The sequence below is a fragment of the Nocardioides sp. T5 genome (assembly GCF_048161455.1).
Lineage (GTDB): Bacteria > Actinomycetota > Actinomycetes > Propionibacteriales > Nocardioidaceae > Nocardioides.
The window spans coordinates 1734617-1849959 of record NZ_CP182415.1 but is presented as its reverse complement, the minus strand read 5'-3'; the positions used below and the strand labels follow the sequence as shown (position 1 = coordinate 1849959).

Annotated in this window: 99 protein-coding genes and 3 pseudogenes (2 of these 102 running past the window's edge); 51 read left to right on the top strand and 51 right to left on the bottom strand. The window is 72.4% G+C overall.

What is annotated here, in order from left to right; all coding sequences use genetic code 11:
* From ACNKF0_RS09005 to ACNKF0_RS08990, 4 genes and pseudogenes are all read right to left on the bottom strand, one after another.
* Positions 1-51, bottom strand: the start of a protein-coding gene (locus tag ACNKF0_RS09005) for a response regulator (protein ID WP_416957629.1). 567 nt of this gene lie to the left of the window's left edge; 51 of the gene's 618 nt are visible here — the first part of the coding sequence; the start codon lies at positions 49-51; its stop codon lies off the left edge, out of view.
* Entirely contained in the window at positions 44-1444 is a 1401-nt protein-coding gene (locus ACNKF0_RS09000) for a sensor histidine kinase (protein ID WP_416957627.1), read from the bottom strand. The genes ACNKF0_RS09005 and ACNKF0_RS09000 overlap by 8 nt, the downstream gene beginning before the upstream one ends.
* A 35-nt stretch (positions 1445-1479) precedes the next feature.
* Positions 1480-1965: pseudogene (locus ACNKF0_RS08995) on the bottom strand (2-phosphosulfolactate phosphatase); the annotation flags it as partial.
* Between the two features lie 98 nt (positions 1966-2063).
* Positions 2064-2888, bottom strand: a complete 825-nt coding sequence (locus tag ACNKF0_RS08990) for a hypothetical protein (protein WP_416957625.1) — start codon at positions 2886-2888, stop codon at positions 2064-2066.
* 210 nt (positions 2889-3098) lie between these two features.
* On the opposite strand from ACNKF0_RS08990, the gene ACNKF0_RS08985 reads away from it, so the two are divergent.
* Together ACNKF0_RS08985 and ACNKF0_RS08980 are read left to right on the top strand one after the other, a co-directional pair.
* Complete coding sequence (locus ACNKF0_RS08985; protein ID WP_416957623.1) at positions 3099-3710, top strand: GNAT family N-acetyltransferase; 612 nt, start codon at positions 3099-3101, stop codon at positions 3708-3710.
* A gap of 68 nt (positions 3711-3778) precedes the next feature.
* Positions 3779-4312, top strand: coding sequence for a hypothetical protein (locus ACNKF0_RS08980; RefSeq protein ID WP_416957621.1), 534 nt, complete (start codon positions 3779-3781; stop codon positions 4310-4312).
* A 32-nt stretch (positions 4313-4344) separates the two neighbouring features.
* Here the strand turns inward: ACNKF0_RS08980 and ACNKF0_RS08975 are convergent, their stop codons facing one another.
* Complete coding sequence (locus ACNKF0_RS08975) at positions 4345-5196, bottom strand: helix-turn-helix domain-containing protein (protein ID WP_416957619.1); 852 nt, start codon at positions 5194-5196, stop codon at positions 4345-4347.
* 110 nt (positions 5197-5306) lie between these two features.
* On the opposite strand from ACNKF0_RS08975, the gene ACNKF0_RS08970 reads away from it, so the two are divergent.
* The 4 genes from ACNKF0_RS08970 to ACNKF0_RS08955 all read left to right on the top strand — a co-directional run bounded on the left by ACNKF0_RS08970 (position 5307) and on the right by ACNKF0_RS08955 (position 9020).
* On the top strand, positions 5307-5909 hold the full coding sequence (locus ACNKF0_RS08970; RefSeq protein WP_416957617.1) for a dihydrofolate reductase family protein: 603 nt from the start codon (positions 5307-5309) through the stop codon (positions 5907-5909).
* 464 nt (positions 5910-6373) lie between these two features.
* On the top strand, positions 6374-7279 hold the full coding sequence (locus ACNKF0_RS08965; RefSeq protein WP_416957616.1) for a hypothetical protein: 906 nt from the start codon (positions 6374-6376) through the stop codon (positions 7277-7279).
* 36 nt (positions 7280-7315) lie between these two features.
* Positions 7316-8257, top strand: a complete 942-nt coding sequence (locus ACNKF0_RS08960) for a sigma-70 family RNA polymerase sigma factor (RefSeq protein ID WP_416957614.1) — start codon at positions 7316-7318, stop codon at positions 8255-8257.
* A gap of 4 nt (positions 8258-8261) precedes the next feature.
* The gene (locus ACNKF0_RS08955) at positions 8262-9020 is read left to right on the top strand and encodes an alpha/beta fold hydrolase (protein ID WP_416957612.1); all 759 of its coding nucleotides are present in this window, start codon (positions 8262-8264) and stop codon (positions 9018-9020) included.
* A 75-nt stretch (positions 9021-9095) separates the two neighbouring features.
* On the opposite strand, the gene ACNKF0_RS08950 is transcribed toward ACNKF0_RS08955, so the two are convergent.
* The 3 genes from ACNKF0_RS08950 to ACNKF0_RS08940 all read right to left on the bottom strand — a co-directional run bounded on the left by ACNKF0_RS08950 (position 9096) and on the right by ACNKF0_RS08940 (position 12978).
* The gene (locus tag ACNKF0_RS08950) at positions 9096-9623 is read right to left on the bottom strand and encodes a GNAT family N-acetyltransferase (RefSeq protein ID WP_416957608.1); all 528 of its coding nucleotides are present in this window, start codon (positions 9621-9623) and stop codon (positions 9096-9098) included.
* Positions 9624-9842: 219 nt separating this feature from the next.
* The gene (gene uvrA, locus ACNKF0_RS08945; protein WP_416957606.1) at positions 9843-12290 is read right to left on the bottom strand and encodes an excinuclease ABC subunit UvrA; all 2448 of its coding nucleotides are present in this window, start codon (positions 12288-12290) and stop codon (positions 9843-9845) included.
* 454 nt (positions 12291-12744) lie between these two features.
* On the bottom strand, positions 12745-12978 hold the full coding sequence (locus ACNKF0_RS08940) for a hypothetical protein (RefSeq protein ID WP_416957604.1): 234 nt from the start codon (positions 12976-12978) through the stop codon (positions 12745-12747).
* 273 nt (positions 12979-13251) lie between these two features.
* Here ACNKF0_RS08940 and ACNKF0_RS08935 point away from each other — a divergent pair, with 273 nt between their 5' ends.
* The 4 genes from ACNKF0_RS08935 to ACNKF0_RS08920 all read left to right on the top strand — a co-directional run bounded on the left by ACNKF0_RS08935 (position 13252) and on the right by ACNKF0_RS08920 (position 15682).
* Positions 13252-13923, top strand: a complete 672-nt coding sequence (locus tag ACNKF0_RS08935) for a potassium transporter TrkG (protein ID WP_416957602.1) — start codon at positions 13252-13254, stop codon at positions 13921-13923.
* Positions 13893-14483 carry a potassium transporter TrkG gene (locus tag ACNKF0_RS08930; protein WP_416957600.1) on the top strand — a complete coding sequence of 197 codons (591 nt, stop codon included), beginning with the start codon at positions 13893-13895 and terminating at the stop codon, positions 14481-14483. The genes ACNKF0_RS08935 and ACNKF0_RS08930 overlap by 31 nt, the downstream gene beginning before the upstream one ends.
* Before the next feature lie 22 nt (positions 14484-14505).
* Entirely contained in the window at positions 14506-15186 is a 681-nt protein-coding gene (locus ACNKF0_RS08925) for a potassium channel family protein (RefSeq protein WP_416957598.1), read from the top strand.
* 238 nt (positions 15187-15424) lie between these two features.
* Positions 15425-15682: a GlsB/YeaQ/YmgE family stress response membrane protein gene (locus ACNKF0_RS08920; protein WP_416957596.1), complete on the top strand. Its 258-nt coding sequence runs from the start codon at positions 15425-15427 to the stop codon at positions 15680-15682.
* Positions 15683-15687: 5 nt separating this feature from the next.
* Here ACNKF0_RS08920 and ACNKF0_RS08915 read toward each other — a convergent pair whose 3' ends face one another.
* Entirely contained in the window at positions 15688-16200 is a 513-nt protein-coding gene (locus ACNKF0_RS08915; RefSeq protein WP_416957594.1) for a hypothetical protein, read from the bottom strand.
* Positions 16201-16480: 280 nt separating this feature from the next.
* On the opposite strand from ACNKF0_RS08915, the gene ACNKF0_RS08910 reads away from it, so the two are divergent.
* Positions 16481-17371: a PAS domain-containing protein gene (locus ACNKF0_RS08910; protein WP_416957592.1), complete on the top strand. Its 891-nt coding sequence runs from the start codon at positions 16481-16483 to the stop codon at positions 17369-17371.
* Here the strand turns inward: ACNKF0_RS08910 and ACNKF0_RS08905 are convergent.
* Positions 17361-18641 (bottom strand): wax ester/triacylglycerol synthase domain-containing protein, encoded by a 1281-nt coding sequence (locus tag ACNKF0_RS08905; RefSeq protein WP_416957590.1) that lies wholly within the window; start codon positions 18639-18641, stop codon positions 17361-17363. The two genes, ACNKF0_RS08910 and ACNKF0_RS08905, sit on opposite strands and share 11 nt — an antisense overlap.
* A gap of 122 nt (positions 18642-18763) precedes the next feature.
* On the opposite strand from ACNKF0_RS08905, the gene ACNKF0_RS08900 reads away from it, so the two are divergent.
* Complete coding sequence (locus tag ACNKF0_RS08900) at positions 18764-20068, top strand: wax ester/triacylglycerol synthase family O-acyltransferase (RefSeq protein WP_416957587.1); 1305 nt, start codon at positions 18764-18766, stop codon at positions 20066-20068.
* Between the two features lie 277 nt (positions 20069-20345).
* Here the strand turns inward: ACNKF0_RS08900 and ACNKF0_RS08895 are convergent, their stop codons facing one another.
* From ACNKF0_RS08895 to ACNKF0_RS08875, 5 genes are all read right to left on the bottom strand, one after another.
* On the bottom strand, positions 20346-22196 hold the full coding sequence (locus ACNKF0_RS08895) for a histidine kinase N-terminal 7TM domain-containing protein (protein ID WP_416957585.1): 1851 nt from the start codon (positions 22194-22196) through the stop codon (positions 20346-20348).
* Between the two features lie 141 nt (positions 22197-22337).
* A complete protein-coding gene (locus tag ACNKF0_RS08890; RefSeq protein WP_416957583.1) occupies positions 22338-22838 on the bottom strand; it encodes a hypothetical protein in 501 nt (166 codons plus the stop codon).
* A gap of 103 nt (positions 22839-22941) precedes the next feature.
* Positions 22942-23865: an MFS transporter gene (locus ACNKF0_RS08885; RefSeq protein ID WP_416957581.1), complete on the bottom strand. Its 924-nt coding sequence runs from the start codon at positions 23863-23865 to the stop codon at positions 22942-22944.
* A 30-nt stretch (positions 23866-23895) separates the two neighbouring features.
* Positions 23896-24573 carry an MFS transporter gene (locus tag ACNKF0_RS08880; protein WP_416957579.1) on the bottom strand — a complete coding sequence of 226 codons (678 nt, stop codon included), beginning with the start codon at positions 24571-24573 and terminating at the stop codon, positions 23896-23898.
* A gap of 151 nt (positions 24574-24724) precedes the next feature.
* The gene (locus ACNKF0_RS08875; protein ID WP_416957577.1) at positions 24725-31318 is read right to left on the bottom strand and encodes a ThuA domain-containing protein; all 6594 of its coding nucleotides are present in this window, start codon (positions 31316-31318) and stop codon (positions 24725-24727) included.
* Positions 31319-31508: 190 nt separating this feature from the next.
* Here ACNKF0_RS08875 and ACNKF0_RS08870 point away from each other — a divergent pair, with 190 nt between their 5' ends.
* From ACNKF0_RS08870 to ACNKF0_RS08860, 3 genes are all read left to right on the top strand, one after another.
* Entirely contained in the window at positions 31509-33494 is a 1986-nt protein-coding gene (locus ACNKF0_RS08870; protein ID WP_416957575.1) for a GNAT family N-acetyltransferase, read from the top strand.
* Positions 33410-34186 carry an acetate--CoA ligase family protein gene (locus tag ACNKF0_RS08865; protein WP_416958463.1) on the top strand — a complete coding sequence of 259 codons (777 nt, stop codon included), beginning with the start codon at positions 33410-33412 and terminating at the stop codon, positions 34184-34186. Before ACNKF0_RS08870 ends, ACNKF0_RS08865 begins: the two co-directional genes overlap by 85 nt.
* Before the next feature lie 99 nt (positions 34187-34285).
* Complete coding sequence (locus ACNKF0_RS08860; protein WP_416957573.1) at positions 34286-34891, top strand: hypothetical protein; 606 nt, start codon at positions 34286-34288, stop codon at positions 34889-34891.
* On the opposite strand, the gene ACNKF0_RS08855 is transcribed toward ACNKF0_RS08860, so the two are convergent.
* Positions 34881-35864, bottom strand: a complete 984-nt coding sequence (locus tag ACNKF0_RS08855; RefSeq protein ID WP_416957571.1) for a YihY/virulence factor BrkB family protein — start codon at positions 35862-35864, stop codon at positions 34881-34883. The genes ACNKF0_RS08860 and ACNKF0_RS08855 overlap by 11 nt on opposite strands.
* A gap of 228 nt (positions 35865-36092) precedes the next feature.
* On the opposite strand from ACNKF0_RS08855, the gene ACNKF0_RS08850 reads away from it, so the two are divergent.
* Positions 36093-36488, top strand: coding sequence for an SHOCT domain-containing protein (locus ACNKF0_RS08850; protein ID WP_416957569.1), 396 nt, complete (start codon positions 36093-36095; stop codon positions 36486-36488).
* 136 nt (positions 36489-36624) lie between these two features.
* The gene (locus ACNKF0_RS08845; protein ID WP_299931514.1) at positions 36625-36900 is read left to right on the top strand and encodes an HU family DNA-binding protein; all 276 of its coding nucleotides are present in this window, start codon (positions 36625-36627) and stop codon (positions 36898-36900) included.
* 109 nt (positions 36901-37009) lie between these two features.
* Here ACNKF0_RS08845 and ACNKF0_RS08840 read toward each other — a convergent pair whose 3' ends face one another.
* Positions 37010-38209 carry an acetate/propionate family kinase gene (locus ACNKF0_RS08840; protein ID WP_416957566.1) on the bottom strand — a complete coding sequence of 400 codons (1200 nt, stop codon included), beginning with the start codon at positions 38207-38209 and terminating at the stop codon, positions 37010-37012.
* Positions 38206-40281, bottom strand: coding sequence for a phosphate acetyltransferase (gene pta / locus ACNKF0_RS08835; protein ID WP_416957564.1), 2076 nt, complete (start codon positions 40279-40281; stop codon positions 38206-38208). The genes ACNKF0_RS08840 and pta overlap by 4 nt, the downstream gene beginning before the upstream one ends.
* A gap of 175 nt (positions 40282-40456) precedes the next feature.
* Here pta and ACNKF0_RS08830 point away from each other — a divergent pair, with 175 nt between their 5' ends.
* Positions 40457-41281, top strand: a complete 825-nt coding sequence (locus tag ACNKF0_RS08830; RefSeq protein ID WP_416957562.1) for a SigB/SigF/SigG family RNA polymerase sigma factor — start codon at positions 40457-40459, stop codon at positions 41279-41281.
* Positions 41282-41318: 37 nt separating this feature from the next.
* Here the strand turns inward: ACNKF0_RS08830 and ACNKF0_RS08825 are convergent, their stop codons facing one another.
* The 7 genes and pseudogenes from ACNKF0_RS08825 to ACNKF0_RS08795 all read right to left on the bottom strand — a co-directional run bounded on the left by ACNKF0_RS08825 (position 41319) and on the right by ACNKF0_RS08795 (position 51970).
* Positions 41319-43445, bottom strand: a complete 2127-nt coding sequence (locus ACNKF0_RS08825; protein ID WP_416957560.1) for a glycosyl hydrolase — start codon at positions 43443-43445, stop codon at positions 41319-41321.
* Positions 43442-44167, bottom strand: a complete 726-nt coding sequence (locus ACNKF0_RS08820; RefSeq protein WP_416957558.1) for an HlyD family efflux transporter periplasmic adaptor subunit — start codon at positions 44165-44167, stop codon at positions 43442-43444. Before ACNKF0_RS08820 ends, ACNKF0_RS08825 begins: the two co-directional genes overlap by 4 nt.
* Positions 44164-45545: pseudogene (locus tag ACNKF0_RS08815) on the bottom strand (glycosyltransferase). Before ACNKF0_RS08815 ends, ACNKF0_RS08820 begins: the two are co-directional and overlap by 4 nt.
* A 683-nt stretch (positions 45546-46228) precedes the next feature.
* Entirely contained in the window at positions 46229-48151 is a 1923-nt protein-coding gene (locus tag ACNKF0_RS08810) for an ATP-binding protein (protein WP_416957556.1), read from the bottom strand.
* Positions 48139-49704 carry an ATP-binding protein gene (locus ACNKF0_RS08805; protein WP_416957554.1) on the bottom strand — a complete coding sequence of 522 codons (1566 nt, stop codon included), beginning with the start codon at positions 49702-49704 and terminating at the stop codon, positions 48139-48141. Before ACNKF0_RS08805 ends, ACNKF0_RS08810 begins: the two co-directional genes overlap by 13 nt.
* A 2-nt stretch (positions 49705-49706) precedes the next feature.
* Positions 49707-50474: a DUF4194 domain-containing protein gene (locus ACNKF0_RS08800; protein WP_416957553.1), complete on the bottom strand. Its 768-nt coding sequence runs from the start codon at positions 50472-50474 to the stop codon at positions 49707-49709.
* A complete protein-coding gene (locus ACNKF0_RS08795; protein WP_416957551.1) occupies positions 50471-51970 on the bottom strand; it encodes a DUF3375 domain-containing protein in 1500 nt (499 codons plus the stop codon). Before ACNKF0_RS08795 ends, ACNKF0_RS08800 begins: the two co-directional genes overlap by 4 nt.
* Before the next feature lie 126 nt (positions 51971-52096).
* Here ACNKF0_RS08795 and ACNKF0_RS08790 point away from each other — a divergent pair, with 126 nt between their 5' ends.
* Complete coding sequence (locus ACNKF0_RS08790) at positions 52097-52867, top strand: class I SAM-dependent methyltransferase (RefSeq protein WP_416957549.1); 771 nt, start codon at positions 52097-52099, stop codon at positions 52865-52867.
* Between the two features lie 2 nt (positions 52868-52869).
* Here ACNKF0_RS08790 and ACNKF0_RS08785 read toward each other — a convergent pair whose 3' ends face one another.
* The 7 genes from ACNKF0_RS08785 to ACNKF0_RS08755 all read right to left on the bottom strand — a co-directional run bounded on the left by ACNKF0_RS08785 (position 52870) and on the right by ACNKF0_RS08755 (position 59920).
* Entirely contained in the window at positions 52870-54957 is a 2088-nt protein-coding gene (locus tag ACNKF0_RS08785; protein WP_416957547.1) for an elongation factor G-like protein EF-G2, read from the bottom strand.
* 14 nt (positions 54958-54971) lie between these two features.
* Entirely contained in the window at positions 54972-56666 is a 1695-nt protein-coding gene (locus tag ACNKF0_RS08780) for a CocE/NonD family hydrolase (protein WP_416957545.1), read from the bottom strand.
* Between the two features lie 38 nt (positions 56667-56704).
* Entirely contained in the window at positions 56705-57520 is an 816-nt protein-coding gene (locus tag ACNKF0_RS08775) for a DNA/RNA non-specific endonuclease (RefSeq protein ID WP_416957543.1), read from the bottom strand.
* Between the two features lie 45 nt (positions 57521-57565).
* A complete protein-coding gene (locus tag ACNKF0_RS08770) occupies positions 57566-58150 on the bottom strand; it encodes a TetR/AcrR family transcriptional regulator (RefSeq protein ID WP_416957542.1) in 585 nt (194 codons plus the stop codon).
* Positions 58137-58334 (bottom strand): hypothetical protein, encoded by a 198-nt coding sequence (locus ACNKF0_RS08765; protein ID WP_416957540.1) that lies wholly within the window; start codon positions 58332-58334, stop codon positions 58137-58139. Before ACNKF0_RS08765 ends, ACNKF0_RS08770 begins: the two co-directional genes overlap by 14 nt.
* 104 nt (positions 58335-58438) lie before the next feature.
* On the bottom strand, positions 58439-59323 hold the full coding sequence (locus ACNKF0_RS08760; RefSeq protein ID WP_416957538.1) for a LysR substrate-binding domain-containing protein: 885 nt from the start codon (positions 59321-59323) through the stop codon (positions 58439-58441).
* A 69-nt stretch (positions 59324-59392) separates the two neighbouring features.
* Positions 59393-59920, bottom strand: a complete 528-nt coding sequence (locus ACNKF0_RS08755) for a hypothetical protein (protein WP_416957536.1) — start codon at positions 59918-59920, stop codon at positions 59393-59395.
* A gap of 160 nt (positions 59921-60080) precedes the next feature.
* Here ACNKF0_RS08755 and ACNKF0_RS08750 point away from each other — a divergent pair, with 160 nt between their 5' ends.
* From ACNKF0_RS08750 to ACNKF0_RS08690, 13 genes are all read left to right on the top strand, one after another.
* Positions 60081-61295: an acetyl-CoA C-acetyltransferase gene (locus ACNKF0_RS08750; RefSeq protein WP_416957534.1), complete on the top strand. Its 1215-nt coding sequence runs from the start codon at positions 60081-60083 to the stop codon at positions 61293-61295.
* On the top strand, positions 61295-62071 hold the full coding sequence (pcaD, locus tag ACNKF0_RS08745; RefSeq protein ID WP_416957532.1) for a 3-oxoadipate enol-lactonase: 777 nt from the start codon (positions 61295-61297) through the stop codon (positions 62069-62071). The genes ACNKF0_RS08750 and pcaD overlap by 1 nt, the downstream gene beginning before the upstream one ends.
* Positions 62068-62850, top strand: coding sequence for a CoA transferase subunit A (locus ACNKF0_RS08740; protein WP_416957530.1), 783 nt, complete (start codon positions 62068-62070; stop codon positions 62848-62850). Before pcaD ends, ACNKF0_RS08740 begins: the two co-directional genes overlap by 4 nt.
* 76 nt (positions 62851-62926) lie before the next feature.
* The gene (locus tag ACNKF0_RS08735) at positions 62927-63568 is read left to right on the top strand and encodes a 3-oxoacid CoA-transferase subunit B (protein WP_416957528.1); all 642 of its coding nucleotides are present in this window, start codon (positions 62927-62929) and stop codon (positions 63566-63568) included.
* A gap of 1 nt (position 63569) precedes the next feature.
* Positions 63570-64118, top strand: coding sequence for a nuclear transport factor 2 family protein (locus ACNKF0_RS08730; RefSeq protein WP_416957526.1), 549 nt, complete (start codon positions 63570-63572; stop codon positions 64116-64118).
* An 84-nt stretch (positions 64119-64202) separates the two neighbouring features.
* On the top strand, positions 64203-65597 hold the full coding sequence (locus ACNKF0_RS08725) for an MFS transporter (RefSeq protein WP_416957524.1): 1395 nt from the start codon (positions 64203-64205) through the stop codon (positions 65595-65597).
* Between the two features lie 57 nt (positions 65598-65654).
* Positions 65655-66830, top strand: coding sequence for an endonuclease/exonuclease/phosphatase family protein (locus ACNKF0_RS08720; RefSeq protein ID WP_416957522.1), 1176 nt, complete (start codon positions 65655-65657; stop codon positions 66828-66830).
* 196 nt (positions 66831-67026) lie between these two features.
* Entirely contained in the window at positions 67027-67956 is a 930-nt protein-coding gene (locus tag ACNKF0_RS08715) for a LysR substrate-binding domain-containing protein (protein ID WP_416957521.1), read from the top strand.
* Positions 67953-69053, top strand: coding sequence for a mandelate racemase/muconate lactonizing enzyme family protein (locus ACNKF0_RS08710; protein ID WP_416957519.1), 1101 nt, complete (start codon positions 67953-67955; stop codon positions 69051-69053). Before ACNKF0_RS08715 ends, ACNKF0_RS08710 begins: the two co-directional genes overlap by 4 nt.
* Before the next feature lie 47 nt (positions 69054-69100).
* Complete coding sequence (catA, locus tag ACNKF0_RS08705) at positions 69101-69976, top strand: catechol 1,2-dioxygenase (protein WP_416957517.1); 876 nt, start codon at positions 69101-69103, stop codon at positions 69974-69976.
* A gap of 6 nt (positions 69977-69982) precedes the next feature.
* Positions 69983-70261 carry a muconolactone Delta-isomerase gene (gene catC / locus ACNKF0_RS08700; RefSeq protein ID WP_416957515.1) on the top strand — a complete coding sequence of 93 codons (279 nt, stop codon included), beginning with the start codon at positions 69983-69985 and terminating at the stop codon, positions 70259-70261.
* Between the two features lie 155 nt (positions 70262-70416).
* Positions 70417-71064 carry a YceI family protein gene (locus ACNKF0_RS08695; RefSeq protein ID WP_416957513.1) on the top strand — a complete coding sequence of 216 codons (648 nt, stop codon included), beginning with the start codon at positions 70417-70419 and terminating at the stop codon, positions 71062-71064.
* 222 nt (positions 71065-71286) lie between these two features.
* Positions 71287-71577 carry a sigma factor-like helix-turn-helix DNA-binding protein gene (locus ACNKF0_RS08690; protein ID WP_416957511.1) on the top strand — a complete coding sequence of 97 codons (291 nt, stop codon included), beginning with the start codon at positions 71287-71289 and terminating at the stop codon, positions 71575-71577.
* A gap of 37 nt (positions 71578-71614) precedes the next feature.
* On the opposite strand, the gene ACNKF0_RS08685 is transcribed toward ACNKF0_RS08690, so the two are convergent.
* Positions 71615-73057 (bottom strand): phospholipase D-like domain-containing protein, encoded by a 1443-nt coding sequence (locus ACNKF0_RS08685; RefSeq protein ID WP_416957509.1) that lies wholly within the window; start codon positions 73055-73057, stop codon positions 71615-71617.
* A gap of 178 nt (positions 73058-73235) precedes the next feature.
* Between ACNKF0_RS08685 and ACNKF0_RS08680 the strand changes: the two genes are divergently transcribed.
* Both ACNKF0_RS08680 and ACNKF0_RS08675 read left to right on the top strand, forming a co-directional pair.
* Positions 73236-73901, top strand: a complete 666-nt coding sequence (locus ACNKF0_RS08680; RefSeq protein ID WP_416957507.1) for a hypothetical protein — start codon at positions 73236-73238, stop codon at positions 73899-73901.
* Positions 73898-74266: pseudogene (locus tag ACNKF0_RS08675) on the top strand (DNA polymerase Y family protein); the annotation flags it as partial. The gene ACNKF0_RS08680 and the pseudogene ACNKF0_RS08675, both read left to right, overlap by 4 nt.
* Before the next feature lie 114 nt (positions 74267-74380).
* Here ACNKF0_RS08675 and ACNKF0_RS08670 read toward each other — a convergent pair.
* Positions 74381-74683, bottom strand: coding sequence for a hypothetical protein (locus tag ACNKF0_RS08670; RefSeq protein WP_416958659.1), 303 nt, complete (start codon positions 74681-74683; stop codon positions 74381-74383).
* A 226-nt stretch (positions 74684-74909) separates the two neighbouring features.
* On the opposite strand from ACNKF0_RS08670, the gene ACNKF0_RS08665 reads away from it, so the two are divergent.
* From ACNKF0_RS08665 to ACNKF0_RS08640, 6 genes are all read left to right on the top strand, one after another.
* Positions 74910-75491, top strand: coding sequence for a hypothetical protein (locus ACNKF0_RS08665; RefSeq protein ID WP_416958657.1), 582 nt, complete (start codon positions 74910-74912; stop codon positions 75489-75491).
* An 18-nt stretch (positions 75492-75509) separates the two neighbouring features.
* A complete protein-coding gene (locus tag ACNKF0_RS08660; protein ID WP_416957505.1) occupies positions 75510-78905 on the top strand; it encodes an error-prone DNA polymerase in 3396 nt (1131 codons plus the stop codon).
* A 44-nt stretch (positions 78906-78949) separates the two neighbouring features.
* A complete protein-coding gene (locus ACNKF0_RS08655) occupies positions 78950-79900 on the top strand; it encodes a glycosyltransferase family 2 protein (RefSeq protein ID WP_416957503.1) in 951 nt (316 codons plus the stop codon).
* Positions 79897-80646, top strand: a complete 750-nt coding sequence (locus ACNKF0_RS08650; RefSeq protein ID WP_416957501.1) for a sulfotransferase family protein — start codon at positions 79897-79899, stop codon at positions 80644-80646. The genes ACNKF0_RS08655 and ACNKF0_RS08650 overlap by 4 nt, the downstream gene beginning before the upstream one ends.
* A gap of 65 nt (positions 80647-80711) precedes the next feature.
* Positions 80712-81908: a dTDP-4-amino-4,6-dideoxygalactose transaminase gene (gene rffA / locus ACNKF0_RS08645; protein WP_416957499.1), complete on the top strand. Its 1197-nt coding sequence runs from the start codon at positions 80712-80714 to the stop codon at positions 81906-81908.
* The gene (locus ACNKF0_RS08640) at positions 81905-82627 is read left to right on the top strand and encodes a class I SAM-dependent methyltransferase (protein WP_416957498.1); all 723 of its coding nucleotides are present in this window, start codon (positions 81905-81907) and stop codon (positions 82625-82627) included. Before rffA ends, ACNKF0_RS08640 begins: the two co-directional genes overlap by 4 nt.
* Here the strand turns inward: ACNKF0_RS08640 and ACNKF0_RS08635 are convergent.
* From ACNKF0_RS08635 to ACNKF0_RS08620, 4 genes are read right to left on the bottom strand one after another with little or no spacing between them, the layout of a single operon-like run.
* Positions 82602-83822, bottom strand: a complete 1221-nt coding sequence (locus tag ACNKF0_RS08635; protein WP_416957496.1) for a hypothetical protein — start codon at positions 83820-83822, stop codon at positions 82602-82604. The two genes, ACNKF0_RS08640 and ACNKF0_RS08635, sit on opposite strands and share 26 nt — an antisense overlap.
* On the bottom strand, positions 83819-85384 hold the full coding sequence (locus tag ACNKF0_RS08630; RefSeq protein ID WP_416957494.1) for a hypothetical protein: 1566 nt from the start codon (positions 85382-85384) through the stop codon (positions 83819-83821). The genes ACNKF0_RS08635 and ACNKF0_RS08630 overlap by 4 nt, the downstream gene beginning before the upstream one ends.
* Before the next feature lie 28 nt (positions 85385-85412).
* Positions 85413-87038: an ABC transporter permease gene (locus tag ACNKF0_RS08625; protein WP_416957492.1), complete on the bottom strand. Its 1626-nt coding sequence runs from the start codon at positions 87036-87038 to the stop codon at positions 85413-85415.
* Positions 87035-87970: an ATP-binding cassette domain-containing protein gene (locus ACNKF0_RS08620; RefSeq protein ID WP_416957490.1), complete on the bottom strand. Its 936-nt coding sequence runs from the start codon at positions 87968-87970 to the stop codon at positions 87035-87037. Before ACNKF0_RS08620 ends, ACNKF0_RS08625 begins: the two co-directional genes overlap by 4 nt.
* A 284-nt stretch (positions 87971-88254) precedes the next feature.
* Here ACNKF0_RS08620 and ACNKF0_RS08615 point away from each other — a divergent pair, with 284 nt between their 5' ends.
* The 3 genes from ACNKF0_RS08615 to ACNKF0_RS08605 are packed head-to-tail and all read left to right on the top strand — an operon-like array spanning position 88255 to position 92177.
* Positions 88255-88545: a DUF1876 domain-containing protein gene (locus tag ACNKF0_RS08615; protein WP_416957488.1), complete on the top strand. Its 291-nt coding sequence runs from the start codon at positions 88255-88257 to the stop codon at positions 88543-88545.
* Positions 88546-88550: 5 nt separating this feature from the next.
* Positions 88551-89435, top strand: coding sequence for a universal stress protein (locus tag ACNKF0_RS08610; RefSeq protein WP_416957486.1), 885 nt, complete (start codon positions 88551-88553; stop codon positions 89433-89435).
* 45 nt (positions 89436-89480) lie between these two features.
* Positions 89481-92177 carry a cation-translocating P-type ATPase gene (locus tag ACNKF0_RS08605; RefSeq protein ID WP_416957483.1) on the top strand — a complete coding sequence of 899 codons (2697 nt, stop codon included), beginning with the start codon at positions 89481-89483 and terminating at the stop codon, positions 92175-92177.
* A 6-nt stretch (positions 92178-92183) separates the two neighbouring features.
* Here ACNKF0_RS08605 and ACNKF0_RS08600 read toward each other — a convergent pair whose 3' ends face one another.
* From ACNKF0_RS08600 to ACNKF0_RS08590, 3 genes are all read right to left on the bottom strand, one after another.
* On the bottom strand, positions 92184-93062 hold the full coding sequence (locus tag ACNKF0_RS08600; protein ID WP_416957481.1) for a universal stress protein: 879 nt from the start codon (positions 93060-93062) through the stop codon (positions 92184-92186).
* A gap of 113 nt (positions 93063-93175) precedes the next feature.
* A complete protein-coding gene (locus ACNKF0_RS08595; RefSeq protein WP_416957479.1) occupies positions 93176-94129 on the bottom strand; it encodes a zinc-binding alcohol dehydrogenase family protein in 954 nt (317 codons plus the stop codon).
* A 52-nt stretch (positions 94130-94181) separates the two neighbouring features.
* Complete coding sequence (locus tag ACNKF0_RS08590; RefSeq protein WP_416957477.1) at positions 94182-94760, bottom strand: hypothetical protein; 579 nt, start codon at positions 94758-94760, stop codon at positions 94182-94184.
* A 189-nt stretch (positions 94761-94949) separates the two neighbouring features.
* On the opposite strand from ACNKF0_RS08590, the gene ppsA reads away from it, so the two are divergent.
* A complete protein-coding gene (gene ppsA, locus ACNKF0_RS08585) occupies positions 94950-97352 on the top strand; it encodes a phosphoenolpyruvate synthase (RefSeq protein ID WP_416957475.1) in 2403 nt (800 codons plus the stop codon).
* 28 nt (positions 97353-97380) lie between these two features.
* The gene (locus ACNKF0_RS08580) at positions 97381-98397 is read left to right on the top strand and encodes a class I fructose-bisphosphate aldolase (protein WP_416957473.1); all 1017 of its coding nucleotides are present in this window, start codon (positions 97381-97383) and stop codon (positions 98395-98397) included.
* A gap of 8 nt (positions 98398-98405) precedes the next feature.
* Here ACNKF0_RS08580 and ACNKF0_RS08575 read toward each other — a convergent pair whose 3' ends face one another.
* Positions 98406-99107 (bottom strand): response regulator, encoded by a 702-nt coding sequence (locus tag ACNKF0_RS08575; protein ID WP_416957472.1) that lies wholly within the window; start codon positions 99105-99107, stop codon positions 98406-98408.
* Positions 99108-99234: 127 nt separating this feature from the next.
* Between ACNKF0_RS08575 and ACNKF0_RS08570 the strand changes: the two genes are divergently transcribed.
* Positions 99235-99489 (top strand): DUF1918 domain-containing protein, encoded by a 255-nt coding sequence (locus ACNKF0_RS08570; protein WP_299931468.1) that lies wholly within the window; start codon positions 99235-99237, stop codon positions 99487-99489.
* 13 nt (positions 99490-99502) lie between these two features.
* Here ACNKF0_RS08570 and ACNKF0_RS08565 read toward each other — a convergent pair whose 3' ends face one another.
* The 5 genes from ACNKF0_RS08565 to ACNKF0_RS08545 form a co-directional block, all read right to left on the bottom strand.
* Complete coding sequence (locus ACNKF0_RS08565; protein WP_416957469.1) at positions 99503-101980, bottom strand: cation-translocating P-type ATPase; 2478 nt, start codon at positions 101978-101980, stop codon at positions 99503-99505.
* 16 nt (positions 101981-101996) lie between these two features.
* A complete protein-coding gene (locus ACNKF0_RS08560; RefSeq protein ID WP_416957467.1) occupies positions 101997-102311 on the bottom strand; it encodes a hypothetical protein in 315 nt (104 codons plus the stop codon).
* A gap of 2 nt (positions 102312-102313) precedes the next feature.
* Entirely contained in the window at positions 102314-102448 is a 135-nt protein-coding gene (locus tag ACNKF0_RS08555; protein WP_416957465.1) for a hypothetical protein, read from the bottom strand.
* Positions 102449-102726: 278 nt separating this feature from the next.
* Complete coding sequence (locus ACNKF0_RS08550) at positions 102727-103401, bottom strand: response regulator (RefSeq protein ID WP_416957463.1); 675 nt, start codon at positions 103399-103401, stop codon at positions 102727-102729.
* An 80-nt stretch (positions 103402-103481) separates the two neighbouring features.
* Positions 103482-105209, bottom strand: a complete 1728-nt coding sequence (locus ACNKF0_RS08545) for a GAF domain-containing protein (RefSeq protein WP_416957461.1) — start codon at positions 105207-105209, stop codon at positions 103482-103484.
* Positions 105210-105385: 176 nt separating this feature from the next.
* Between ACNKF0_RS08545 and ACNKF0_RS08540 the strand changes: the two genes are divergently transcribed.
* Positions 105386-106666, top strand: a complete 1281-nt coding sequence (locus ACNKF0_RS08540) for an MFS transporter (protein WP_416957459.1) — start codon at positions 105386-105388, stop codon at positions 106664-106666.
* Positions 106667-106730: 64 nt separating this feature from the next.
* Positions 106731-106988 (top strand): hypothetical protein, encoded by a 258-nt coding sequence (locus tag ACNKF0_RS08535; protein ID WP_299931461.1) that lies wholly within the window; start codon positions 106731-106733, stop codon positions 106986-106988.
* Here the strand turns inward: ACNKF0_RS08535 and ACNKF0_RS08530 are convergent, their stop codons facing one another.
* The 4 genes from ACNKF0_RS08530 to zwf all read right to left on the bottom strand — a co-directional run bounded on the left by ACNKF0_RS08530 (position 106989) and on the right by zwf (position 112427).
* Complete coding sequence (locus tag ACNKF0_RS08530) at positions 106989-108284, bottom strand: glycoside hydrolase family 16 protein (RefSeq protein ID WP_416957456.1); 1296 nt, start codon at positions 108282-108284, stop codon at positions 106989-106991. It lies immediately after the preceding gene.
* 129 nt (positions 108285-108413) lie between these two features.
* Entirely contained in the window at positions 108414-109082 is a 669-nt protein-coding gene (gene eda / locus ACNKF0_RS08525) for a bifunctional 4-hydroxy-2-oxoglutarate aldolase/2-dehydro-3-deoxy-phosphogluconate aldolase (RefSeq protein WP_416957454.1), read from the bottom strand.
* Positions 109066-110952, bottom strand: a complete 1887-nt coding sequence (edd, locus tag ACNKF0_RS08520) for a phosphogluconate dehydratase (RefSeq protein ID WP_416957452.1) — start codon at positions 110950-110952, stop codon at positions 109066-109068. Before edd ends, eda begins: the two co-directional genes overlap by 17 nt.
* Positions 110949-112427 carry a glucose-6-phosphate dehydrogenase gene (zwf, locus tag ACNKF0_RS08515; RefSeq protein ID WP_416957450.1) on the bottom strand — a complete coding sequence of 493 codons (1479 nt, stop codon included), beginning with the start codon at positions 112425-112427 and terminating at the stop codon, positions 110949-110951. The genes edd and zwf overlap by 4 nt, the downstream gene beginning before the upstream one ends.
* An 88-nt stretch (positions 112428-112515) precedes the next feature.
* Between zwf and ACNKF0_RS08510 the strand changes: the two genes are divergently transcribed.
* From ACNKF0_RS08510 to ACNKF0_RS08500, 3 genes are all read left to right on the top strand, one after another.
* The gene (locus ACNKF0_RS08510) at positions 112516-113754 is read left to right on the top strand and encodes an ROK family protein (RefSeq protein ID WP_416957448.1); all 1239 of its coding nucleotides are present in this window, start codon (positions 112516-112518) and stop codon (positions 113752-113754) included.
* Between the two features lie 34 nt (positions 113755-113788).
* Entirely contained in the window at positions 113789-114496 is a 708-nt protein-coding gene (locus tag ACNKF0_RS08505; RefSeq protein WP_416957446.1) for an ANTAR domain-containing protein, read from the top strand.
* Positions 114497-114564: 68 nt separating this feature from the next.
* Positions 114565-115343, top strand: the 5' portion of a protein-coding gene (locus tag ACNKF0_RS08500) for a peptide chain release factor 3 (protein WP_416957444.1). The gene runs 787 nt beyond the window's last position; the window shows 779 of its 1566 coding nt (coding positions 1-779); its start codon is at positions 114565-114567; the stop codon falls past the right edge of the window.

Below are 115343 nucleotides of genomic sequence, written 5' to 3'. Positions count from 1 at the left end.
ACGGATGGTCGTCTCGTCGTCAGCGACGATGACTCTCAGCGTTTCACTCATGACCCACCAGACCCCCGTCAGGCACCACGGCGGGCACCGAGACGTCGATCGTGAACGAGTCCGCGCGGCGATGGACGGCGAAGGTGCCCCCGACGCCGATCACGCGCTCACGCAGACCGTTCAGACCGGAGCTCGAGGGGCTGGCGCCCGACGACGTCGAACCCGTCCGGGTCGAACCCGTCCGGGTCGAACCCGTCCGGGTCGGTCCGTGCGGCGACCGGCCCGCGCGGGGTCGATCGTTGGTCACCTCGAGCCGCACACGATCCCCGTCCGAGCGCAGGACGATTCGACACCGCTGAGCATCGCTGTGCCGCAGCACGTTGGTCGTCGCCTCCTTCACCGCCATCGTGAGTGCACGCAGCGTTGGGGCCGAGCCGTCAACGTCGCTGGCCTCGACGTCGGTGTGCAGCCCGGCGGCGGCGAGGATGCGCGCCATCTGGTCCACCTCGGACCGCACGTCGAGGTCCTGCCGCCGCGGCGCGAGCGCACCTCGGAGGCGACCGAGCGCCGACTCGGCAATGGCGCGGACCTCCTCGGCCTCACGGGCCGAGGACGCGGGGTCGGCGTCGGCGGTGCGGGCTGCCAGCTCGGACTTCAGCGCGATGACCGTGAGGTCGTGCCCGAGGATGTCGTGTACGTCGCGTCCGAACCGGTTTCGCTCATCGGCGGCCACTGCCCGCGCTTCGACCCTCTGGGTCGCCTCGGCACGCACCAGCAGCTCCCACAACCACACCGGCGCACGGTTCACCAGCGCGAGTCCAACACCCACGCTCAGTGTCACGGCGGCGTACTGGAACACCTCCCCGTCGAACACCATCGCCACCAGCACACTCGTCACCAGTGCCGCCAGGGAGGCCACCGTCGCCCAGGACCAGGACCACATCAGTGGCGCCGTCCCGATCACGCTCGCCGCCAGCCACGCCCACGTGGCCCACTGGTCCGCAGCTACCGGCGCGACCATCGGAACACTCAGGACCGCCGCTGCCACGAACAGCAGCTGCCGGCGGCGGTGCGTCCGGGTGGTTGCCCACGGGGTCACCGCCGACCACATCACCAGCACCTGCGCGCCGAAGAAGGCAGCCACTCCCACGACACCGCTGACCCGCAGGACCGTGGCACCCTCCCGGCCCACACCGACCAATGGCAGCAGCACGACACTCAGGACGGAGGAGAGGAGCCAGACCACCGTCAGCAGCCGCGCCCGCGTCAGCGTGCGGCTGGGCGGGAAGGTCTCGGCCAGACTCATGGTCATCATCACCCCGACGCGGTCGGCGTTGCCGCGGCGCCGCGACGACGCGTACGGCGTGTGCCCGGAACCAGGACGGGACGCATGAGTACAAGATCGCGCTGGTGCTGCCGGACGAGCGCGACGTCGATGCTGTCCACCTGGCACGCGAGCCGGACGTCGTCAGCGTGAACGCCCGGGAACGCTGCATCGAGGCCCGCGGCGAGGTCCTGGGCAGCCTGGGAAGCGCGTACGCGTTCGACCAGCGCTCGCTGGTCGACCTGGTTCCCCAGTAGCCGTGCTCTGATCAGCTCGGCGCACGCAACGTCCTCGTCAGCTGTCCCTGAGGCGCCGGTCACGACCAGGTGCACTCGTCTCGGACCAGCCTCGCGGACCACCGCAGCGGTGGCCGATGCGTTGACGAGGCTGCCCGCTAGCACAAGTGGGACCCCCGCAAGTGCTAAGACGCCGCGAGTGCCGTTTGCCGTCGTCTGCACGACGTCGTGATCAGTGAGGTCGAGTTGGGCCACTCGCCCTGGGGAGTTCACCAGCCCGAACCCGGGGGCAGGCGGACCATCCTTCAAAGCGACCACGACGGGACGAGTTGCGCGCAGCCGCCGTGCTGTCGCGAGCGCGTTCGCTTCGTCCGTCGCAAGCCAAACAGTCCGCGCACCGTGGACGTAGAGCATGGGGGTGACCGTGAAGGCGCGAAGCACATCGATGACCACCGCGGCGTCCGCGGCAGATGTCATCGCCTCACCGGTCCCGATGATGCGCACGACGGGGTTCATCCGCCGTCACGCGTCGGATCTGCACCAGCAGCGAAGGCCGCGGCCTGACTGTGCAACCGGGTCGCTCCGAGACCCTCGGCCCACCGGCCCACCTCTGAGCCGAGAAGTCTCGCGCCTGCTTCGTCGCCGCGCTCACGAGCCAGCTGCGCCAGCAAGATCAACTGGTTGAGCATCGCGAGGGCGCTGCCTGAGCGTGCCGCGTGGAAGGCCGAGGCCTCCCACTCCTCCCGTGCAACGTCCATCTCGCCGCCATCGTGGGAGTGGTCGCCCAGGTGCCGCAGCACCTCGTAGACAAGGTAGTCATCACCCGCAGCAAGAGCGGGCGCCAACGCCGACCGGTACAACGCAGGCGCCACGTCCCGCACGCCGTAGAGGTTGTCGAACACTGTGCCAAGCATGAAGTCGGCCCACGCGCGCCGTCCCTCGTCAGGAGCGGTGCTACGCAGGTGATCGATCGCCTCGCGCAACCGCTCGACCGTCGCCGGGTCCCGGCCCTCATCACTACCCAGCCGTGTGCCGGGCGTGAACAAGGCATCGTAGAGGTCAGCGCGCACCTGCAGCAGCCCGACGTCCCACGCCAGCACGAGGTCCTCAGAACGCGCCACGGCCGCGCGAGCTCGCAGGAGCCCGGCACGAGGCCCACGAGTACCCGTCAAGTAGCTGCGGCCAATCTCGACCTGGGCACGCGCGAGGAGCACGCGCGCATCCTGACTGCCGGCTGGTAGCAAGGCCAACGCCGCGTCGCTCGCCCCAGCCCGCGCCAAGCGAGCAGCCGCGCTGACTACAGCGTCGACCGGGATCTCGATCAGTTCGACGCCCATGCCGTCCTCATCCCCCAACTGCCATATCGACTCTCCGTATGCGAGCACATCGAAGTCCGAACGCGACCCACGCCAAACAGCACCCTCGCCAATAACCCGAACTTCACTGTACAGTTTAACGCGGCCAGATGGCATGTGTGTGAATCAACAGACACTGCCCGGCGCTGCCGAGCGTGGCGACGCAAGGGCACGAGCAAGAGGCAGGAACGCGTGTTTCCGAAGCAACCGACCACGGTCCGCTCCCCCGGTCTCATCCTTCCCCACCACACAGCCAGGCTCAGCCTGCGTGGCTACACGGTCGACGACGTCGACGACTCGCTGGCCTACTACGCCCGCCCCACCGTGGTCGCCCACGTCCCATGGGGGCCGTGGACCCGTGCGGAAGCAGAGAGGCGCATCGCTGAACGGGTCAAGCGGACACAGCTCGACGGACCAGGGTCCGCGCTGTCGCTCGTAGTGGAGCGGCAGGGCCGTCTCATCGGAGACGTGGTGCTCTGGCCGGTCGACGAGACCATGTCGCGCGGAGAGACGGGCTGGGCATTCAACCCCGAGGCCGGCGGGCGCGGCTTCGCGACCGAAGCGGTTCACGCGCTCATGCGAATTGCGTTCGAGACCTACGGGATGCACCGGGTGCTGGCACGCGTCGACCCCCGCAACAGGGCGAGTCTGCGCCTGTGCGAGCGAGTCGGAATGCGGCGCGAGGGGCACCTCAGGCAGAACGCGTTCATCAAGGACGAGTGGGTCGACTCTGTGGTGTTCGGAGCTCTGGCGGCTGAGTGGCTCCACCCGAGCGATCTTGATGAATGGGACACCACCGCATGACGCGAGCGCCTCGGCCCAGACGGTGGCCCGAGCCGAAGTCGGTGGAGGGTGATCTGCGGATCGTCCCGTTGTCGAGTCACCTCCTCGACCTGGACCTGGCGGCGTACCGTGCCAGCTCCCAGGCGATCCACGCCCACAGCGCAGGCCGATGGCCCGCGGATCTCGGCCGCGACGGGGCCCGCCGGCTCATGGCAGTCCACGAGGCCGAGCACGTGGACGGCACTGCGTACGCATATGCAGTGCTGGACCACGACGGTGAGCGCGAGCTCGGCTGTGTCTACCTGCGCCCACTCGGGGAGTACCTCGAGCGCACCGGAACGCACGTGCACGTCAGCCGGATTGACCCGGAGCGGACCGCGATCGTGACCTTCTGGCTGATCGACGACCAGGACCTGCGCCCCTCAACGGCTGAGATCCTCCGCTGCATCCGGCAATGGGTCACGCGGTGGCGCGCTGCCGACCCGGTGTACCGATGCCTGCCCGCGGAGGTGTCGACCCTCGCCGCGCTCGAGGCGGCGAGCGACCTGCGGCCGATCACCATGACAGGTCAGGAGCTGCCGTACCTGTGGTGCGTGGACGAGCAACCGGACCACCTGTCCTGACATCCTGATCAAGGTCCGGTGGCCGCGCGTGCTCAGGAGGCGTCGTCGGTGACGCCTCCGAGGGCGGTGTGGGCGGTGGGTCGCCGCGCCTCGCGCAACTGCGTCGGAGTCTCGCCGCTGAAACGCCGGAACTCGCGGATCAAGTGGCTCTGGTCGGCATAGCCGTAGGCCGCTGCGACGTCGGCGATCGACGCGCGGTGGAGCGCTTGCGCTGCCCACTCGAAGCGCACCACGGCTGCGGCGACCTTCGGGGTCGCGCCGATCGTCTGCTTGAACCGGGACGACACGTGCCGGTGACTCAGCCCCGTCTCCCGCACCAGCGCCGAGATGCGCGCGGTTCCACGACTGCGGTCGATCTGGTGCCACATCCAGGCCACCATCGGATCGGCGGACTCAGAGCCCGCGAGGCGTTGCAGCAGCGCACGATCCATCACCTCGAAGCGACGGTCCCAGCTGCGTGCAGCCCAGAGGCGCTCCCGGAACCCCTCGTCGAAGGCGGGGATGACGTCGGCGAGGTCCACCACGGAACAGGCGATGGAAGCCGCGGGTGCGTCGAGCAGGCGCGCCGCGCCGAGCGGAGTCAGGTAGACCTGCAGGCAGTGCTGGCTGCTGGCGAAGGCGGTGGTCGCGTGCCCGGGCATCAAGCCGACGACGAAGGACTCCTTCGGCCCCAGCCCCGTGCCGTGAGAAAGGTCGAGGATCTCCAGTCGAGGACCGAAGGACACGACCAGCGGGATCAGGCTCCCCGCCGGTTGACGCCGCACCACTCGTCGCGTGGTGTCTTCGCGGTAGCCCACCATCCCAGCGACCATCCCGCGCAGGCCGGGATGCGCCGGGTGTCTCACGAGCACCGGACCGGGCTCTCGCCCTGCCACGTCGCGCACGCCGCCCCCTTCCCACCGCTCGGAACGGTCGACACGTCGTCCCGGTCAATTTCGTACAAGGCGAACCCCGTCGGCGAGCGCGAGGGTATGCCCCGAAAGGAGTACACACCATGCGCAAGCTGATCGCGATCGAGTTCCTGTCCGTCGACGGAGTCATGCAGGGCCTGGGATCGCCCGACGAGGACCGCTCTGGAGGGTTCAAGCACGGCGGGTGGGGAGCCCGCTTCGCCGACGCCATTCACACCACGAACGGACGCAACGGGCTGGCAGGAACGAGCACCTACCTCTTCGGTCGTCGGACCTACGAGAAGATGGCCGCATTCTGGCCCCACCAACCCGACACCAACCTCATGGCCGCGCACCTCAACGCCACCCCCAAGCACGTGGCCAGCTCGACGCTCGACTACAACGACGTCACCTGGGACAACACCACCGTGATGACGGGCGACCTCGCCTCGAACGTCAGACGCCTCAAGTCCGCCGGCACCGGAGACCTAGTCATCCTCGGCAGTGGCGTCTTGGTCCGCCACCTGCTCCAACAGAACCTGATCGACGGCCTCCGCCTCTTCGTCCATCCCCTGGTGCTTGGATCCGGGACGCGACTCTTCGGCGAGCTCCCCTCGCCCCTGTCGCTGAAGCTGACCGGCTGCGACACGACCTCCCTTGGCAGCATCGTCCTCACCTACGACATCGACCACGACGGTGACGCGTGACTGCCCGCCATGCCGGAGGGCGGAACACGGCTGAACTGTGACAAACACCCGGTGCGCAAGTGCGCCCTAGCGCCACACAGTCATCTCCGAACTGGTGGCCGAGGAACGAGCCCGTGCCTCACCAGCCGATCCGACGTGCCCGTACAGGAGAACACATGACCGACCATCACCATCCGCGCGTGGGCTCGCGACGTCGCCGCCGCGGATGGATGGCCGTGCTGGTGTCGCTGAGCGTGTCCCTCGCCGGATGCACCTCCGAACGGCCCTCGACGCCGACAAACGACCGCGCGTGGGTTCGCGGCACAGTGCCGCAGCACCCCGGGCTCCCGGGCCGAAGCGTCTTCCGCGACGCCACCTGGTGTGACGACGCCTGGTGGCTGGTGGGTGCGGTCTACCTGGACGAGCCATCGCAGACGCGAGACACACGCCCAGCCGCCTGGTCATCGACGGACGACGTCCGGTGGGTGCCCGTCACCATCAACACCACGACCTACTGGGGACACCGAGCGATCCTCAACTCGATTGCCTGCTCCCGCAACCGGATTGCGGTCGTGGGAGCACGATCTGGAGGCGCCCACGGCAACCCACGTGTCACCACCTTCAAGCAGCACAGCGACCGGTCACTGGTGGACGTTCCTGCGGTGTTCACCCAGTACGGCGGTGTCACAGCCACGGGCGTCGGACCCATCACGGGTGGCCCCGAAGGCTGGCTGATCGCCGGCAACCGGCTCTCCGGCCCCAGCGTCTGGGTCACTGACGATGCCAGCGCCTTCACCAAGGTCGAGGGCGAGCCCGCGCTGACGGGTCCCACCGGCTACGAGGCCATCGCCCAGTCGGGCGTCTGGGACGCCAGAGGGTGGACCCTGGTCGGCGGCGGAGCACAGCGCGGGTCGATGGCAGACCGGGACCCGGCCGTCTGGACCTCCTCCGACGGGCTGAGGTGGGCGCCCGAGGACGTGCCGTCGAGCTCCACGCCCGAGGACATGCACCGGGCAGTGCTGCTGGCCGACGGCCACCTTCAGGCCGTCGGCCTCGCGGGAGATGGCTTCGCGTCGTGGACACGCACGGACGACGGTTGGCAGCCTGCGGTCGAGTTCGGTCGCGTCGCCGGCTCTTGGCGAGGAACGCCGTACGTCGCCTCGACGGCCATCACGAAGGACGAACTCCTCGCCACCGTCAGCACCGGCGACACCTACGAACTGTGGAGCACCCCTCTCGGCGAGTCGGCCTGGCGCAGGCTCCCCGCCCCCATGCACCCAACCACCGCGAGCGATCACACCCTGATCGCGGCAACGAACGGTGACCGCGTCCTGCTCGTCGGCGATGACGGCACTAGGAGCGGCGTATGGACGAGCGAATCGCGCGGTTGACGGTCCCGAGCGACAGCCGCACCTAGGATCAGGCTGATGGGGTTCGAGGAGCGCCTGGAAGGCCACCGTGTCGACCTGACCGGATACTGCTACCGCATGCTCGCCGATCTCGGCGAGGCCGAGGACGCCGTCCAGGAGACGATGATCCGCGCCTGGCGGAAAGCCGACAGCTTCGACGAACGCAAGGCCGCGCTGCGTACCTGGTTGTACCGGATAGCGAGCAACGTCTGCATCGACATGCTGCGCAGCAGCCAGCGCCGTGGCTTGGCCATGGACCTGACGTCGGCCTCTACACCAGGACCGGACCCGGGCTCGGCCGTCAACCTCTCGCGCTTCGTTCTACCGGTGCCGGACCATCGCGTTCTACCCGATGATGGCGACCCCGCGGAACTTGCCGTGCAGCGAGAGACAATTCGGCTCGCCTTCATGGCCGCGCTCCAGCAGCTCCCGCCCCGACAGCGCGCTGTGCTGATCCTCAGGCAGGTCGTGGGCTGGTCCGCCGCGGAGGTCGCCGACCTGCTCAACACGAGCCCGACCGCCGTCAACAGCCTTCTCCAGCGCGCGCGGACCACGATGGCTCTCCCCCGCCCCCACGATGCAGACCTCAGCCCACATGACGAGTCGTTGCTGTCCCGCTACGTAGAGGCGTTCACCACACACGACATCGCGGCTCTGGTCACGCTCCTGCATGAGGACGCCACGATGTCGATGCCCCCCTACCTGTGGTGGCTGCAGGGACGGGCGGCGATCCATGAGGCCCTCCTCGGCGGCGCCACTGTGTGCGCCAACGGCCAGTTGGTGCGCACCTCTGCCAACGGGTCGCCGGCCTTCGGTCTCTACCGGGACGGCGAAGCTCTGGGTGTGGCTGTCATCGACCTGCGCGGCACCGGCATCGAACGCATCACCACGTTCTTGGAACCGTCCCTCATGCACACGTTCGGCCTCCCGATGACTCTCGACCAAACGGTGCGTATGTAGTGGCATGACGAACATTGCATCCATGTGGCACGACGAGCGTGGAGCGGGCGAACCCGTCGTGCTGTTGCACGGCGGACTCACCGACAGCCGCTGCTTCGACGGCAATCTCGACCAGCTCGCGTCCAACTTCCGGCTCTACCGTCCAGACCGACGAGGTCACGGGCGCACGCCCGACATGCCTGGCCCGATCACCGTCGAGCTCATGGCGCGAGACACGATCGCCTTTCTGGAGGACGTCGTCGGCGGTCCAGCCAAGCTGGTCGGCTACAGCGCCGGCGGCACCGTGGCGCTGCAGGTTGCTCTCCTCCGTCCTGACCTCGTGGAGAAGCTCGTGCTGGTCAGCGCCGTCTTCGATCCCGACGGGTTGCTCTTCAAGCCATCATCCGGCGGCGAGCTGCCGGAGCAGATTCTCGACGCGTACGGCGAGGTCTCTCCCGATGGGCGAGACCACCTCCACGTGGTGGTGCGCAAGATCGTCGATGCCGTTGCGACCGAGGCGAGCCCGACACCAAGCGAGCTGCTCGGCGTCCCCTGCCCGACACTCGTCCTCGCCGGGGACGACGACCTCGTCACCCTCGAGCACACCATCGCGATGTATCGCGCCCTTCCGCAGGCGCAACTAGCGGTCGTACCCAATGCCAGCCACCTCCTGCTCGTCGAGCACCCTGGCCTCATCAGGGACGTGGTCGCCACCTTCTTGGGCACGCAACCGTCGCCGACCCTCATGCCGATCAGACGGGCACATCCGGCCCAGCATGCCTGAACTGCTGGACTTCACGGCCGCCAGCTGCGCATCACCCCGACCAACACCGGTCGCAGTGATGGCCAGCTTCGTGGGTTACGGGCTGATCATCCGGTTCACGCCAGCGGCGCCCCGGGCCCGGACGTCAGCCATTGCTGGCTCCCGACGAAAAAGCAGCAATGCCTCATGCTGGCCGGCCAACGTGACACTGCCGCTCGGGATGAATCCCAGCCGCTCGTGAAGGGCGATCGTCCCCGCGTTCTCGGGAGCGGCGGCGTAGTAGACGACCTGACCTTCGAGCCGCTCCAACCGTGCTTCGGTCAGCCTGCGGCCTACTCCCCGCCGCCGATACCCTGACGCGACGGTGACACCACTGAGGTACCAGCCACCCGGAGCGGTGCTTCCGCCGGAACTATCGCGGGATGCCACGAATCGCGCTTGGCCGAATCCCACGACGGCCCCATCGGCCTCCGCAACGATGAAGAGGCGTGCAGGGTCAGCGAGGACTTCGGCGAAGCGCGTGTGCCACTCATCGACCGTCCCACCGGCGTGGGTGGCGATGATCGAGGCCGTAGCCGGGAGGTCGTCCGCCGTCGCGTCACGAACACTCAAGTCATCCTGCACGAATGAGGACTCTAACGAGAAGCTATGTCGTGCGTGCATTGTGCGTACCACGCGCACCCCACAACCTCGATTGACGCGACTTTGCGCAGGTCAACGCGCTGGAGCACTAACTACTACGACATCTGAATCACATGCTCCGAGGACGCCCCCGATCTGCTCGTCAGGCGGGGGCGTTCTCGCGTCAGCGCGCTGACGCACCTCTGCGTACGAGTGCCAGCGTCAGTGACCCGCCAGCGCCCGCCGGTCCCCCAGGCGCCGCGCGAGGTACGGCGCCGTGGCGCTCGCCGCAGCCTCGGCGACCTGTGCGGGGGTGCCGATCGCGACCACGGTCCCGCCTTTGTCTCCCCCACCGGGGCCGAGGTCGATGACCCAGTCGGCGGTGGCGATCGTGTCGAGGTCGTGCTCGACCAGGACGACGGTGTTGCCTGCCTCGACGAGCCGGTGCAGCTGGCGCACGAGCAGCGCGATGTCCGCCGGGTGCAGCCCTGCTGTGGGCTCGTCGAGCAGGTAGAGCGCGTGCCCGCGCCGTGCCCGCTGCAGCTCGGTGGCGAGCTTGATGCGCTGGGCCTCACCACCGCTCAGCTCGGTGGCGGGCTGGCCGAGCCGCAGGTAGCCGAGCCCGACCTCGCGCAACGTGTCCAGGCTCCGCGCCGCCGCCGGGACGTCGGCCAGGAAGACCGCGGCCTCGTCGACCGACATCGCCAGTACCTCGGCGACGTTGCGGTCGCGGTAGGTCACCTCGAGCGTCGCGGCGTCGTACCTCGCACCGTGGCAGGTCGGGCACGGCGCGTAGGTGCCGGGCAGGAACATCAGCTCGACCGACACGAATCCCTCGCCCTGGCACGTGTCGCACCGGCCCTCAGCGACGTTGAACGAGAAGCGCCCGGCGCCGTATCCCCGAGCGCGCGCCTCGTCGGTCCCGGCGAAGACCTTGCGCACGGCGTCGAACAGGCCGGTGTACGTCGCCAGGTTGGACCGTGGGGTGCGTCCGATCGGGCGCTGGTCCACGCGCACCAGCCGGTCGAACGCCTCGAGCCCGAACACGTCGTCAACGTCGATCTCGAGCGCGGCGTCGTCGGGATCCTCGGGCGCCAGCCCGAGCCGGTCGCGTACCAGCTCGGCGAGGACCTGGGTCACGAGCGTCGACTTGCCCGAGCCGGACACCCCGGTGACGGCGGTGAGCACACCGAGCGGGAGGTCGACCGATACGTCCTCGAGGTTGTGACGGGTGACTCCGCGCAGGTGCAACCAGCCGTGCGGCTCACGGGGCTCGTGCTCGAGCGGCTCGACGCGACCGAACAGGTAGTCGCCGGTGACCGACCCGGCCACGGCCTCCAGCCCGGCGACCGGTCCGCTGTAGAGCACGCGTCCGCCGCCCTCGCCCGCCCCCGGCCCGATGTCGACGACCCAGTCGGCCCGGCGTACGACGTCGAGGTCGTGCTCGACGACGAACAGCGTGTTGCCCGACGCCTTGAGCCGGTCGAGCACGCCGAGCAACGGCTCGGCGTCGGCGGGGTGCAGCCCGGCCGACGGCTCGTCGAGCACGTAGACGACCCCGAACAGTCCGGAGCGCAGCTGCGTGGCGATCCGCAGCCGCTGTGCCTCGCCGGGCGACAGCGTCGTCGACCCGCGACCCAGGCTGAGGTAGCCGAGCCCGAGGTCGAGCAGCACCTCCAGGCGGGCGACGAGGTCGGTGCAGATCCTGACCGCCGCCTCGGTGGCCCCGTCGTCCACCGTGGCTCCGGCGACGGGACGCAGCAGCGCGACGAGGTCGCCCAGGGCCAACGCGTTCACCTCGGCGATCGAACGACCGGCGAAGGTCACCGCCAGGGACTCCGGCTTGAGCCCGCTGCCGTGGCACACCGTGCACGGCGAGTCGCGCACGAACCGCAGCGCGCGCTCGCGCATCCGCTCGCTCTGCGAGTCGGACAGCACGTGCATGACGTGCTTGCGGGCGCTCCAGAACTTGCCGTAGTAACCGTGGTCGATCCGGTCGCGCTCGGGCTTGATCAGCACCGACGGCTGCTCGTCGGTGAAGAGCAGCCAGTCGCGGTCCTTCCTGGCCAGCCGCTTCCACGGCCGGTCCACATCGATGCCCAGACCGCTGACGATGCTGCGGAGGTTGGCACCCTGCCACGCACCCGGCCACGCAGCGATCGCGCCCTCCCTGATGCTCAACGACGTGTCCGGCACGAGCAGGTCCTCGGCGACGTCGTGCTCGACACCGAGACCTCCGCAGCGCGAGCAGGCGCCGGCGGCGGTGTTGGGCGAGAACGCCTCGGCAGCGAGGTGGGCGGCACCCTCGGGGTAGTCGCCGGCGCGCGAGTAGAGCATGCGCAGCAGGTTGGAGAGCGTCGTGATCGTGCCGACCGTCGAGCGCGAGCTCGGTGCCCCGCGCCGCTGCTGCAGCGCGACGGCCGGCGGGAGACCGGTGATCTCCTGCACGTGCGGCGCCCCGACCTGCTGCAGCAGCCGGCGCGCGTAGGGCGCGACCGACTCGAAGTAGCGACGCTGCGCCTCGGCGTACAGAGTGCCGAAGGCGAGCGACGACTTGCCCGAGCCCGACACCCCGGTGAACGCCACGAACGCGTTGCGCGGGAGGTCGACGTCGACGTCGCGCAGGTTGTGCTCACTGGCTCCGCGGACGTGCACGAAGGGGTCCGTCATGTCGATCATCGTCACTGCCTACCGGGTCGTCGGCCGGTTGTCTTCCCGGCACACCTCAACAGGCGGTGGCGTGGGTCGAGTGAGAGGCGGTCCAGCCGGTACGTGTAGGTCAGGAGGGTGTTGTTGGAGTAAGGCAGGAGGTAGGCGTCTCGCACTTGGCGAGCTTCGGTAGGAGTAGGCATGCTCCAGCAGGCACCGCGGGTGGCGCAGCCGCAAGACCCCTAGTCCTGCTCGGCCGACAGCCTGCCAGGTGGCCCGCGACGCACGAGACGCCAACGGAGACCCCAGCCATCGTCGAGGTAGAGGCTCCGGGAAGCATGTGCGTCATGTTCCAGGACCGCTTTGAGCTGCTCATCGTCTTGTTCTTGTTCATCTACAGCGTGACGGTGACCCTGCTCTTCCTACGCCTGAGCCGACGCAACCGGTAGCAACGCCGCAAAGCGTGGGGCCCGGCTCAGCCGGGCGAGTCCTCGACCGTGATCGACAGCGGCAACTCATCGCGCAGTCGACGAAGCAGCCGAACCTTCCCGGACGAGTCGCCCGTCCACCTCATGCACGCGTCGTACGTTGCACGAGACAGGCCCAGGGAGTCCCAAAGCAGCCATTCATCGCCGATGCAGCCCTCGTGATCCCAGAACGGGCCGCCGTACGGCAGATCACGCAACTCGACGTAGGTGATGCTGTCCACAAAAACGAGGCTACGCGGCGCGGAACGCTTCGCCCCGGCTGTCGAGTCGCTGACTCTGCTCGTGCCAGCCATCGCCCCACAGTGGTCCGGCGCGGCGCGCAGTCGCGGCGGACCGATGCGTGTGCCCTAACCTCGTCGGGTGACGGCATCGCTCACGCGGATCCTGCGGAGGGATGACCGCCCTTGGCTGAGGCACCCTGCCCAGGTCGTCGTCGTCGCCTTCGCGCTGGCGGTCCTGGTCGGCACGGCCCTGTTGATGCTCCCCCGGCTCGCGTGGGAGAAGGGGGCGCCCCGTTCATCGTTGCCCTGTTCACCTCCACCAGCGCCGTGTGTGTCACCGGGCTCGTCGTGGTGGACACGCCGTCGTACTGGTCGACCTTCGGGGAGGTGGTGATCCTCGCTCTGATCCAGGTCGGCGGGTTCGGGATCATGACGCTGGCCTCCCTGCTGGGGTTGCTGGTCTTCCGCCGCCTGGGGCTGCGGTCGCGCCTGACCGCTGCTGCTGAGACCAAGGCAACCGGACTGGGCGACGTCCGGACCGTGGTAAAGGGCGTCGTGGCCATCAGCCTGCTCTTCGAGACCGTCACCGCGGTGCTCCTCACGCTGCGGTTCGCGTGGGGATACGAGGAGGAGTGGGGACGCGCGACCTACCTGGGCGTGTTCCACGCAGTCTCGGCGTTCAACAACGCCGGGTTCGCGCTGTACAGCGACAGCCTGATGGGGTTCGTGTCCGACCCGTGGATCTGCCTGCCGATCGCGTTCGCGGTGATTGCGGGCGGACTGGGATTCCCGGTGTGGCTCGAGCTCTACCGCCGCTTCCACCCCACGTGGGCATGGAGCATGCACACCAAGATGACGCTCGCCGTGACTGCCGGTCTCCTGGTCCTCGGCACGGTCTTCGTGACGGCCAGCGAGTGGACAACCCCGCAACCCTCGGCGCGCTGAGCACCCCCGACCGTCTGCTCGCGGGCTTCTTCCAGGCTGTCATGCCGCGCACCGCCGGCTTCAACAGCCTCGACTACGGCCAGATGGCCGACGGCACACTGCTGGGCACCGAGATGCTCATGTTCATCGGTGGCGGGTCCGCGGGCACTGCGGGCGGCATCAAGGTGACCACGTTCGTCCTGCTGTTCTTCGTGATCTTCGCCGAGGTGCGAGGGGAGGCTGACGTCACGGCCTTCGGCCGGAGGATCGACCCGCGCGCCATCCGCCAGGCGCTCACCGTGGCGCTGCTGGCCCTGGGTGCCGTGGTGGTGTCGACGCTGGTCATCCTGCAGCTGAGCGACGTGGCTACCGAGGACGCCCTCTTCGAAGTGGTGTCCGCCTTCGCCACCGTCGGACTCTCGACAGGCATCACCGCCGACCTACCGGCAGCAGCCCACCTGGTCCTGGCGCTGCTGATGTTCGTCGGACGCCTCGGCCCCATCACTCTCGTGTCCGCGCTCGCGCTGCGGGACCACTCCCGCCTGCACCGTCTCCCGGAAGGAAGGCCACTCATTGGCTAGGAACAACTCCCAAGGCGTGGTCGTGGTCGGGTTGGGCCGGTTCGGCCGCTCCCTGGCTCTCGAGCTCACCAAGGAAGGCGTCGAGGTCCTCGGCGTCGACTCCGATCCCAAGGTCGTGCGCACCCTCGCAGGTCGTCTGACCCACGTGGTCGAGGCCGACTCCACCGACCTGGACGCCATGCGCGAGCTCGGAGTCGCCGAGTTCGACCGCGCCGTCATCGGCGTCGGCACCAACCTCGAGGCGAGCATCCTCTCGGCGTCAGTGGTCCTCGAGCTCGACGTCCGCAACGTCTGGGCCAAGGCGATCAGCAAGTCACACGCCCGGATCCTCAACCAGATCGGCGTCCACCACGTCGTCCGACCCGAGCACGACATGGGCAAACGGGTCGCCCACCTCGTCACCGGCAGGATGATCGAGTACATCGAGTTCGACGACGGCTATGCCTTCGCCAAGACCAGGCCGCCCCGCGCCCTGATGGGTCGCAGCCTGGCCGGCTACGGCGTCAGGCAGGAGTACGGCATCACCATCGTCGGGGTGAAGCCCTACGGCGAGGACTTCACCTACGCCACCCCGAGCACCGTGCTCCGCGAGGGCGCCGAGATCGTCATCTCCGGGCCCAAGGACAAGGTCGAGCAGTTCAGCGCGCTCGGCGACGACAACGGACCCCGGACCGAGCGCCGGAAACCAGGTGCGGCCTGGTGAGCCCCGGGTCGTAGGCGCGCTCGCGGGCTCACCGGGCATGTCGGCGGCGCTTCGCGTCCCTCCTTCGAGGAACTCGCCCGAGAAGGGTGACCCCTCCGGCGACGGTCGGTCCTACGTTCGCGAGGACACGGACCGAGGAGGACGCTGTGACCGACCGACCCGACAGCCTGATCACCTGGGAGGACGACATCGAAGTCGCCGACCCCGCTTGCTGCTCCAGGACCACTGGGGTCGCGCCATGTTGATCCTCGCCATCATCCTGTTCGGCATGGTGGCCGGCGCCCTGGCACAGATGGTGCTCGGCCAGTCGATGCGCGACGTGAACTGGACGATCGCGATCGTGACCGGTCTGCTCGGCTCCTTCGTCGGCGGCCTGCTGGCGAGCCTGCTCGCCGGCGACGGCCTCGAGCTGCGCCCCAGCGGGCTGATCGGCTCGTTCGTCGGGGCCCTGCTGCTCACCCTCGCCTGGGGTTGGTACGACAAGCGCCGGGCCTGAACCCGCTACTGCCGACCGGTCGGCGGCGGCTCGAGGCCGACCGCCGTGCGGAGGAGCTCCGGCCCGTCGTCGGGCAGGTCCGCCCGCAACAGGGTGACCTCCCCGCTGACGATCCGCTGCCGCACCGACGGGACGACGACCGAGAGGTCCTCGACACCGGAGAGCACCAGCAGGGCCGAGGTGCGAGGGACGAGTCGTGCGGTGACCGCGTCGAGCAACGCGGGCTCCACACCGGCTGCGGAGATCCGGTCGACCACGTCCGCAGGAAGCGGATCACCGTTGTGCGAGGCGAGGAGCGCGGTACGGAGCAGGGCGACCAGGACCGACGGCACCCGCGTGCCCACGTCCGCCGGAGGCCACAGGCGCGTGACACGGGGGCGGTGGGCGCCGGGTGCCCAGGACACGACGATGGCGTCGATGACCTCGAGCGCACGCGCCTGCTCCAGCCGCCGGAGCCGCACCGACCCGGCAGTGGCGCCGAGCGGAGTGCCGTAGCACCACACCGTCAGGGTCGGCACGACGACCGGACCCGACGGCGTGGCAGGAACCCGCAGCACTCAGCCGTCCGCGAGGGCCTCACGGATCACGCGCTCCTGCTCGACGCCGGAGCTGCAGGAGATGCATTCGCACAGATGGTCCCTTCGTGTGGCTCGAGCACGACGATCGTCATCCGACGGACGGGGCGGCGACTCCCCCGACACAGGTGATTCCTACCCGTGCCGCGAGCCCACCCCGGCCCTTCCGGCCGGGGACTTTCGCCCCGTGACCACCCGGGGCGACGGGGTGCACGCTGGATCGATGAAGACCGAGGAACTCACCGTGCGTCCGTCCGCCGACGAGCAGCTGAGCGCGCTCGGGCACGCCGTGATCGCCACGGACGTCCAAGGGACGGTCCTGTCGTGGAACGCCGCCGCGGAGCAGCTCTACGGCTGGCCCGCCGCGGAGGCCGTGGGGCGCAACATCACGGAGGTGACCGTGCCGGGGGTGTCGCAACAGGCGGCGGCCGAGATCATGAACGCTCTGCGCGAGGGCCGCTCCTGGTCCGGCGGGTTCACGGTCCAGCGGCGCGGGGGCCAGGTGCTGCACGCGCTTGTCACCGACAGTGGCGTGCACCGCGACGGGGAGCTGATCGGCATCGTCGGCGCCTCGCTCAACCTCGGTGACGCCGTCCGGCACCTGATGGAGCGCTCCAGCGATGCCGCCGTGCTCATCGACGGGCACCAGGTCGTCAGCTATGCCAGCCCGGCGGTCGCGAACCTCTTCGGCTGGCCGGTCGACGAGGTCGTGGGTGCACCCCTGACCGACCGCATCCACCTCGAGGACCACCAGGAGTTCGCGGACCTGCTGGCCGCCGACCCGACCCGCGCCGAGCGGGTCGGCGAGCTGCGCATCCGGACGGACGCCTCGTGGACCTGGGTGGAGGTGGCGGTGACCGACCTCTACACCCAACCCGGGTCGCAGAGCGTGGTCTGCAACATCCGGCGCAGCGAGCGCCTGGCCCGCATCGAGGAGCGCGAACGCCTCCTCGACGCGGTGCACTCCGAGGTGCTCCAGGACCTGTTCGCGGCCGAGCTCGAGCTCGACCGCGCCCTGACGCGCGCGGCACCCCCGATCGCGGCGCGGATCGACGCCGCTCGCGAGGCCGTCGGGCGAGCGATGGCAACCCTGCGCGAGGTCGTCAAACCGTAGCGAGGACCGACCGCCACGCGTCGGCGACCTTCGCAGCGAGGACCTCGACGTCGGGCGTGCTGGTCCCGTCCGCCGTGATGCCGAAGACCAGGTGGTCGCAATAGCTGAGCACCGCGAACCCCAGTCGTACCCGGTCGGCGATCGGCACGACCGGGAGCAGCTGCCGCACCGGTCGGCCGAGGCAGGTCAACGGGGTGCGAGGCCCGGGCACGTTGGTCGTCACGGTCGAGACCTGCTGCTGGGGCACGCGCAGCCCCCAGCGCAGGCCGAGGTCGAGGACCGGGAACGGCAGCAGGCCCGCCAGCGCCTGCAGCACCACCCCCGCCTCGGGCTCGTGCGCCCGGCGCAGCCCGGCCACGCGCTCGTGGACCTGCAGCACGCGCTCGACGGGGTCGTCGATCTCGACCGGCAGCATCGACAACATGAGCGTCACCTGGTTGCCGGGGACGCCGGCCGTGCCGGGTGCTCGTGACGACACCGGCAGCAGGGTGCGCAGGGCGTGCGCGTCCGGCTGCCGTCCGCGCTCGAGCAGCAGCTCGCGCAGGCCACCGCTGATCGCCCCGAGCACGAGGTCGTTCACCGTCACGCCGAGCTCGCGTCGTACGACGGCGGTCTCGGCGATGTCGACCTCGGTCCACGCGTAGCGCCGGGTGCCGTCGAGCGGACCGAGCAGGCCCTCGCGCGTCACCGGCAGCATCGCCGCACCGAGCTCGATGACGCCCCGCGCCGCAGCCACCAGGCTCCGCCCGGTGACGCCGGGCGCGGTCCCGGGCGGTGTCGGCGGCGGCTCGTCCGCGGGAGCCTCCGAGTCGAACACGACGCGGTAGAGGCCCGTGCCGGACACCCCGTCGGCCAGGGTGTGGTGCACGCGGGAGAGCAGCCCCCAGCGCCCGTCGGCGAGCCCCTCGCACAGGGTGACGTCCCAGAGCGGTCGATCGCGCTCCATCCGCTCCGCCATGGAGTCCGCGATCAGCCCGGCGACCGCTGCGCGGCCTCCCGGCGCCGGGACCCGTCGTACGACGACGTGCCGGCGCAGGTCGAGCCCAGCGGTGGCCTGCCACGAGGGAGCACGGAGCCCGAACCGGCCGGGCACCACCCGCTCCTGGTAGCGCGGCACCGTCGGCAGCCGCGAGGCGATGAGCTCGCGGAGGTCCTCGACGCGCGGGGCGGGTCCGTCGAGGACGGCCAGCGAGCCGATGACGAGGCACGCGGTCGGGTCGACGTCCTCGGCCGCGAGGAAGGCGTAGGACAACGGACTCAGGCGTTCCATCGGGACCTCCTCCTGCGGTCCAGTCTGGTGGATCCGCGCGGATGGAACCGCGGTCAAGGGTCCCGGATCGGGCGTGACCTACGGCCCTTCGTCCCCTGCGCCGACGCCGGGAGGATGACGCCATGACCGGTGCCCGGCACGCTGTGCGGCCCGTCGACGACGTCTGGCTGGCGATGGACCAGCCGGACAACCTCATGGTGGTCGAGGGGTTGATGGTCGTCGACGGCGAGCTCGACCGCGACACCTACGTGAGGCTGCTGCGCGAGCGCGTGCTCGACCGGTTCCCGCGGTTCCGCCAACGCGCGGGGCACGCCTGGCTGCCGTGGCCCGGGCAGTGGTGGGAGGACGACCCGTCGTTCGACCTCGACCGGCACGTCCGGGAGGTGCGGCTGCCCGCACCCGGCGACGACGCCGCCCTGGAGGACCACGTGTCGTCCTGCCTCTCGCGCGCCCTCGACCGGCAGCACCCGCCGTGGGAGGTGCACCTGGTCCAGGGGTACTCCGGCGGCACGGCGATCTACACGCGGCTCCACCACGCACTGGCCGACGGCACCGCCCTGCTCCGGGTCATCCTCTCGCTGGCGGACGAGGAGCTCGCGACGGAAACGGACGACGAGCGTCCCGGGCTGCTGCAGGTCGGGCGGTCGGCGCTCCGCGCCCTCCCCGGGACCGCCAGGCTGCTGCGGACCCCGATGGTCGCCCAGCACCTCCTGCTCGCACACCGTCCCGCGTCACCGCTCTCGGTGCCGCCGCACCACGGCAAGCGTGCGGTGTGGACCCCGTCGATCGACGTGGCCGACCTGCGCGAGCTGCGCCGCGCCACCGGTACGACGGTCACCGACGTCGTGATGGCCGCGCTGGCAGGTGCGCTGCGCCGGTGGCTGCTCGCACACGGCGCCGATCCCATGGTCGACGCCCTGCCCACGATGGTGCCGGTCGACCTGCGCGGCTCGGCCGCGCTGCGCGCCGAGGACCTGGGCAACCAGTTCGCACTGGTGCTGCTGGACCTGCCGGTCGGGCTCGACAGCGCGCTCGCCCGGCTGGAGGAGACCGCTGCCCGGATGCGTGCGATCAAGGACTCACCGGAGGCGTGGTTGACCTACAGCCTGCTGGAGGGGATGGGCCTGATGCACCCGTTCCTCCGGGTCCACGCCACCAACTTCTTCGCGAGGAAGGCCACGGGCGTCACCACGAGCGTCCGCGGCCCGGACCAGCCGCTCCACCTCGCCGGACTGCCCATCACGCGCCTCTGGGCATGGGCACCGATGTCGGCCGACCAGAGCCTGTCGACCTCGATCGTGGGCTACGCCGGCAGCATCCACGTCGGCTTCAAGGTCGACACCGTCGCCGTGCCGGACCCGGAGACCTTGGTCAGCGGCCTCCGGGAGGAGCTCGAGGAGCTCACCGCGCTCGCGCGGCACCCCTAGGGGCGTCCGGTTGGGTGTCCAGACGCTTCTGTTGCGGTCGCCCCGCGCGTCGGAGGACCCGGGGAGACAGAGGCCGCGATCACGTGCGCGACGCGGAGGGTGGTGCGTCGACGCCACCGCCGGACGCTGCTGGTGCGGGTCGGTGTCGGTGCTGGTGCGGCGGGACGAGACACGTGCGCTCCTCGGGGAGAACTCGAGCGGAAAGAGCGGGTCGACCCGACGCTAGGCGGCACCGTCGGTCCACGGCAGGGCCCAACGTCCCGGCTCGGCTCGGGACCTACGGCGGGGGTCGGTGGTCGGACGCGACGGCCTGCTCCGGGCCGGCGTACCTGACCACCAGCATCGCCAGGTCGTCGACCAGCTCCTCGCCGTGGAAGGCGCGGACGGCGTCGAGCACGGCTCCCGCCAGCCCGTCCGCGGAGAGCTCACGGTGGGAGTGGAGCAGCTCGGCGACCCGCTCGGAGCCGAACTGGTCCCGGCCGCGCCGCGCCTCCACCAGACCGTCGGTGAAGACGCACAGCACCTCGCCGGGCGCGAGCACGACGTCGGCGTCGTGCAGCTCCGGGTCGTCGAACAACGCGAGGGCGGTGCCGAGCGTGCCGACCTCCTCGACTCCCCCGTCCGTCCGCAGGACGAGCGGACTGTGGTGGCCGGCGAGGGACAGCGTGATGCGCAGGGGCGCGTCGGGGGCGTCGTCGGAACGGGGCGGTCGCAGGTGCCCGTGCACGAGCGTGCAGTGGCGCTCGGACTCCGTCTGCGCCAGCAGCACGGCGTTGACCTCGCGCAGCGTCGCCGAGGGAGTGAGCCCGGGCACGGCCAGGGCACGCAGCGTGTAGCGCGTGGCCGCGCTGACGGCGGCAGCCTCCGCGCCCTTGCCGCTGACGTCGCCGAGCACGAAGGCCCATGTCTCCTCGTCCAGCGGGAAGACGTCGAGGAAGTCACCGCCGATCTCGCCGCCGTCGCCGGCCGGGACGTAGCGGCTGGCGAGCTCGCACCCCGGGACGGCCGGCAGCACCGCGGGCACCATGCTCGCCTGCAGGGTGGCGGCGACGCGGGAGCGGTCCTCCAGCACCTGCTGGAGGCGCTGCTGGTCGCGCACCCGCTGGGTCACCTCGCGCAGCACGACGAGCTCCCCGGCGGTGCGGCCGGAGATGTCAGTAAGCGGCTGCTGGCTGACGTCGAAGGTGCGTCGCTCGCCGCTGGCGGGGTCCGCGAGCACGAGCCCACCGGGACCGACCTCGGCGACCTCCGAGGTGTCCATCAGGTCACGCACCAGCCTGCCGACCAGCTCGCCGCGGGGCCGGCCCGAGAGGGCGACGGCAGCCGGGTTGACGTCGACGACCCGCTCGAACGCGTCGAGGACGAACACGGCGTCGGCCATGCTCTCGACCACCGCGCTGCGAGCCAGCGGGGCCAGGTCGACGAGGCGCTCCTCGAACAGCCCCCACACCAGCAGCCCGCCGGTGAGGATGAACGCGAACGGCGTCAGGTCGATCCGGGCGAACCAGCCGACCTCCAGGTTGTGCAGGATGTTGGCCGCCCACGGCAGCAGCGCCGAGGCCAGCAGCACCACGGCCATCCGGCTGTAGGTCCGCGCCAGCCTCACCATGCTCGCGACGAACAGCACCGTCGCACCGACGAGCAGCACGTTGTTGTAGGCGAAGATCGCCCAGAACGCCGGCCCCGACTCGACGATCGGCAGCTCCTCGGTGTGGGCCATCGGCGGGTAGGACCGCACCAGGTCGTGCGTGGCCGGGACCGCCAGGAGGGTCAGCGCGACGATCGGCGGGACGGCCAGAAGTGCCACCAGGCGACGCGTGACCCGGTCGCCGCGGCCGGTGTACTGCAGCACGAAGACCAGCCAGGCGGGCGCGAGCGCGACGATGCCGACGTACTTGAGGTCGCCCCACGTGCTCTTGAGCGCGACCTCGGTGACCGAGAGCTCCACGGCGTACGCCGTCCCCCACCACGCGACCGCGACGAGCAGCACCGCCAGGCTCCAGCCCATCCGCGTGCCCCGGCGCCAGGCGACGTACGCCGCCAGCGCGGCGAGCACCAGCCCGGCGCCGGCCATCAGGGTCGCGAGCAGCGTCAGCACCCGGGTCCCTCCGCGTTCGTGCTCCTCCACGCGAGGTCGCGTGGCGGGACCTCCACGCTAACCGGCGGACTCACGTCTCGTCCGGCATTCCGCTCGCGCGTGCCTGCTTTGGGTGAGCCGCTCGAGGAGGCGGCGAGCCAACCCCGAGGTCAGCCCGAGGTCAGCCCGAGGTCAGCGCGCGTCGCGGGCGGCTTGGCGGCGCGCGCCCATCGAGCGGGAGGACGCGTCCTTCTTGACTCCCCCGCTCGTGCGCACCCGGCGCACCTTGGTGCTGGGCACCTCGGCGGGACCGGAGCCCGCAGGGTCGACGGCGGGACCGGCGGACCGGTCGGCGCGGGCGTCGGCGAGCCGTTCGCGCCGCAGCTCGTCCGACGAACGCCTCGCCGCGACAGCGACCTGCCTGCTGACCCGGGCCAGCAGCGACTCGAAGACCTCTGCCTTGTCCCGCGCCTTCTGGTTGCGGGCGTACGCACTCCCCCGGCCGCCGGTCTGCCCGACCGTGAGCGCCGCGCCCCTGCGGTAGACCTTCAGGTGCTTGGAGCGCGCTCGTCGCACGCGCGTGTGCAGGTCCAGCAGCTCGTCCTCGGTGAGGTCGCGCAACGCTGCCGGTTCGGACTCTCGCACGAGCGACAGCTCCGGCTCGGACAGGGTGCGGGGAACGGCTTGGTTCACGACGACCTCCCGGTGGACTGTGGCTGGACCCGACCGTACGGCGCCGGCGGCCCGCCCCACATCACCCGATGCTCGTGAGGCGCGCTCTGCCGGCTCGGCGACGTCAAGGACCGACGTCGACGTCGGCTGGCTCGCCCGGCAGGCGACGTGGCAGGTCCTTGGTGAAGGCCAGCGAGAGCAGGGCCAGGAATCCTGCCACCAGCAGCCCGGTCTTGAGGGCCTGCAGCTGCGCGGACTCGTAGTCGTCGACGAGCGACTCGGACGTCGACTCGTCGAGCCCGGCCTCCAGGGCGGCGGCGCCGATCTGGTCCGACGACACGAAGTCGATCCCTCCCCCCACTGCCACGCCGACCTGCTCGGACACCGCGCTGCTGATCTGGTCGTCCTCGGAGACGTTGTCCAGGAAGTTCGCGGTCAGGCCGGACAGGACGATCGCTCCGAGCAGGGCGACGCCCAGGGAGGAGCCGAGCTGCTGACCGGTGAACTGCAACCCGCCCGCCTCTCCCCGTCCGGAGGCATCGACCGAGGACTGGACCACGTTGCCCAGCTGCGAGGCGATGAGCCCCATCCCGACACCGAGGACCGCCATCGACAGGAGGAAGCTCGGGTTGTTCAGCTCGGGCTCGATGGTCGCCATGAGCAGGGCAGCCGCCAGTGCGGAGGTCGACAGACCGACCCGCACGATGGAGCGGATCGAGAAGCGGGCCGACAGGCGCGAGCCGGCTGCGGAGGCGATGAACATGGTGATGGACACCGGCAGCATCTGGATGCCGGTCTCCAGCGCGTCGAGGCCGATCACCAGCTGCAGGTAGAGCGGGATCGTGAAGAAGATGCCCATCAGGATCAGGTTCTGGCTGAACAGGCCGATCAGTCCGGCGCGCAGGGGTGCGATCTTCAGCAGTGCCAGGTGCACCAGCGGGTCCCGACCGTTGCGCTCCCGCCTGTCCAGCCACTGGGTGAACCCCCAGAGCAGCAGCAGGCCGGCGCCGATGACGAACACCGTCAGCGAGAAGCCGAACGGCGCCACCGGCGAGTCCTCCTTCGGCTTGACCCACCCTCAGACGCTGGACTGCAGCACCCCGAGGACGACCAGTCCGAGTCCCGTCGCGGACAGGACCGTGCCCACGGCGTCGAGCCGCGGTGCCGGCCCGGTCCGGGCCGCGTCGGCGACCTTGGGGGTCATCACCAGGATCAGCGCCACCAGGACCACCTCGCCGGCGAAGATGACCCGCCACGAGTACTCCGTCGTGGCCCACCCGCCGAGGATGGGGCCCACCGCGATCCCTGCTCCGGCGACCCCGCCGATCACGGCGTACGCCACCTTGCGCGACGGCCCCTCGAAGTTGCCGGCGATCAGGGCCACCATCGCGGGAAGCACCAGTGCCGCGCCGATCCCCTCGAGGATCGACCACCCCAGCGTCAGTACGAGCACCGTCGGCGCCAGTGCCGTCATCGCCGACCCGCAGGCATAGATGACCAGTCCGACGACGAACGCGCGCCGCCTGCCGATGATGTCGCCGATCTTGCCGCCGGTGAGCATGAACATCGCCATCACCAGGCAGTACAGCGTGATGACGGCCTGGATCGTGGTCACCGTCGTGTCGAAGTCGTCCACGAGGGTGCTGATCGACACGTTCATCGCCGACTGGTCCAGCACCATCACGAACTGCGCCAGCGCCAGGGCGACCAGCGGCAACCAGCTCGTCCTGGCCGCGACCTCGGTCTGTGTCGACATGACCCTCCGCTCCCACACTCGGTGGGGCGAGGGTCCCGCGCCGCCGTCGCTCTGCACATCACCCGCCGCGGGTGTGGGCCACGACGCACGACGCCGGCCGCGGGAGTGGTCCCGGCGACCGGCGTCGTGGTGATGAGAGGCGCTGCCCGCGTCAGCGGCGGATGGTGAACCTCCACTTCTCGACGTTGCGGTTGCCCAGCGCGTCCTTGGTGACGAGGCGTACGACGTAGCGGCCGGGCGCCAGGGCACGCTTCGGGGTCCACGTCATCCGGCCCTTGCGGGCGTCGTAGCGCACGCCCCGGACCCGCTCGCCACCGACGAAGAGCTTCAGGTCGCGGGCGCGGACCTCGGAGTGCCTGTCGACGACCTTCGCGGAGAGCTTCGGCGTGCGGTCACGCGTCGTCCCCTTCGGCGTGAGCTTCCGGACCCGCGGTCCGGTGCGGTCGACCGTCCAGGTCGCCGTGGCCGGGGTGGCGTCGACGCCGCCGGCACCCACCGCCCTGACCCGCACCTCGTGGCTGCCGGCCGACAGGTCGCGGTAGGTCTGCGGCGACGTGCAGGCCTGCCACGGTGCTCCGTCGAGCGAGCACTCGAACGTCGCTCCCCCGGCACCTGCACCGGTGGCAGCGAACCGGATGGTCGCCGTCTTCGCCCGCGTCCCGTCGCGGGGCGCCCCGGTGATGGTGGTGTCCGGGACGCCCGGAGCCGGCGGCTCCACGTTCTTCTTCGTGGTGGTGACGGTCACGGTGCCGGTGTCAGAGTCGGTCCCGTCGGTCACGACGTAGTCGAACGTGTCGGTCCCGGTGTGCCCGGCGTCCGGCGTGTAGGTCACGGTGCCGTCCGCTGCCGCCACCGCGGTGCCGTGCGCCGGGTCGGTCACCGACGACACGGAGAGCTCGTCGCTCTCGTCCGCGTCGGTGTCGTTGGCCAGCACCTCGATGTCGACCGCCGTGCCCTGCGTGGTGGTCGCCGTGTCGTCCACGGCCACCGGTGCAGCGTTGACCGGGTCGACCGGGTCCTCGCCGTCGACCAGGAAGGTGTCGAAGGAGACCTCGTCACCCTCCTGCAGCACGCCTGCGGCGAAGACGCCGAAGCGGGGCTCGAGCATCGCGTTGTCGACCGCTCGGGGCAGGTCGACCCACGTCTCGCCGCCGTCGAAGGACGCCTGGCCCGCGTAGCTGGTGCCGGCCTTGGTGAGCCGGAACCGCATGTCCGTCAGGTCGGTGCCGTCCGGGATCGGGAGCTCGGGCTGCGGGTCGCCACCGACGATCACGTTGTTGACCTCGGAGCGCAGCTCGACCCGGTTGGGGGCCTGCCTGCCGTCGTCGGAGATCACCACGAGCTTCACGTAGTTGGCGTCGTCGGCGTAGGCCATCAGACCGGCCTGGCTGTAGCCACCGTCGAGCGTCGACACGTCGGCGTGGGTCTCCAGCGTCCAGTCCTCGCCGGCGTGGTCGGCCGACTGCAGGACGAGGTTCGACTTGCCGGTGCCGCCCTGGTAGATCTCGCCCGGCGTCGTGGTGAGGAAGAGCCGTCCGTCGGCGACCCGGCGCTTGGTCGGGTCGTCGGCCACGATCGCGTTCCACCGGCAGGTGCCGAGGCTGCTGCCCTCGAACGTGTCGTCCGGCGTCTCAAGGTCGCAGGCCTCGGTCACCGTCACCGTGACGGTCCCGGTGTCACTGCCGCCGTTGCCGTCCGTGACCGTGTAGTCGAACGTGTCGGTGCCGACGAACCCGTCGTCCGGCACGTAGCGGACCGTGCCGTTGTCGTTGATCGTCGCGGTGCCGTCGCCCGGGGTGGTGACGGACTCGACGGTGAGGGTGTCGCCGTCGGGGTCGGTGTCACCGGTGAGCACCGGGATGGTGACCGCCCGGCCCGCCGTGGTGGTGGCGGTGTCGTCGTCGGCGACGGGCGGACGGTTCTCCGCCGCGGCCGGGGTGAGCCGGAAGTAGTCGAACGACGCGGTCCGGCCCGGCTGCTGCACGCCGAGGGCGAACAGGCCGAGGTCCAGGTCGGCCGTCGGGTGGGCGACCGTGCCCACCGGCTGCCACTCGCCGCCGTCGACAGCGACCTCACCGGTGTAGCTCGTCCCCGACTTGGTCAGCCGCAGGCGGTACGACGTCACGTTGGCCGGCAGGTCGACCTGGGGCTGCGGGTCCTGGATGGCCCCACCCAGCTCGGAGCGCAGCTCGACCCGGTTGATGCGGCCCTGCCCGGTGTCGGAGATGACGTCGAGCTTGACGTAGTTGTCGTCGTCGCCGTACGCGATGAGCCCGCCCTGGGCGTACCCGTCGGTGAACGTCGCCGACAGCTTGGTCTCCGCGACGTAGTCCTCCGGCAGGTTGGCGGCCGACTGCAGGACGAAGTTGGTCGCCCCCGCCGCGTTGGGCGTCTGGTAGATGTCGCCCTCCGTGGTGGTGATGGTCAGCGCACCGTCGGCCACCTCGTAGTTGGAGGGGTCCTCCCGGACGATGGCGTTCCAGCGGCACTCGTCGAGCCCGTTGCCGGTGAACTCGTCGCTCGGGTCGGTGGCGCCGCTCGTGCCGTCGGGCTCGAAGCGGATCCAGTCGTACGTCGCCGTCGGGCTGGACGTCGCGCCACCGGACACTGCGGCCGGGCCGATCTGAGGATCGGCGAAGGTGCTCATCGGCGCGGGCCGGCCGACGGGCGAGAACGTCTCGCCGTCCGCGGAGTACTGCGCCCGCAGGTCGGTCCCGTCGGAGACGAGCCGCACGTAGTAGGTCGTCGGGAAGTCGGCCGGGACGCCGCCGAGCTTGTCCGCCCCCTCGTTGCGCGGGTTGCCGTCGGCCTCGTAGATGAACTCGACGTCGCGGTTGCCGCCGGCCGAGATGAGGTGGACCGAGGCCCAGTTCTCGTCGTCGGAGTAGAGCCGCAGGCCGGCCTGGTGGTAGTTCTCGGTGACCTCCGCGGTGATCTTGGCGGTCACCTCCCACGAGCCGTCGGGAGCCTGCTGGACGATGATGTCCTCGGCGTTGCCGCCGATGCCGTAGAGGCTGCCGCTGTTGATCGGCAGCTGGAGACCGCCGTTCTCGACGCTCCACTCGCCGCTGTCGCGGATGATCTCCCACTTGCCGTCGAGCGACGTGCCGTCGAACTCGTCGGACTGCTGGACGCCGCACGCGTTGAGCACCCGGATCGGCACCGTGGAGGAGCCGGTGGCGCCGTTGGTGTCGGTCGCGGTGAGGCGAGCGGTGTAGCTCCCCGGCTCGGTGTAGGTGTACTCGGCGTCGAGGGTGTCGGCGGTGTCACCGTCACCGGGGACGCCGAAGTCCCACTGGTAGGTCAGCTCGTCGCCGTCGTAGTCCGTCGCCGAGCCGGTGAAGTCCACGGTCAGCGGCGCCGTGCCCTGGGTGGGGGTGCCCTGCGCGCCGACCTGCGGCCGGGAGTTGACCGAGACGCCCTTGCCGGCTGCGTCGAAGAAGTTGACGTTGAACAGGCCGGTCGCCGAAGGGTTGTCGTTGGTGAAGACCAGGAACAGCTCGTGCGAGCCCTCCTGCGCGGACTCCGCGATCTCCATGTCGACGAACTGCCACTGCTGCCAGCCGCCGGTCACGGGGACGTCGACCGAGCCGGCCAGCGGCCCGGTCGGGCTGTCGAGGCGGGCCTCGATCGTGCCGCCCGCGCCGGCCGAGGCGACCCGGAAGCGGAGCCGCGGGACCTGGTAGAGGCTGATCGGCTCGTAGGACACGTGGTCGCCGGCGTCGATGTTGGACAGGTTGCGCGAGCCGCCGAGCGGGTCGGTGGTGGCCTCGGTGTCGACGCCCTGCTGGCTGTCGAAGTGCTCGGCCTGCTTGCGCTTGGGCTGCAGGACGACCTCGTCCTCACCTGTCAGGGTGCGGACGCCGTCGGCGCCCTCGTCGGTGTAGCTCGCGTTGATGACGCCGAAGATGTCGGCCGAGGCGTCGTGGCCCTCGTCCTTCACGGTCGGCAGGACGACGTCGCAGCCGGTGCGCGAGCTGAGCGGGTGGCCGTGCGAGTCGTGGCCGAGGATGTAGTCGATCTCGACCTTGGCGCAGTCGATCTCCCCGTCCTCGGGGTCGGTCACGTTGACCTTGACCCGCACGGAGTCACCGAACTCGAAGAACGCACCGTTGGGCGGCAGCTCGATCTCGACGACCGGCCGGGTGTTGCCGACCGTGACCACCGCGGTGGCCGTGCCGGTGCGGCCCGTGCTGTCGGTGACGGTCAGCCGGGCGTCGTACACGCCGGGCTGGGTGTAGGTGAAGGTGGGGTTCGCCTGGGTGGAGTCGACGGTGCCGTCGTTCTGGAAGTCCCACTCGTAGCCGACGATCGAGTCGCCGGCATCGGGGTCGCTCGAGCCCTCGCTGGAGAACTGCACCTCCAGGGGAGCCGCTCCGGAGTCGGGCGACGCGGAGGCCGACGCCGACGGCGAGCGGGCACCCTCGTTGATCGCGTTGATCTTGTAGACCGCGGAGTTCTCGTTTCCGGTGAAGTAGCCACCGTTGCCGTAGTCGAGGACGTAGAGCGAGCCGTCCGGCCCGAACTCCATGTCCATCGCGGCGTAGAGCGTCATGGAGTCGAAGAACGGGTCGATGCCGGCCACGTCGCCCTCGGCGTCCATCACGACGTCGCGGATCCAGCCGCGGGTCCACTCGCCGGCGAAGAAGTGGTTGTCGAAGTACTCGGGGAACTTCACGTCCGAGTCGAGCTCGGGGTCGAAGTTGTAGACCGGTCCGGCCATCGGGCCCTCGCCGCCGCCACCGAACTCGTTGGTGGTGACGCCGTTGTAGGTCACGTTGCCGCCGTCGTACTTGATCCAGGCGGCCTGGGCCGGCGGCAGGTTGATCAGGCCGGTGTTGCGCGGGCTGTTGTTGACCGGCGCCGTGCAGTCGAACTTGGGGCCGGTGGTGTTGGTCGCGAAGTCCCAGTCGTTGTAGGTCTCGGCCGGGGTGTTGGTGCCGGTGCAGTAGGGCCAGCCGAAGTTGCCGGCCTCGCGGATCTGGTTGAACTCCACGATGCCGCCGGGGCCGCGGTTGGCGTTGGCGCCGCCGGCGTCCGGGCCGTACTCACCGAGGTAGACGTAGCCGGTGCGCTTGTCGACGGTCATCCGGAACGGGTTGCGGAAGCCCATCGCGTAGATCTCGGGACGGGTCTTGCCGTCTGCGTCGGACGCCTCCGGGAAGAGGTTGCCGTCCGGCACGGTGTAGTCGGCCTCGGTCGGGTCGGGGGTGATCCGCAGGACCTTGCCGCGCAGGTCGTTGGTGTTGGCCGAGCTGCGCTGGGCGTCGTACGCCGGGTTGCGCGTGGCCCGCTCGTCGAGCGGCGCGTAGCCGTCGGAGGCGAACGGGTTGGAGTCGTCACCGGTCGAGAGGTAGAGGTTGCCGTCGGCGTCGAAGTCGATGGCGCCACCGGCGTGGCAGCAGATGCCCCGGTCGGCCTCGACCCGCAGCAGCTCCTGCTCGGTCGAGGGGTCGAGGTCGTCGTCGACCATCTTCATCCGGGTGAGGACGTTGTAGCCCTTCCACGCCTCGAACTGCGCCGCGGTGCCGTCGTTGGGCGCGTCACCGGCCGGCGTGTCGAGCGGTGGGGCGTAGTAGAGGTAGACCCAGCCGTCGTCCTCGAAGGTCGGGCTGACGGTCAGGCTCTGCAGGCCGTCCTCGTCGTGGGAGTAGATCGGGACGTCGTAGAGCAGCGTGGTGTTGCCGTCGAGGTCGGTGAGGAAGATGCGGCCGTCGCGGGCGTTGTGGAGCACGCGCCCGTCGGGCAGCACCGAGATGCTCATCGGCTCGCCGACCTTGTCGACGCCCTTGGCGAGCGTCACCTGCTCGAAGGAGGCGTCGGTGGGCGCCGGCGGGGTGCACGCGTCGGACGCCTCGCCCGCGGCGTACTGGATGCCGCCGAGCAGGTGGAGCCGGAAGAGCGGCTCGGAGAAGGAGGCGTCGGTGTGGCCGCCGCCGGTGTAGAAGCTGCGACCGCCGTCGAACTCCTGGTACCAGGCGATCGGGTGGTCGTCGTCGGTGGCGTTGCCGTCGTTCTCGACGTAGGTGGACTCGTCGAGGGTGGCGATGACGTTGATGTTGGGGTTGACCCGCGGGCTGTAGTCGGCGCCGCCGCCGTTGACGACCGGGTCGTCCTTGGACTGGAAGTTGTACCACTCGTCGGTGCGCTCCCAGCGGTCCGGCAGCGCGCAGGAGGACGGGGTGGTCTTGTCCTCGACGTCGATGGTGGCGGTGGGGGTGCCGGCCGGGTGGCTCTGGAAGTAGGCGCCGACGAGCTCGCCGTACCACGGCCAGGTGTACTCGGTGTCGGACGCGGCGTGGACGCCGACGTAGCCGCCGCCGGCCTGGATGTAGTCCTCGAACGCCGCCTGCTGGGTGTCGTTGAGCACGTCACTGGTCGTCGACAGCCACACCACCGCCTCGTACTGCGCGAGGTTCTCCGCGGTGAACTGGGTCGCGTCCTCGGTGGCGTCGACGGTGAAGCCGTACTGGGCACCGAGGCGTTCGATCGAGCGGATGCCCGCGCCGATCGAGCCGTGCCGGAAGCCGGTGGTCTTGCTGAAGACGAGGACGTCGTACGTCGGCTCGGCGAGGGCGGCGGCCTGCGCGGGTGCCGCGGCAGCGGCGCCGACCGTCGGGTCAGCGGTGCGGGGCGCGGCTGCTGCAGCCGGGACGGCGGCCATCCCGCCGGCGGTGACGGCCGCAGCCACCACCCCTGCGACGGATGTCCTGACTCGTGCGGCGGGTGAAAGGAACCTGCTCATGCTGTCCTGCCTTCTGAAGTACCGAGCCACCGTGACCTGCGTCACAGTAAGGAGCGTGATTCGACGGCGTCAATACACAAGACCCGGGACTTTGTGCGATTGATCGACAGAAGAAGTCAGCGGGGTCGCGAAACCCGGATCGGTGCCGGAGACGCTGGCACCCGGACGCTCGCTCTGGCACGTTGGGCACGTGACCGACCAGCCTCCGGAACTCGCTCCGCGGGACTGGAACGCGGAGCCCGCCGACGTGCTGCTCGCCGACGGCACGGTCGCGGTGATCCGGTCGCTGCGCGAGGACGACCGCGACGCGGTGCTCGCCCTGCACGAGTCGGTGTCGGTGGACACGCTCAGGCTGCGCTTCTTCTCCCCCAGCCGCGAGGCGGGCCGTCTCTACGTCGACCACCTCTTCGCCCCGGACAACACGTCCTCGGCGGCGCTGGTGGCGCTGGTGCGCGGTCGGGTCGCCGGGCTCGCGACCGCCGAGCTGCTCTCCCCCGACAGCGCCGAGGTGGCGTTCCTGGTCGCGGACGAGGACCGCGGCCGGGGGCTGGGCAGCCTGCTGCTCGAGCACCTCGCCGCGCTGGGTCGCCGGCACGGGGTCAGCCGGTTCGTGGCCGAGGTGCTCGGCGACAACTACGGCATGCTCGGCGTCTTCCGGGCGGCCGGCTTCGCCGCCACGCGGCGCACGGTGGCGGGCGAGGTCGACGTCGAGCTGCACACCGACGCCTCCCGCGAGGCCGTGGAGGCGGCGGACCGACGCGAGTGGCGCGCGGCCGCCCGGTCCCTCCGCCCGCTGCTCCACCCCGCGAGCGTCGCGGTGGTCGGCGTACGACGCTCGGCGGGCGGCTTCGGGCACGGCGTGCTGGAGGCGATCCGCAGCTCGTCCTACGCCGGCGCCCTGCACGTCGTGCACCCGGAGGCGGACACCATCGACGGACTGCCGACCGTCCGCAGCCTGGCCGACCTCGACCACCCGGTCGACCTCGTCGTGGTCGCTGTCCCGGCCGACGGCGTGGCCGACGTGCTGCGCGACGCGGCCGCCAACGGGGCGGGATCCGCGCTCGTGATCTCCTCGGGCTTCTCCGGGACCGGGCACGACGAACGGCGCCGCAAGCTGCTCGGCCTCGCGCGGGCCCACAGCCTGCGCCTGGTCGGTCCGAACTCCCAGGGCGTCCTGGCCAACGGCGACGGGCTCGACGCGACGCTGCTCCACGACGTGCCGGAGGTGGGTGGCCTCGCGGTCGCCTCCCAGTCGGGGGGCATGGGGTTCGCCCTGCTCGACCTGGCCCGCGACGTCGGGCTGGGCGTGCAGGCCTTCGTCTCCCTCGGCGACAAGGTCGACGTGTCGAGCAACGACCTCCTCGCCGCCTGGATGGACGACGAGGCGGTCGCCGCCTGCGCGCTCTACCTCGAGTCGTTCGGCAACGCACTCAAGTTCGCCCGGACCGCCCGCCGCTTCGCGGAGCAGAAGCCCCTGCTGGCGGTGGTGGGCGGTCGGTCGCGGGCCCGCCAGGACCCCTCGGTCTCCACCGTCGGCGTCGGCGTCGACGCCCTGCTGGACCAGTCCGGCGTGATCGCCTGCCCCACCGGAGCGGAGCTGACCGAGACCGCGCTGCTGCTCGTGGAGCAGCCGCTGCCGGCCGGGCTCCGGGTGTGCATCGTCTCCAACACCGGCGGCGTGGGCGCCCTGACCACCGACCGGGCCGACGGCCAGGGCATGGTCGTCGAGCCGACGTCGTACGACCTCGGCGCCGCCCTGCGTGCGGCGGTCCCGGGCGCGGTCGACGTACGCAACCCGGTGGACCTCGGCGCCGACGTCACCCCCGACGAGCTCACGGCCGCGCTGCGCGCCGTGCTCGACGCCGGTGAGACCGACGCCGTCCTGGTGCTGCTCGTGGCCAACCGGCTCACCGACCGCGACGCGCTCTTCGCCGCGGTCGCCCGGGCGCGGCCCTCGGGCGCCGACGTGCCCCTGCTCCTGGTCACGCCGGGTGCGGCCTTCGAGGCGGCGCGCGGGCTGCCGGGCGTCACGGTCTACCGCTCGACCGACGCCGCGATCGGGGCGCTCGGCCGGGCCATGCGCTACGCCGCCTGGCGCCGCGTGCCTGCCGACCAGCCGGAGGTCGAGCCGGCACCCGCGGCGTCCACGCCCGGACCTGGGCCCGCTCCCGGCTGACCGAGCGCCGCGGCGAGCCCGAGTGGCTGGCGCCCTCCGCGCACGGGGAGCTGCTCGCGCCCTACGGCATCCACCTCGTCGGCCGGCTCGCCCACGGACCCGACGAGGCGGAGGCGGTCGCCGCGGAGATCGGTTACCCCGTGGCCGTGAAGGTCGCCGACCCGACGGTGCTGCACAAGTCCGACCGAGGCCTGGTCCGGATCGACCTGCGCACCGGCCGCGACGTCGCCGACGCCGTACGCCGCTTCACCGACGAGCTCGGCCGGGACCACGTCGACGTGCTGGTCCAGCCGCTCGTGCTCGGGCACCTCGCCTCCGTCGGCCTCGTGCGCGACCCGCAGCTCGGTCCGCTCGTCCGGGTCGCGAGCGGCGCGGGACCCGTCGGCAGCTGGGCCGAGGAGGTGCTGCTGCTGCCGCCCGTCGGGGCCGCCGACGCGGCGCGGGCGGTGCGTGCCCTCCGGCTGTGGCCCCAGCTGGTCGGCGACCACGGTCTCGAGGAGGTGGACCTCGAACCGCTCGAGGCGCTGGTGATGTCGGTGGGCAGGCTGGCCGTCGACGTGCCCCACGTCGCCGACCTCACCCTCGAGCCGGTGGTCGTCAACGCGCACGGGCTCTTCTGCGTCGACGTGAAGCTCCGCATCGCCGAGCCGCCCGAGCTCGACACCGGCATCCCGCGCAGGCTCCGGTCCTAGCCGGCTCCCGCCGAACCACCCGTCGCGGGTGGGGTCCGGCCCGGCCGCCCGGACGACGATCGAGCCAGCACCCGTCGCCCGGACCGAGGAGGAGCCGACGTGCACCCTGCCGCCGGAGAAGTCGACCACACCCCGCACACCCCACGGAGGTCAGCGCGACACCGCCTGGCCCTCACCGGGCTCCTCGCAGCACTGGCGCTGGTCGTCTCGGCGTGCAGCGACGCCGACGACTCCGCGGACGAGGCGACCGCGGCCGAGACGTGGGCCTCCGACGTCTGCTCGACGGTCGGCGCGTGGACCACCACGGTCGAGGACGCCCGCACCACGCTCAGCACACCGCGCGACCTCAGTGTCGACGAGCTCGAGGCGACGGTCACCGAGGTCGGCGACGCCACCTCCACGCTGGTGGACGACCTGGGCGGTCTGGGCACCCCGGACACGGAGTCCGGCGACGAGGCCGAGCAGCGGATCGCGTCGCTGTCGGAGCAGCTCCAGGAGCAGGCTGCCGTCGTGGAGGACGGATCCGCTGGCGAGCCGCAGGGGATGGACGAGCTCCTCACCCGCGTCTCGACCGTCACCGGCGCCGTGGCCCAGATGATCTCGGACACGCAGGCGGCCGTCGCCGACCTCCGGACGCTGGACGGGGCCCAGGAGCTGGAGGACGCCTTCTCCAGCGCGGCGTCCTGCGAGGACCTCAGGTCCTGACGTCCGGGCCGCTGACCTGGATCCGGGACTCGGTGGACTGGTCGCGCTCGCCCCGCAGCCAGCTGCCGAGCCATCCTCGGTCGACCGCGATCGCCTGTCCGAGGACGGCCGTGAGGAGGACGCAGAAGGACACGACGTAGAGCCAGGCCAGGTAGGTGAAGGCGACCCCGATGGTGCCGTACCTGCCGGCGCTGGCGTCGAGCGCGAGCGGCAGCCACACCGCCGAGGCCGGCCGGACGACCAACATCAGGCCGGCGAAGAGGACGGCCGCCGGCAGGAGACAACGGGGCCTGACGGCGCCCGACAGCAGGAGCCACGGGACGAACGTCACGATGACCAGGTCGCACGCGAACGCCACGATCCGTTCCCACACGTCCCCCGGCGGGACCGCGGAGGCGAACTGGCTCAGGGCTCGCACCACGAACAGCGAGAGTGCCAGCGCGACGACCACCGCCAGCCACCTCCACGCCGAGCGCAGCGTGCTGCGGGGACGCGGCAGCTCCCAGATGGCGGCGTAGGCGCGCGTCAGCGCACGGGACAGGCTGGTCGCCGATGCCAGGACGATGAGCACACCCACCACGCCGAACCCGGCACTGGCGGACGCCTCGACAGCCTGGTCCAGCACCGATCGTGACTCCTCGGGCATCTCCACGGCGTCAGCGATCGTGTCCGCGTGCCGGCTGCCCACCCAGCTGGCCAAGAGGATCAGGATGGGGAACACCGAGGTGAAGAACTGGGCTGCGATGGTCATCGAGCGGTCGAAGATCTCGATGCGGACACAGCCCTCGGCGCTGTTGAGCGCGATCCGACCCGGCCATCTCGCGACCAGCCGCCTGACCGGCCCACGCGATCGCGCAGGCAGGCGGTCGATCGCCCGGTGCGCGAGCTCCTCAGGTGACCACGCCGCGGGGAGATCGCCCTCGGGCGACACGTCCCCGACGGGGGCTGGACCGCGACCACCGACCTGACTCATGGCTCGATGCCTACAGCAGGAAGGACGCCGCAACCTCACCTCACCCGGATGAGTCGCTCACGACGCGACGGCTCGTCGCGGGCTCGACAGCGCTCTGTGGCCGACCCAAGGGACAGGACGGTCCGATCCTCACTCGTTACGGGTGAGGAAGTGTCCCGAGTCCTCCCGCCATGCTCGCCACACCCTCGATCAATCCGCCTCGGGGGTCAGGACCGAAAGGACGAGATCATGGACTCCATCACCACGGACTTCTGGGACGTGCTCCTGTGGAGCTTCTGGTTCTTCATCTGGATCGCAGCGCTGATGGTGTGGTTCCGCTGTCTGGTCGACCTCTTCGGCGACGACTCGCTCAGCGGATGGGGAAAGGCCGGGTGGGCGATCCTCCTCATCCTCGTGCCGTGGCTCGGAGCACTGATCTACGTGATCGCCCGCGGCCGGAGCATGACCCAGCGACAGATCGCATCGGCGGAGAAGGTGAGGGCCGACCAGGAGCAGTACATCAAGCAGGTGGCGGGCTCCGGCCCGAGCCCGGCCGACCAGATCGCCCAGGGAAGGGCGCTGCTCGACGCAGGCACGATCACCCAGCAGGAGTTCGACGCGCTGAAGGCGAAGGCACTGGCCTGAGAGCAGTCGTCCGCGGGGCGCGGTCAGCATGACGCACGACCGCCTTCCCACCCCTTCGGGTCGGGCGGCGACGCACCGTCGTGAGCGTCGTTGTTGAATGGCCGCCGTAAGAGAACCCCGACGATCAGGAGATCACGTGAACAAGACCGAGCTGCGCGACGCCATCGCCTCGCACGCCGAGCTGAGCAACGCCCAGGCTGACAAGGCCCTCGAGGCCGTCATCGCCTCCATCACCACCGCTGTCGCCGGTGGCGACAAGGTCACCGTCCCGGGCTTCGGGACGTTCGAGTCCCGCGAGCGCTCCGCCCGCACCGGCCGCAACCCGCAGACCGGTGAGACGATGGAGATCGCTGCGAGCAAGGCTCCCGCCTTCAAGCCGGCTGCTGCGTTCAAGAACGCCGTCAACGGCTGACGCACAGCCCCACCGTCGACCGAGTGGGGAAGATCGTCCGCGACATGTCAGGACGATCTTCCCCACTGTCGGCTGCCCCAGCCCCACTGTCGGCTGGCGCGCGGATCGCTCAGGTGGAGCCGTGCACGACCTCGAGCGCCTGGCGGGCGATCTCCCACTCCTCGTCGGTGGGGACGACGAGGACGGCGACGCCGGAGTCGTCGCTCGAGACCGCGCGGGCGCCGTTGCCGGGCGCGGCGTTGCGGGCGGGGTCGAGCACGATCCCGAGCCGGTCGAGGCCGGTGAGGGCCGCGGCCCTCAGGTCGGGGCTGTGCTGGCCGACGCCGCCCGTGAAGACCACGGCGTGCAGCTCGCCGAGCGCGGCGTAGTAGGCGCCGACGTACTTGCGGACGCGGTAGGCGTAGACGTCGAAGGCGAGCCTCGCCGCGTCGTCACCGGCCTCCATCCGCCGGGTGAGCTCGCGGAAGTCGTTGACCCCGGAGAGGCCCCGCAGGCCGGACTCGCGGTAGAGCGCGCGGTCGATCTCGTCCAGCGACCAGCCGAGCTCGCGGTGCAGGTGGCCGTGGATGGCCGGGTCGAGGTCGCCGGAGCGCGTGCCCATCACCAGCCCCTCGAGCGGGGTGAGGCCCATCGACGTGTCCACGGACCTGCCGCCCCGGACGGCGGCGGCCGACGCACCGTTGCCGAGGTGCAGGACCACGAGGTTGGTCTCCTCCACCGGGCGGTCGAGGAGCTCAGCGGCACGGCGGGACACGAACGCGTACGACGTCCCGTGGAAGCCGTAGCGCCGGATCCGGTGCTCCTCGCGCCAGGCCAGCGGGACGGCGTAGGTGTAGGCGTGCTCGGGCATCGTCTGGTGGAACGCGGTGTCGAAGACCGCGACCTGCGGCACCTCGGGGAAGAGGCGCCGCGCGACCCGCAGCCCCTCGAGGTTGGCGGGATTGTGCAGTGGCGCGAGCGGCACGAGGTCCTCGACGGTCGCGAGGAGGCGGTCGTCGACGACCACCGGCTCGGCGAAGAGGTCACCGCCGTGCACGACCCGGTGGCCCACCGCCGCCAGGTCGTCCCGGTCGATCGCCGGTCCGTGCCGGTCGAAGGCGTCGAGGGCCGAGCGCAGCGCGTCCTCGAAGTCGGCGACGTGACGCTCCTCGGTGTGGTCCTCGCCGTCGACCGAGTGGGTCAGCGTGCCGGTGTCCTCGCCGATCCGCTCCACCGTGCCGGACGCCTCGGCGACGCCGGTGCCACCGTCGAGGAGGCGGTACTTCAGCGACGACGACCCCGCGTTGAGGACCAGCACCCGCTGCGTCACGACCGCTCCTGCGCCTGGATCGCGGTGATCGCCACCGTGTTGACGATGTCACGCACCAGCGCACCTCGCGACAGGTCGTTGACCGGCTTGCGCAGGCCCTGCAGCACCGGTCCCACCGCCAGCGCGCCGGCCGAGCGCTGCACGGCCTTGTATGTGTTGTTGCCCGTGTTGAGGTCGGGGAAGACGAAGACCGTCGCCCGCCCGGCCACGGCGGAGTCGGGCAGCTTGGTGCGCGCGACCGCGGCGTCGATCGCGGCGTCGTACTGGATCGGACCCTCCACGAGCAGGTCGGGCGCCCGCTCGCGGACCATCGCCGTCGCCTGGGTGACCTTCTCGACGTCGGTGCCGCTGCCGGAGGTTCCCGTGGAGTACGACAGCATCGCGACGCGCGGCTCGACGCCGAAGGCCGCGGCGGTGCGAGCCGACGCGACCGCGATGTCGGCGAGCTGGGTGGCCGTGGGGTCGGGATTGACTGCGCAGTCGCCGTAGACGAGCACCTGGTCCCTCAGGCACATGAAGAACACCGAGGACACCACCGACACCTCGGGCACCGTGCGGATGACCTCCAGCGCGGGGCGGATGGTGTGGGCGGTCGTGTGCACCGCGCCCGACACCATCCCGTCGGCGAGGCCGAGCTCGACCATCATCGTGCCGAAGTAGGACACGTCGACCACGATGTCGCGGGCCGCCTCGAGGTCGATCCCCTTGTGCGCGCGGCGCTGGTGGTACTCCTGCGCGAACCGCTCACGCAGCTCCTCGTCGTAGGGGCTGAGCACGCGCGCGGCGGACACGTCGATGCCGAGGTGGGTGGCCTTGGCGCGCACGACCATCGGGTCGCCGAGCAGGGTCAGGTCGGCGACGTTGCGCCGGAGCAGGATGTCGGCGGCGCGCAGGATCCGCTCCTCCTCGCCCTCCGGCAGGACGATGTGACGGCGGTCGGCGATCGCGTCGTCGAGGACCCGGTGCTCGAACATCAGCGGCGTGACGACCGAGGTGCGGGCCACCTCGAGACCGCTCATCAGCTCGTCGCCGTCGACGTGCTCGGCGAACATCGTCAGGGCCGTCGCGATCTTGCGCGGGGAGTCCTTGTCGAGACGACCGCGGCGGTTGGTCAGCGCGGTCGAGGTGGCATGGGTGCCGAGGTCGGTGGCGACGATCGGCAGCGCCACCTCCAGGCCGTCGAGGAGCCGGTCGACCTGCTCGGGCAGGTCGAGCCCGCCGTTGAGGACGATGCCGGAGAGCTGCGGGAAGCTGGCCGACTGGTGGGCGGTGAGGACGCCGAGGACCACCTCGGGCCGGTCGCCGGGCGTGACGACGAGCGCGCCGTCGAAGAGTCGGTCGAGCACGTTGGGCAGCGTCATCGCCGCGACCACCAGGCCCGGCACCTCGCGCGCCAGCTGGCTCTCGTCGCCCCGCACGAGGTGGCCGTCGCAGGCCGCCATCAGGTCGCCCACCGACGGCGCGCTGAGGAGGGGCTGCTCGGGCAGCGCGAACGCAGGTACGCCGTCGCGGCGCAGCGCGGTCGCCGTCCGGTCGGTGGCCTCGGGGTCGACGCGGTTGGCGATGACGGCGAACAGCGCCGCGTGGTTGGCGGCCAGCTCGGCCTTCGCCATCGCCGCCGCGGTGCAGAGCTGGTCGACGCCCCTCCCCTGACCGTTGAGGACGAGCAGTACCGGCGCGCCGAGGTTGGCGGCGACCCGGGCGTTGAACGCGAACTCGGCCGGGGCGCCGACGTCGGTGTAGTCGCTGCCGACGATGACCACGGCGTCGCTCTGCTCGGCGACCTGGTGGTAGCGCGCGACGATGCGGTCCATCGCGCCGTCCGGGTCGGCGTGCACGTCGTCGTAGCTGACGCCCGCGCACTCGTCGTACGTCAGGGAGACGGCGTCGTGCGAGACGAGGAGGTCGAGGACGTAGTCGTGGACGTCGCCCGTCGATGCCTCGGCACGGACCACCGGCCGGAAGACCGCCACCCGGGCCACCCGGCGCGACAGCTGCTCGAGCACCCCGAGCGCGACGGCGGACTTGCCGGTGAACCCCTCGACGCCGGCCACGTAGACACTGCGAGCCATGGCCCGACCCTAGCGGCCGGGCCGGCGCCAGACGCGGCCCCGGGGCACTCTGTCCATGGTCTGTCCAATGTTTCGCATTTCGGCTGTCGACGTGCTGTGCACCCGGGCGAGGATTCTTCCGGGCCCGGATCCGGGCCGCCACCCCGATCGACCCATGGCCGGAAGGAGAAGGCCCGTGACCACCGTCGCGACGCCCCCGCACCCCCACCACGACGCGTCCCCCGTGCAGGCCGAGCGCGACGAGCGCGCGCGGCGTACCGCCTCGATCGTCGCGGAGCTGCGCCGGGTGGGACCGGGGCCGGCACGTCAGGGCCTGGTGGACGAGCTGATCGCGACCAACGCCGGCGTCGCGCGGTCCATGGCAGCCCGCTACCGCAACCGGGGCATCGACCTCGACGACCTCGAGCAGGTCGCCCTCGTCGGCCTCGTCAAGGCGGCTCGTCGCTTCGACCCGTTCGCCGGGCACGACTTCATGTCCTACGCAGTGCCCACCGTGCGGGGCGAGCTGCGCCGCCACTTCCGCGACTCGGGGTGGATGATCCGTGTCCCGCGCCGCGTGCAGCAGCTGCAGGCCCGGATCCGGGCCACCCAGCACGAGCTGGAGGCCCTCCTGGGACGCTCGCCCCGCCCGTCGGAGATCGCCCTCCACCTCGGCGTCGACCGGGACGACGTCGTCGAGGCGATCTCGGCCGACGGCTGCTTCCGGCCGGCGTCGATCGACACCAGCGCCGACGACGAGCGCGGCGGGACGATCGCCGACGTGCTGGGGCTCGAGGAGCGTGGGTTCGAGTCCCTTGAGGCCAGGCTCGTGCTCGACTCGGCCGTCGGCCGCCTGACCGAGCGGGAGCGCCTGATCCTCCGGTGGCGGTTCGTCGACGAGCGCACCCAGCGCGAGATCGCCGATCTCATCGGGCTCACGCAGGCGCAGGTCTCCCGCATCCTCACCCGCGTGCTCGCCCGCCTTCGCTCCGACCTGGTCGAGCCGCTGACCGCCGCCTGACGCCGGACCCGGACCCACTGCCGCGGGCCGGGGCCGGTCAGCGAGCTCCGCGCAGCTGACCGGCCCGCGCAGCGAGCAGCCACGCGAGCAGCTGGCTGCGGGTGTTGCCGTCGTCGATGGCCGTGTCGGGCAGGCGCCTGCCGACCTCCAGGGCGCGTCGCGGCTCGGCGAGGGCCAGGTACATCGTCAGGTAGTCGCCGAACATCGTGTCGAACCCGCGCGCGGACGCCTCGGCGACGCTGGCACGGACACGCTCCTCGTCGACCTTCCCCTGCGCCATCACGGCGGGCATGGGCAGCAGCTGGATGCCCAGCATCGCGGAGGGCTCGTCGCTGAACCAGGTGGCCCACTCGCGCTTGCCGCCCCAGTTGAGGGAGACCATCGAGTGGTCGTACGCCGCCGGGAGGTCTCGCGGCTCGAGCCAGTAGGCGCGGGCCGAGGCGGCCTCGAGGCTCAGCTGCCACGTGGCCTGCCGGGCGAGCGCCTGGTTGCCGTCAGCCGCCGCCCACAGCGCCAGGCCGTTCCAGGCGCTGATCGCCTCCGAGCTCGACTCCTGGTTGTTGCCGTCGGCGAAGACGGAGGTCCCCGACGCCCACGAGTGGGCGGTGTAGGGGTCGAAGCTGCGCAGGGCTGGGAGCGCGCTGTTCGTCGCCGGGGACGCGATGTCCTCCGCGAGCGCGGTCAGCGTCGGACGCCACCGGTCGAGGAGCTCGGGCTGCCCCTCGCCGAGGAGTGCCGCCGCAGCGAGGAAGTAGCCGTAATGGAAGTGGTGGTCGTTGAACTCCTCGGACCCGAACGATGCCGCCCGGCCCACGACGCCCTTCCACGCGGTGTCGTAGGCGAAGCAGCGGGTGGCGTCGACCCCGCACTCGGAGGTGCCGCCCAGCCAGGCGTCCAGCTCGGTGACCGCGCGCTCACGGATCGCGGCGGCGTCGTCGTCGGCGCCGACGTCCTCGGCGAGGCGGGTGAGCTGTGCCATCCGGTGGACGTCCTTGCCACCGAAGTAGGTGTCCTGCCGCGGCGCGGCGGCGGAGGTCTCCCGGGCCACGTCCGCGACCACCTGGTCGCGCAGCTCGGCGCGCGCCGCGCGGCCGAGCCCGTCCACGTCGGGCGTCGCGTCCGGCCGCAGTGCCGGGACGCTGGTCACCAGCGACCGGGCGCGGACCAGTCGAAGGGGCCCGTAGAGCGAGTCGACACGGCCACGGGTCGTCGCACGGTCGAGACGCTGGTGCGGCATCACCGCCAGCACGGTGCTGCGACCGCGCGGGGTCCGGTAGTCGATCCTGGTGCGGGCCTGTCCCCCGACGAGGTCGAAGCCGGTCGACGTGCCGCGGACGGGCACGGCGCCACGGGAGAGCTCGGCCAGCGTCGCGTCGTCACGAGCCGCGAAGGCCAGCAGGGTCTCCCCGCGCTCCAGGCGTACGACGTCGCCGGAGGGGTCGACCGTCCGGCGGCTGCCGTCGGAGTCGGAGACCGCGAGCCCGTACGTCGTGTCGCCGGCGACCATCGCCAGCCACCGGCCACCGTCGCGACGCTCGAGGCCGGCAGGCACGGTGACGTCCTGGGCCTGCAACGCCGTGTAGCCGACGTAGGGCCAGCCCTCGGCCAGGTCGAGCTCGCCGACCGGCGTGCCGGACGAGGTGTAGGTCGAGGTCACCGACACCGGATCGGCGCGGGTGGCGGTGAACGCGTCGGCCGCCAGGCCGAGGCGCAGCTCCGGGACGAACGGCGCCGTGATGGTCCGCTCCGAGGCGGACACCCGGGGCAACCCGACGGCGACGCCGGTGTCGTCGGCCTGGGCAGCCAGGGGCATCGCGAAGACAGGCTGCGGCTCGGAGCCGAAGAACATCCCCGAGTACCACCGGTTGGTGGGGGGCGCGAGGTCTGCGTCGACCCGGGCCGGGCCTGTCGAGCCCTCCACCCGGGGCAGCCGTGCCGCCGCGGGTGCCCAGGACGCCGGCGCCTGACGCGTCACGGGCGTCCACCCCGACGACGCCGACGCCCCCGCCGACCCCGCGGACTGGAACGGGTCGAAGGTGCCCTGCCCGCCCGACGGGTCGCGGTCGCGGTCGAGCAGCGACCCCATCCCCACGGCGACGCCGGCGAGCACGGCGAGCACCGCGACAGCCGTCACCGAGGCGGTGAGCCAGCTGCGGCCCCTCATCCCGTGCCCCCGGGCGTGAGCAGGCCTGCGAGGAGGGAACGGACCGACTCGGCCAGACCGTCCCTGCGCAGCGTCACGTCCACGTCGACCGGGGTGCCGGACGCGAACAGGCCGCGGTTGTTGAGTGCCGGGGAGACGACACGCAGCCGGGTCGCTGCGCTCGCACCGTCGGTGCGGACCCCGATGCGGTCGATCTCGGCCTGCACGGACTGCTCGTCCGGCAGCCGCACCGTGACGTCGTCCGCGCCGCGCATCAGCGCGTACTGCTTCGGCGTGAGCCGGAAGTCGGCCTGCACGTAGCTGGTGCCCTGCTCCTGCACCTGCGCCAGCGTCGAGTTGGCGGCCACGTAGGCGCCCTCGATGGGCTGGACCTCCGCGACCTTGCCGGCCGACGTCGCACGGATCACGACCTTGGTGTCGTCGCGGATGTCGTAGGGCGAGCTCTCGGGCTCGATCGCGTCCTTGGCGATCTCCCGGGCCAGCTCGGTGCTGCGGACGACGAACAGCGGGTCGCCCTTGCCGACCTGGTCGCCCACGTCGACCTTGCGCGCGACGACCGTGCCGGCGTAGGGCGTGCCGACGGTGTAGTCGTCGGTGCGCACCGTGGCACTGACGTCGTGGACGGTGCTGATGCGGTGGTTCATGCTCAGTGCCAGCGCGGCGACGGCGCCGACGACGAGCAGCATGCCCACGAGGTACTTCAGACGGGTGAGGACGTTCATCGGGGGCCTCCAACGAGGGTCGTGGTCGGGGTGGGCGAGGAGTCGACGGGCGCGGCTGCCGTGGCGGCGTGGCGTCGGCGCCGCGCCTGGCGGGACTGCCGGCGGGCGTCGCGACGTGTCGTACGTCGCACGGCCCGGGCGGCTCGTGCCTCGCGGTAGGTGACGGTCAGGAAGATGCCGAGGACGAGGGTGTTGAGCGCGTTCCAGGCCAGGGCCACGTTGAAGGAGCCGGTGACCTCGGCCTTCCAGGCGCCGACGACCGTGGTCAGGAGCAGGAACACGAAGACCAGCACCTGCGGGAACGTGTAGGTGAACGGCGAGCGGGCGCCACCGGCACTGCCGGTCACGTGCCACTGGCGCTCACGCCTGGTGACGGCGTTCCACATCGCCTGGATGTAGATGGGGAACGACGAGGACGCGAGCATCAGCGTCTCCCAGCGGAACGAGCCCATCGTGTAGAGCGCGACGACCACCTGCATGAAGTAGAAGCCGGCGTAGTACATCAACCAGGTGCTCGTCGGCACGCCGAGCGCCACCGGGGTGAGGTCGAAGTAGATCTGCAACGGCGGCACCGCGAGCAGCAGCGCCGGGGCGATGCCGTTGAGGTAGAACGTCGCGGTCGTGAGGTACTGGATCCGCTGGTCGGTGGTGAGGTTGCGCTTGCGGCTCAGCGGGTTGTGCCGCAGCAGGATCTCGAAGGCGCCGGTGGCCCAGCGCAGCTGCTGCTTGCTGTAGGCCTCGACGGACTCGGGGGTGTCTCCGACCGCGAGCACCGCGCCGGTGTAGATCGAGCGCCAGCCGCGCTCGTGCAGGTGGATCGAGGTCCAGATGTCCTCGGACTTCGACTCCTGGTAGATGCCGCCGATGTCGGCCACCGCGTTGCGCCGGAAGACGACGTTGGTCCCGACGCAGAACGCCGCGTTGAAGCGGTTCTTGCCGGACTGGATCAGGGAGTAGAACACCGACTGCATGTAGCCGGAGCCCCTGGACAGGACGGTGTGCAGGTTGCCGTAGGTCTGCGGGGTCTGCACGAAGGCGACCTGTCGGTGGCGAAGTAGGGCAGCGTCTCGTGGAGGAACTGCGGCTCCGGAGCGAAGTCGGCGTCGAACACGGCGAAGAACTCACCGTCGGTGATCGAGAGGGCGTGGTTGATGTTGCCGGCCTTGGCACCGTGGTTGTCGGGCCGACGGACGTACTCCGCGCCCAGCTCGTGGGCGAGGTCACGGACGTCGTCGGAGCGGCCGTCGTCGAGCACCAGCGTCCGGTGCTGCCCGCGGATCGCGAGCGCCGCGGCGACGGTGCGACGGATCACGGCGAGGTCCTCGCCGTAGGTCGTGACGAAGACGTCGACGGTGGTCTGCTCGTCGTGGATCCGCATCGGCCACCGGCTCGGGGTCGCCTGGAGCCCCTGCGCGACGATCTGGCCGGGTTCGAAGAGCGCCCGCTTGGCCTGGTGGTAGGAGAAGTCACGGGGGTCGTAGCCGCTGGAGAGGATGGTCCACAGGGCCAGCAGCGCCTGCGCGATCAGCCAGGTCTCGGCGGTGACGACGAGTGCGAACGGCAGGAGGTCGCCGTGGTGCGAGGGTCGGAAGATGAAGGTGGCGTAGGCGAGCACGCCGATGGTCGCCAGCAGGACCAGCATCATCAGCGACGGCGAGCTGGACCTGGTGGCGTCACGGGTGTGGTCGGAGCTGAGTCCTTCGGTGCCCGGGTTCGGGCGGAGGAGTCGTTCGAAGTCTGCGGTCGTGATGGGTCTTTCGCCTTCGGGGGGACACTGCCCGAGCGCAGCGAAGGGTCGGCCGGAAAGGCCGGGATGTCAGAGGTGTGCCGTGACGGCACGCAGGCGTCCGGCTGCGTGAGCAGACGCGTGCACGGGGGTCGCTCGACGATCACGAACGATCGTCGGCAGGGCGGTTGGAACGATCCAACACGTGTTCAAAAAAGAAGCGCGAAGCGTCTCTGGCCCCGCGGTACGGCGAACGGACCACTATGCGCGCCGGGCGACACCGACACAAATCGGCCGGTCCGGAGGGGTGGGCCGGACCGGCGCGGGTGACGACGTCAGACCGCGCCGGGGGCGCCGTCCAGCCGCCCGGCGTCGGCGATGGGCGTGATCCAGGACTCATGGGTGGTGCTGTTCTTGGTGATGGCGAGCAGCTCGTCCATGTGGGGCTCGAGACCGGTGACCTTGTCGAGCGGGACACCGACGATGAGCTGGAAGCCGAGTCCCCGCCACGCCTGGACGGCGCGACCGGCGAACTCGGAGTCAGCCTTCACGAACCCCTCGTCTAGGAAGACCGGGGCGAACCGCGGTCGCGAGCGCATCTCGTCGCCCAGCCGGAAGCGGAGCGCCGAGCCGACGATGAAGGCGACCAGCTCCTGGCTCTCGCCGCCGCTCTTCTCCCCCAGCGTCCGGTAGGTCGCGCGCAGCTCGCCGGTGGTGTGGTCGTAGCGCTCGGCGCTGATCTCCACGTGGCGGCGTACGTCGAGCAGGCGGTCGCGGTCGGTCAGTGACGTCGCCGCGTCGCCGAGCTGGCTCGGCCTGCGCAGCTGCTGCATGAACCTGCTGAGCTCGGTGAAGCGCTTCTCGAGGGCCTCCTCGTCGAGCTCGGTCGTGGAGCCGGACGACAGGGTGCGCAGGTCCTTCATGAACATCTGCACGTGGGCAGGCGACAGCCGACGCAGGCGGATCCGGAGCCGGTCGCCCGACGCGCCGAACTCCAGGCGCCGCAGGATCGCGTTGATCGGCTCGAGCCGGTCCTCGATCTCCTCCACGGACGCGGCCATCGCTCCGACGAGGGGCACGAGGTCCTGGCCGCTCCACTCGGTGAGCCGGCGTCGCCACTCGGACCGCCGCGCGGCGAGACCCTCGCCGCGGATCTCGTCGAGGATGCGTGCGTAGTCGGGGTAGGAGTCGGCGGTGGCGCCGAGGTTGGGCGAGTCCCACTGGAGCTTGTAGAGCCGGAACACCTGCGCGAGGTCGTCGTCGACCCGTCGGACCTCCGCCTCGGCGTCGCCGACCGCGGTGCGGAGCCGCTCGGCGAGCCGCTGGGACGACTCGGCGAACCGGTCGAGGTCGGCGGGGTCGGCGGGCGACGCAGCGGCCGCGAAGTCGACCGCCAGGGCGGCCTCCTGCTCCGGGCTGAGCACGACCTTGCCGGCGTCCTCCATCGCCTGGAGCCGGTCCTTGACGACGTCCTCGGCGTCGACGAGGTCGCCGTGGGCTGCGTTGAGCTCACGCTGCCGCTGCTCCGCGGCGTAGCGCGCCCGTCGCGTCTCCTCCAGCCGCACGGTGAGGTCGGCGATCTGCGCCTCCAGCACCTGGAGCCCGTCGTCGGACTCGAGGATCTCGGCCCGTCGGCGCTCGAGGTCGGCGATGCGGCGGTCGCTGCCGTCGACGTCGAAGTCGTCGAAGCGCGCCGCGGCCACGACGTCGTACGACGTGCGCTGCTGCTCCAGCACGCGCGACCTCCGGTCCAGCCCGGCCACCTCGGCCCCGACGCCGTCGAGCCGCTCCTCGAGGTCGGCGAGCTCCGCGTCGACCTCGGCGATCGCGTCGGCGTTGGAGAACCCGATGATGTTGCGGGTGTCGTTGCGTCCGTGGGCACCGCGACGGCCGTTGCGGGTCTGGCCGGCGAGGGTGACCCGGAAGCCGGGGCCCGCGAGCCCGTCGGCGGACTCGACGCACAGCGCGTTGCGCGACGGCTCGCCCACGTGGGCCTGCACCCACCCCGAGAAGGGCGAGTCCTGGAAGACCAGCTTGCCGGCGACCCGCTCCGGGTCTGCCGGACCGAGGTCCGGCAGGTCGAGGTCCACGCCCTCGAAGGTGAGCCGGCCGCGCATCCGCAGGCCGTCGATCGCGGAGGCGAAGCCGTCCAGCCGGTCGAGCGGCACGAGCATCGTCCGGGCGCTCGCCCCGAGGACGGTCTCGACGGCCGTGCGCCAGCGCGCCTCGTCGGGCGCGACGTCGATCAGCTCGGCCACGAACGGCGAACGTCGACGCCCAGCCCGCTCGCGCGCGCGACCTCGGCGCGCAGCTCGTCCATCCGGGCCGGCACCCGGCCGGCACGGCTCTCCAGCGACGCCCGCTCACGCCGCAGCTCGGCCTGGCGCTGGCTGAGCGGGAACTGGTCGCGGAGCACGGCGTCGCGCTCGCGCCGGATCCGCTCCTGCTCGCGCTGGAAGCCGGACAGCCACTGCTGGGCGTGCATCTGGAGCACGGCGAAGGACTCGCTCGAGAGCAGGGCGGCCTCGACGTCGGGCGCCTGGGCGTCGGTGGCGTCGATCAGCGGGAGGAGCCGCTCCTGCAGGACCGTGCGGCGTCCCAGCCGGTCCTCGCGGACGACCTGCTCCTGCTCCAGCGACAGCGCGAGCGACTGGAGCGTCGAACCGCCGGCCGCGCGGTGCGACTCCTTGGCTGCCTCCAGGTCGGCGAGGTAGGTGCGCTCCGCGGACGTCGTCGTGCCGAGCTCGTCGGCGGCCGATGCGCGGTCGGCGCGGTTGTCGACCACGGCGGCCTCGACGAGGCGGAGGTGGGTGCGCAGCAACCACATCCGGAGCGGGGTGTCGCGGTCCAGCGTCACGCCGTAGGAGTCGAGCTCGGCGAGCCGGCGCGTGGCCGCCACCTTGCGGTCGTGCAGGTCGACGATCGGCGCCAGGAGCTCGAGCTTCTGCTCCTCGGTGCGCATGGCCGAGTGGGCGGTGTCGAGGTCGTCGAAGTGCTCGATCGCGCGGTCCGCGGCGGCGAACGTCGAGGGTCGCTCGAGCACCATGTCCTTGTAGAGCTCGTCGACGCTGCGCACCTGGTTGCCCGCCTGGATGCGGGCGAGCAGCCGCAGCGCCTTCGCCCCGTCGCCGTTGGCGCCGATGCCGAGCCGTGCGTGCAGGACCGCCGCGAACTCGGCGTAGGTGCGGTGCACCCGGATGCTTGGGTAGAGCTTCTTCAGCGTGTTCGCGTGGAACCGCTCGGGCACGGCGACCTCGAGCGTGTCGAGCGGCAGGGCTCCGTCCTGGGTGGCCAGCTGCATCTGGACGTCGCTCGACCGGGTGGCCCGCCGGGGCACGTAGTAGGTGCGGAGCACGGTGAAGCGGCCGCCCTGGTCGTTGACGTAGGTCATCGCGATCGCGCCCCAGGTGTCGGAGCCCTTGCCGCGGAGCAGCTTCTCGACCGGACGACCGGTGCGGGGGTCGTCGACCACGTCGACCGCGCCGCGCAGGTAGGAGAGCAGGTTGCGCTGGCCCGCCCCGCGTGCGCGGCCGGCGACGGCGTCGTTGGAGGCACCGTTGAACTTGGTGTCCGACGGCATCATCAGCGCGGTGTAGGCGTCGAGGATGGTGCTCTTGCCGACGCCCGAGGCACCGGAGATCATCGTCGCGTCACCGCGCAGGGGTACGACCGTGAGGCCGCCGAAGCCGCCCCAGTTGACCAGCTGCAGCAGCGCCGCGCGCCACTGCATGGTGTCGTCGGCCGGAGTGGCGACCTCGCGCCTCTCGAACAGCCCGTCCACCGCCGCCTGCCCGATCTCGTCGATCGACATGCTCACTGCTCCTCTGCGGGGTCGACGGCGACCACCCGGTCGGCATCCACCTGGTCGGCATCGGCGTCGTCGCCGAACAGGTCGTCCGGCTCGTCGGGCTCGGACGGGACCTCGCCGCTGTTGGCGGCCACCAACGCGTCCAGCAGCTCCTGGAGGAGCTCCAGCGGGATCAGGGGCTCCACGGCCTCGCTGATCTCGAAGCGCTCCTCGGACGCGGTGCCGATGAGCAGCCCCGCCTTGACGATGCTCGTGATCGCGTTGCGCGCCCGCTTGTCGTCACCCGCGACGTCGGTGGCGTGCGCCGGCCGGAAGCTCGCGACGTGGCCGACGATGTCCTCCCGGTCGACGAAGACGCGTGCATCGCCGCTCGCGACACCGGCGCGCAGCCGGTCGCGCAGGTGCACCAGCACGATCGTCTCCTCGCGCGACCACGCGGCGTCGTAGAGCAACGTCGGGAACCGGCTCCCGGTCTCGGAGGTGGCCTGCCGCTTCCACGCGACCTCGCGGGCACGGTCGACCTGCAGGTCGAGGAACAGGTCGTTGAGCCGCGACCGGATCAGCCGCTCGTGCTCGACGAGCACGACCCAGTCGCGCGGGTGGGTGCGGGCGCTGATGAACCGCTGCTTGACCAGCGTCACCAGGGCGCGGCGCTGGGCGTGGTCCAGCCCGCCCTCGTCGCCCTCGAACAGCGAGAACGAACCCTCCTCGACGCCCTCGTCAACCTCGTCGAAGGCCTCGTCGACGATCTCGGGGTGGGTCTCGACGCTCATGCGCGGGTCTCCGTCTGGTGGGTGTCGGGGAGATCGGGGTCGGGGAGGGGGGTGCGGGGCACGGCGAAGGTCCGCCGGCTGCCGTCGGGCCGCACGGTCTCGAACGGCTCGGCCGACTCCTCGGCCCGCCAGTCCCGGTCGGCAGCGAGGTGCAGCAGCCCGAAGATCTCGACCGGCCGGCGCAGCGACGGCTCGAGGCCGTCGAAGAGGGCCCCGAGGGACGCGACCGGGAGCAGTGAGGACAGCGCCGCGTCGAGGCGCTCGCGCAGGGTCGACAGCCGCGGGCCGCCCTGCGCCATGAGCTCGGCGAGCGAGACCGGGGGTGCCAGGTCGGGGTCGGGCGTGCTGATGCGGTCGGGCAGCACGTCGTCGGCGGGGTCGTGGAAGCGCTCGCGCAGGTGGTCGATGCTCGTCCGCGCGGGCAGGAGCGCGACGTCGTGGACGGCGCGCGGACCGGTGGTGGCCATCCACGTCGTCATCTCGGCCTCCACCTGGCGCAGCGTCTGCTCGAGCTCGCGGTCACGCGCGACGTCGTGGGAGACGATGTACTCCTTCAGCGTCGCCGTCACGCGTGAGCGCTGGGCGAGCACCCGGTCGAGGCCGTCGCGCACCAACCGCACGGTCCCGCGCAGCTCGGCGCGGTCGGCGTCGCTGAGGATCCGGTCGGACAGCGGGTGCTCCAGCAGGTCGGTCAGGTCCTCGCGCAGCTGCGTCACCAGGGCGTCGTCGCGCAGCAGCGCGAACGCCCCCTCGAACGCACGCCCCTCGTGCGTGGCCGTCATCAGCGCGTCGGCGCGGGCGAGGTAGTCGTCGATCACCTCGCCGGCCGGACGGTCCTCCGCGCGGAACGCGGCGAGGATCTCCGTCCGGATCGTGGCGAACCGCTCCTCGACCCGGGCGAAGTCGCTCGGCAGCGCGGAGATCAGTGACAGCAGCTCGGTGAACCCCTCGAGCATGTAGTCCTCGGTCGCGCCCTCCAGCTCGCCGCCGTCGACCAGCCGGTCGCGCTCACCCTTGAGCCGGGCGATCTCCTCGTTGAGGATCGTGACGCGGGCGGTGCGGTCCGGGTTGGCCTCGGAGTTGAAGCGGCGGACGGTGCCGAGGATGGTCGCGACCCGGTGCTCGCTGAGCGTGGCCCGGTCGCGAGCGAGGTTCTTCACCAGCTCCAGCGCCTGCTGCGCGTGGGACGTCAGCGCATACACCTCGTGGCCGGTCTCGTCGAGCGAGCGCACCAGCCACTGGCCGCGCATCCAGCGCTGGCAGATCTCGCGACCCGTGCCGGTGGGTACGTCCTGCTCCCCCGCCAGCCGCATCTGGGCGACGTGCTCCTCGACCTGGGTGTGCAACCGGGCCGTGGGGATCGGGTGGTTGGTGCGGCCGAACGCCGTACGGAAGATGGTGATCACCACGGGCGCCTGCCGCTGGTGGAGCAGGGTCAGCGTGGGTTGGGCGAACGCCCCCTTCACGCGCGCAAGCTCACCTGCTGTCTCGCTCACGTACCCGCTCTCCCGCTTCGTCCACCACCTGTGCTCGGTGCGCAAGCATCGCAAAGGGCACCGACGGCGCTGGGGCCGCCCCTAGGATCCGCCGCGTACCAGCAGCGAGGACGAGGGAGCGACCCGATGGACGTACGCGCGCACAACCGCGACGTGTGGGACTCGTTGGGATCCGGCGGATCCCCCTGGACCCGACCGGTCAGCTCCGCGGAGGTCGAGGCCTCCCGACGCGGCGAGTGGTCGATCGTCGTCACCCCGAGCGTCCCGGTGCCTCGCGACTGGTTCCCGTCACTGGACGGCTGCCGGACCCTGTGCCTGGCGGGCGGGGGCGGCCAGCAGGGACCGATCCTCGCCGCCGCTGGCGCGGAGGTCACCGTGCTGGACTTCTCCGAGGCCCAGCTCGCCCGGGACCAGGAGGTCGCGCGCCGTGACGGACTCGACCTCACGCTGGTCCACGCGGACATGACCGACCTGTCGCGCTTCGAGGACCACTCGTTCGACCTGGTCGTGCACCCCGTGGCCAACGTGTACATCCCCGATGTCGCTCCCGTATGGCAGGAGGTGGCGCGCGTGCTCCGTCCCGGAGGCGCCCTGATCGCCGGCTTCTTCAACCCGGTGGTCTACGTGTTCGACCAGGACCTGCTCGGCGACGGTGAGCTCGTCGTCGCGAACGCGCTGCCCTACTCCGAGCTCACCAGCATCGACGCGTCCACCCGGCAGCGGCTCCTCGACGACGGCGACCCGCTCCAGTTCAGCCACACGCTCGCCGACCAGATCGGCGGGCAGGGCCGGGCGGGCCTGCATGTCACCGACCTGCTCGAGGACCGCCGTCCGGGCCACCCGCTGGCGCCCTATCTACCGACCCACCTGGCCACCCGCGCGGTGCGGCAGGGCTGACGTCAGGGGGCCGGGAGCTTGGCGGAGACCTGCTCGGGAACCCGCTCGTAGCCGACGAACGCGCGGGTGAAGGAGGCCGAGCCGTGGGCGAGGGAGCGCAGCTCGGCGGCGTAGCGGCGGAGCTCCAGCTGGGGCACGTGCGCCCGGATGACGACCATGCCCGGCTCGCCGGCCGGCTCGCTGCCCAGGACCTTGCCCCGACGTGCGGACAGGTCCCCCATGATGGTGCCGACCAGGGCGTCGCTGACGCGCACCTCCACCTCGTCGACCGGCTCGAGCAGGCACGTACCGGCACGTGTCGCTGCGTCGCGCAGCGCCAACCCGCCCGCGGTCTGGAACGCCATGTCGGAGGAGTCGACGCTGTGGGCCTTGCCGTCGGTGAGGGTCACCCGGAGGTCCACCGTCGGGTAGCCGTCGGCGACCCCCTGCGCCATCTGCGCACGGACTCCCTTCTCGACCGAGGCAATGAACTGTCGAGGTAGCGCGCCGCCCACGACACGGTCGACGAACTCGAACCCTCCGCCCTGCGGGAGCGGTTCGACCTCGATGCTGCACACGGCGTACTGCCCGTGCCCTCCGCTCTGCTTCACGTGCCGGCCGTGGCCGGTGGCCGGTCGCGCGAACGTCGCCCGCAGCGGCACCCGGAGCTCGACCTCGTCGACGTCGACGCCGTAGCGGCCGGCGAGCCGGTCGAGCAGCACGTCCGCGTGGGCCTCCCCCATCGTCCACAGCACGACCTGGTGGGTCTCCTCGTGGTGCTCGACGCGGAGGGTGGGGTCCTCGGCGGCGAGCCTCTGGAGCCCCGATCCGAGCCTGTCCTCGTCGCTCGTGGTCCGGACCTGGATGGCCACCGGCAGCTGGGGATCGGGCACCTGCCATGGCTCCAGCACCAGCGGCGTGTCGACGGCGGAGAGGGTGTCGGTGGTCTCGGCCCGGCTGAGCCGGCCGATGGCGCACAGGTCGCCCGCGACCACGGCCGCGGCGGTGCGCTGGGTCCTGCCCAGCGGCACGGAGAGCGACCCGATCCGCTCGTCCTCGTCGTGGTCCGGGTGGCTCGCGGCCGGGTCCTCTCCGCCCGCCCACCCCGACCGGTGCCCGGACACGTGGACCGTAGCGTCCGGCAGGACGGTCCCGGAGAAGACGCGGACCAGGCTGACCCGCCCGAGGTAGGGATCGGTGGTCGTCTTGACCACCTCCGCGACCAACGGTCCGGCCGGGTCGCACGCGATCGCGGGGCCAGGTCCACCCGCCGGTGTCCAGACCTTCGGCAGCGGGTGCTCGAGCGGCGAGGGGAACGCGGACACCATGAGGTCGAGCAGTTCTCGGGCCCCCGCGCCGCTGGTCGAGTCGACCGGGACGACGGGGTGCAGCGAGCCCCGCGCGACGGCGAGCTCGAGGTCATGGAGCAGCAGTCCGGTGTCGATCTCCCCGCCACCGACGTAGCGCTCCATCAGCGTCTCGTCCTCGGACTCCTCGATGATGCCCTCGACGAGCGCCGCTCGCTGCGCCTCGTGCCCGTGGTCGCCCGTCACCAGGTCGACGAGGCGTCCGCCCTCCCGGAGGTGGACGGGCAGGACCCGCTCGCCGAAGGCGGCGCGCGCCTGCTCCACCACGCCGTCGACGTCGGCACGGGCGTGGTCGACCTTGGTGATGACGACCACCCGGGGCATGGCCACGTCGGCGCACTCGCGCCACAGCGCCCGTGTCGGCTCGTCGACGCCCTCGTTGGCGGCGAGGACGAAGAGCGCGCAGTCCGCGGCGCGGAGACCTGCTCGCACCTCGCCCACGAAGTCGACGTAGCCGGGGGTGTCCAGCAGGTTGATCTTCACGCCGTCGTGCACGAGCGGAGCGAGCGCCAGCCCGACCGATCGCCGGTGCCGGTGCTCGACCTCCTCGAAGTCGCACACCGTGGTGCCGTCCTCGGTGCTGCCGGCCCGGTTGAGCACGCCGGCCACGACCAGCAGCCGCTCGACGAGCGTGGTCTTCCCCGCACCCGCGGCGCCCACGACGACGACGTTGCGGATCGCCTCCGGCCGTTTCGCGACCGGAGGGCCGTCCTGGGCGGTGACACCGCCGGGTTCTCGGCTCACGTGGTGGCTCCTGCTCACTGGTACGACGGTCCGAGAACTGTCAGGTCACTTTCGCCCGATCCGGTCCTGCGAGGCAAGGGTGCGACGCACGGCAGCCGGACCAGGGACACGCCACCGTCGCCGTGACGGACCGTGCGCGCCGACGGCACCAGGTCCGTGCTCGTCGCCGGGTCCTGGTCCGTGCCCAGGTTCCTCGCATACCGGGGGTGGGCTCCTCCGGAGACCTGCAGGCGAAGTCGACTGCCGACCGGGAACCGGTGGGCGACGGCGTCGAGTCGCAGCACCACGGTTCCGTCGGCGTCGTCCGGTCCCAGCCTCACGAACCCGTCGCTGAGGTTGATCGAGCGCCCGTCGCGCCTGACCTCGCACAGGCGCACGAAGAGGTCGGCCCACGGGTTGTCGGTCTCGTGGGCGACCTCGACGACCGGTTCTCCGAGCACCTCCAGTGGCTCGGTCAGCGGTGGGGTGGTGAACGTGACGACGTCCGGGCGTGCCTCGAGCGTGCGGTTGTCGCGGCGACCGCCGATCGCCGGGTTGATCACCCGGCCTCCGACCGCCGGCGTGGGACGGGCAGGGTCGTAGGTGAACGTGGTCGGGCCGGCAGAGGCCGGCGGTGGCGTCGCCGCGAGCCCGCCCGCGGGCTGGACGTGCAGCACGCGTTCGCTGGTGGGTGGCGGCCACGTCTCGAGGTGGCGCCACTCCTGGGCTCCGGTCACGTAGATGCGGACCGGGCCCGGCCGCTGCCGACCCGGGACTGCGGCGAGGTGCTCGGCCAGCCAGTCCAGCGCCTCCGCCATGACGACAGCCGCCCCCTTCGTGAGCGTCTGGACGTGGGTCCACGGTCCGATGGTGAGACCGGCGTCGACACCCCGCTGCTGCAGCCGCTCGAACGCCTCGATCATCTGGGCGGGGAACCGGTCCTGCCATCCCGTCTGCAGCAGGACCGGCACGGTGACCCGGTCGAGGGCCTGGCCGAGTCGCATGTCGCGCCACAGCGGGTCCTCGCGGTCCGACGCCACGAGCCAGTCCGCGTACGGCATGCCAGTGCGCGCGAAGAGCTCCTGGGCCTTGACGAGGGGAAGCTCCTCGAACGCGGGCCGCAGGCGCCGAGCCGCCGTCACGCCGCGCGCGAGCCCTCGGACCGTGCCGACGTCCAGGTGCCCCAGGCCGTCCATGAGGCCCGCCACCTCCTCGAGCGAGAAGGCGCCGGCGCCGTGCGTCGCCCAGTGGGCGTCATGGGCCGAGATCGCGATCACCGCCGCCACCACCTCCGGAGGTGGGTCCGCCAGCACGGCCCAGGCCGCGTGCCCCTGGTACGAGGCTCCCCACAGCGCCAGCCGGCCACCGAACCAGGGCTGCCGACGCAGCCAGGCGACGGTGTCGGCCCCGTCGGCACGTTCCTGGCGGAACGGGTCCAACGTCCCTCCTGAGCCGGATGTCCCGCGGCAGCCCTGGTTCACGACGTGGTAGCCGTGACCGGCGAAGAAGCCCGCGGTGAGCTGGGCGATCAGCCCGTCCCGGCCGTACGGCGTGCGGATGAGCACCGTCCCCGGCAACCCGGCCGCCGGCGAGTACACGTCGGTCAGCAGCTCGACGCCATCACGCATGGGGACGCGCGCGGTCCGGACCGCGTAGGGATGACGGCCGAGCGGCAGCCGGAGGACGCGGGCGATGCCGCCCGCGATCGGGTGTCGAAACCGGGTCTCCATGGCGTTTCCCCCATGCTCACACGATGGGGTGCCTCCCGCTACCAGCCGACCTGTTCGACGTCGGTGACCAGGACCGGGCCGGCGGGAAGCACCTCTTCGGGCCCGACGGTCTCCCGCAGGCTCGCGAAGCTGAGGCCGGTGCGCTCCTCGAGGAGCTCCAGCGGCACGAGGTAGGTGTCGAAGTCGTCGAGGAAGTCGGGCGCCGCGCCCTCGAGGCCGTCGAGGTCCTGCGTCAGGACGAACGCCTTGGCGCGCACACGTCCGTCGAGGCGGTAGACGACGACCTTCCAGTGCTCGACCGGCAGCTGGACGCCCCGGTAGGGCGGGTCGTCGGGCGCGAGGACCGGACCGGCGAAGAGCGTCAGCCGCCGCTCCTCGAGCCCGTCGAGCGCCAGTACGGCGTTCTCGAGCAGGCCCCACACGCCGCCGCGGCCGGACTGGTTGAAGTCCTGGTGCTGGGGCGTGATGTTGGTGAAGAAGAACGACGCGGAGTTGGCCAGCCTCGCCTCGTCGAGCGTGCCCCAGAGCAGGTCGGAGCGGCGCGCGACATGGCCGCGGTCGAGGTCGTTGGCGGCGTACACCTCCTCTCCGGTCTGTGCCTCGGCCGGGATGCGGGGGTCGAGCCGGAAGCGCTCCCCCGAGCGGCTGATGCTGTCGCTGGGGAACAGGCGCAGACCGTCGACGTTCCAGGCCACCCACCACGCCAGTCGACGCTCGGGGTGCATGCGGACCGTGAAGTGCGCGTAGTCGAGCGGCGTCGCGAGGGCCGGGTCGTCGTCCGGCCCGGGTGCGGGCGCCTGCGGCGGCGCGATGTCGGTGTCGAGGAAGCGGGGGTCGTACCCCAGGTCGGCCATGTCAGCAGTCTCGCGCACACCCCGGACAGTCGATGTGTGCTGCGCTCAGCCGCGAGCCATGAGCAGCCAGAGGAGCTCGAGGGTCCGGTCCAGCCACTCCGGGGCCACCTCGCCGCGACGGACCAGCTCGCCGAGGTAGGCGCCGACCATGAGGCTCACGACGCCCTCGGCGTCGAGGTCGTCGCGCAGGAGGCCGGCGGCGACGTCGTCGCTGATGCGTCGGACGAGCAGGTCGACGTAGGGCTCCAACGCCGCGCGGAACAGTCCGGTGAACTCCGGATCGCTGTCACCGACGATGGCGGCGAGGCCGCCACGACCGAGGACGACACCCATCTGGTGCCACGCCTGCTCGAGCGCAGCACGGATCTTGTCGCGGACCTCCCCGTCCTCGGGCACGTCCGGCAGCCCGATCGCCGCGCGGAGGACGGCCGTCAGCAGCTCGGCGCGGTTCGCGTGGCGCCGGTAGATGGAGGTCTTCGCGACCCCGGAGGTCGCGGCGACGCGGTCCACGGTGACCGCTCCCGGCCCGCCGTCCCGGAGCAGCTCCAGCACAGCGGCGTGCAGGCGCTGGTCCACCGAGGCCTCGCGCGGGCGGCCGGACCCCGGGGACTCCGAGTCAGTGGTCGGCATGCTCGCGCTGACTCGTCGAGCCGACGCTTCCGGGCCCCTCGAAGACGGAGCGTGGCGGCGGCGCGGACGACTTCTCCGGGTCGGAGCGCCACTTGTCGAGGAAGTAGATCCAGGTGACGGCGCCCATCGAGAGCCCGCCCGCCAGTGATGCGGCGACGATGAACACGACCACTTCGACACTCATTCCGGCCACCTCTTCCCGGGCCGGCCCACCGACCCCTGGGGGATATCGATACGTTCATCGTAGCGATATAGGACAAGCCGCCGGGCCACCCGCACCCGTCGACGTCAGCCGTCCGCAACAGCCGACAGCGCAGCGAGCGCCCGGGCGAGCACGGGGTTGTCGTCGTCGGCACGGCGCGCAGCCACGAGGTCGATGCCCGGGGCACCCACCAGCGCGACGTAGACGACACCGGGAACCGCGAGCGCCGCGGTCGGCTCGGGCACCACGGCGATGCCGAGCCCAGCGGCCACGAAGGTCACCAGGGTCGAGGTCTCGGCGACCTGGTGGACGACCCGAGCCTCGCGCCCGGCCGCGTCGAACAGCTCCTGCACGAGTGCGTTCATCGCCGACCGGCCGCCTCCGGCGTGGACGACGAGGTCCTCCCCCGCCAGGTCCGCGACCCGCAACCGCTGCCTGCCGGCGAAGCGGTGACCCTGCGGCATCGCCACGAGCAGACGGTCGTGCCGCACCGTGGTCACGGTCAGGCCGTTCTGGTCGGGCACCCTCCTCAGCAGCGCGAGGTCGAGCGAGCCGTCGCGCAGCCGCTCGACCTGCTCGGGCGAGAGCATCTCACCGCGGAAGCCGAAGTCGACGGCAGGAAGCTCCTCGCGCAGCCGACGCGCGAGAGCCGGGAGGAGCGAGTACGTCGCCGAGCCGACGCATCCGACGACGAGGCGGCCCGACCGGCCGGACGCGACTCGCTCCGCCTCCTCCCCCGCGGCGTCCACCGCTGCGAGGATGTCGCGTGCCCGGACGAGGTACGCCGTCCCGGCGGCGGTGAGGTCGACACGTCGGGTGGTGCGGGTGAGGAGCGTGACGCCGAGCTCGGTCTCGAGCTGGCGGATCGCCTGCGAGAGCGGCGGTTGCGCCATGTGCAGCAGCCCAGCGGCTCGGCCGAAGTGGCGCTGCTCGGCGACGGCGACGAAGTACCGGAGGTGGCGCAGTTCCATCCACTGATACTGGCAGGGTTCCAGTGCGGCGCACGAGCACCGCACTGCGTCTCACCGGACGCGTAACGGCTACCGCACCACCCAGGGCGTGAACGTCCGTCGCTCCGGCGCCCAGTCCACCGAGCCGGTGGTCTCGTCCTCGAACTTCACCGCCACGCGGACCCTCTTCGGGTCGCCGATGCACCTCCGCGGGATGCGGAGGGACACGGGCTTGTCGTCGAACATGTCGGCGTGGGCGCTCATGCCCGAGCACCGGACGGTCCGCACCGGGCGCTGCCCGAAGGACCGCACGACCGCGAGTGCGCTCGAGAAGTCGGAGTTGGCACGGAACGACACGTGGAACGTCGGCCGAGGGCCACGCCCCGTGTCGATCCAGAAGGCGTAGACCTGCCCCGCGTCCAGCGGGACGGCCGACCGGACGCTCACCTTCACCGCGTTCCGGTGCACGACACGTACGTGCGAGATGTCCACGGACGTCGCGTCACCGACCGGGTCGTCGAACCCCCTCGCCCCCGCCTGGGCCGTCCCCGGCACGACCAGCGCCGCGGCGACCACGCAGGCCGACAGTGCGCGAGCACTCCATCGTGGTGCGTCCATGCGATCCCCCTCCCCCGGGACCCCATCGTCCCGCCGGCCGCCCGCCGGTCGCAAGGGCCGAAAGTACGTGCGCATCCCGACCTCTTTTAGGACGCCATGCGTCTCAGTGAGACCGAAACCGATACTTCACTGTATCGAACGTCACGACTAGGTTCGGTCCATGCCCGACATCGTCATCTGTGAACCCGTGCGCACCCCGGTGGGCCGCCAAGGCGGCGCGTTCGCCTCGCTGTCCGCCGTCGACCTGGCGTCCACCACCCTGACCGAGCTCGTCCGCAGGACGGGCCTGCAGGAGGGTGACGTCGACGACGTCATCCTGGGCAACTGCTACCCCAGCGGCGAGAACCCGGCCATCGGTCGCATCGCCGCCCTCGACGCGGGCCTGGGCACCGGCGTGCCCGGTCTCCAGCTCGACCGTCGCTGCGGCTCCGGTCTGCAGGCTGTCCTGTACGCCGCCGCCCAGATCGCCAGCGGTGGCGGGACGCTGATCGTGGCCGGCGGCGCCGAGTCGATGTCCAACGTCGAGCACTACGCCCTCGGCCTGCGCACCGGCGTCAAGGGCGGCTCCGTCGAGTTGATGGACCGCCTGGTCCGGGCCCGCGAGACGGCCGGCGGCAGGGACCACCCGGTCCCCGGCGGCATGCTCGAGACCGCGGAGAACCTCCGCAGGGAGTACGACATCTCGCGCGAGGAGCAGGACGAGCTCTCGGTCCGCTCCCAGCAGCGTGCCGGGGCCGCGCACGAGGCCGGACGGTTCGCCGACGAGCTCGTGCCGGTCACCGTCCCGGGCCGCCGCGGCAAGCCGGACGTCGTCGTCGACCGCGACGAGCACCCGCGTCCCGAGACCAACCTCGAGCAGCTCGCCGCGCTGCGGCCGGTGCGCCAGAAGGTCGACGACGCCTCCACCGTCACCGCCGGCAACGCCAGCGGCCAGAACGACGGAGCTGCGATGTGTGTCGTGACCACCCGCGAGGAGGCCGAGCGCCGCGGCCTGCGACCGCTGCTCGCGCTGAGGTCGTGGGCCGTGGCCGGCGTCGGCCCCGAGGTGATGGGCATCGGCCCGGTCCCCGCGACCGCTGCCGCCCTCGAGCGGGCCGGGCTCACCCTCGACGAGATCGACCTCATCGAGCTCAACGAGGCCTTCGCCGCGCAGGTGCTGGCCTGCCTGCGCGAGTGGAAGGTCGACCCGACCGACGAGCGGCTCAACCCCAACGGCTCGGGAATCTCGCTCGGCCACCCGGTCGGCGCCACCGGCGCCCGCATCCTGGCGACGATGGCCCACGAGATGCAGCGCCGCGAGTCGCGCTACGGCCTCGAGACCATGTGCATCGGCGGCGGCCAGGGCCTTGCCGCGATATTCGAGCGGATCGCGTGATGAGCGCCGTCGAGGTCCACCACGCCGTCACCGGGCCGGAGGACGCGCCCGTCGTCGTCCTGTCCAACTCCCTCGGCTCGACGACGTCCATGTGGGACGCCCAGGTCGACGAGCTGGCCGAGCACTTCCGTGTCGTCCGCTACGACACCCGCGGCCACGGCACATCCCCCGTGCCGGAGGGCCCCTACGTCATCGACGACCTCGCCGACGACGTGGTGGCGCTGCTCGACCGCCTCGGCGTCGACAGGGCCCATTTCGTCGGTCTCTCGCTGGGTGGGATGACCGGCCTGCGCCTCGCTGCCCGCAACCCCGAGCGAGTCGACCGCCTCGTGGTGCTGTGCACCGGCGCCCGTCTCGAGCCGTCGAGCGCGTGGCTTGACCGGGCAGCGACCGTGCGCGCGAGCGGGAGCACCGCGGTGGCCGAGGCCGTCGTCGCGCGGTGGTACACCCAGGAGTTCCTGGCGAAGAACCCCGACGTGAAGACCGCGTGCGAGGGCATCGTGGCGGCGACCCCGGCCGAGGGCTACGCCTCGTGCTGCGAGGTCATCGCCGAGATGGACCTGCGCGACGACCTCGCCGGCATCAGCGTCCCCACGCTCGCGATCGCCGGGGCCGACGACCCGGCAACTCCTCCCCCGCACCTCGAGGCGATCGCTGACGGTGTCCAGGACGGGCGCCTGCTCGTCGTACCCGACTCGGCCCACCTCGCCAACGCCGAGCAGCCGCAGACCATCACCCCGGCGATCATCGCGCACCTGAAGGGCGGAGCGGCATGAGCAGCATCGACAAAGTCGTCCCGAGCGCCGAGGAGGCGGTCGCCGACATCGCGCCCGGCTCGAGCCTGGCCGTCGGCGGCTTCGGCCTCGTCGGCATCCCGTGGACGCTGATCGGCGCCCTCCTCGACCAGGGCGCCGACGACCTCACGGTCGTCTCCAACAACTGCGGCGTCGACGGCGCCGGCCTCGGCCTGTTGCTCGAGGCCCGCCGGATCACCCGGGTCATCGCGTCGTACGTCGGTGAGAACAAGGAGTTCGGCCGGCAGTACCTCGCCGGCGAGCTCACCGTCGAGCTCACCCCGCAGGGCACCCTCGCGGAGCGGCTGCGTGCCGGTGGCGCCGGCATCGGTGCGTTCTTCACCCCGACCGGCGTGGGCACGATGGTCTCCGAGGGAGGGCTCCCCTGGCGCTACCACCCGGACGGCACCGTGGCGCTGGCCTCCGAGCCGAAGGAGGTACGCACCTTCCACGGCGTCGACATGGTGCTCGAGGAGTCGATCGTCACCGACGTCGCGCTCGTCCGGGCAGCCAGGGTGGATCGCGCCGGCAACTGCGTCTTCCACGCCTCGGCCCGCAACTTCAACATCCCGGCCGCGATGGCCGGGCGACTGACGATCGTCGAGGCCGAGGAGGTCGTCGAGATCGGCGACATCGCGCCCGACGACGTCCACCTGCCCGGGGTGTTCGTCCAGCGCGTCGTCGAGCTGACGCCGACGCAGGCGCACGAGAAGGACATCGAGAAGCTGACCACCCGACCCCGAGAGGCGGCGACGGCATGAGCGAGCGCAGCGAGCGAATCAATCGACACAGTGCGACTCGTGCCTCATGGCCGCACGGAGCGAAGCGAGTACGGGCATGAGCTGGACGCGAGACGAGATGGCCGCGCGCGCGGCGCTGGAGCTGCACCCCGGCGAGTACGTCAACCTCGGCATCGGCCTGCCTACCATGATCCCGGCGCACTTGCCGGCCGACTCGACGGTCACGCTGCACGCGGAGAACGGCATCCTCGGCGTCGGCCCGTACCCCTACGAGGACGAGGTCGACCCCGACCTGATCAACGCCGGCAAGCAGACGGTCACCGTCCTGCCGGGTGCGTCGTTCTTCGACTCCTCGCTGAGCTTCGCGATGATCCGAGGCAGTCACATCGACACCGCCGTCCTCGGCGGGATGCAGGTCTCCATGGCCGGCGACCTCGCCAACTGGATGGTGCCGGGGTCGATGGTCAAGGGCATGGGCGGCGCGATGGACCTCGTCAGCGGCGCCCGCCGGGTGATCGTGCTGATGGAGCACGTGTCGCGCAGCGGCAGCCACAAGCTGGTCGCCGCGTGCGACCTCCCCCTCACCGGACGGCGGGTCGTGGACCGCGTCATCACCGACCTGGGCGTCCTCGACGTGGCCGGCGACGGCTTCGAGCTCGTCGAGCTCGCGCCCGGCGTCACGACCGAGGAGCTCGCCGAGCGGACCGGCGCGCCGGTCCGGGTCCCGGTCGGGGTGTGACATGACGTCCCGGGAAGCCGTCGAGCCGGAGGAGGACCTGGCCACCCGGGTCCGCCGGCTGGAGGACCTGCACGCGATCGGACAGCTCCGCGCGCACTACTGCCAGGCGCTCGACGACGGCCGCTGGGACGACCTGGTCGACCTCTTCACCCCCGACGGCGCGTTCGTCGGGCTCTCCACCGCGCGCGGCCACGACGAGCTGCGCACGTTCTTCTCCGACCTCCAGGACGGCCCACTGTCGGCCTGGTGGCACTTCTCGTCCAACGAGACCATCGATCTCGTGGGCACACCGGCCCACGCAGCGACCGGAGCGACGTGGCTCGACCAGCCGTGCGTCGTCGACGGTCGCGCCCACGTCGCCGCCGGTCGCTACCAGGACCACCTGGTCCGGGGCGACGACGGTCGGTGGCGGTTCGCGGAGCGTCGCGTGACGTTCTTCTACTGGGTCCCCGGTGACGAGGACTGGGCCCCCGGTCGCTACGGCTGGGCACCCGCCCGCGCCGCGGCCGACGTACGCACCCTCGAACGGGTCACCGCCTCCCGCCGCTGACCCGGTCCGCACAACCCGGCACGACGACGTGCCGGGAGCCGCTGCTGCGCGCCCGCGTGCAGCCATCCACCACCGGAGACCTCGATGTCCCACACCCTCAACCCGTCCGACCCGTCCGCCCCGCCCGGCACCGACCGTCGTACCCTCACGCGGGTCTGCACCGCCGTGCTCCTCGGATCAGCACTCGAGTGGTACGACTACTTCCTCTACGGCGCCGCTGCGGCCCTGGTCTTCGGGCAGGTGTTCTTCCCGACCGCATCTGACTCGACGTCGCTGCTCCTGTCGCTGGCGACCTTCGGCGTCGGCTTCGTCGCCCGCCCCATCGGCGCGATGGTCTTCGGCCACATCGGCGACAAGCACGGCCGCCGCCCCGCGCTCATCGCGACCCTCATGCTGATGGGCCTCTCCACCACGGCGATGGCGCTCATCCCCTCCCACGCGATGATCGGCATGGCCGCACCGCTGCTGCTGGTGGTGCTGCGCCTGCTGCAGGGCATGGGCTCGGGCGCGGAGTACAGCGGTGCATCGGTGTACGCCGTGGAGTACGCGCCGCCCGGCCGTCGCGGCCTCTTCGGCTCGTTCGCCGCGGCCGGCGTCTACCTCGGGCTGGTGCTGTCGTCCGGCGCGCTGCTGCTGACCACCTCGCTGACCACCGACGCGCAGTTCGCGTCGTGGGGCTGGCGGCTGCCGTTCCTGGCGAGCCTGCTGCTCATCGCCCTCGGCCTGTGGATCCGACTGCGCCTGGAGGAGACGCCGGCCTTCGAGGAGGCCACCGACGATGTCGCCCCGGCCAAGGCGCCGCTCCTCACGCTGGTGCGGACCCAGTGGCGCAGCATGCTCCTGGTGATGGGCCTCGTCGCGGCGCCCCTCTCCTTCAGCCACCTCTACCAGGTCTTCGCGCTGTCCTACATGGCCGAGGCCGGCTACGACCGCGTCACCGGCACGACCGGCCTCCTCGTCGCCGGGCTGGTCGTGATGATCACCGCGCCGCTGGCCGGCATCGCCTCCGACTGGTTCGGCCGCCGCCCCGTGCTGATGGTGGGTGCGCTGTACGCCATCGCGTTCGCCTTCCCGTTCTTCATGCTGGTCGACAGCGGCCGGCCGGTGCTCGCCATGGTCGCCCTCGCGCTCGCCCAGGGCGGCAGCGTCGGCATCATGTTCGGCGTCCAGGGCGTGATCCTGTCCGAGCTGTTCAGCACGGCCAGTCGCTACAGCGGTGCGGCCGTGAGCCGTGAGTTCGCCGCGATCATCTTCGGTGGCTTCGCGCCCCTGATCGCCGTCAGCCTCGCCGCCTCGGCCAACGGCGCCTCCTGGCCGGTGGGCATCTACGTCGTCGTGCTGGCCGCCATCACGTTCGTCTCGGCGCTGCTCGCCCCGGAGACCTACCGGACCAGCCTCTCCGACGGCGACGCGGGGACGCCGGCGACTGCAGGGGCGAGGCTCGCGCAGCCCGCCCTCGCGGGGTCCCCCGACCGCTGACGGCAATGCCCCGATTTGGGGCTTGCCCCGCTGCGAGCGGGGTGCGACGGTCCGAAGATGACCAGAGCCCCCCGCCACCGCGTCCGCCGCCGGATCCTCACCGGCCTCCTCGCCTCGGCGCTCGCGCTGGGCACCGCAGGGGTGCCCCGCGCCCGCGTCCATGCCGGCCCTCCGGGCGCCGGGCAGGGCACGCCGGCCCGCACCGCCACGGTGATGACGCGCAACCTCTACCTCGGCGCCGAGCTGACGCCGATCCTGCTGGCCCTCGCCAGCGGCAACAACGCGGCCATCGTCGGTGCGGCGACGCAGACGTGGGCGGCTGTGCAGGCGACGCGGCCCGAGGAGCGGATGGGGGCGATCGCCGACGAGATCGTGGCGGCCGACCCCGATGCCGTGGGCCTGCAGGAGGTCACCACCTGGACGACTTTCGCCTACAACCCCCTCGACGGCACGACGAGCAACCCGACCGTCGCCTACGACTTCCTCGACCTGCTGCTCGACGCCCTCGAGGAGCGCGGCGCCGACTACAGCGAGGTCGCCGGGGCGACCGCCCACAACTTCTCGTCGCCGCCCATCCCCTACCTCGCGAGCCCGACCGCCACGTTCCCCACGCGGGCGGTGAGCCTCGCCGACCGCGACGTGATCATCGTCCGGGACGACGTCGCCGCGACCAACGCGCGCACCGGCACCTTCCAGAACATCATCAGCTTCCCCTACGACGGCGACCTGCTCCCCGTGGCGCGCGGCTGGGGCTCGGCCGACCTGAGGGTGGGCAAGTCGACGTTCCGCTTCGTCAACTCCCACCTCGAGGCCTTCGGCGTCCCCGGGATCGACGGCGAGCAGGTCCGTGTCGCCCAGGTCGGCGAGCTCCTCGCCGCCCAGGCCGCGCTCGCGACGCAGCTCGGCAGCCTGCCGATGATCTACGTCGGTGACTACAACTCGGACGCGCCGGACGCGCCGGCGTACACCCGCCTGTTGGCAGGCGTCGGCGCCGACGCGTGGCCGCGAAACCACCCCGGCGACCCCGGCTTCACCTGCTGTCTCGGCGCGACCCTCACCGACCCGGACAACCCGCTCACCTCGCGGATCGACCTGGTCCTGCACAGCCGCGACGTCAAGGCCGCGCGCGCCCACATCGTCGGGGACGACCCGGCCGACATGACCGCGTCGGGCCTGTGGCCCTCCGACCACGCCGGCGTGGTCGCACGCCTGGTGGTGTCCGCCCGCCGCTGACCACGTCCGGCAACGCAGCGAGGCCCCCTCCCCGCGGGAGGGGGCCTCGCTGCGCCCGAAGGCAGCACCCCTCGATCCACGAGGCCGTGATTGATCGACAGGACCGATCAATCAGCCGCAGATGCGACCTTGTGCTCGATCAATTACCCGACTTACCGTCGAGGCACGTGATCACCACCACACGAGAGGGTCCGTGATGGAGCTGCGACACCTGCGCTACTTCGCCGAAGTGGCCGACACCCGCCACTTCGGTCGGGCGGCCGAGCGTCTCCACATGGCGCAGCCCGCGCTCTCGCAGTCGATCCGCCAGCTCGAGGCCGAGCTCGGCACGCCCCTCTTCGCCCGGACCACCCGCCAGGTGCGGCTCACGCCGGCCGGCGAGTTCTTCCAGCTGGAGGTGGCCCGCATCCTGGAGTCGGTCGAGGCCGCCACCCGGGGCGTACGACGCATCGCGGCCGGCCGGCAGGGACTCGTCCGGATCGCCTTCACCGGGAGTGCCGCCCACACCGAGCTCCCCCGCATGGCGCGCACCGTCAAGCGTGCGCTGCCCGGCATGGGCCTCGAGATCCACGCCGACCTCCTCACCCCCGCCCAGGTCGACGGGCTCCACGACGGCACCCTCGACCTCGGCGTCCTCCGACCGCCGATGGCCGGTGACGGGCTGGCCTCGCGCACCCTGTCGACCGAGCCTCTGCTGCTGGCGGTCGCCGAGGACCACGCCCTGGCCCAGCAGCCGAGCATCGCGATGGGCGACCTGCGCACGGAGCGGTTCGTCCTCTTCTCCAGCCCGGACTCTGCCGTCAACGACGCGATCCTGCGTGGCGCCAGGGAGGTCGACTTCGTCCCGATCCGCGAGCACGAGGCGGCCGGGATCTCGGTCCTGCTCCCGCTGGTCGCCGCCGACCTCGGTGTCGCCCTGGTGCCCGCCTCCGTGCGCGCCGCCCCCCTCGCGGGAGTCGTCTTCCGAGAGGTCACCGACGCCCCCACCGTCGACCTGGCACTCGTGTGGCGCGCCGACGAGACGAACCCGGCCGTGCTCGCCGTCCTCGACGCCCTCGCCGACGACGGCACCGACCACACCGGCTCCCCCGCCCCCACCCCCGAGCCCGACGAGGTCGTCCGATGAAGATCACCCAAGTGGAGGCGATCCCGTTCGCCATCCCCTACCGCAAGCCCCTCAGGTTCGCGAGCGGCGAGGTGCACGTCGCCGAGCACGTGCTCGTCCGCGTGACCACCGACGACGACGTCGTCGGCGTCGCCGAGGCGCCTCCGCGGCCGTTCACCTACGGCGAGACGCAGGCCGGCATCGTCGCGGTCATCGACACCATCTTCGCCGGCCAGGTGGTCGGTCTCGACCTGATGGACCGCGAGCAGATCCACACCCGGCTCTCGCGCACGATCGGCAACCCCACCGCAAAGTCGGCGCTCGACATGGCGATCTGGGACGCGCTCGGCCAGTCGCTCGGCTACAGCGTCACCGAGCTGCTTGGCGGCTACACCGACCGGATGCACGTCTCCCACATGCTCGGCTTCGACGAGCCGTCGGCGATGGTCGCCGAGGCCGAGCGGATGCGTGGCACCTACGGCATCACCACCTTCAAGGTGAAGGTCGGCCGCCGCCCCTACCGCCTCGACACCGCTGTCGTCCGCGCCCTGCGCGAGGGTCTGGGCGACGACGTCGAGCTGTACGTCGACGGCAACCGCGGCTGGTCGGCCTCGGAGTCCGCGCGGGCGATGCACGAGATGGCCGACCTCGGGCTGACGTTCGCCGAGGAGCTGTGCCCGGCCGACGACGTGCTCGGTCGCCGCTGGCTGGTGCAGCAGCTCGACGTGCCGTTCATCGCCGACGAGTCGGTCGTGACGCCGGCGGAGGTGACCCGAGAGATCCTCGGCGGATCGGCCACCGCAGCCAGCATCAAGACCGCGCGCACCGGCTTCACTGCCAGCCGCCGGGTCCACCACCTCGCCGAGGGCCTCGGCATCGAGCTCGTCATGGGCAACCAGATCGACGGCCAGCTCGGCTCGCTGTGCTCCCTCGCGTTCGGCTCGGCCTTCGAGCTCACCTCGCGCCGCGCGGGCGAGCTGTCCAACTTCCTCGACATGACCGACGACCTGCTCGCCGACCCGCTCGAGATCCGCGGCGGCCAGCTCGTCGCCCGGTCCGGGCCCGGGCTCGGGGCGGTCATCGACCCCGACAAGCTCGCGCGCTACCGCCAGGACTGACGCGCAACCAGCACCACACCTCCCCATCCCGAGCAAGGAGCCCCACCATGAGCACCACCCTGAACGAGACCGAGACCGAGAAGGCCTCCGCCGCCGCCTCCGGCGCCAGCGCGACCGAGCGCTTCCACGCCGACAAGTCGCCGTACGCCGCGGTGAAGGACGTCCCCGCCGAGCGCGTCGACACCCTCGCCCGCGAAGTGCTCGAGGCGATCTACACGACGGTGCGCACGCACAAGGTCACCTACGACGAGTTCAACGCTCTCAAGGCGTGGCTGATCGGCGTGGGCGAGGACGGCGAGTGGCCGCTCTTCCTCGACGTCTGGCTCGAGCACGTCGTCGAGGACGTCGCGACCGAGCACCGCGAGGGCAACAAGGGCTCGATCGAAGGCCCCTACTACGTCCCGGACGCCCCCGAGCGGGGAGCGAGGGGCACCATCCCCATGCGCGACGACGAGGGCGGCACCCCGCTCGTGTGGAGCGGTCAGGTCACCTCGTGCGACGGGTCCGCCCTCAGCGGGGCCAAGGTCGAGCTCTGGCACGCCGACGACGACGGCTTCTACTCGCAGTTCGCCCCCGGCATCCCCGAGTGGAACCTGCGCGGCAGCTTCACCACCGACGCCGACGGGTACTTCGAGATCACCACGGTGCAGCCCGCGCCGTACCAGATCCCCACCGACGGCTCGTGCGGCAAGCTCATCGCCGCGGCCGGCTGGCACGCCTGGCGTCCCGCCCACCTGCACGTCAAGGTCTCCGCACCCGGCCACGAGCTCCTCACGGCCCAGCTCTACTTCCCCGGCGACGAGCACAACGACGACGACATCGCGTCGGCCGTGAAGCCCGAGCTGATCCTCGACCCGCAGCAGCAGGCCGACGGCTCCGCGAAGGTCACCTACGGCTTCGTCCTCGACCCCGTGAAGGGCTGAGCGCCGGTGCTCTACCACGTGCGCATGGACGTCCGGATCCCGCTCGACATGGACCCGGAGGTCAAGGCCGACCTGGTCGCGCGGGAGAAGGCGTACGCCGAGGAGGTGCAGCGCTCGGGTCGCTGGCCGCACCTGTGGCGGATCGTGGGCGAGTACGCCAACGTCTCGGTCTTCGACGTCGAGTCGAACGACGCGCTCCACGAGCTGCTGTCCGGCCTGCCGCTCTTCCCCTACATGGACATCTCGGTCACGCCGCTGGCGAAGCACCCCTCGTCGATCGCCTGACACGTCGCGCCGGCCCGGCCTCCCTCCCTGGAGGCCGGGCCGGCGGCTTGAGGCGCGGATCACACGGGGGCGGGAACGGGGGCGGGAACAAGGACGGACGCCGACCGGTTGAGTTGATTGAAGCATCAACCAAACCTTCGCCACCAGGAGCCCCCATGTCGTTCTTCCGCCGCAAGCCCAAGCCCGCCCACGCCGCCACGCCCGCCACCACGCCCGCTGCCGCACCGGTTGCCGACCAGGCCGCCGCCCCCGTCGCCGTCGCCGAGCGCGACGCGCTCACCGGTGACTACACGATCGACGCCAGCCACTCCCGCCTCGGCTTCTCGGCCCGCCACGCGATGGTGACCACCGTCCGTGGCCAGTTCACGGACTTCGAGGGCACCGCGCACGTCGACGCCGAGGACCCGGCCGCCTCGACCGTCTCCCTCACCATCCGCCCCGCCAGCATCTCGACCGGCTCCGCCGACCGCGACGGCCACCTGGTCTCCGCCGACTTCTTCGACGTCGAGAACCACGACGCGATCACCTTCGCGTCGACCTCCGTCGAGCGCGACGGCGCCGAGTGGACCGTCACCGGCGACCTGACCATCAAGGGCACCACCCGGCCGGTCACCATCCCCTTCGAGGAGACCGGCACCGCGATCGACCCGTTCGGCAACACCCGCGTGGGCTTCGAGGGCGCGACCACGATCAACCGCAAGGACTGGGACCTGCCCTGGAACGCCGCGCTCGAGACCGGTGGCGTCCTGGTCTCGGAGAAGATCAAGCTCGAGCTCGACATCTCCGCGATCAAGAACGCCTGATCACCTCGCCGAGCACCAGCACCTCCAGCGCGTACGGACCCGGGACCAGCGGTTCCCGGGTCCGTTCGCGCGCTGAGGGGGTCGGCGCGGGCTCTGGGATGTGTCCAAGGTTTGTCTATGGTTTTCGCTTTTCGGCTGTCGCGCGACCCAGCGACAGGTCAGAGTCGTCCCACGACCCGTGCGCGGGCCGGGCCACACGACCGACCGCCGGGAGGAGACCTGATGACCACGAGCATCGCGGAGCTGTCCGAAGCGCCGGACCGCGCCCTGACGATCGCGGACCTGGTGGGGTGGGTCGACCGCGGACCGCAGTCCGTGGAGGCCCGGCTCGTGCTGGGCGCCGCCGCGAGCGGGCTCCCCGAGCGCGCGCGGCGTGCCCTGGGGTGGCGCCTGGTGGACGAGCAGACCCAGCAACAGGTCGCCGCCCTCGTCAGCCTCCCCCACTCGCAGGTGGGCCGCATCCTCAGGCGCGCCGTCGCCCACGCCCGCTCCGGCCCGGCCCCCGCAGCCTGAGGCCAGGGCCCCGGGACCGGGAGCGTGAGGCGGACGGTCAGTCGGCCTCCCAGTAGGGGCCCGGCAGGTAGCGGTCCGGCTCCACCGTCGTGACGGGACGTCGCACGGTCCGCCAGACGGTGCGCACGGTGCCGTCCGGCTGCCGCACGGTGCGACGCACGCGGAAGTTGGCGTACGTCGTCGTGTAGGCGTTGCGGGTGTTGCGGGTGTTGTTCCACTGGTAGTCGAAGTTCCTGAGGTACTTCTTCGCCACCACGGCGCCCCGCACGGTGAACCAGACCTCGTCGTTGGCCGTGCTCAGGCTCGACCAGTTGACCGAGCCGGTCAGCACCATCGACGAGTCCGGCACGCCGTTGTAGGTGCCCTGGACCACCAGGTACTTCTGGTGGCTGTAGTAGTCGAGGATGAGGTCGTCGACGCCGTCGTTGTTGAGGTCGAAGTTGTCCTCGGTGTTGTAGTCCATGCCGGTCGACCGGAGGGGAATCCTTCCCCGTTTGGTCGGGGCGGCGATGACGCCCTTCGTGTGGTAGCCGATGAGTCCGTAGGTGACCCGCACGTCGCAGCCCTGCACCCACTTCTGCCGGATGGCCTCGGCGAGGTAGTCACCGCGAGCCCCGCGCATGGTGTGCATCGACAGGGCCAGGCGGGTGCGCTTCACCGTGCCGGTCACGGGGTCGGGGGTCAGGCACTGGACCCGGTCGAGGAGGTGGACCACGAGGTCGTCCTTCGGCCTCGAGACCCTCGGGAACGCGACGGCCGTGTGCTTGTCGACGGAGTCGTCGCACGCCACGCCGTTGGCCGGGGTGCCACAGAAGCCGATCGGCTCCTGGCGGGTGTCGTAGTCCTTGCGCATGTCGTTGAACAGCCCGACGAACTGGCGGAACAGCTCGTGGTCGCCGTCGGTGTAGTAGAGGTCGTTCCACTGGTGGATGGCGGCGTTGCGCGTCATGTTGGCCGAGCCGACGGCGATGACGTCCTCGGACTTCCCGGCCTCGCTGAAGAGGTAGAACTTCGTGTGCAGGTTGTTGAACTCGTTGGCCGCCCCCCGGCAGCTCTGCTTGCACTTGTAGACGAAGCTGTCGCGCCGCGGGTTCTTGCCGAACTCGTCGCGCAGCATCTTCACCGCACGGTTCTCCCAGTGGTCGTTGAGCAGCATCTGCACCCGGACGCCCCGCCGGTGGGCCGCGACGAGCGCACTGGACACGGGGACACGGTCGAGGGAGTAGATGGCGATCCGGATGGTCGACCCCTTGGGGGTGTTCCTGATCGTGTCGATCACCCGCCGCTCGATCGTGAAGTGCCCCTTCGCGAGGTGGGGGTCGTTGAAGAAGGGCCCGCTCGGCGCCTCCCACTTCTTCGGCTTGGGCTTGCTCGCCGCGGGCGCGTCGGCGCCCGACACGGCCTGCCCGGGGCCGACCAGACCGAGCGACGCCACCAGCACCAGGCAGAGACCCCCCACGAGCCTCGATATCTTCGACACGACCCCACCCTTCTGTCGAACGCGTCCGGTCAGCATAAGCAGGGTCGCACGGTTCCGGTCCGCGCGCCGGGCCGCGTCTCGCCACCACCTCGACCGCGTGGTCTGATGGCCCACACCGAGGGCAGCGTCGAGCCCGGGCCCGCTTGACCCGTTCGAACATCTGTTCGATCATGGACCCATGTCGTCCGCCCGCTCCGTCGCCGCGCTCGACCCGGGTCGTTCCGTGGTCGACCAGCTGCGCGAGCGGGTCGCGGCGATGGAGCGCAGACCCGCCGGGGAGCCCGTCGCCACGCTGCCCGGACTGGCAGGCCTGGTCCCGCTCCACGCAGGGGCGACCTACGCCGTCGACTCGGCCGCGCTCGCGCTGGCCCTCGCCGCGGGGGCCTCGCAGGCCGGGGAGTGGATCGGCTTCGCGGGCTGCGCCGACTTCGGGGCCGAGGCCGCCTCGGAGCTCGGCATCGAGCTGTCCCGCACGGTGCTGGTGCCCGACCCCGGCGAGCACTGGCTGGAGGTCACGGCCGCGCTGGTCGACGTGCTGCGCGTGGTGGTGCTGCGGCCACCGGCCTCCGTCGACGAGCGGACGGCGGGAATCCTCGACTCCCGGCTCCGCACCCGGTCCTCGGTGCTCGTCGTCCACGGCCAGTGGCCACGGGTGACCGCCCGGCTCAGCGTCGAGGAGTCAGCCTGGACCGGCCCGAGCTCCGGGGCCGGCGAGCTGCAGGAGAGGCGAGCCCGCGTCGCCGTGCACCGGGGCGCCCGGCCGCCCGAGCGTGCCGACCTGGCGTGGCCGGGGGTGCGCCTCGAGCGGCAGTCCCCGGGCATCCGCGAGATCCGCCGGGCATGAGGGTCATGGTCGTGTGGTGCCCCGACTGGTCGGTGGTCGCCGCGCTCGAGGAGGCCGACCGGTCGCTCCGCTCCCCCGCCGCCGTGCTGTCGGCCAACGTCGTGGAGGTCTGCAACGGGCCGGCCCGCGCGGAGGGCGTACGCCGCGGGCAGCGCCGTCGCGACGCCCAGGCCCGGTGCCCCGAGCTGCTGCTGCTCCCGGCCAACCCCGACCGTGACGCCCGTGCCTTCGAGCCGGTCCTCGCCGTGGTCGAGGACCTGCGCCCCGGGGTGGCCGCCCTGCGCCCGGGGCTGCTGGCCGTCCGCGCCCCCGGCAGCTGGTACGGCAGCGAGACCGCTGCTGCGGCGACGGCCTGCCAGGCGTTGGTCGAGACCGGCGTGTGGGACGTGAGGGTCGGCATCGCCGACGACCTCTTCACCGCCGAGCAGGCCGCCCGCACCGCGGAGGTCCAGTCGTGGACGGTCGTCCCGGACGGCGGCTCACCGTCCTTCCTGCGCGGCCTGCCCGTGCACGTGCTGCAGGACGACGGCGCGCGCGGGCGCGAGCTCGTCGGGTTGCTGCAGCGGCTCGGCCTCCGCACGCTGGGTGACCTGGCCGACCTGCCCGGTGACGCGGTCGAGCACCGGCTCGGTTCCTACGGCGCCACCGTCCGGCGACGTGCCCGGGGCGAGGACCCCACGTTGTTCGCGGCCCGCACCCCGCCGCCGGAGCCTCGACGCGGAGGTGGCCTTCGAGCCGCCGCTGGACTCCGTCGAGGCGATCACCTTCAGCGTCCGCACCACCGCCGAGCGCTTCGTCTCCCAGGCTCGCCCACCACCAGGCTGGTCGCGACGGGCGTGCGCGTCGAGGCCGAGGCCGACGGCGCCGTGTGCTCCTCACGCGTGTGGCTGCACCCACGCCACTTCTCGGCCCGTGACCTCGTCGACCGCGTGCACTGGCAGGCTGCAGTCGGCCGGGTCCACGAGCGGGGCCGGCAGCGCGCTGCGCGCCCGCAGGCACGCAGGCGTCGTGCGCGCGCCGATCGACCGGGTCCGGTTCGTGCCCCAGGCTGGTCGAGCCCGCCGCCGCCCACGGGGAGGCGCTCTGGGGTCCGCCTCCGACGACCTCGTCGAGCGCGGCGTGGCCCGGGTGCAGGGCATGGTCGGCTTCGACGCCGTACGCCGTCCGGTGCTGCAGGGCGGTCGCAGCCCGTCGGCCCGGCAGGCGCTGGTGCCGTGGGGCGAGCGCGCGGTCGACCTCCGCCCGGTGGACCGTCCCTGGCCCGGACGGGTGCCCGGACCGGCGCCGGTCCGCGTCTTCGCCACTCCCCCGGCAGCCGAGGTCGTCGACGACGCCGGCCGCGAGGTGTGCGTCACCGACCGTGGTGTCGTCAGCGGCGAGCCGCGCCGCTTCCGGGTGACGGGCCGCGACGGGACGGGCCTGCCGTGGCAGCCGGTGACGGCGTGGGCCGGTCCGTGGCCCACCGACGAGGGCTGGTGGTCGGGCGGAGCCGGTCCGACGGCCCGCTTCCAGGTGGTCGGTGCCGACGGCCGGGCCTGGCTGCTGGTGCGGGCGCCGGACGGGTGGGCCCTGGAGGCCGGTTATGACTAGCAGGCGAGGGGTGCGCTGATGGGCTGGAACAACCCCGCCATGCGGTGGAAGGAGCTCGAGCGCCGCCTCAGCGGCCTGCCGGGTGCCGACGACGCCCCGGTGTCGCGACGCAAGCGCGCCTCCACCGAGGCGCGGACGATCGAGCGGCCCGCCGCCGTCACGCCCTACGCCGAGCTGCACTGCCACAGCCACTTCAGCTTCCTCGACGGCGCGTCCTCGCCGGCCGAGCTGGTCGAGGAGGCGGTGCGGCTCGGCCTGCACGCGCTCGCGATCACCGACCACGACGGCTTCTACGGCGCCCCCGTGCTGGCCGAGGCGGCCGCGGCCTACGACCTGCCCACCGTCTTCGGCGCCGAGCTGTCGCTCGGGCTCACCGGTCCGCAGAACGGCGTGCCCGACCCCGACGGCAGCCACCTGCTGGTGCTGGCACGCGGTGTGGAGGGCTACCACCGCCTCGCCTCGGCGATGACCGACGCCCACCTGCGCGGGGACGAGAAGGGCCGGCCGGTCTACGACCTCGACGAGCTGGCCGAGCAGGGGCGCGGCCACTGGGTGGTGCTCACCGGCTGCCGCAAGGGCGACGTGCGCCAGGCGCTGGCGACGGGCGGCGAGGCCGCCGCGGCCGAGGCCCTCGACCGGCTGACGTCGCTCTTCGGCCTCGACCACGTGCTCGTCGAGCTGTCCCCGCGCCCCGGCGCGGACACCACCAACGCCTCGCTCGCGGGCCTGGCCGCCGTCCACGGGCTCGACGTCGTCGCCGCGGGCAACGTCCACCACGCGACCCCCCGCCAGCACCGGCTGGCCTCGGCGATGGCCGCCGTGCGGGCCCGGCGCAGCCTGGCCGACCTCGACGGCTGGCTCGACCTGTCGGGCTCGGCCCACCTGCGCAGCGGTGCGGAGACGGCCGCTGCCCTCACGGCGTACGACGGTGCGGTCGCGCGCAGCGTCACGCTGGCCGACGAGCTGGCCTTCGACCTGCGCAAGGCCTCGCCCGCGCTGCCCAAGCGCCAGATCCCCGAGGGCCACACCGCCGACTCGTGGCTGCGGGTGCTGGCGGAGCGCGGCTTCGCGGAGAGGTACGCCGGCGTCCCCCACGAGGCCGCGGCCCGCGAGCGGCTCGAGCACGAGCTGCGGGTCATCGCCGAGAAGGACTTCGCCGGCTACTTCGTCATCGTCCACGACATCGTCGCCTTCGCCCGCGAACGCGGGATCCTCTGCCAGGGCCGCGGGTCCGCGGCGAGCTCGGCGGTCTGCTACGCCCTCGGCATCACCGCCGTCGACGCGGTCTTCTACAAGCTGCCCTTCGAGCGGTTCATCTCCGCGCACCGCGACGAGGAGCCCGACATCGACGTCGACTTCGACTCCGACCGCCGCGAGGAGGTCATCCAGTGGGTCTACGACACCTACGGCCGGCGCAACGCCGCGCAGGTGGCCAACGTCATCGCCTACCGGCCGCGGATGGCGGTGCGCGACGCCGCCAAGGCCCTCGGCTTCTCACCCGGGCAGCAGGACGCCTGGTCCAAGCAGATTGACGGCTGGAAGTCGGTCGTGGCCGGCGACCAGGGCGACCCCGACGCCCACGACGTGCCGGCCTCGGTGGTCGCGCTGGCCGAGGAGCTGATCGGCGCGCCGCGCCACCTCGGCATCCACTCCGGCGGGATGGTGCTCACCGAGCGGCCGATCGGGGAGGTCTGCCCCATCGAGCGGGCGCGGATGGACCGGCGCACCGTGCTGCAGTGGGACAAGGACGCCTGCGAGTCGATGGGGCTGGTCAAGTTCGACCTGCTCGGCCTGGGCATGCTCGGCGCCCTCGACCACATGATGCGCCTGGTCGCCGACCACCTGGGCGAGGAGTGGGACCTGGCCACGATGCCCAAGGAGGAGCCGGCGGTCTACGACATGCTGTGCCGCGCCGACTCCATCGGTGTCTTCCAGGTGGAGAGCCGGGCCCAGATCGGCACGCTCCCGCGGCTGCGTCCGCGCGAGTTCTACGACCTCGCCATCGAGATCGCCCTGATCCGCCCCGGCCCGATCCAGGGCGGCGCGGTCCACCCCTACGTCCGCCGCGCGACCGGCCAGGAGGAGGTGACCTACGACCACCCGGAGCTGGTGCCGGTCCTCGAGCGCACCAAGGGAGTGCCGCTGTTCCAGGAGCAGCTGATGGCGATGGCGGTCACCCTCGGCGACTGCAGCCGCGACGACGCCGACCTGCTGCGCCGCGCGATGGGCTCCAAGCGCGGCGTGGAGCGCATCGAGTCGGTCAAGCAGAAGCTCTACGAGGGCATGGCCCGCCGTGGCATCACCGGCGACCTCGCCGACTCGATCTACGTCAAGATCCTGTCCTTCGCCAACTTCGGCTTCGCCGAGTCGCACGCCCTGTCCTTCGCACTGCTGGTCTACGCCTCGTCGTGGTTCAAGCTCCACTACCCCGCGGCCTTCCTCGCCGGGCTGCTGCGCAACCAGCCGATGGGCTTCTACTCGCCGCAGTCGCTGGTCCACGACGCCCGCCGCCACGACGTCGACGTACGCCGCCCCGACGTGACCCGGTCCGCGGCGCAGGCCGACCTCGAGCCCCTGGTCACCGGTCCGGTCGCGCCGACCGGCCCCGACAGATGCTGCCGCCCGAGGTTCGAGCGCGTCGAGTGGGTGCCCGGCACCCCCGACCCGGTGCCCGCCCACCGGCGCGACGGCGCGCTCGCCGTACGCCTCGGGCTCGACTCGGTGCGCGGCATCGGGCTCGACGTGGCGCGCCGCATCGTGGCCGCCCGCGACGAGGCCGCGTTCACCGGCATCACCGACCTCTCCCGTCGCGCGGGCCTGACGTCCGCGCAGCTCGAGGCACTCGCCACCGCGGGCGCCTTCGACGCGTGGGGGCTGCAGCGTCGCGAGGCCCTCTGGGCTGCGGGCTTCGCCGAGGGGGCCGAGCACCTGCCCGGCATCACCCCCGCCCCGGCGGCGCCGACGCTCCCGGGGATGAGCGAGCCGGAGCTCACCCTCGCCGACCTCTGGGCCACCGGCGTCTCCCCCGAGCGCCACCCGGTCGAGCACCTGCGCGCCGAGCTGCGCCGCGCGGGCGTCCGCTCCGTCGCCGAGCTGGCCGACGCGGAGTCCGGCCGCCGCGTCCACGTGGGCGGGCTGGTGACCCACCGCCAGCGACCGGGCACCGCCATGGGCGTGACCTTCCTCAACCTCGAGGACGAGACCGGGATGCTCAACGTCGTGTGCTCGATCGGGGTGATGAAGGCCCACCGGCAGGCGGCCCGCAACAAGGTGGCGGTGGTCGTGCGCGGACGGCTCGAGCGCAACGAGGGCGTCACCAACCTCGTCGCCGACCGGGTCGAGGGCATCGACGTCGTCGTCCCGGGCGCCGGGGCGGTCCTCCAGGCCCGGGCGTCCTCACGCGACTTCCGCTGACCGCGCCAGCACCCGCCCCTGACCGGGGACCCTATGCTCGCAGCGTGGCCACCCACCCGTTGCGCGCCTCCGACCACTCCTACTCGGTCGTGATCCCCGTCTACAACAGCCAGGACGTGGTGGGGCGCACCATCGACGCGGTCCTCGAGGTGTTCGAGGCGGCCGGCCTGCGCCACCAGGTCGTGCTCGTCAACGACGGCAGCCGGGACAACAGCTGGGACGTCATCAGCGCCCGCGCCGCGCAGTCGCCGCACGTCGTCGCGCTCGACCTGCTCCGCAACTACGGCCAGCACCACGCCAACCTCGCGGGCATGCGCGAGGCGACCGGTGACTACGTGATCACCCTCGACGACGACCTGCAGAACCCGCCCGACCAGGTGCTGCTGCTGATCGAGAAGGCGATGGAGGGCCACGACGTCGTCTTCGGCCGCTTCGAGCGCAAGCAGGCGCGTGGTCACCGACGCCTGGGCAGCAAGGCGATCAGCATGATCAACCGACGGGTCTTCGACCAGCCGCCCGGTCTGGCCGTGTCCAACTTCCGCATCCTGCGGCGCGACGTGGTCGAGCGGATCTGCGCGTCGCGCACGGCCCACCCCTACATCACGGGGCAGGCGCTGATGTTCTCCAGCGACCCGGCCGACGTGCTGGTGCGCCACGACCCGCGACCGGTCGGCACCAGCAACTACGGCCTGCGGCGGATCGCGTCGCTGGTGCTGACCATCCTGTTCAGCTACTCCGTCTTCCCGCTGCGGCTGGCGGCCGGCGTCGGGTTCGCGGTCGCCGGCGGCAGCTTCCTGCTCGGCCTCTTCTACCTCGTCCGGGCGGTGTTCGTGGACTCCGCCGTGCCCGGCTGGACGACGATCGCGGTGCTGCTCGCGCTGATGAACGGCTTCGTCATCATGCTGCTGTCGATGCTGGGCGAGTACGTCGTCCGCACTCTCAACGCGGTCAGCGCCGTCACGACCTACCACGTGGCGCGCCGGGTGTCCTCGTGAGCGGCTGCGACCACCGGCACCTCCTCGTCGTGGGTGCGCAGCGGTGCGGCACGACGTACCTGAGCCGCGCGCTCGACGCGCACCCCGACGTCACGATGGCCCGGCCGTCCCCTCCCGAGCCGAAGGTCTTCTGCGACGCGGAGCTCACCTCCCGCGGCATCGAGTCCTACCACCGCACGTGGTTCGCGCACGCCCACGACGAGCAGCTGCTCGGTGACAAGAGCACCAGCTACCTCGAGGACCCGCACGCCCCGGGGCGGGCCGCGGAGATGCTCGGCGAGCCGGAGGTGGTGGTGCTGCTGCGCCATCCCGTGCTCCGCGCGGTGTCCCACTGGCGGTTCAGCACCGCCAACGGCTTCGAGGACCGCGACCTCGAGGACGCCCTGCTCGCCGACCTGCACGACGACCAGGCGTGGGACCCGCGGCGCTCGTCGGTCTCACCGGTCGCCTACCTCCGTCGCGGTCGCTACGCCGAGCAGATCGCCCCGTGGGCCGCCGCGTTCCCCGCGACCACGCACGTGCTGTTCCTGGAGGAGCTGCTGGCCGACCCGGCGGTGCTGCCCGGCCTCGTCGCGGACCTCGGGCTCGACCCGGACCGGACGCCGACGCCCGACGCCGGGCAGGTCAACGCGAGCACCGGCGACGCGCCCGCGCTCGACGCAGGAGTGGCGAGCACGCTCGCGGGGTACTTCCAGGAGAGCAACGCCCGCCTGGCCGACCAGCTGGGGCGGCCGCTGCCGTGGTGACCTGCACCGACACGAACGACACGGACGACTCGGGACGACCCGAACGACAGAGGGAGGTGCCCGTCGTGGCACACGCACAGGAGCTCGAGGACGGTCCCGTCGGGGACCTTCCCGACATCGCGTTCAACGTCCCCTCGGTGGAGGGCCGCGAGCTCGACCACGTGCAGGAGGCCGTGCGGAGCGGGCACCTGTCCTCCGGCGGCGACTTCGCACGCCGCGCGGCCAAGGTCCTCGCGGCCGACACCGGCTCGGCCGAGGTGCTCATGACCACGTCGTGCACGTCCGCCCTCGAGCTGTCGGCCATGCTCATGGACCTCGGGGAGGGTGACACGGTGATCGTGCCGTCGTTCACCTTCACCAGCACCGGGCTCGCCTTCGCCCGTCAGGGCGCCGGCCTGGTGTTCTGCGACATCGAGCCCGACACGCTCGGCCTCGACCCGGCCCACCTGGCCACGCTCCTCGACGAGAGCGTGCGCGCCGTCGTGATCGTGCACTACGCCGGCGTCGCCTGCGACGTCCAGGGCATCCGCGAGGTCCTGGCTGCGTGGCCGGAGGTGCGCCTCGTCGAGGACAACGCGCACGGCCTCTTCGGCACCTGGCGCGGAGAACCGCTGGGCAGCCTGGGCCGCTACGCCACCCTGAGCTTCCACGAGACCAAGAACTTCGTCTGCGGCGAGGGCGGTGCGCTCCTGCTCAACGACCCCGAGGACGTCGACCGCGCCCGCGTGCTCTACGACAAGGGCACCAACCGCCACGCCTTCATGCTCGGCCAGGTCGACAAGTACACCTGGAAGGACACCGGCTCCTCGTTCGGCCTCTCCGACGTGCTCGCCGCCTACCTGCTCGGCCAGCTCGAGCAGCGTGAGGCCGTGCAGGCCAAGCGGCAGCGCGTCAGCGAGCGCTACGCCACTGCCCTGTCGCCGTACGCCGACGAGCTGGGCTTCGAGGTGATGCGGGTGCCGCAGGACCGGGGCGCCGCGCACCACATGTTCTACGTCCTGCTGTCCCACCGCGACCGGCGCAACGACGTGCTGGAGCTGATGCGCAAGGCGGGCGTCCAGGCCACCTTCCACTACCAGCCGCTCCACGCCTCCGACGCCGGGCGCTCCTTCGCCGCACGGCCCACGGACTGCCCGGTCTCGCAGGACGTCAGCGAGCGGCTGCTGCGCCTGCCGTTCCACAACAACCTGTCCGACCCCGACCTCGACCGGGTGGTGGCCTCCTTCCTCGAGGCGAGCACCGCGACCCTCCCGGACCGGTGAGCGTCGCACAGCCCGGCTCGTCGTCGCTGCGGCACGAGGGCTACTGGTGGCACCGGGCCCGCACCGACCTGCTCGCCTCCGTGATGGCGCCGCACCTCGCCGCCCCCGCGCGCACGCTCGACGTCGGCAGCGCGGACGCGCCCAGCGTGGGCTGGATGCGCGGCGCCCGGCAGCACGTGGCCCTCGACCTCTTCCCCGACGGCCTGCGACCCGGCGAGGGTGTCGTGGGGTCGGCGACCGAGCTGCCGTTCGGTGACGCGACCTTCGACGTCGTGTCGGCGTTCGACGTCGTCGAGCACTGCGCCGACGACGAGCGCGCGGTCGCCGAGCTGGGCCGGGTGCTGGTGCCGGGCGGACGGATGCTCCTCTCGGTGCCGGCCTACCAGTGGGCGTGGTCGGACCACGACGTCCAGGCGGGCCACCACCGGCGCTACACGCGGTCCGGGATCGTCGCGCTCGTCGAGTGCGCGGGGATGCAGGTGCTGCGGTCGACGTACGCCTTCGGTGGCGTGTTCCCGCTGTTCGCCGCCGAGCGGCTCCGACGCAGGATCCGTCCGGCGGCCACCGGCGACTCGCGCCTGCCGGAGGTCTCGCCGCGCGTCGACCGAGCGCTCATGGGCGTGTGCCGGGCCGAGGCGCGCCTGCTGCGCCGACGCGACCTGCCGTTCGGCTCGTCGGTGTTCGTCGCAGCCGTCAGGCCGCCGTCCGACGCGACCTGAGCACGGTCGAGGCCGCCAGCGCGAGGAGTACCGTCGCAGCGGCCTCGCTGGCGACGAAGGCGAAGGCGACCCGTTCGACGGGGAGCAGCGAGCTCGTCGCCACCAGCACGACCGCGCCGACGAGGACGGCGAGCGCCCAGGCGCCGGCCACCCGGGCCGGTCGGTCCAGCGCGAGGGCGCCGACCATCAGGACGACGTTGACCAGGGCCAGGGCACAGCCCGTCGCGATCACCGCGGCGTCGCCGTGACCGATGTCCACGGTGCCGCCGAAGACCGCCTGCACGAGGGCAGGACCCGCGAGTCCTCCGATGGCGGCGCCGAGCGACACGACCGCCGCCCCCACCACTGCGAGGCGTCCTGCGAGCTGACGGAGCGCCGGCAGGTCGCCCGCCACGACGAGCCCGGTGACGTGGTGGGTGACCTGCGGCAGCGTCCCCAGCACCACCATGTACGGCGCGCGGAACAGCGCCAGCGTCGCGAACATCGCCGTGATCTCGGCGGGCGACCCGCCGAGGAGCGCCAGCACCACCGCTCCCCCGGTCAGCACGCCCTGGGCGAGCAGCTGCCCGGTCGCGGCACCCCCCAGGAACGCGAGGGAAGCGGCCCGGTCCGACCCCGCTCCGCCGAACCGCCAGGCACCCGGCCACAGCGCGACGAGGGAGCCGGCGACCAGGCACAGGCCGTGGGCGACCGGGTCGTGCACCTGTGCCAGCAGCAGCACGGCCACGAGGACGCACCGCAGGGCGTTCTCCGCGACCAGGCTCCACGCCACCGCGGCCATCCGGCCGCGCCCCGCCAGTGCGCCCCGGAGCACGCCGACGGCTGCCGAGCCGAGGACCACGAGCACGACCAGCAGGGGGAACCACGCATCGTCGCGGTGGAACAGGCGGTCGCGGAACACCCAGGCGAGCCCGCCGGTGGCGACGGCTGCCGCGACCACCACGACCCCGACCCGACCGGCGGAGCCGCGGACGTCACCCTCGCGTCCGGCCGTGAGGCACCGGGTGATCCAGTGCTGCAGCGGGAAGGTGAACGCCGCGCCCGCGAGCGCCCAGACGGTCCAGAGCACCGACACCGGTGCCGCCGCGACCGCGCCCAGGCCGCGCGTGACGAGCGCGAACAGCACGTAGGCCAGGACGCCGCTCACCACCGAGCCGGCAGCGAGCTGGAGCGGGGCGCGGCGCTCCGAGGTCATGGCGCCGGCGGTTCGGCGTGCCGGTCGTCGGCGTCGTAGCCCGCCGCCCTCCGCAGGTCGGCGATGGTGTCCTCGCCCAGGGACGCGCGGGCGTACCACTCCCACAGCGGCGCGCTCCCGACGTACACGTAGTCGGGCTGGATCGACGCCCGCCACCGGAGCGAGACCGTCTCCCCGACCGCCACCAGGTCGGGGCCGTCCGCGACCAGGTCACGCTTGAATCCGTCGAGGCCGCCCGGCCACGTGTCGTCCATGTAGTCCTGCAGCCCGCTGCGGAACATCTGGTAGCGCGTGGGGTTGGTGCGCCCGGTCAGCACCAGCGGCTGCGGCGCCTCGATCGAGGTGATGGTGGCGTCCGGGGGCAGCGTCGCGAGGACGGCATCGGTGGCCTCGCGCTGGTCCTCGAGGGAGGTGTCGCGGGTCGAGACCGAGTAGGCCAGGGCGATCACCACGGCGGCTCCGGCGAGCACCGCGGCCACTCCGCGGCGTGGTCCGCGAGCGAGCCCGTGCGTGGCGACCGCGAAGGCCGCGCCCAGTCCGAGGGCTGCGAACGGGAGCACGGGGAAGAGGTCGGCCCAGGCGTCGTACTCCTGCAGGATCCAGGCCAGTCCGGCGACGAGCCCGGCGGTCATGGCGGGCAGCACCGTCAGGCCCGGCTCGGCGGCCCGGGCCCGGCGCGACACGGCGGCCAGCGAGACCAGGACGAGCAGCACGGTGCCGCCGAGGAGCAGCCACACCGTCACGCCGTAGGCGAGCTGCAGGTCCTCCCACACCAGCTCGCGTCCGGAGTCGAGCGGGTTGGGGACCGTGTAGCGCCGGTTGATGCCGTAGAAGCCGTCCCACGAAGCGCGCAGCGATCCGGCCAGGGCGAACCAGGCGCCGAGCACTGCCACCGGGACCAACCCTCCTGCGGCGACCCGGAGCAGGGCCCGCAGCCGCTGGCCGTGCGCGAGCAGGAGCGCGCCGACCACCACGGCGGTGAAGGTGCTGAAGAAGGCCGTCTGCAGGCACAGCGTGGCGAGGCTGGTCAGGACGCCCGCGGTGAACCAGCGCCGGTGCGTCACCGCCCAGAGCGCTCCCAGCACGAACAGCGTCATCGGCGTCTTCTCGCGCGGCCCGTTCGAGGCGTACTGGATGAAGCCGTGGAAGGCGAGCATCGCGCCCGCGGTGACCAGGCCGGCGCCCCGGGAGCGGAACAGGTCGCGTCCGAGCAGGTAGGCGACGCAGACGGCGGCGACGGCCATGAGCATGAACAGCACGCGCATGGTGACCAGGTCGTCCAGGCCGCCCACGCGGGCGACGAGCGCCCCCACCCCCGGCAGCACGTGGGCGAGCGGACCGGCACGGTTGAGGACCCCGAGGTAGGGCGGGACGCCGTCCGCCACCTGCTGACCGGCGTAGCTGTAGATGCCGAGGTCACGCGTGAGGATCCCCTGGAAGCCGTGCAGCACGTAGACGACCAGGGACACCGCCGCCACCACCGGCACCAGCGGGTCGATCGCGCGCAGCCGGGAGAGCCCACCGGGCCGGACGCCGTCGGACCGGTCGGGACGAGGGGGCACGCGGACACCCTACGGAGTCCGCTCACCGTCAGGCCGGGAGGACCAGGTTCCTCCTGTGCAGGGCGCCAGCCCCCACCACCGCGAGGAGCACGGCGACCAGCCCCAGCCCCAGGAGCGGCCCGCCGGTGATGTCGACGGCCGGTGCGTTCGGCGCGTGGCTGAACGGGGAGAGGTCCACCAGCCAGGTCGGGAGGCCCAGGGAGGGGCCGAACATCGGACCGACGAAGACACACAGGACGACCAGTCCCCAGGACGCCCCAACCGACCACCGGGGCACCACCGCCACCACCACGAGGACGCCGGCGCCGAGGGCAGCAATCGCCGGGAGCTGCACCAGCGCCGCACCCACCAGGTCACGCACCAGCACACCGGTCCCACCGAGGACCTGGCCGCCCGTCAGGGCCATGGCCACGGCGAAGAGGAGCATCAGCGCGGTGGCGCCGACGAGCGCGTTGACGGCGTACGCACCCAGCCAGCGCAGGCGCGAGACCGAGGTGCCGAGCACGGGCTCCAGGGTGCCGCCCGCCTCGTCGTGGCGGAGCCGCAGCAGCAGGGTGACGACATAGACCGCGACCGCCATGCCCGCGATCTGGAGCATCGAGGCCCAGTAGGCGCCGAGCAGGTCGGCCGCCCCGCCGAAGGTCTCGTACCACTCCGTGGCCGCACCCTCGAGACCTCCGATGCGTTCGCTGAGCGCCCCGAAGACGAGGCCGATCCCGAGCAGGCCGGTGGCCCAGCCGAGGAGGGCGCCGCGCTGGAGCCGCCAGAGGAGCCCGGCCGGTCGTCGCATCGACGGGTGGGCGTGCCGCGGGCCGGGCCGTTCGGGCCACACGCCGCGGCCCACGTCGCGTCGCGAGACCAGGACGCCCGCGGCCAGCACGAGGACTGACGTGGCGCCCGCGGCGAGCGCCAGCGGCCACCACAGGTCGTCGGCGAACGGCCGCATCTGCTGGCCCCAGCCGACCGGGGACACCCACGCCGGCCAGGCGCTCGTGACCCGGAGGGCGGCGGAGTCCACGGTGCCCACCATGTTGCCGAGAGCCGCGAGCGCGAAGGAGACGCCGAGGACCCCCGCGGCGAGCCCGGTCGCACCGCGTGTCGTGGACGCGACCTGGGCAGTGACCGCCGCGACGCCGGTGAACACGACACCGACCAGCGCGATCGACGCGCCCCCCACGAAGGAACCTGCCGCCGGTTGCCCGGCGACGACCATGGCGAGACCGAGGCCGACCGCCAGCAGCACGTCGGCGGCGAGCGTCACGACGACGGCCGCGGCCAGCGAGGCGTACCTCCCGGTCACGCCAGCGGCCAGGAGCTCCGAGCGACCGAGCTCCTCGGCCTGCCGGGTGTGCCTGACCACGGCGAGGATGCTCATCATGGCGGCGAGCACCATCAGGGTCAGAGCGTCGCGGTGCAAGGTGTAGCCGCCGACGCTGGCGCCGGTGACGAGGCCGAGCACCCGCATGCCCGGGTTCTCGACCACGATCCTGGTGTCGGGAACGAGGAGCTGCGGCTGATCGGTGTAGCTGGCGTCGAACATCGCCGTGGTCCCTGCCAGGAAGACCGCCATTCCCAGGACCCACGCCGACAGCGTCACCCGGTCGCGCCGGGCCGCCAGACGGACCAGCCGGAGCGAGCCGGTCACCCCGCTCATCGTCGTGCCACCACCTCGCGGTCGTGCTCGCCCGACGAGGCCGAGATGTCCTGCCCGTAGTGGCGCAGGAACAGCTCCTCGAGCGTCGGCGGGGACGTCACCAGCGACCGCACCTCCAGGGCGACGAGGCGGGCGAGGACCTGGTTCAGCTCACCGGGGTCGACGCTGAAGCTCGCCCGGTCAGCGTCCACCCGGACGTCGTGCACGCCGGGCCATGCCCGGACCGGCTCGAGCGGCGCGGCCGCCTGGACGACCACCGACGTGCGGGTCAGGTGCCGGAGCTCCTCGAACGTGCCGGACTCGGCCGCGCGGCCGGACCGGATGATGGTGACGCGGTCGCACAGCGCCTCCACCTCGGACAGGATGTGGCTGGAGAGCAGGATGCTGCGTCCCTCCGCCCTCAGGTCCTGGACGACGTCCTGGAAGACTGCCTCCATCAGCGGGTCCAGCCCGGAGGTGGGTTCGTCGAGCAGGTAGAGTTCCACGTCGGAGGAGAACGCCGACACGAGGGCGACCTTCTGCCGGTTGCCCTTGGAGTAGGCGCGGACCCGCTTCGTGGGATCGAGCCGGAACCGCTCGAGGAGCTCCTCGCGGCGGTGCGGGTCGATGCCGCCACGGAGGTCACCCAGCACGTCGATGACCTCGCCACCACTGAGGTTGGGCCACAGGTTCACCTCACCGGGCACGTACGCCAGACGTCGGTGCAGCCGGACCGTGTCGCGCCACGGATCGCCGCCGAGCAGGGACAGCCTGCCCCCGTCGGCGCGGAGCATGCCGAGCAGGACCCGGATCGTGGTCGTCTTGCCGGCTCCGTTGGGCCCGAGGAAGCCGTGCACCTCGCCCTCCCGCACCCGGAGGTCGAGGTGGTCGAGCGCACGGACCCGGGGACCGAAGTCCTTGACGACTCCGGAGAGCATGATCGCGTCGGTCATGGGTTCCTCCTCCCGGCTCGGGCCGCCGCGGTCGGCGCCCGGTGACCGGCGGCCCCTCCCTCCACCACACCGCGGTGGCGCGGGACCCGGCAGGGCCGAACGTCACCGGGGAGCGGGACGCCGCCCGAAGGGCTCCCGGGTCGACCCGCGCCCGGGACCAACGGCCCTGCCCACCGGGTCGTCCGACCGCTGCCCGATCCCGCCCTGGACCGCAGCATGGAGGTGGTGGACCGGCCCGAGGCACGGGCAGCGACACCGCCCGACGATCCCTCGAGGAGGAGCCCATGCACACGAGGACGTGGCACGTGACCATCAACCTGTCCGAGCACGACGGCCTCACCCGCGCGGAGGCGGTCCTGCGCACCGACGCGGGTCCGGAGCTCCGCCACGAGGCCGTGGCACGGCTGCACCCCGGGGATCGGGACGTCCCGGAGATCGGTGACGAGCTCGCCGCGTGCCGAGCCCTGTCCGGTCTGGCGCACGACCTGCTCGACGCGGCGGTCGCCGACGTCGAGGAGAACGACCCCGCCAGCGGGACCCCCAGCATCGCGGCGGACTCGCCGACCCCGGCCTGAGCGCCATGACGGGCCCCCTGGACCTCGACGACCTCCGGGGCAGCGTCGTCGTCGCCGTCGACGGTTCCGCGCACGCCCAACGGGCCCTCCGGTGGGCCGCGGACGAGGCCGCCTTCGAGCGCCGCAGCCTCGCGGTCGTGGCCGTCGGCGACGCGGCAGGCGCTGCGATGGCCGACGCGGTCGCCGCTGTGACGCGGTTGCACCGCGAGCTGCCGGTCACCTGCCACGTGGCCCGGGGCGACCCCCGCCAGGTGCTCATCGACGCGTCGGAGCTCGCCTTCGTGCTGGTGCTCGGGTCGCGCGGGCGTGGCCCGGTCCGGAGCATGCTGCTCGGCTCGGTCAGCGCCGCGGTGAGCCGACAGGCGGCCTGCCCGGTGGTCGTCTGCCGCCCGGCCGAACCGGGGACGAGGCGTGGCGGCGTGGTCGTCGGGGCGGACGGCTCGCCCGAGTCGCTGCCCGTCATCGAGTTCGCCTACCGCCACGCCTTCCTGCGCGGCGCACCCCTCACCGTGCTGCACAGCTTCTTCGACGCCGCGGCCGCGGTGGCGCAGTACCACGAGGCGCGTGGCGAGCCCGCCGAGATGCCGGCGCTCGACGACCTGCGTGCCGAGCTGTGCGCGTCGGTGGCCGGGTTGGAGAGGGACTATCCCGGCGTGCCCGTCACCCTCACGCTGCGGCACGGCCTGGTCGACCAGGCCCTCGCCCCTCGGCACGCGCCGTGGGACCTCGTCGTCGTCGGCCGGCACCCGATGCGCTCCCTCGAGAGGCTCCTCACCGGCTCGATCGCGACCGCCGTCCTGGAGCGCGCGGCGTGTCCGGTGGCCGTGGTCCCGGAGAGCCTCGCCCGCCACGACCCGTCGGAGGAGGACGAAGGTCCTGCCAGCCGGTGACCGGCGCACCTGTCCCCCGCCCTGCTCACGCGGTGGAGTGGACCTGTGACGGCACCCGACCCCGAGGAGGCCCTCGACCGGTTGTTGCGGGACCTGCGCAGCAGCCGCCGCGGGCTGAGCGACCGGGAGGCGGCACGTCGCCTGGTCAGCGTCGGCCCGAACGTGCTGGCCGCCCGGCGTGGCCCCGGATGGCCGAAGGAGCTCGGACGGCAGCTGGTCCATCCCCTGGCGCTGCTGCTCTGGCTGGCGGCGGTCTTCGCGCAGCTCGCCGGCACGACGCCGCTCGCCGTGGCGATCGTGGCCGTCATCTGGGTGAACGCGCTGTTCGCCTTCGTGCAGGAGCGCCACGCCGAGCGGGCCGTCGAGGCGCTGACGGCGTACCTCCCGCCGCAGGCCCGGGTGCTGCGAGAGGGCCACCCCCGCTCGGTCGACGCCACCGAGGTCGTCCCCGGGGACGTCGTGCTGGTCGCGGAGGGTGAGCGCGTCCCCGCCGACGCCCGCCTCCTGTCCGGTGTCGTGGAGATGGACGTGTCCGCCCTGACCGGTGAGTCGCTGCCGGTGCTGCGCTCGGCCCTGCCCGGCCCCACCAGTGACCCGTTGCTGCAGGCCACGGACCTGCTGTTCAGCGGGACGGTCTGCACCGGCGGGGAGTGCACGGCCGTGGTGCACGCGACCGGGATGAGCACCGAGCTGGGTCGGATCGCGGCCCTCTCGCAGCGGGTGGAGATCGAGCCGAGCCCGCTGGAGCTCCAGGTCTCCCACGTCGCGCGGTTGATCGCCGTCGTCGCGGTGGGCACCGGCCTGGCCTTCGTGCCGCTGGGGACCCTGGGGGCGGGGCTGTCGCTCGCGGACACGATGAGCTTCGCGATCGGCCTGCTCGTCGCCAACGTGCCGGAGGGGCTGCTGCCCACCATCACGCTCGCGCTCGCCGTCGGCGTACGCCTGCTCGCCGGGCAGGGAGCGCTGGTCAAGCGCATCTCCGCGGTGGAGACCCTCGGCTCGACCCAGGTCATCTGCACCGACAAGACGGGCACGCTGACGATGAACCGGATGAGGGTGGTCTCCGTCTGGGCGGACGGACACACCCTCGACGTCGACGACGAGACCGGCCACGAGGTGGCACCGTCGTCGGCGCTCGGTCAGCTGGCGATCGCCGGCGCCGCGTGCAACAACGCAGCGCTCGAGGGCGAGGGCGAGGGCGAGGTCGAGGTCGGCGACCCCACCGAGCTGGCCCTCCTGCACCTGGCCGGACGACTCGGCGTCCCGGTGCCCGACGACCACGACGGGCGCCTCGCGCAGTTCCACTTCGACCCGGCGTTGCGGCGCATGACCACGGTCGACCGCGACCGGGACCGGGTGCTCGCCAGCACCAAGGGCGCACCGGAGGACGTGCTCCCCCGGTGTCACCGCATCGCCACGGAGGACGGCGGCGCCCGGCCCCTCGACACCGCCGGGCGCGCCGGCATCGAGCGAGTGGTGGGCGCCTGGGCCGACCGCGGGCTGCGCGTGCTCGCGATCGCGGGCCGCCCCCTGGCGCCGGCCTCGTGGTCGTCGATGACGCGCGAGGAGGTGGAGCAGGACCTCACGCTGCTCGGCATCGTGGGCATGGCCGACCCACCCCGTTCCGAGGTGTCGGCGGCGGTCGCGCGGTGCCACTCCGCGGGAATCCGGCTGCTGATGGTCACGGGTGACCATGCCCGGACGGCGCGCCGGATCGCCGAGCAGGTCGGCATCGGACGCGACGGGCTCACGGTCGTCAACGGCCCCGAGCTCGACGCGATGCCGGAGTCGCGTCTCGACGCCCTGCTGGCAGGCACCGACGAGCTGGTCTTCGCCCGGAGCTCGCCCGAGGCCAAGATGCGCATCGCCCATGCGCTGCAGGACCAGGGACAGGTGGTCGCCATGACCGGCGACGGCGTCAACGACGCACCGGCGCTGCGGCGCGCCGACATCGGCGTCGCGATGGGCCGGTCCGGCACCGACGTCGCGCGGGAGGCGGCCACCATGGTGCTCACCGACGACAACTTCGCCACCATCGTCACGGCCGTGCGGGCCGGACGCCAGGTCTACGACAACGTGCGGAAGTTCATCGTCTACATCTTCGCCCACGCCACCCCGGAGGTCGTGCCGTTCCTGCTCTACGCGCTGTCCGGCGGGCAGGTCCCCCTCCCCCTCACCGTCATGCAGATCCTGGCCATCGACCTCGGCACCGAGACGCTGCCCGCCCTCGCGCTCGGTCGCGAGCCCCCGGAGCCCGACCTGATGGACCGCCCGCCTCGACAGCGGGGCGCGCGGGTGATCGACCGCGCGATGCTGGTCCGTTCCTGGGGTGTCCTGGGCGGGGTCTCGGCCGTGCTGGTGACCGCGCTCTTCCTGGCCACCCTCCTGGCCGGCGGATGGACCCTCGGCGACCCGGTGGAGTCGGGACCGCTGCACGAGGTCTGGCGCCAGGCCACGACGATGACGTTCCTGGCCATCGTCAGCTGCCAGGTCGGCACCGCGGTCGCGGCGCGGACCGAGCGGGCGTCCCTGCGGCAGGTCGGGCTGACCAGCAACCGTCTCCTGCTCTGGGGCATCGCCTTCGAGATCCTCTTCGCTGCCGCGGTGGTCACCGTCCCGGTCCTGCAGGACCTGTTCGGCACCTCGCCTCCGGAGCGGTGGCTGCTGCTCTGCCTGCTCCCCCTGCCGTTCGTGGTGTGGGGCGCCGACGAGCTGTGGCGCTGGCGCAGGCGTCGGCGGTGAACCGCCTCAGGGTGACCCGACCGGAACGACCATGACGGCGCTCCTGGCCTCGCGCAGCACCGTCCGCGCGGTCGACCCCAGGTGCGCGCCCCCGCGCCAGTGCGAGGCGTGCCGTCCCACGACGACCAGGGACGCGGTCCGGGACTCGCCGACGAGCACCTCGGTCGGCCACTGGTGGCGCACCTCGACGGCGACCGGGACCGACGGGTGGGCCCGACGGAGCTCTCCCATCGCGGACTCGAGGGCCCGGACCTGCTCGGCGTGCCACTCCGGCGCCACCCGGGCGGTGATGATGTCGTCGTAGGCGGGGTCGAGCCGCCAGGCATGGATCACGCGCAGCGCGGCGCCGGTCGAGGCGGCCCACTCGAACCCCGCGAGCACCGCCTCGAGCGGCGCCGCGCCCTCGTGGACGCCCACGACGACCTCGCCGGGCTCGTCGGTCGGCTGCCAGCCCATCGGCACCGAGACCACCGGACACCGGCCGTGGGCCGCGGTGCCGGCGATCGTGGAGCCGACGAACAGGCGGCCCAGCCAGTGCGGGTCGCGGTGCTGCACGACCACCAGCCGGGAGGTGGCACTCTGCTCGGCCAGCACGTGGGAGGCGGTGCCGGCGACCGCCGCCGTACGGACGGGAACCGCTCCGCCGGTCAGCTCCTCGAGCTCCTCCCGGACCTCCTTCACCAACCACTCGGCGACGTCGGCGGCCTCGGCGTAGGTCATGAGCACGCTCGGCGGTGGCGGCGGCAGGGCGGTGCCGTACGCGTGCACGAGGACGACCTCGGTCCCCTCGCGTGTGGCGAGGTCCGCGGCGAAGCGCAGCGCCGCGGTCTCGCGTCCCGGTCCGGTGACGCCGACGACCACGGCGCCCTCCGTGCTCGTGTCCATCGTGGTCTCCTCGGCCCTGTCCCGTGACCTCGCGTCGGGGGTCATCACCGCCACCCTCGCTGGCGGCCGGCCACCCGGGACAGGGCCGGAGGTCCCGGGACGCCGGGCCGCGCTCAGCCCACCCGGACCACGGCCGCGCCCGTGACCCGCCCGGACGCGAGGTCCTCGAGGGCCCGGTCGGTGTCTGCCAGGTCGTACGTCGTCACGCGCGGCCGCACGCCGCGCGGCTCGGCGAGGGCCAGCAGCTCGTGGGCGTCCTCGCGCGTGTTGGCCGTGACGCTGGTCAGGGTGCGCTCACGGAACAGGTGCGCCTGGTAGTCGAGGGGCGGTACGTCGGTGAGGTGGATGCAGGCGACGGCGAGGGTGCCGCCCTGGTCCAGGGCCCGGAGCGCCACGGGCACGAGGTCACCGACGGGCGCGAAGAGGACCGCCCCCTCCAGCGGCACGGGCGGCGCGTCCGTGACGTCGCCGGCCCAGTCAGCGCCGAGGTCGAGCGCCAGCGCACGCGCCGCCGGCTCGCGGCTGAACGCGTGCACGTGCAGCCCCTCGGCGAGGGCGAGCTGCGCGGTGAGGTGCGCGCTGGCACCGAAGCCGTACAACCCCACGTGGCCGCCGAGCCCGACGTGCGCGCGCCTCAGGGCCCGGTAGCCGATGATCCCCGAGCAGAGCAGCGGCGCGACCTCGACGTCGTCCATCCCGTCGGGGAGCCGGTAGGCGAAGTCGGCCGGCACGACGGCGTACTCGGCGAACCCGCCGTCCGCGTCCCAGCCGGTGTACTGCGAGGACCGGCACAGGTTCTCCCGTCCCGTGCGACACCAGCGGCAGGACTGGCAGGTCCCGCGCAGCCAGGCGATCCCGACCCGCTCGCCTTCTTCCCACCCGGTGACCGCCGCGCCACGACCCGCGACCACGCCGACGACCTCGTGACCCGGCACCCGTCCGGGCGCGCGGGCCGCGAGCTCGAGGTCGGCCAGGTGCAGGTCCGTGCGGCACACCCCGCACGCCGTGACGCGCACCAGCAGCTCGTCGGGAGCCGGCCGCGGCTCCGGCAGGACGGCGCGCTCCACCCGCCCCACGCCTCCGGGCCTGCCGCTGACCACCCATGCGTCCACGTCGACCTCACCGACCGGGTGGCCACGACCGGGCCCGACGCCGTTCCGGCACCGCCGTCAGCAGCCAGGCGTCGAAGCGGACGGGGTCGCGGAGCTGCAGCTCGTCGAGGAGCCGGCGTCGCTCCTCCACCAGCACGAGGCGTCGCGGGACGGACGTGGTGGGGCGCAGCACCTCGGCCGTGGTCCACTCCCAGCGCCGGTGCAGGTCTCGCAGGCTCAGCGCCTCGGGAGGGCCGCTGGCGCGTCGGGACGACCAGCCGACGAACCCGGTGCGGGCGAGCATGACCGCGGGTGGTGACACCGCGAGCAGGCCCAGTCCGAGAGCGACGCCGGTGTTCCCCCACGCCACGGCCAGCGCGTCCGTGGCGACCGCCCCCACCGCGCCCCACAGCAGCCCGCGCCGGACCCAGGGCCAGCGGTCCTCGCGCTCCTCGACGAGGGCGTAGGCCAGGGCCGCCCCGAACAGCCCCATCCCCAGACCGAGGAGCGTCATCCGCAACAGACCGCCGCCGGCGATGTCGAGGACGCACGCGGACCCGACGACCAGCCCCGCGGCTCCCGTCCACACGACGCGGTAGGTCCTCACGGCGGCCTCCTCGCGTCGGTGTGGGGTCGGTGTCGGGCAGGTGTCGGGTCGATGGGACCTGCCACCACCGTCGCGCCGCCACGCGACCGCGCACAGGGCCGAGCGACCACGACGCCCGGGCCCGAAGGTCCCGGAACGCCGGGACCCGCGACCGTGTCGGCGCGGCCGCGGAGGGCGAAGGCTCATGGCATGGGCTCCTCTCCGTTCGTCCTCGACTTCTCCGACGTCACCCTCGACGACCTCCCGCTCGTCGGCGGCAAGAACGCCTCACTCGGTGAGCTGCACCGGCACCTGGCCTCCGCAGGCGTGCGCGTCCCCGGCGGGTTCGCCGTCACCGCCGCGGCGTACCGGCACGTCCTCGACCGGGCCGGCGCCTGGGCGCGCCTCGAGGCGGCACTCGACGGGCTCGACGTCGACGACGTGGCGGACCTCGAGGCCCGGTCCGCGCGGGCGCGCCAGGTGGTCCTCGACGCCGGCATCCCGGACGACCTCCGGGAGGCGGTCGAGCCCGCGCTGGGACGGCTGCTCGAGCGGTACGGACCCGACCTGAGGCTGGCGGTCCGGAGCAGCGCGACGGCCGAGGACCTGCCCGAGGCCAGCTTCGCCGGGCAGCACGCCAGCTACCTCGACGTGGGCCGTGACGACCTCTACGTCGCGATGAGCCGGTGCTTCGCGAGCCTCTTCACCGCCCGGGCCGTGCACTACCGGCGCCGGCACGGCTACGACGACCTGTCGGTCGGTCTCTCGGTCGGGGTGATGAAGATGGTGCGGTCCGACGTCGCGAGCTCCGGCGTGGTCTTCACCGTGGACACGGAGACCGGCCACCCCGACGTCGTCCTGCTCACCGGCTCCTGGGGCCTGGGCGAGAACGTCGTGCAGGGGGCCGTGGACCCCGACGAGTTCCACGTCCACAAGCCCACCTACCGCGCCGGTCACCGCACCGTCCTGCACCGGCGGCTGGGCGGCAAGGCGGTGCGGATGGTGACGGGGGCGTCCGGTCCCGAGAACGTCGCGACGCCCGAGGAGGACCGTGCCCGCTACTGCCTCGGGGACGCCGAGGTGCTCGACCTGGCGGGGGCCGCCATCGCGATTGAGGAGCACTACGGCCGCCCGATGGACATCGAGTGGGCCAAGGACGGCGTCGACGGCCGCACGTACGTCGTGCAGGCACGTCCGGTGACCGTCGCGGCGCGGGCGGCGACCGTCCTCGAGCGGCACGTGGTCCAGGAGCACGGACGGGTCCTCGTCACGGGACGCGCGGTCGGCGAGCGCGTCGCGACCGGCCGGGTGCGGGTGGTGCGGGACTCCCGCGACCTCGCTGCCTTCGAGGCCGGCGACGTCCTCGTCGCCGAGACCACGACCCCCGACTGGGAGCCGGTTCTCGCCTCCGCGTCGGCCGTCGTGACGGAGCAGGGCGGTCGCACCTGCCACGCCGCCATCGTCGCCCGCGAGCTGGGCCTGCCCGCCGTGGTGGGAACCGGTGACGCCACCACGACGCTCGTGGACGGCACCGAGGTCAGCGTCTCCTGCGCCGAGGGAGAGACCGGGCGGGTGTACGACGGTCGCGCCACCGTGCACGTCGACCGCGTCGACCTGTCCGACCTCCCCCGGCCGCGTACCCGCATCATGGTCAACCTGGGGAACCCCGCGCTGGCCCTGCGCACGTCGATGCTGCCGTGCGACGGGGTGGGGCTGGCCAGGACCGAGTTCGTCATCAGCGAGGTGGTCAAGGCGCACCCGCTCGCCCTGCTGCACCCCGACCGGGTGGCCGACGAGGGCGAGCGCGCGGCCCTGGCGGCGCTGGTGGGCGGCTCCGGCGACGGCGCCGCCTGGTTCGTCGACCGCCTGTCCGAGGGCGTCGGCATGATCGCGGCGGCGTTCTTCCCCCGCCCCGTGGTCGTACGGATGTCGGACTTCAAGACCAACGAGTACGCCGGCCTGCTCGGCGGGTCCGGCTTCGAGCCGCACGAGGCCAACCCGATGCTGGGCTTCCGGGGCGCGTCCCGCTACGCCCACCCCGCCTACGAGGAGGGCTTCGCCCTGGAGTGCCGCGCGATGCGGCGCGTCCGCGAGGACATGGGGCTCACCAACGTCGTGCTCATGCTTCCCTTCGTACGCCGCCTCGCGGAGGCGGACCTCGTGCTGGAGCGCATGGCCGACCTCGGGCTGGTGCGCGGCCGGGACGGTCTCGAGGTGTTCGCGATGTGCGAGATACCCAACAACGTCGTGCTCGTCGACGACTTCGCCCGTCGCTTCGACGGCCTCTCGATCGGCTCCAACGACCTCACCCAGCTCACGCTCGGCGTGGACCGCGACAGCGACCTCGTCGCCTTCGACTACGACGAGCGCGACCCGGGCGTGATGGCCATGATCCGGCTGGCGGTCGAGGGGTGCCGCCGCAACGGGATCCACTCCGGGCTGTGCGGGCAGGCGCCGTCGGACTACCCGGAGTTCGCCGAGTTCCTGGTCGAGGCCGGCATCGACTCGATGAGCCTCAACCCCGACAGCGTGCTCGCCACCACGCGCGTCGTGCTGGCGGCCGAGCAACGCGTCGCGGCGGCCGCCGGCGACGGCGCCCCGCTGCGGGCCTGACCGGACCGAGTCCGACGAGGAGATCGACATGTCGCTGCAGGCAACCGCGAAGGCCCTGGTCGAGCCGGGCAAGGGCATCCTCGCCGCCGACGAGAGCCACCCCACGATGGAGAAGCGGCTGGCGCGCGTCGGGCTGTCGTCCTCCGAGCGGGTCCGGCGGGACTACCGCGAGGTGCTGATGACCGCGCCCGGGCTGTCCGAGCACGTCAGCGGCGTCATCCTCTTCGACGAGACCATCCGCCAGAGCCGCAGCACGGGGCGGCCGTTCGCCCAGGGCCTGCTGCGGGCGGGGATCATCCCGGGGATCAAGGTCGACGCCGGGACCACCCCGCTCCCCCGGTTCCCCGCCGAGGTCGTCACCCAGGGGCTCGACGGACTCTCCGCGCGGTTGACGGAGTACGCCGCCCTGGGTGCGCGCTTCGCCAAGTGGCGCGCCGTCATCCGCATCGGCGACGGCAGACCCACCGCCGGCTGCGTCGAGGCCAACGCGCACGCTCTCGCCCGCTACGCCGCCGCGGCCCAGGAGTGCGGCCTGGTGCCGGTCGTCGAGCCGGAGGTGCTGATGGACGGCAGCCACAGCCTCGAACGGTGCTCGCTCGTCACCAGCGCCGTGCTGCACGCCGTCCACGACCACCTCGTGCGCCAGCGCGTCGACCTGACCGGAATCCTCATCAAGCCCAACATGGTGCTGCCCGGGACGGAGTCCGGCCAGGACGTGGGCGACGACGAGATCGCCGCGGCGACGGTCCGGGTGCTGCGCGACACCGTCCCCGCCTCGGTGCCGGGCCTGGTGTTCCTCTCCGGGGGCCAGACGCCGGTGGAGGCCACCGCCCGCCTGGACGCCCTCAACCGGACCGGTGCACAACCCTGGGAGCTCAGCTTCTCCTTCGGCCGGGCCCTGCAGGCCCCTGTCCTCGAGGCGTGGGCGGCGCACCCCGAGGACCGCGCGTCAGCGCATGCCGCGCTGCTGCACCGGGCGCGGATGAACGGCGCGGCCCGGCGGGGGCGCTGGTCGCGCAGCCTGGAACCGTCGACGGCCGGGTGACCCGTCCCTCACCGGTGCGGCCGGTCCGGCCGTCCGTCCCTCGTGGTCGGACGACGAGCCGCCATCACCGCCGCCTGGGTCCGGCTCTCGACGCCCAGCTTGGCGAGGAGCGTCGAGACGTAGTTCTTCACCGTCTTCTCGGCCACGCCCAGGTTCTCCGCGATCTGACGGTTCGTCATCCCCTTGGCGACGAGCCCGAGGACCTGCTCCTCCTTGGGCGTCAGGTGCTGGGTGAGCGGATCCCGCTCGGTGCCGTGCCGCAGCCGGTGCAGCACCCGGTCCGTCACGGCCGGGTCCAGCATCGACTGTCCCGCCGCCACCCGTCTCACGGCCGTGACGAGGTCGCCGCCGCTGATCTGCTTCAGGACGTAGCCCGAGGCGCCGGCCATGATGGCGGCGAACAACGCATCGTCATCGTCGTACGACGTCAGGACGAGCACCTCGATGCGCGGGTCGGCCGACCGGACCTGACGACACACCTCGATGCCCGAGCCGTCGGGCAGGCGGCCGTCCACGATGGCCACCCGGGGGCGCAGGGCGGTGATGCGGGCGGCGCCCTCGGCGGCGGTTCCGCTCTCGCCAACCACCTCGATGCCGGGCTCGGACTCCAGCAGGGTCCGGACCCCTCGCCGGACGAGCTCGTGGTCGTCCAGCAGGAACACCCTGATGGGCTCCTCCGCCGCCTGGACCCGAGCCGGTCCGTCATCCATACGACGACCGTAACGCCCCCCGGGTCGAATGGCTCCGGACCAACATCCCTTTTCACCCGGGTCGAACGGCACTGGCTGCGCGCCCCGGCTCCGCGGAAGGTTGGTGACTGGACCAGGAGGTAGAGAAATGAGCACCAGCACCACTGCGCGAGGTGGGGACGGTTCCCTGCACGCATCCACCGGCGACCGTCTCGTCGTCCGCAGCCTGCACGGGCCCGTGCGGGACGCCGAGATCCTCGAGGTGCGGCACCCCGACGGCACCCCGCCCTACGTGGTCCGGTGGTCCGACACCGGGCACGAGGCACTCGTCTACCCCGGGGCGGACGCCTTCGTGGAGCACTTCACCGGCCCGGCGGGGCCGACGACCGCTCCGCAGGACTGACACCCGTACCTGCTCACCCCGGGCTGCTGCGCACCCAGAGCCGGAGCAGGACTCCGGGAACAGCGGCGACCGCCACCGCGGCGACGGCGACGTCCAGCGGCAGCGGCTCGGTGTGGAGGAGCGCCTGGAGCGGCGCCAGCCACACCGCCGCGGCCATCAGGAGCGCTGCACCCGCCACAGACACCTCGAGGCCTCGCTCGGCGACGCCGGTGCCCGGTCGCGACCCGCGAAGCGCCAGGGCGACCCCGAGCTGGCCGGCTCCGAGCGCGACGAAGACCGCGGTGCGGCGCAGGTCGGTCGAGCCCTCCGTCAGCGCTCCTGCCGCCAGGGCGACGATCGCCAGCACGGCGGTCACGACGACGAGCCGGACGAGGCCGGGCCGGGTGAAGACCGCCTCCGACGGCGGCCGGGGCGGCTGGTCCATCTGCCGAGGATCGAGCGGTTCGGACCCGAAGGCCACCCCGACCATCCCGTGCGTGAGCAGGTTGATCCACAGGATCTGGCCGGGCAGCAGCGGGACGGCCAGCCCGACGAGGCTCCCGGCCACCATCACCGCCACCTCGGCGAGGCCGCCCGACACGGCGTACAGCAGGAACGCGCGGATGTTGGCGAAGATGCGCCGCCCCTCCTCCACCGCAGCCACCACGGAGGCCAGCTCGTCGTCGGCGAGCACCAGGTCGGCCGCCTCCTTGGCGACGCCCGTCCCGGTCAGGCCGGCTGCGACACCGATGTCCGCGCGACGCAGGGCGGGCGCGTCGTTCACCCCGTCGCCGAGCATCGCGACGGCCTCCCCCGCCTCCTGCAGCCACTGCACGACGTGCACCTTCTGCTCCGGGACCACCCGTGCCACCACCGTCAGCTCGCGCCGGCGCTCCGGTGGCACCTCGGCGAGCGCGTCGCCCTCGACCGGCGTGTCGCCCGGCTGTGCGATGCCCACGGACCGCGCCACGGCACCGGCGGTCCCCGCGTGGTCACCCGTCACCAGGACCAGCCGGATCCCGGCCCGCTGCAGGGTGCGGACCACCCCGACCGCCGAGGACCGGGGAGGGTCGCCGATGCCCACCAGCCCGGCCAGGTGCCACTCGACGCCGTCCGCCGAGTCGGCCACCGCGATGACGCGGAGCCCGCTGCCGGCCATCTCCTCGACGGCGGGCCGTGCCGCACCTGTCTCCGCCGCGCTCGCGGTGACCAGCGCGAGGACCGCCTCCGGAGCCCCCTTGCACACCGAGAGGTGACCCGCCTCGGGGCTCAGGTGGTGGGTCGTCATGCGCCGGGCCGCGTGGTCGAAGGGCACCTCACCCGTGCGGGCCCAGGCGACCCGGGTGCCGTCGACGTCGAGGCCCGCGAGCGACGCGAGCTCCAGGACGGCATGGTCGAGCGGGTCGCCCGCCACCCGCGACGTGCCCGCCGCGCCGACGCCCGACGTGGCGTCGTTGCAGAGCACGACGTCTCGCAGCAGCCGCTCGAGCGCGTCGTCGGGAGGAGCGCGCGAGGTGTCCGCGGCGCGGATCCCGTCGGCGCCGGCGTCGAGACGGACCCCGGCGACCCACAGGGCCTGGCCGCGCATGCGGCCCTCGGTGATCGTGCCGGTCTTGTCGGTCGCCACGACGGTCACCGAGCCCAGGGTCTCGACCGCAGGCAGCGCGCGCACGATGACGTGGCGTCGTGCCATGCGGTGGGCCCCGACCGCCAGCGCGATCGTCACCACGGCCGGCAGCGACTCGGGCAGTGCCGCCACGGTCAGGCTCAGACCCACCAGCAGCATCTCGCCCCACGGGCGCCCCTGGGCCAGCCCGAGCACGACCACGACCGCCGTGAGCGTGACGACGAGCACCGCCAGGCCGCGGCTCAGGCCGGTCAGCCGGCGCTGGAGCGGCGTCTGTCGGGTACCGCCCTCCTGCAGCATCGCGGCGATCCGGCCCAGGCTGCTGCTCGCTCCGGTGCGGGTGACCTCGACGACGGCGCGGCCGTGGGTGGTCCGCCCCCCGGCCGGGAGCTCGTCACCGGGGCCGTGGAGGACCGGGAGCGACTCCCCCGTCACCGGGGACTCGTCCACCTCGAGGTCGTGCGCCTGCAGGACGACCGCATCGGCCGGGACCAGGTCGCCGGCCGTGAGGCTCACGTGGTCACCCGGGACGATCTCACCGGCCGGCACCGTCACGAGGGCGTCGTCGCGGCGGACGACGGCGGTGGGCGCCGCCATCTGCTCGAGCTCGTCCATCACCCGGTCGGCCCGGTGCTGCTGGTGGACCCCGACCGTCGTGTTGAAGACCACCACCGCGAGGATGATCGCCGTGCTCGGCCAGTCGCGCAGCACGGCGCCGAGGAGCGCGGCGAGCTGCAGCAGCACGATCATCGGGTCGCGCAGCTGGTCGGCGACCCGGAGCGCGGTGCTGCGGCGGGCGCGCGCAGGTGGGACGTTGGGACCGACTGCGCGGAGGCGACGAGCCGCCTCCGCCGAGCTCAGGGCCGTCGAGGCCCGCGCGTCCATCGTCGGTGGCGGGCGGTCACCGCGCCCTGCGCGGTTGCGGCACGGCGAGGACGCCCACGCCCGCCCACATGCGCAGGTAGGGGCGCCCGGCCGCAGCCGGACGCTGGGCGAGCAGCTCCCGGGTCCTCCGCTCGGCCTCCGCCACGACCTCGGAGGACGAGAAGCCGTCGAGGAGTGTCGTCCGCACCGCCCGCGAGAAGGTCCGCATCACCGACCCCGCGGGCACGTCGCACCGGTCGGCGAGGAGGCGATCGGCCGCGTCCCTCAGCTCCCTGGTGGTCAGACGGGTGTCCACCGTCATGTCGGCCACCTCCTCGTGGACGCCCGGCATGACTACTCCTCCCCCTTCGCGGGCACGGCGGCGCGTGCGATCGGGTCGCCGGGGCTCACGCTGGCGCCGGACTGTTCCACGTCCGGCGCGGTCGCAGCGCCCCTGTCACCGGCGACCACCTCCTGCTGGCGCTCCATGCGTCCCCTCCTTCTCTCGTCCAGCGGCCCCACACCGCCGGGTGCCCCGACCAGCCCTCTTGCCATCTGCAGCACGGCGTACGGCTGCAGAGGGCCGGTTGAGCGGGGCACCCGGTCCCCCGGTGTGACTCCATCTCATTGCACTTCCGTGGAGGGCACAACGGACCAATGACCCACCACGTCCGGGACCTCCACCCAGGACGGTGGCCGCCGTGCTGCCCGGGTCCACCGGCCCGGGCAGCGCCGTCCCCCGACCGGGCGGGACGTCACACCGGGCGTCACACGGTGCGCCGGGTGGCGAACACCGCGGCCTGGGTCCGGCTGGTCAGGCCCAGCTTGGCGAGCATGGACGAGACGTAGTTCTTCACCGTCTTCTCCGACAGGTCCATGTGCTCGGCCACCTCCCGGTTGGTCAGGCCCTCGACCACCAGCTCGAGGATGCGCTTCTCCTGCGGGCTGAGCTCGCGGAGGCGCGGGTCCTCAGGCGGCCCGTTCCGGATCCGGTCGAGCACGTGGGCGGTGACCGACGGGTCGAGCATGGACTGGCCGGCCGCCACGCGTCGGATCCCGTCGACGAGGTCGGTGCCCTGCACCTGCTTGAGCAGGTAGCCCGACGCTCCCGCCATGATGGCCGCGAACAGGGCGTCGTCGTCGTCGTACGACGTCAGGACGAGGCCCTTGATGGTCGGGTCCACCGAGCGCACCTGGCGGCACACGTCGATGCCCGAGCCGTCGGGCAGGCGTCCGTCGAGAACGGCGACATCGGGAAGAAGGGCCAGGATCCGCCGCACGGCCTCCTCGGCCGAGGCCGACTCGCCGACGACCTCGATGTCGCCGGCGCGGGAGAGGATCTCCCTTAGCCCCCGGCGGACGATCTCGTGGTCATCGACCAGGTAGACCCTGATCGGTCGAGGTGCCTCGACGGCTGCGGCCCCGGCGGCCTCGTCGCTCATCCCGACATCGTCGCGGGGGCGCGACGAGGAGGGGAACTGCCCGTAGGTCCAGTCGTCAGGGACCTAGGACCCGGGCCCTGTCACCCGAGCGGGACGCGCCAGGTGACGGTCGTGCCGGTCCCGGCGCCCGACTCCACCACCAGCTCGCCCCCGTGGCCGGCCGCCCGCTCGCGCAGGTTGCGCAGCCCGCTCTCCCGGACGTCTCGCGGCATGCCGCACCCGTCGTCGGCGACCACCACCTCGAGCGTGTGGTGGGCGACCGACACCCGGACCTCCACCGACGACGCCCGGGCGTGCCGGCTGACGTTGGTGAGTGCCTCGCTCACCACGGCGAGCAGGTCGGGTGCGACCGCGTCGGTCACGGTCGTGCGGACCGGTCCCTCGAAGCGCAGCCTGGGCTGCAGCTTCATCGTCGCGGCCGCTCGCGCGACGAGTCTCTCGATCTCGCTCTGCAGGTCGGTCGAGGTCTCGAGCTTCCCGAGGGCGAAGATCGTGCGCCGGATGTCCTTGATCGTGTCGTCGATGTCGACGATGGCCTCGCGCAGGCGCTGCGCCGGCTCCTCGGCCGGCACCATCTGCACGGTGCTCTGCAGCCCCAGGCCCACGCCGAAGAGCCGCTGGATGACGAGGTCGTGGAGGTCCCGTCCGATGCGGTCGCGGTCCTCCAGCAGGGACATCCGCGTCCTGTCCTCCCGGCTCCGGGCGACCTGGAGGGCGAGCGCCGCCTGTTCGGCGAAGCTGGTGGGCAGGGCCGGGTCGAGACGCCGGAACGCGTCGATCCGACCGGGCGTCCAGGCCAGCGAGAGGACGCCCTCCACCCCCGAGCCGGAGCGCAGCGGCAGGACCATCACCGGGCCGATCCGGGGCCAGCCGTCGACGGACGAGGGGTCCACCGCGCGCGGATCGGTCGCGACGTCGTCCACCGAGACGGGGACGCCGGTGCGCACCACGAGGCTCGCGAGCGACTCCTCCATCGGCAGCGCGTGCAACGCCTCGCGGTCGGCCGGGGCCCCCGCCACGACCTCGAGGTGGAGGTCGCAGGGGTCCGAGCCGCTGACCACCCAGGCCACGTCGGCACCCGAGACCGTCCGGGCCCGGTCGGCCACCGCCTGGAGCGCGCGGTCGGTGGGGGTCTCCTCGGCCAGCAGGGAGATGACCTCGGCGGTGGCGCTGAGCCAGGCCTGGCGTCGCTCCGCCTCCTCGTAGAGCTTGGCGTTCTCGATCGCCACGCTCGCGGCGGCGGCCAGCGCCACCGCGACGGACTCGTCGATCTCGCCGAAGTCCTGACCGCCGCCCTTCTCGGTGAGGTAGAGGTAGCCGAACACCCGATCCCGCGTCCGCACGGGCACGCCGAGGAACGACGTCATCTCGGGGTGGTGCTCCGGGAACCCGTACGACGCCGGGTGGGCGGCGATGTCGTCGAGCCGGAGCGGCCGCGGCTCCTCGATCAGCAGGCCCAGGAGGCCGTGCCCGGTCGGCAGGTCGCCGATCTGCTCCACCACCTCGGTGTCCATCCCGTGGTGGACGAAGGTGCGCAGCTGGCGCTCGGGGCCGTCGGCCAGGACGCCCAGCGCGGCGTACCTCGCACCGACGAGGCTGCTCGCGGACCGGACGATGCGGGTGAGCACCCCGTCGAGCGAGAGCTCCGACGTGATGGCGACCACCGCGTCGAGGAGGTGCTGCAGCTTCGACTTCTCGTCGACCACCTCCCGGACACGCGCCAGGACCTCGCGGAGCAGGCGGTCGAAACCGACCTCCGCCAGCACGCGGTCATGCGGCTCGTCGCCGCTCGCGTCGCTGTCGTGCATGACCCTCCGCCCGTTCTGGCCTGCGACACCAGCCTATGGCCCGGGCCGTCGCCGGCGGAACCCCGCGACAATTCCGCACGGCGCCGCCGGCGCTCCTAGACTGGGCGGCGCAGAGGGTTCAACGCGTCCTTGGAGGTGGGTTCGGCGCGTCGTACCGACGCACCCGAAGGACCCTCGTGACGCCCCTCGCCTCCTATCGACGACTCCTGTCGATCGCCGGTCCCACCTACGTCCTCGTGGCGTTCGTGGGCCGCCTCCCGCTGGCCATGAGCCAGCTCGGCACCCTCCTGCTCGTCTCCACCGCGACCGGCAGCTACGGCCTCGGCGGCCTCAGCGCCGGCGCCCTCGCGGTGGCCAACGCCGTGGGTGCACCGGTCGCGGGATCGCTCGCCGACCGCGTCGGCCAGCGCCCCGTCGTCCTCGTCCAGTCGCTGCTCGGCGCCACCGGCCTGACCGCGCTCGTCGCGGTCGTCGGCAGCGGGGCCACCGACGTGCTCGTCGTGCTCACCGCAGCCGCCACCGGGTTCGTGCTCCCGCAGGTGGGGCCGCTGGCCCGGGTGCGGTGGCGCCCGCTCACCCGAGCGACCGGGCCGCACCAGCGCCGGCTCGTGGACGCCGCCTTCTCCTACGAGGGAGCGGCCGACGAGGCGTCGTTCGCGATCGGGCCCGCGCTGGTGGGTCTCTCGGTCGCCGCGTTCTCCCCCTCCGGCGCCCTGCTGCTGGCCGCGGCGCTGCTCGCCGTCTTCGGCTCGGCCTTCGCGCTCGACCCCTCCGCCCGCCTGGCCCACGACGCCGATCGGCCGGTCGGGACGGGCCGTCTACTCGGTGCCGCGTTCGTGGTCCTCGTCGGCGCGCAGGTCTGCATCGGCATGCTGTTCGGCGCCACCCAGACCGGCGCCACCGTGCTCGCCACCGACGCAGGTACGCCGGGCGTGGCCGGACTGGTGCACGCCACCCTGGGCGTCGGCAGCGCGCTCGCCGGCCTGGCGACGGCGTACGTCCCCGAGCGGGTGGGCCACGAACGCCGTGCCCTGGTCGCCGCGTGGGCGCTCCTCGTGCTCTCCCTCCCGCTGCTGGTCGTCGGCTCCCTGGCCGGCACCGCCGCGACCGTGCTCTTCCTCGGCGTGGCCGTGGCGCCCTACATGATCGCCGTGTTCTCCCTCGCCGAGCGTGTGGTGCCGCCGGCGCGCGTCGGCGCGGCGATGACGACGCTCGCCAGCGCGACCGGCCTCGGCTATGCCCTCGGCTCCAGCGTCGCCGGCCGTCTCGCCGACGAGTCGGGCGCGACGGCGGCCTTCGCCGTCACCGTCGGTGCGACGGTGCTCGCGGCCGCGCTCATGTCCACGCAGCAGCGGCGGCTCCGCACGGCGTCGGCTGTCGAGGCCGGCCCTGCTCCGAGCCCCACGCAGGCGCCGGAAGACCCTCGTGTGGCGACGCCGACGGGCGCCAGCCGGTAGGTTGGAGGACGTCCACGACGCTGCGGCACCGCGCCGCAGCCCTGCTGGACTGGTCAGGTGCCCCATGCTGGAAGTAGGACCGGAGTTCGATCCCGGGCGTCACCAGCGGCTGTCGTCGCTGCTCCAGGACGTCCTGACGGCGCGCCGGGTCCTCGAACGCGCGCGGCACGACAAGCGGCTCGCCGAGCAGCAGCAGCTCCGCAAGGAGCTGCTCGACGCCCTCGAGGCCTATGCCGCCGCCCTCGCGCTGGCGGGCGCCCCGCTGCCGCCGCGGCTGCGCGCGGAGATCGATCTCTACCGGGGCCTGGGCGGTCGCGGCTGATCACCCGCCGGCGGGCTGGCCACCGGTCTCCCAGACCCGCACCCAGTCGACGTACATGTGCTGCGGCAGCCGCTTCTCCTTGATCTTCGGGATCTCGTAGTTGGCCGAGATGAGGCTCAGGATCGGGAACTGCGGGACGTCGGAGATCTTGCCGCGCATGCGCCCGGTCTCCTTGCCGTCGATGCGGAAGACCAGCATGCGCGGCGTCCACTCCACCGAGAAGACGTGGTAGTTCTTCGACCAGCCGTCTCGCCGACCGGTGAGGAACGACCGGGAGTTCTTGATCCAGCCGCCCGAGGCGATCCGGCGCTTGCCCTCGTAGCGGTGCATGAAGGAGGCCAGCCCGCCCTGCGGGTGGCGGTCGCCGAAGTACTCCACGACGTCGATCTCGCTGCCGGGCGCTCCGGCGTGCATCCCGGTGGCCGGCTGCAGCCAGAACGCGCCGTGCTGCCCGCGCAACCGGTGGAACTTCACCCGGGCGGCGGCGACTCCGTAGCGGAAGGCGAAGGCGTGCTGGGTGCCGATGTGACCGTTGAGGCGGTAGCCGAACCGTCCGGCGCGGGCGTCGCGCCCCTCGATGCGGCACCGGGTCGTGGCGTCCGGGTCCTTGACGACGCTGAGCCTCACGGCGCCGCCGCCCACGCTGGTCGCGCTCGGGTCACCCTTGGCGCACGAGCGCCTGCTGCCGTGGGCGTACTCCCGGCCGCGGTGGTTCCAGACCGGGCCGAGCTGCGAGCCGTCGAACTCGTCGGTCCAGGTCGCGCGGAGCCAGCGGGCGGTGCTGACCGGCGTGCTCTTGACCGGGCTCATCGAGGCCGCCGCCATCGCCTTGACCCGGTAGCGCAGGGCCTCGCCGTCGACCGACGCGGCGGCGGCGAACTGCGCCCGGCCGCGGCGGTCCTGCCGCTTCATGGCGACCGCACGCCACGTCTCGCCCTCCTGGACCTGGAGCTGGACCCGGCGACCTGGCCGGATCGGCCGGAGCGTGGCGACCACCGCGGCCCGGGCGGCCGCGGGGCTGGCCACGGCGCCGCCGGGCTGGACCACCTGCGGTAGCGCCTCGAGCCGGATCCGCTGGCGACCGGTGGAGCGCACCGAGACGCTGGCGGGCGCGTCGTCCGCGACTGCGGGGTCCGTGGCGACCTGGTCCGCGGCGGAGCCGGGCGGCGACCAGGCGAGCAGGGAGGCGGGGAGCAGCAGGGCGGTCGCGGCGACTGCCAGGAGACGGGCAGAGGGGCCGGCGGAGCGGCGGGCAGGACGGTGGGCGGGCAGGCGGGCAGGACGTCGCACGGACATGGGTGACCTTCATGGTGTCGAGCGCGACGGATGGCGGCAGGAGCGTCGGTCGCGGGCGGTGGTGCTGGTGCCACTGAGACGCAGCCGAGGTCGTGTTGGTTGTCGGCGGTTGCTGCCGACCGTGGAGGGTCAGGCCCCGATGGCAGCAGCCTCCCGCGCGAGGGTGGCGACGCGGTCCCAGTCGCCGGCGGCGAGCGCGTCGGCCGGCGTCAGCCACGAGCCGCCCACGCAGCCCACGTTGGGCAGGGAGAGGTAGGACGGCGCGCTGGCGGCGGTGATGCCACCGGTCGGGCAGAACCGGGCCGCCGGCAGCGGCGAGGCCAGCGACTTCAGGTACGCCGCCCCGCCGGAGGCCTCGGCCGGGAAGAACTTCATCTCCGAGAAGCCCGCCTCGAGCACCGCCATGGCCTCGGAGACGGTGGCGGTGCCGGGCAGGAACGGCACCCCGGAGCCGGCCAGCTCCTGGAGCAGCCCCGGCGTGGTGCCGGGCGAGACGAGGAACTGCGCCCCGGCCTCCACGGCCCGCGAGACGAGCTCGGGCGAGGTGATGGTGCCGGCGCCGACGAGGATGTCGGGCACCTCGGCGGCGATGGCCGCGATGGCGTCGAGGGCGACCGGGGTGCGCAGGGTCAGCTCGATGACCGGCAGGCCACCGGCGACGAGCGCCCGGGCGACGGGCACGGCGTGGTCGAGGTCCTCGAGCACGACCACCGGCACGACGGGCACCAGTGACAGGAGCGAGCCGCCGCTGTCGCGGAGCAGGTCGGGAGCGGGCTGGACGTCAGACGGGCTGGACAACGGGGGCCTCCTCGGTGGGGGCGGGCAGGGGACGGATGACGCTGGCGCCGGTCTCGGCGGTGCCGACGATGGCCCGGAAGCCGGAGAACAGCTCCCGTCCGGTGCCGGCCCACTCGACGTCGTGGGGGGCCCGGCCGGTGGTCTCGCGGCGCTCGAACTCGGCGTCGGGGAGCTCCACCTCGAGCACCCCGGCGTCGGCGTCGACCGTGACCAGGTCGCCGTCGCGGACCCGTGCCAGCGGCCCGCCGAGGGCGGCCTCCGGGGTGACGTGGATGGCGGCCGGGACCTTGCCGGAGGCGCCGGACATCCGGCCGTCGGTGACGATCGCCACCCGCTGGCCGCGGTCCTGCAGCACGCCGAGCGCGGGCATCAGCTTGTGCAGCTCGGGCATGCCGTTGGCCGCCGGGCCCTGGTAGCGCACGACGGCGACGAGGTCGCGGCCGTCGAGGCGGCCCTCGCTGAAGGCGGCGAGGAAGTCGGCCTGGTCGTCGAACACCATCGCCGGCGCCGTGACGACCCGGTGCTCGGGCTTCACCGCCGAGGTCTTGACCACGGCGCGACCGAGCCGGCCGTCCAGCATCCGCAGGCCGCCGTCCGGGGCGAACGGGTCGTCGGCGCCGCGCAGCACGTCGGTGTCGAGGGACGACTTGGGCCCCTCCTCCCACACCACCCCGGCCCGGTCGCCCTCGCCGTCGAGCCGGGCCTCGCGGGTGTGGCGCCACAGGCCGCGGCCCGACACGGTGAGCACGTCGTCGTGGAGGTAGCCGTGCTTGAGCAGCGTGTGCACCAGGAACGGCGTCCCGCCCGCGGCGACGAAGTGGTTGATGTCGGCCGAGCCGTTGGGGTAGATCCGGGTCAGCAGCGGCACAGCGGCCGAGAGGTCGGACAGGTCGTCCCAGGTGAGGGTGATGCCAGCTGCCGCGGCGATCGCGACCAGGTGCATCGTGTGGTTGGTCGACCCACCGGTCGCCAGCAGGGCGACGCAGGCGTTGACGATCGCCTTCTCGTCGACCAGGTGACCGACCGGGGTGGGCTCGCCGCCTGCGTGGGTGATCGCGACGGCACGCGCACCGGCAGCGCGGTCGAGCGCCGCTCGCAGCGGGGTCTCGGGGTTGGCGAACGTCGCGTCGGGCAGGTGCAGGCCCATCACCTCCATCAGCATCTGGTTGCTGTTGGCGGTGCCGTAGAACGTGCACGTGCCCTTCGAGTGGTACGACGCCGACTCGGCCTCGAGCAGCTCCTCGCGCCCGACCTTGCCCTCGGCGTAGAGCTGACGCACACGCGCCTTCTCGCCGTTGGGCAGCCCCGACGTCATCGGCCCGGCCGGCACGAAGACCGTGGGCAGGTGCCCGAAGGACAGCGCGCCGATGAGCAGCCCCGGCACGATCTTGTCGCAGACGCCGAGCATCATCGCCGCGTCGAACATGTCGTGGGAGAGCGCGACCGCCGTCGACATCGCGATGAGGTCGCGGCTGAAGAGCGAGAGCTCCATGCCCGCGCGGCCCTGGGTGATGCCGTCGCACATGGCCGGCACTCCCCCGGCGAACTGCGCGAGACCGCCGGCCCGGACGATCGACTTCTTCAGCACCTCGGGCACGTCGCGGAAGGGCTGGTGGGCCGAGAGCATGTCGTTGTAGGACGAGACGATCGCGACGTTGGGCTTGCGGCCCGACTTCAGGCCCGACTTCACGGGCTCGTCGGCGGCGGCGAAGCCGTGGGCGAGGTTGGCGCACGCGAGCTTGCCGCGGGCGGGGCCCGTGACGATCGCTGCATCGGTACGGGCGAGGTACGCCGTACGGGTGCCGGCGCTGCGGCGGACGATGCGGTCGGTGACCTCGGCCACCACCGGGTGGACGGTCTGCTTGCTCATTCTGTCTCCTGCCAGGATCGGCCGTCGCGCTCGAGGAGCGTGACGGCGGCAACGGGACCGTGCGTGCCGGCGGGGTACTTCCGCGGGCGGTGCGAGGGCTGGGACCAGCGCTCGAGGATGGGAGCGACCCACGTCCAGGCCGCCTCGACCTCGTCGCGGCGCATGAAGAGGGTGGTGTTGCCGCGCACGACGTCCATGAGCAGCCGCTCGTAGGCGTCGGGCGAGCGGCCGCCGAAGGCGGCGGCGTAGCTGAGGTCGAGCGACACCGGGCGCAGCCGGATGCCGCCGGGACCGGGCTCCTTGGCCGTCATGTGCAGCCGCATGCCCTCGTCGGGCTGCACCCGGATGTGCAGCCGGTTGGGCTCGGTCGGCCCCTCGCTGTGCGGGAACATGGCGTGCGGCGGCTCCTTGAAGACCACGACGATCTCCGAGACCCGCTCGGGCATCCGCTTGCCGGTGCGCAGGTAGAACGGCACCCCAGCCCAGCGCCAGTTCTGCACCTCGGTGCGCATCGCGACGAAGGTCTCCGTGCTGCTGGCGTGGCCCACCTCGTCGGCGTACGACGCCGCGGGGCGGCCCTCGCACAGCCCGGCGGCGTACTGCCCGGCCACCGTGTCGCGGTCGACCAGCTCGGGCGTCATCGGCCGCAGCGCCTGCAGCACCTTGAGCTTCTCGTCGCGCACGGTCTCGCGGTCGACGTAGGTCGGCGGCTCCATCGCCACCAGGCACAGCAGCTGGAGCAGGTGGTTCTGCACCATGTCGCGCAGCGCGCCGGAGCGGTCGTAGTAGGAGCCGCGGTCGCCCACGCCGATCGACTCGGACACCGTGATCTGCACGTGGTCGACCCACCGGCTGTTCCACAGCGGCTCGAGGAAGGTGTTGGCGAATCGCGTGACGAGGAGGTTCTGCACGCTCTCCTTGCCGAGGTAGTGGTCGATGCGGAAGATGCTCGACTCCTCGAAGACCCGTCCGACCGCGGCGTTGACCTGCTGGGCGGTCGCGAGGTCGGTGCCCATCGGCTTCTCGAGCACGACGCGCGAGCGCTCGGTCACCAGCCCCGCCTCGTCGAGGTGCTCGCAGATGGTGCCGAAGAGACCGGGGGCGACCGCCAGGTAGAAGACCCGGATGACGTCGTCGGACGCGGCGCCGTCCTTGAGGCGGTCGTGCAGCTGGTGCCAGGCCGCGACGTCGGCGACGTCGAGCCGCACGTGGTGCAGCCGGCCGAGCAGCCGCTCGACGACCGCGGCGTCGAGGTCCTCGGCGACGACGTGCTCACGGAGCGCACCGGCCACGAGCGCGCGGTAGCCGTCGTCGTCCACCTCCGCCCGGGAGACGCCGATGACCCGGAAGCCGTCGGGGAGCTGTCCGTCGCGGTCGCGGAGGTAGAGGGCCGGCAGCAGCTTGCGCAGGGCCAGGTCGCCGGTGCCACCGAAGACGGTGAAGTCGCAGGCGTCGACGGGGGTGATCGAGTCCATGACACAGCACGGTACGGACGCTTACGTCCCGATGCAACGGAACTTACGTCTTTTCAAGACATATTTGGGGTGCCACAATCGCCCCACCATGACCCAGACCTCCCCGACCCCGCCGCCGGTCCTGCCCGCGGCGACCGCCGGCGAGGTGCTGGCCCTCATCCGGTCCGGTCAGGCCGCGACGCGCGGCGCCCTCGGCCGCGCGACCGGGCTGTCACGCACCGCCGTCAACGCACGCCTCTCCGCCCTCACCGACGCCGGGCTCGTGTTCGAGGGTGAGGAGGAGTCGGCGACCGGAGGACGCCCGGCCACGACGCTCGTCCTCAACGGTGCGGCCGGGCTGGTGCTCGGGGTCGCCGTCGGCCGCAGCCGTTCGCAGCTCTCGATCAGCTCGCTCGACGGCACCGAGCTCGCGTCGGTGAGCCTCGACCAGGAGACCGGCCCCGGTCCCGACGTCCTGATGCCGCTGGTGGTCAGCCACCTCGACCGGATGCTGGGCGAGCTCGGCCGGAGCGGCGACGACGTACGCGGTGTGGGCATGTCGCTGGCCGGGACCGTCGACCCCGCCCGGGCGATGAGCGTCGACTCCCCCGCGCTGTCCGGCTGGGACGGCGTGCCCCTGGCGCCCTACCTCCGCGACGTCACCGCCGCGCCCCTCACCCTCGACAACGACATGCGCGTCATGGCGCTCTCGCAGATGCCGACCGCGCGGGGCGACGTCGCGCCGACCGTGCAGGAGCACGACGAGGCGCTCGTGCTCAAGGCGTCGACCGGCGTCGGCCTCGCGATCGTCGCCGACGGACGACTCGTCCGCGGACACCGCAACGCCGCCGGGCAGCTCGGCCACGTCAAGGTCCCGGCCGCCGCCGGGCTCCGCTGCCGCTGCGGCGAGTCCGGGTGCCTGGAGACGGTGGCGAGCGGGTGGGCGCTGGTCGAGCAGCTGCGCGGCGACGGCGTCGACCTGCACCACGTGCGCGACCTGGTGGCCGCGGCCGGGCAGGGCAACGGGCGGGCGCGCGCCGTCGTGCGCGAGTCCGGGCGCCACATCGGCGAAGCGCTCGCCGCGACCGTGACCGTGCTCAACCCGCGCACCGTGGTCGTCGGAGGCGACATGGCCGCGGCCTTCGACACCTTCTCGGCCGGCCTGCGCGAGGGCGTGTTCAGCGCCACCACGGCGCTCGCCGGTCGCGACCTGCAGATCGTCCCGGCGGCGTACGGCGACCGGGCGGGCCTGGTCGGCTGCGTCCGCCTCGCCCTCGACTCGGTGCTCTCCCCGCGCGCCGTCGATGCCGCCCTGGCACGCCAGGCGGCCCGGACGGGCGCGGTCTAGGCATACGTCGCCCCCGAGTGGGTACCACCCGGCTGTGGAACCCATTGCGGAGACCCTCGAGGCCCTCGGCGAGCTGGACACCTACATCGACGGCGGCCCGGACGACGACCTGGCGCAACGGTTGACCGCGACCGCCGACCACGCCAGGGACATCGCACCCGGGTTGGTCGGCGTGAGCATCGCCTCGCGCGAGCTCGACCTCACCTTCACGCTGGTGGCCACGGACCAGGAGGTCGCCACCCTGGACGCCGTCCAGTACCTCGCGAGCGGTCCGTGCGTCGACGCGATCGAGATGGGACACGGCATCGCCTCGTCGGCCGGTGGCCTGCTCAGCGAGTCCCGCTGGCAGGACTTCGCACGCGCGAGCGCCGCGGCGGGCGTCCACAGCACGCTCACGTTCCCGGTGGTGGTCGACGGCGACGTGATCGCGACCGTCAACCTCTACGGCGACGCCGCCGACACCTTCGTCGACCGGCACGCGCGGCTCGCAGCAGCCTTCGGCGCGTGGGCCCCGGGCGCCGTCACCAACGCCGACCTCACGTTCTCCACCCGCGGCCTGGCCGAGCAGGCTCCCGCTCAGCTCCAGGAGCGCGCGTGGCTCGACTCCGCGACGGGCGTCGTCGCGGCACAGCGCGGCATCACCGTGACCGAGGCGCGCGCCCACCTCGAGGACGCTGCGCGGCGGGCGGGCGTCCCCGTCGTCCGGCTCGCCCGCGTCGTGCTGGGCCTGCACGACGGGTGATCCGGGTCGTACGCCGCTGCGCGGTCGGCGAAGCACGGCTCGGGCGTCCCGCCCGGTAGATTCACGCGGTGCCCGACACCCGCCCCCGCCGTACCTTCGCCGTCATCAGCCACCCGGACGCCGGCAAGTCCACCCTCACCGAGGCCCTCGCCCTGCACGCGCGGGTCATCACCGAGGCCGGCGCGGTGCACGGCAAGGGCGACCGGCGGGCCACCGTGTCGGACTGGATGGCGATGGAGAAGGCCCGCGGCATCTCGATCACGTCCGCGGCCCTGCAGTTCGTCTACCGCGACCACGTCATCAACCTCGTCGACACCCCGGGCCACAGCGACTTCTCCGAGGACACCTACCGCGTGCTCTCCGCCGTCGACTCCGCCGTGATGCTCGTCGACGCCGGCAAGGGGCTCGAGCCGCAGACGCTCAAGCTCTTCAAGGTGTGCGCGCTGCGCGGCATCCCGGTCCTGACGGTCATCAACAAGTGGGACCGGCCCGGGTTGTCGGCGCTCGAGCTGATGGACCTGATCCAGGACAAGATCAAGCTCCGGCCCACTCCCCTCACCTGGCCGGTGGGCGAGGCCGGCGACTTCCGCGGCGTGCTGGACCGGCGGACGGGCGAGTTCGTGAAGTACACCCGTACCGCCGGCGGCGCGACCCGCGCGCCCGAGCGGCGGATGGGCGCGGACGAGGTCGAGGACGACGACTCCTTCCAGTGGAAGGCGGCGTTCGAGGAGCACGAGCTGCTCTCCCTCGACGAGGCCGACCACGACCAGGAGCGCTTCCTGGCCGGCGAGACGACGCCGGTGATGTTCGCCTCCGCCCTGCAGAACTTCGGCGTCGCGCAGCTGCT

What these genes read in the sequence shown, in the direction of transcription:
- ACNKF0_RS08960 (WP_416957614.1), top strand. Translation starts at nt 7,316, where the DNA reads ATGGGGTTCGAGGAGCGCCTGGAAGGCCACCGTGTCGACCTGACCGGA.
- ACNKF0_RS08825 (WP_416957560.1), bottom strand. Translation starts at nt 43,445, where the DNA reads ATGAGGGGCCGCAGCTGGCTCACCGCCTCGGTGACGGCTGTCGCGGTG.
- ACNKF0_RS08615 (WP_416957488.1), top strand. Translation starts at nt 88,255, where the DNA reads ATGCACACGAGGACGTGGCACGTGACCATCAACCTGTCCGAGCACGAC.
- ACNKF0_RS08610 (WP_416957486.1), top strand. Translation starts at nt 88,551, where the DNA reads ATGACGGGCCCCCTGGACCTCGACGACCTCCGGGGCAGCGTCGTCGTC.
- ACNKF0_RS08750 (WP_416957534.1), top strand. Translation starts at nt 60,081, where the DNA reads ATGCCCGACATCGTCATCTGTGAACCCGTGCGCACCCCGGTGGGCCGC.
- ACNKF0_RS08535 (WP_299931461.1), top strand. Translation starts at nt 106,731, where the DNA reads ATGCTGGAAGTAGGACCGGAGTTCGATCCCGGGCGTCACCAGCGGCTG.
- uvrA (WP_416957606.1), bottom strand. Translation starts at nt 12,290, where the DNA reads ATGACGGACCCCTTCGTGCACGTCCGCGGAGCCAGTGAGCACAACCTG.
- ACNKF0_RS08735 (WP_416957528.1), top strand. Translation starts at nt 62,927, where the DNA reads ATGAGCTGGACGCGAGACGAGATGGCCGCGCGCGCGGCGCTGGAGCTG.
- ACNKF0_RS08695 (WP_416957513.1), top strand. Translation starts at nt 70,417, where the DNA reads ATGTCGTTCTTCCGCCGCAAGCCCAAGCCCGCCCACGCCGCCACGCCC.
- ACNKF0_RS08510 (WP_416957448.1), top strand. Translation starts at nt 112,516, where the DNA reads ATGACCCAGACCTCCCCGACCCCGCCGCCGGTCCTGCCCGCGGCGACC.
- ACNKF0_RS08690 (WP_416957511.1), top strand. Translation starts at nt 71,287, where the DNA reads ATGACCACGAGCATCGCGGAGCTGTCCGAAGCGCCGGACCGCGCCCTG.
- ACNKF0_RS08725 (WP_416957524.1), top strand. Translation starts at nt 64,203, where the DNA reads ATGTCCCACACCCTCAACCCGTCCGACCCGTCCGCCCCGCCCGGCACC.
- ACNKF0_RS08625 (WP_416957492.1), bottom strand. Translation starts at nt 87,038, where the DNA reads ATGAGCGGGGTGACCGGCTCGCTCCGGCTGGTCCGTCTGGCGGCCCGG.
- catA (WP_416957517.1), top strand. Translation starts at nt 69,101, where the DNA reads ATGAGCACCACCCTGAACGAGACCGAGACCGAGAAGGCCTCCGCCGCC.
- ACNKF0_RS08740 (WP_416957530.1), top strand. Translation starts at nt 62,068, where the DNA reads ATGAGCAGCATCGACAAAGTCGTCCCGAGCGCCGAGGAGGCGGTCGCC.
- ACNKF0_RS08970 (WP_416957617.1), top strand. Translation starts at nt 5,307, where the DNA reads ATGCGCAAGCTGATCGCGATCGAGTTCCTGTCCGTCGACGGAGTCATG.
- pta (WP_416957564.1), bottom strand. Translation starts at nt 40,281, where the DNA reads ATGGCTCGCAGTGTCTACGTGGCCGGCGTCGAGGGGTTCACCGGCAAG.
- ACNKF0_RS08900 (WP_416957587.1), top strand. Translation starts at nt 18,764, where the DNA reads ATGACCGGTGCCCGGCACGCTGTGCGGCCCGTCGACGACGTCTGGCTG.
- ACNKF0_RS08575 (WP_416957472.1), bottom strand. Translation starts at nt 99,107, where the DNA reads ATGGATGACGGACCGGCTCGGGTCCAGGCGGCGGAGGAGCCCATCAGG.
- ACNKF0_RS08550 (WP_416957463.1), bottom strand. Translation starts at nt 103,401, where the DNA reads ATGAGCGACGAGGCCGCCGGGGCCGCAGCCGTCGAGGCACCTCGACCG.
- ACNKF0_RS08530 (WP_416957456.1), bottom strand. Translation starts at nt 108,284, where the DNA reads ATGTCCGTGCGACGTCCTGCCCGCCTGCCCGCCCACCGTCCTGCCCGC.
- ACNKF0_RS08905 (WP_416957590.1), bottom strand. Translation starts at nt 18,641, where the DNA reads ATGGAACGCCTGAGTCCGTTGTCCTACGCCTTCCTCGCGGCCGAGGAC.
- ACNKF0_RS08880 (WP_416957579.1), bottom strand. Translation starts at nt 24,573, where the DNA reads ATGTCGACACAGACCGAGGTCGCGGCCAGGACGAGCTGGTTGCCGCTG.
- ACNKF0_RS08620 (WP_416957490.1), bottom strand. Translation starts at nt 87,970, where the DNA reads ATGACCGACGCGATCATGCTCTCCGGAGTCGTCAAGGACTTCGGTCCC.
- ACNKF0_RS08770 (WP_416957542.1), bottom strand. Translation starts at nt 58,150, where the DNA reads ATGCCGACCACTGACTCGGAGTCCCCGGGGTCCGGCCGCCCGCGCGAG.
- ACNKF0_RS08580 (WP_416957473.1), top strand. Translation starts at nt 97,381, where the DNA reads ATGTCGCTGCAGGCAACCGCGAAGGCCCTGGTCGAGCCGGGCAAGGGC.
- ACNKF0_RS08780 (WP_416957545.1), bottom strand. Translation starts at nt 56,666, where the DNA reads ATGGAGACCCGGTTTCGACACCCGATCGCGGGCGGCATCGCCCGCGTC.
- ACNKF0_RS08800 (WP_416957553.1), bottom strand. Translation starts at nt 50,474, where the DNA reads ATGAGCGTCGAGACCCACCCCGAGATCGTCGACGAGGCCTTCGACGAG.
- ACNKF0_RS08755 (WP_416957536.1), bottom strand. Translation starts at nt 59,920, where the DNA reads ATGGACGCACCACGATGGAGTGCTCGCGCACTGTCGGCCTGCGTGGTC.
- edd (WP_416957452.1), bottom strand. Translation starts at nt 110,952, where the DNA reads ATGAGCAAGCAGACCGTCCACCCGGTGGTGGCCGAGGTCACCGACCGC.
- ACNKF0_RS08635 (WP_416957496.1), bottom strand. Translation starts at nt 83,822, where the DNA reads ATGACCTCGGAGCGCCGCGCCCCGCTCCAGCTCGCTGCCGGCTCGGTG.
- ACNKF0_RS08560 (WP_416957467.1), bottom strand. Translation starts at nt 102,311, where the DNA reads ATGCCGGGCGTCCACGAGGAGGTGGCCGACATGACGGTGGACACCCGT.
- ACNKF0_RS08990 (WP_416957625.1), bottom strand. Translation starts at nt 2,888, where the DNA reads ATGGGCGTCGAACTGATCGAGATCCCGGTCGACGCTGTAGTCAGCGCG.
- ACNKF0_RS08955 (WP_416957612.1), top strand. Translation starts at nt 8,262, where the DNA reads ATGACGAACATTGCATCCATGTGGCACGACGAGCGTGGAGCGGGCGAA.
- ACNKF0_RS08790 (WP_416957549.1), top strand. Translation starts at nt 52,097, where the DNA reads ATGGACGTACGCGCGCACAACCGCGACGTGTGGGACTCGTTGGGATCC.
- pcaD (WP_416957532.1), top strand. Translation starts at nt 61,295, where the DNA reads ATGAGCGCCGTCGAGGTCCACCACGCCGTCACCGGGCCGGAGGACGCG.
- ACNKF0_RS08720 (WP_416957522.1), top strand. Translation starts at nt 65,655, where the DNA reads ATGACCAGAGCCCCCCGCCACCGCGTCCGCCGCCGGATCCTCACCGGC.
- ACNKF0_RS08555 (WP_416957465.1), bottom strand. Translation starts at nt 102,448, where the DNA reads ATGGAGCGCCAGCAGGAGGTGGTCGCCGGTGACAGGGGCGCTGCGACC.
- ACNKF0_RS08765 (WP_416957540.1), bottom strand. Translation starts at nt 58,334, where the DNA reads ATGAGTGTCGAAGTGGTCGTGTTCATCGTCGCCGCATCACTGGCGGGC.
- ACNKF0_RS08710 (WP_416957519.1), top strand. Translation starts at nt 67,953, where the DNA reads ATGAAGATCACCCAAGTGGAGGCGATCCCGTTCGCCATCCCCTACCGC.
- ACNKF0_RS08600 (WP_416957481.1), bottom strand. Translation starts at nt 93,062, where the DNA reads ATGGACACGAGCACGGAGGGCGCCGTGGTCGTCGGCGTCACCGGACCG.
- ACNKF0_RS08805 (WP_416957554.1), bottom strand. Translation starts at nt 49,704, where the DNA reads ATGTCGATCGACGAGATCGGGCAGGCGGCGGTGGACGGGCTGTTCGAG.
- ACNKF0_RS08920 (WP_416957596.1), top strand. Translation starts at nt 15,425, where the DNA reads ATGTTGATCCTCGCCATCATCCTGTTCGGCATGGTGGCCGGCGCCCTG.
- ACNKF0_RS08850 (WP_416957569.1), top strand. Translation starts at nt 36,093, where the DNA reads ATGGACTCCATCACCACGGACTTCTGGGACGTGCTCCTGTGGAGCTTC.
- ACNKF0_RS08570 (WP_299931468.1), top strand. Translation starts at nt 99,235, where the DNA reads ATGAGCACCAGCACCACTGCGCGAGGTGGGGACGGTTCCCTGCACGCA.
- ppsA (WP_416957475.1), top strand. Translation starts at nt 94,950, where the DNA reads ATGGGCTCCTCTCCGTTCGTCCTCGACTTCTCCGACGTCACCCTCGAC.
- ACNKF0_RS08730 (WP_416957526.1), top strand. Translation starts at nt 63,570, where the DNA reads ATGACGTCCCGGGAAGCCGTCGAGCCGGAGGAGGACCTGGCCACCCGG.
- ACNKF0_RS08760 (WP_416957538.1), bottom strand. Translation starts at nt 59,323, where the DNA reads ATGGAACTGCGCCACCTCCGGTACTTCGTCGCCGTCGCCGAGCAGCGC.
- ACNKF0_RS08875 (WP_416957577.1), bottom strand. Translation starts at nt 31,318, where the DNA reads ATGAGCAGGTTCCTTTCACCCGCCGCACGAGTCAGGACATCCGTCGCA.
- ACNKF0_RS08855 (WP_416957571.1), bottom strand. Translation starts at nt 35,864, where the DNA reads ATGAGTCAGGTCGGTGGTCGCGGTCCAGCCCCCGTCGGGGACGTGTCG.
- ACNKF0_RS08680 (WP_416957507.1), top strand. Translation starts at nt 73,236, where the DNA reads ATGTCGTCCGCCCGCTCCGTCGCCGCGCTCGACCCGGGTCGTTCCGTG.
- zwf (WP_416957450.1), bottom strand. Translation starts at nt 112,427, where the DNA reads ATGGACTCGATCACCCCCGTCGACGCCTGCGACTTCACCGTCTTCGGT.
- ACNKF0_RS08775 (WP_416957543.1), bottom strand. Translation starts at nt 57,520, where the DNA reads ATGGCCGACCTGGGGTACGACCCCCGCTTCCTCGACACCGACATCGCG.
- ACNKF0_RS08545 (WP_416957461.1), bottom strand. Translation starts at nt 105,209, where the DNA reads ATGCACGACAGCGACGCGAGCGGCGACGAGCCGCATGACCGCGTGCTG.
- ACNKF0_RS08820 (WP_416957558.1), bottom strand. Translation starts at nt 44,167, where the DNA reads ATGAACGTCCTCACCCGTCTGAAGTACCTCGTGGGCATGCTGCTCGTC.
- ACNKF0_RS08910 (WP_416957592.1), top strand. Translation starts at nt 16,481, where the DNA reads ATGAAGACCGAGGAACTCACCGTGCGTCCGTCCGCCGACGAGCAGCTG.
- ACNKF0_RS08660 (WP_416957505.1), top strand. Translation starts at nt 75,510, where the DNA reads ATGGGCTGGAACAACCCCGCCATGCGGTGGAAGGAGCTCGAGCGCCGC.
- ACNKF0_RS08715 (WP_416957521.1), top strand. Translation starts at nt 67,027, where the DNA reads ATGGAGCTGCGACACCTGCGCTACTTCGCCGAAGTGGCCGACACCCGC.
- ACNKF0_RS08565 (WP_416957469.1), bottom strand. Translation starts at nt 101,980, where the DNA reads ATGGACGCGCGGGCCTCGACGGCCCTGAGCTCGGCGGAGGCGGCTCGT.